The organism is Haloplanus salinarum (assembly GCF_009762275.1).
Classification (GTDB): domain Archaea; phylum Halobacteriota; class Halobacteria; order Halobacteriales; family Haloferacaceae; genus Haloplanus; species Haloplanus salinarum.
Map to the genome: position 1 here is coordinate 1,894,814 of NZ_CP034345.1, position 109,649 is coordinate 2,004,462.

The window sequence follows — 109,649 nt, forward strand, 5'->3', positions numbered from 1 at the left end:
ACCCGGATCGCCGCGGTGTTGCTCGCGAAGGCGGGGATGGCCTTCACGGTCAACCTCCTCTTCTTCGGCGCCTACGCCGCCGAGGGTGAGTACCACTTCATGTACTCGGGCGAGCCCCACGGCACCGTGATGTTCGAGGGGCTGATGAACATGGGGCCGGGGATGCTGGTCCTCGGCATCGTCGTCCTCGTGGTCGGGCACCTGCTCGTGCTCGCCCTCGGCGTCACGAGCGCCGGCCTGCAGGCCGTGCGTCTCGAGTACGTCGAGTTCTTCGGGAAGTTCTACGAGGGCGGCGGCCGCGAGTACGAGCCGTTCGGCTACGACCGGCAGTACACGACCGACGACTGATACGGTTTATTGTACTGTTTACCGGTGGTTCGGCGAACCACCGGTAGTGACTTACGATAAACAGTATGACGGCCGCGATCCGTCCGCCGTTTCCGTTCTCCGTGCACCCACGCCCCAGCGGCGGCCACGGCGCGCCGAGGGGACACCGAGAGCGCTGTGAACGAATCCCATGGAATCGGCCGAAATCAGCGGTTCCAACGGCCAGAGTGCCCGTCTCTTTTGGGAAGTTTTATGCCCAGTCTGAACGGACGTGTGCCTGTTCGGAAACCCGAAGTGAACCCAATGCTCGAAGCTACTTCACAACTCGCGACGGTCGTACTGCAGAACAACGCCACGTCGTTCCCGCTGATCCCCGCACAGGCTGCCGCCGCGCTGGCGGTCGGGCTGGCGGCGCTCGGCGCGGGCTACGCGGAGCGAGGTATCGGTGCGGCCGCCGTCGGCGCCGTCGCCGAGGACGACGACATGTTCGTCCGTGGGCTGATCCTCACGGTCCTGCCGGAGACACTCGTGATCCTGGCGCTGGTTACCCTGTTCCTCACGACGGGGATTCCGTGGGACACCGCCGAATTCTTCGAGGCGATGTTCAGCGCGGGTAGCTAACTCCACCCAGTTCTCTCCACTATGAGTTTGGACACAGTCGCCGAGGACATCCGGGACGAGGCCCGCGCGCGTGCGGAGGAAATCCGCGAGGAGGGCGAAACGCGGGCGAGCGAGATCGTCGAGGATGCCGAGGCCGACGCCGAAGAGATCCGCGAGGAACGCGAGGCGGCGGTCGAGCGGGAGATCGCCCAGAAGCGCGAACAGGCCGTCTCCAGCGCGAAGCTCGAGGCCAAGCAGGCCCGGCTGGAGGCCAGACGCGACGCGCTCGAAGAGGTGCGGTCGGCGGTCGAGGAGACCCTGGCCGGGATCGAGGGCGAGCGCCGTCGGTCGCTCACCGCGTCGCTGCTGGACGCGGCCGCCGAGGAGTTCGACGAGGGCGAGTCGGTGTCGGTGTACGGTCGCGCCGACGACGAGGCGCTGCTCGAAGACCTGCTCGAGGAGTACGACGGCTTCAGCGTCGCCGGGACCTACGACTGTCTCGGCGGCGTCGTCGTCGAGAGCGAGGAGTCGCGGGTCCGCGTGAACAACACCTTCGACTCGCTCCTCGAGACGGTCTGGGAGGACAACTTGAAGGAACTGAGCAACCGACTGTTCGAGCGATGAGCACGAGCCCCGGCAGTTCGAATCCGGAGTACGTCACCACCCGCGTCCGGTCGCGACGCTCGGTGCTGTTCAGCGACGAGGACTACCGGAAACTGATTCGGATGGGGCCGTCGGAGATCGCCCGCTTCATGGAGGAGTCGGAGTACGAGCGCGAGATCAACGCGCTCGGGGCGCGACACTCGGGGGTCGACCTCATCGAGTACGCACTCAACCGGAACCTCGCGAAGCACTTCAACGACCTGCTGGACTGGGCCGACGGTCGGCTGTACGACCTGATCGCCCGGTACCTGCGGAAGTTCGACGCGTGGAACGTCAAGACGGTGCTTCGCGGGATCTACTCCGACGCCGACCGCGAGGAGGTCGAGACGGACCTCATCCGGGCCGGCGAGATGGACGAGCGCCTGCTCGACCGCCTGCTGGACGCGGGGTCCATCGAGGAGGTCATCGACCTGCTCGACCGGACGATGTTCGCGGACCCGCTCCGCGGGGCGCTGGAGGAGTACGAGGAGTCGGGCGTCCTCGTCCCGCTGGAGAACGCGGTCGACCGCGTCTTCTACGAACAGCTCCTGTCGGACCTGCCCGGCGGCGAGGCCAATCAGACCTACCGGGAGTTCCTCGAAGCGGAGATCGACTTCCGCAACGCGCGGAACGCGCTTCGCTTGGCCCGAAGTGGGGCCGACGTCGACCCTTCGGAGTATTACATCGCGGGCGGACAGCTGTTCGGCGCGAGTCAGTTGAGCGCCATCGGCGGCAACGTCGAGGAGCTCGTCGCGACGATCCGTGACAGCACGTACGGCGACGACCTCGACAGCGCGCTCGACGAGTTCGAGGAGGCGGACAGCCTGATCTCCTTCGAGCGGGCGCTCGACGTCGCGTTGCTCGAATACTCGGATCGGCTCGGCTTCATCCACCCGCTGTCGGTGGCGCCGGTTATCTCCTACATCCTCGCCAAGGAGCGCGAGGTGGACAACATCCGCGCCATCGCCCGCGGCCGCGAGGCCGGACTGTCCGAAGAGGAGATCGAAGAGGAACTGGTGATCCTATGAGCCAGGAGATCGCCGTCATCGGGAGCCCCGATTTCACCACTGGCTTCCGACTCGCGGGCGTACGGAAGTTCGAGAACGTACCGGACGAGGAGAAAGACGACGCGCTCGACGAGGCCGTCATGCGGACGCTCGACGACGACGACGTCGGCATCGTCGTGATGCACGACGACGACATGGCGCATCTCTCCCGGGAGGCCCGGGAGGCAGTCGAGGGCAGTATCGAACCGGTGCTCGTCACCTTGGGTGGCGGCGCCGGCAGCGGCGGCCTGCGCGAGCAGATCAAGCGAGCCATCGGTATCGACCTGATGGAGGAAGACTAACATGAGTCAGGCAGACACGACCGTCCGAGAGGACGGGATCATCGACAGCGTGAGTGGCCCGGTCGTGACCGCGGTCGATCTCGACGCCCGAATGAACGACGTCGTCTACGTGGGCGACGAAGGGCTGATGGGCGAAGTCATCGAGATCGAAGGCGAGGTTACGACCATCCAGGTGTACGAAGAGACCTCCGGCGTCGCTCCGGGTGAACCCGTGGAGAACACGGGCGACCCGCTGACCGTCGACCTCGGACCGGGGGTACTGGACACCATCTACGACGGCGTCCAGCGCCCCCTCGACGTGCTCCAGGAGAAGATGAACAGCGCGTTCCTCGACCGCGGGGTCGACGCGCCCGGGATCGACCTCGAGAAGGAGTGGGAGTTCACCCCCGAGGTCGAGGAGGGCGACGAGGTCGAACCCGGCGACGTGATCGGCACGGTGCCGGAGACGGTGACCATCGAACACAAGGTGCTCGTCCCGCCGGACTCCGAGGGCGGCGAGGTCGTCGCCATCGAGGACGGCGAGTTCACCGTCGAGGAGACGGTCGCCGAACTCGACACCGGAGAGGAGATCCGGATGCGCCAGGAGTGGCCGGTCCGCGAGGCCCGGCCCGCCGGCGACAAGAAGACGCCGACCGAGCCGCTGCTGACCGGTCAGCGGGTGCAGGACGGCCTGTTCCCCATCGCCAAGGGCGGCACGGCGGCGATTCCGGGGCCTTTCGGCTCCGGCAAGACGGTTACCCAGCAGCAACTCGCCAAGTGGTCCGACGCGGACATCGTCGTCTACATCGGCTGTGGCGAGCGCGGCAACGAGATGACCGAGGTCATCGAGGACTTCCCGGAACTGCCCGACCCGCAGACCGGGAACCCGCTGATGGCCCGGACGACGCTCATCGCCAACACGTCGAACATGCCGGTCGCGGCCCGGGAGTCCTGTGTCTACACGGGTATCACCATCGCGGAGTACTACCGCGACATGGGCTACGACGTGGCGCTGATGGCCGACTCCACCTCGCGGTGGGCGGAGGCCATGCGCGAGATCAGTTCGCGGCTGGAGGAGATGCCCGGCGAGGAGGGCTACCCCGCCTACCTCGCCGCACGGCTCTCCCAGTTCTACGAACGCGCCGGCTACTTCGACAACATCAACGGCACCGAAGGGTCGATTTCGGTCGTCGGCGCGGTCAGTCCCCCGGGCGGGGACTTCTCCGAGCCGGTGACCCAGAACACCCTGCGGATCGTGAAGTGCTTCTGGGCGCTCGACGCCGACCTAGCCGAGCGCCGGCACTTCCCCTCGATCAACTGGAACGAGTCGTATTCCCTCTACCGGGAGCAGCTCGACCCGTGGTTCGAGGAGAACGTCGCCGACGACTGGGCAGAGGTCCGCCAGTGGGCGGTCGACACCCTCGACGAGGAGGGCGAACTCCAAGAAATCGTCCAGCTCGTCGGGAAGGACGCCCTGCCGGAGGACCAGCAGCTCACCCTCGAAGTGGCACGGTACCTCCGCGAGGCGTGGCTCCAGCAGAACGCGTTCCACGACGTGGACACGTACTGCGAGCCCGACAAGACCTACCTGATCCTCACGACGATCAAGACGTTCAACGACGAGGCGTTCGACGCCCTCGAAGCCGGCGTCCCCGTCGAGGAGATCACGGACATCGACGCCCTGCCGCGCATCAACCGCATCGGCGTCCAGGAGGAGTACGAGGCGTACATGGACGAACTGAAAGACGACATCGCGGCGCAGATCCGGGAGCTGTACTAATATGAAAGAGTACAAGACGATCACCGAGATCAGCGGCCCGCTGGTGTTCGCCGAGGTCGACAAGCCCATCGGCTACGACGAGATGGTCGAAATCGAGACCGCCGACGGCGAGATCCGGCGCGGCCAGGTGCTCGAATCGGAGGACGGACTCGTCGCCATCCAGGTGTTCGAGGGCACGTCCGGCATCGACAAGAACGCGTTCGTCCGGTTCCAGGGCGAGACGCTGAAGATGAAGCTGACCGAGAACCTCCTCGGTCGCGTGCTCTCCGGGTCGGGCGAACCGATCGACGGCGGGCCGCCGATCGAGCCCGACGAGCGCCGCGACATCGTCGGCGCGGCGATCAACCCCTACGCCCGCGAGTATCCCGAGGAGTTCATCCAGACCGGCGTCTCCGCCATCGACGGCATGAACACCCTCGTGCGCGGCCAGAAGCTCCCCATCTTCTCCGGATCGGGGCTGCCGCACAACGAACTCGCGCTCCAGATCGCGCGACAGGCGAGCGTCCCCGAGGAGGAGGAGGAGGGCGGCGACGGCTCCGAGTTCGCCGTCATCTTCGGCGCGATGGGGATCACCGCCGAGGAGGCAAACGAGTTCATGGACGACTTCGAGCGCACCGGCGCGCTCGAACGCTCCGTGGTCTTCATGAACCTCGCGGACGACCCCGCCGTCGAGCGGACGGTCACGCCGCGGATGGCCCTGACGACCGCCGAGTACCTCGCCTTCGACAAGGATTACCACGTGCTGGTGATCCTGACGGACATGACCAACTACTGCGAGGCGCTCCGCGAGATCGGTGCCGCCCGCGAGGAGGTCCCGGGACGCCGTGGCTACCCCGGGTATATGTACACCGACCTGGCCCAGCTCTACGAGCGGGCGGGCCGGATCCAGGGCCGTGACGGGTCGGTCACGCAGATCCCGATCCTCACGATGCCCGGCGACGACGACACCCACCCGATCCCCGACCTGACGGGCTACATCACCGAGGGGCAGATCTACGTCGACCGCGACCTCAACAGCCAGGGCGTTCAGCCCCCGGTCAACGTGCTCCCCTCGCTCTCGCGCCTGATGGACGACGGGATCGGCGAGGGCCTCACCCGCGAGGACCACGCCGACGTCTCCGACCAGATGTACGCCGCGTACGCGGAGGGTGAGGACCTGCGCGACCTGGTGAACATCGTCGGCCGCGAGGCGCTGTCGGACCGCGACAACAAGTACCTCGACTTCGCCGACGACTTCGAGAGCGACTTCGTCGACCAAGGGTTCGATACGAACCGCGACATCGACGAAACCCTCGACATCGGCTGGGACCTCCTCTCGACGTTCCCCAAGGAGGAGCTCAACCGGATCGACGAGGAACTCATCGAGAAGTACTACGACGACGCGGCCGTCGAGGAAGAGGCGACGGCGGACTAACTCCGCCACTCGCACGTTCTCCGACCGGCTCGGCGCAGCCCAGCGACGGCGACACGCACCGCCGGACCCGAACTGACTGTGTATCCCGCTTACGCCGATGGGTCACGACGGTGCCTCACGCCCGGAGACGGGCGGTCCCACGCCGGCGGACGGGGTGGCGTTTCCGCTCGTGATAGCGTGACCCCAGAAGCTATACGCGGGCCGAGCCAACCGCCACCGACCCGTTTCGCGCGACGGCGACGGGGATTGAACACCGATGACCGGACCGACCTACCTCCAGTTCCACCTCGCCTTTCTGCTCCCGGCCATGAGCCTGCTGGTCGCGACGGCGTTCGCGAGTCGGCCGCGGGCGGCCGCCGCCGTCCGGCCGCTCCGGGGACGCGGATACTGGTCGGGCGTCGCGGTCATCACCGTCGTCGCGCTCGTGTACACGACGCCGTGGGACAACTACCTCATCGCGAACGGGGTCTGGTCGTACGCGCCGGGGAGCACGCTCGCGACGCTCGGACACGCGCCGGTCGAGGAGTACCTGTTCATCCTCGTCCAGCCGTGGCTGACGGCGCTGTGGCTCTCGCACCTGTCGCTGCCGAGCGAGTGGCCGACGGTCGGGGCACCGATCCGCGGCCGGCTGGTCGGCCTCGCGCTCGCGGTCGCGGTCGGTGTCGGCGGCTGGGCGGCGCTCGGGACGCCGGCGACGTTCTACCTCGGGGCGATCCTCGCGTGGGCGGCGCCGGTGTTGGCGCTCCAGTGGGTCGTGGGCGCGCCACAGCTGTGGGCGCGGCGGCGACTCGTCGCGCTCGGCGTCCTCGTACCGACGACGTATCTCTGTGTCGCCGACCGGGTCGCCATCGAGTACGGGATCTGGGTCCTCTCGGAGCGGTACACGACCGGCGTCACACTCGCGGGCCTCCCCGTCGAGGAGGCCCTCTTCTTCCTCGTGACCAACTGCTTCGTCGTCCAGGGACTGGTGCTCTACCGGTGGGTGAGCGACCGGTACGCGAACGACACGGCGCCGGCGACCGGCGATTCGGGGTGACCGATGGGTGGATCGCACGCGGACGGGGCGTCGGATCCGGACCTGGCGGCGTTCATGCACGCCGTGGGCTGTCGGCCCGCGTGGGCCGTCGTCGCGGCGCTGACCCTCGGCGTCGGCGTCGCGGCGGCGGCGGGCGCCCGCCCGTCGCTCCCGCCGGTGGTGCGCTACCTCCCGCTAGCCGCGAGCCTCCTGCTGTTCGGGTTGCCACACGGGGCCGTAGACCACCTGGCGCCGGCCCGGGTCGCGGGGCGGGTGCCGACGGTCCGGTCGATGACGGCGGTCGGCCTCGGCTACCTCCTGCTCGGCGGGGTCTACGCCGCGCTGTGGGTGGTCGCGCCGGCCGCGTCGGCCGCGCTCTTCGTCGGCCTGACGTGGCTCCACTGGGGGCAGGGCGACCTCTACGCGCTCGACGTGCTGGGGGGCGATCATCTGGACGGCGCGGGCGTGCGCGCGGGAACGTTGCTCGTTCGCGGCGGCCTGCCGATGCTGGTGCCCGTACTCCGATTCCCCGAGCGCTACCGCGCGGTGATCGACGCGTGGGTGGCGCTGTTCGGCCGCGGACTCGACGCGGCGTGGCTGGTCGCCCCCGACGTGCGCCTCGGGCTCGGGGCCGGGTTCGCGGTCCTGACCGTCGGGACGCTCCTGGCGGGCTACCGGAACGGTGGCGGGCAGGAGTGGCGCCGCGACGCCGGCGAGACGCTGCTCCTGTGGGCGTACTTCCTCGTCGTCCCGCCGCTCGTGGCCATCGGGGTGTACTTCTGTGTGTGGCACTCGCTGCGACACGTCGTCCGGCTGGTCGGGGTGGACGAGGGGGCACGGGAGGCGCTCGCGACCCGGGGGCCGGTCTCGGCGCTCCGGCGGACGGGACGGGACGCCTTGCCGCTGACCGCCGTGTCGGTCGTCCTCCTCGTCGCGGTGGGCGTCGTCGCGGGGGTGGACACCGCCCCCGAGACGCTCGCGGCGCTGTATCTTGTCTTCATCGCCGTGTTGACGCTGCCACACGTCGTCGTGGTGGCGTGGATGGACCGCGTCGAGCGCAGGGGACTGGGGTGGCGAGCCGGCGGACAATAAAAGGATAAGAGGTTCGGACCACAACCCTTCACCAATGGCCGAGGACGTCAAACCCACTCGCAAGAACCTCATGGCGATCGAGGACCGGATCGAACTCTCCGAGCGGGGGCACGACACGCTCGAACAGAAACGGGACGGCCTCATCATGGAGTTCATGGACATCCTGGACCAGGCCCAGGACATCCGCGAGGACCTCGACGCGAACTACGAGACGGCACAGCGAAAGATCAACATGGCGCGGGCGATGGAGGGCGACGTCGCCGTTCGCGGCGCCGCCGCCGCGCTCAAGGAGCACCCGGAGATCACGACCCAGTCGAAGAACATCATGGGCGTGGTCGTGCCCCAGATCGAGTCCTCGCGCGTGCGAAAGAGCCTCGATCAACGTGGCTACGGCCTGCTCGGCTCCTCGGCCCGCATCGACGAGGCGGCCGACGCCTACGAGGAACTCCTCGAATCCATCATCCTCGCCGCCGAGGTGGAGACGGCGATGAAGAAGATGCTGACCGAGATCGAGACCACCAAGCGCCGCGTCAACGCCCTCGAGTTCAAACTCCTGCCCGACCTCCACGAGAACAAGGAGTACATCGAGCAGAAACTCGAAGAGCAGGAGCGCGAGGAGATCTTCCGCCTGAAGAAGATCAAGGCCAAGAAAGAGGAAGAGGAGAAAGACGACGCCGAGGAGGAAGCGGAGGCCGCCGACCCCGTCACCGCCGACGACTAGATGCCCTGTCCCGCCTGCGGCACCGCCACGCTCTCCTTTCGCGTGCCGCCGGCGCTCCGCGAGCACGCGCCCGAAGCCGGCGACGCCGCCGCCATCTGTCCGACCTGTCTCCGGACGCACGCGGTCGACGCCGACACCGAGTCACCCGATTTCTCGACGGTCCACCCCGCGTTCCCGAGCGGCGAGGCGGGCGCGGCACTGGCGCTCGCGCTCGGCCTCCTCGACTCGCTGGCCCTCCGTCGGGACGCGGTCGACGCCTGCTGTGCCCACGCCGAGCGGGCGGGGGCTGACGTCCTGTTGGCGCTCGACCGACTGGCGGGCGACGCGGCGGTCGACCCGCACGTCGACCTCGACCGTCGCCGCCGGCAGTTGGCCGAACTCCTCCGTTAATCCCCGCGCCGGCCGACCGCGGACGCGAGCGAGCGGGCCGCTCCGAGGTCGGTCCCGCCGGCGGCCGCGACGCGGGCGGCCGCGAGGCCGACCAGCAGGAGGTTCCCCCAGAGCCCCGGCTGGATGAGGAGTCCGGGCACCCACTCGGGGAGCAGCAGACCGGCCGTTCGGAGGCCGTAGGAGTGGACGTGGAGCAAGAGGAGGCCGACGACGGGGACGGTCGGGCGGCCGTCGGGGCGGTCCAGTTCGGCGGCCAAGAGCAGGACGACGGCGGGGAGGGCGGCCGCGAAGTAGTAGGTGTAAGTCAGCGGTGCGAGCAGGGGGACGGCGGCGAAGCCGAGGGCAGTCACCTCGCGGACGGCGTCGGTGGAGGCCCGGAGGACGCCGACGACGATGGCGAGGCTGGCGAGGACGCGGATCGCCAGGCCGTACGGTACGTCGTACAGCGGTCGGTAGTACGGCGGAAGCCAGATACGTGGAGACCGGGCGACGCTCCCCGTCTCGACCCCCCATGCGAGCACGTCGAGGAAGGTCCGGTGGGCCTCGACGCCGAAGAGGAGGACGGACAGCGCGAGGAGGGCGAGGCCGCCGACGACGGCGCCGGCGAAGCGGTCCCGGTCGCCGAGCAGGTGGGCGCCGGCGGGGGCGTACGGGAGTTTGACGACGCCACAGCAGGCGGTGAGTGCGCCGGCGAGATGCGAGTGGCCGCGGAGCGACGCCGACGCGGCGAGGGTGAGGAGGGCTGTCAGTCCGGCGGCGGTCTGTCCGAGTTTGACCGCGAGGAGCACCGGCTGGAAGCCGGCGACGAGCGGGAGGATCGCGACCCGCTCCCGGGGACGGAGGGGGACGCCGAGGGCGCCGACGAGTCGCTGGATCGCGATCCAGAGGAGGAGGACCGCACACGCGGTCCACAGGATCGCGGCGGGACGGAAGTCGAGGGCGAGACGGAAGGGGACGAACGCGAGGAGTGCGATCGGGGGGTAGAGGTAGCTGCCGTGGTAGCCGCCGTTGTCGTTGCGGGCGTAGAGCGACTCGCCGGCGACCCAGCGGTCGACGGCGTTGGCGTAGGCGCCGAAGTCCCAGAACCCAAAGCGGGGGGCGACCCCGATGGCGCGGAGATACCAGTCGACGGCGGGGTAAGTCGCCAGCGCGAGACCGGCGACGAGTGAGACGGCGACGAAGAGGGGGGCGTCGTCGCGCCGGGCGAGCAGTCGGCGGAGGAGGGACATGGGGTCGTGGCTGGAACGGCGACCGTCAAAAGCGACGCGGTCAGATGCCGGTGGAGTACCGCAGGATGCCGGCGACGCCGCCGAAGGCGTCGTAGAGCTGTTCGCCCTTCTCGAAGTCCGTACTGATGAACTTCGTCTCGGTACCGCGCTGTTCGGCGATGGACATCAGGTGTTCGATCACGTCCTCGCGTTCCTGCACCTCGGCCTCGCTCCCGTCCTCGCACTCGTGGTCGGGCGTCGAGTTGCGGCGGTCGATCACCTCGAACTCCTCGACGCCGTCGCAGTCGTAGACGACCACGTCCTTGCGGAGATCCTCGCTGATGAGCAGGCGGTCGACGGACCCCATGACGAGGTTCCGGCGGGTCTGCTCGAACCCGTAGGTGGCGAGGTCGCCGGAGTGGAGATTCTCGAAGAACTCCTCCATCTGGACCTTGTCCTTCATGATCTCCTGGTCGGCGAGGACGTCCTGTGCGGCGTCGACCAGGTCGTAGAGCCCCGATTCGTCGGTGTAGGACACGTCGAACTTGCCGACGACGTGGTCCTGGAGTTCGTGGTGGAGGTAGTCGCCGTCTAGAAATTCGTCTTTCGTCGGCGAGGGGCCGCCGACGAGGATGCCGTCCAGGTCGTGTCGCTCCGGGACGAACAGGTCGTTGGCCATCTCCGCGACCTCCTGGTAGAAGTTGTCGATGGCTTCGAGACGAAGGCGGGCGAACCGCTGGGCGGACTGGCCACCCTTCCGCTGCTTGCCGGGGACGAGCGAGGAGGCGCTCTTGACGGGTTCGACGCGCTTGCCCTTCAGCCAGCCCACGTTCGCCTCGCGGCGGTCGAGGACGATGAGGCCGAACAGCCCCTTGTCGGAGAGCATCCCTTCCAGGGGCTCCGTGAGGAAATCGGAGTCACAGTGGTAGCGAAAGGACTGGATGGGATCCGGGGGGCTCTCCAGCACTTTGGTCACCATGTCGGTCTGGCCGCCGCCGGCGTCGACGGCGCCGCTGAAGATGACGATGCCGTTCTCGGGGGGGTAGGTGTCGTAGTAGCGGAGGCGGTCCTTGATGCTCGTGAGGGCGTCCTGGACGTTCGTCCGGGTCTGTTTGGACTTGATGTTGCTGGCCTCGGAGTGTTCCTGGGTGACGTGGGCGACGACCGAAGAGATCTGCTTGTCCGGCGGGATGTAGATGGTGACGAGTTGGGTGCCGGAGCCCTCGTACTCCTTCAGGTCCTCGATGACCTTCCGGAACTCGTATTTCCGACGGTCGTCGTCGGCGTCCTGCGTGTCGGTACTCATTGGTGTTCCTAGCCCCGCCCGCGGCTAAGTAACCTTTGACTGGGGGCGTCGGCCGTGATCGGGGAGTAGAGTTATATGGCCGTCGGCGGAGGTTCACCACGAGATGACCCGGGTGTACGCGGTCGCCAGCGGGAAAGGCGGCGTCGGCAAGACGACCACGGTGGCCACCCTCGGGGCCGTCCTCGCCCGGGCGGGACACGAGACGGTCGTCGTGGACGTCGACCTCGGGATGGGGAATCTGGCGGGCGTTCTCGGCATCGACGTCGACACGGGGGCGACCCTCAACGACGTGCTCGCGGGGACGGCCGACGTCGCGACCGCCGTGCGCGAGGGGCCAGTCGGCCTGTCGGTCCTCCCCGCCTCGGACGACCTCGACGACTTCGGGAAGGCCGATCCGGAGGGGCTACCGGCGGTCCTCGAGGCCCTCGACGCGGACGTCGTCCTGCTCGACACCTCGGCGGGACTGAGCCACGACAGCGTCGAACCGCTCCGGGTCGCCGACGAGGTGGTGCTGGTGTCGACGGCCGAGCGGGGGGCGATCGGCGACACGGCGAAAACCCACGAGGTGGCGACTCGGTTCGGGACGCCCGTGACCGGCGTCGTCGTGACACGGACGGGCGCCGAGACGGACGCCGCGTCGGTGGGCGACCGCCTCGGCGTCGCGGTGCTGGGATCGATCCCCGACGACCCGGCCGTGGCGGCCGCGGCCGCGGACGGGGAACCGCTGGTCACCGCCGCACCGTCGTCACCGGCGACCGCCGCGTACCGCCGGCTCGCCGTCGCGCTAACCGGCGACGACTCGATCACCGTGACGACCGACGAACCGACGTCACCGACCGACCCCGAGGGCGTCGTCGTCGTCGACGCCGAGGCCGTCGCCGGCGACGACGAGGGATCGGCCGACTGGGAGGAGGTCACCGGCGAGACGGGGACGGTCACGCTCGACGAATCCGACGAATCGGACGAGGACGTTGCGACCGCTGGCGACGAATCCGACGAATCGGACGACAGTGACGACGCGGACGAGCGCACCGGCTTCCTCCGCTGGCTCCTCGGGTGAACGGGAAACCATTTGGGACGCCGGACCAACGGGCGGATATGGCAGAGTCGAACGCGGTTCCGTTCTGGTGGGTACTGTTGTTCCTGTTGCTCGCACTCGGCATCGGCGCGTTCGCGGTGTCGAGCATCGGCGGCTCGCTGATCGCCGGGGCCGTCCTCCCGGTGTGACGGCGGGCGCGCGAGCCGTGGATCGGAGCGGGACGGCCGCGAATCATCACGAATATGTTACGCATACCGTATTCGGTATGCTTATACGCGGCGAGCGACAATCCGGAGTATGGCAGAGAGCGCAGCGGCGTCGTCGGTGAGCCACGACGAACTCGCCGCCCTGAAGCGTATCGGCCTCGACGGTGGGCTCTCGGGGCGGACGAAGGTCTCGTGTTCCGGGCTGGCCGAGCGCCTCGACGCGTCGGCACAGACCGCCTCCCGCCGCCTCCAGCGGCTCGACGAGGCCGGACTCCTGAACCGGGAGCTGCTGGCCGACGGCCAGCTGGTGACACTCACCGACGCGGGGGTGTCGGCACTGCGGCGCGAGTACGCCGACTACCGGCGGCTGTTCGAGGACGACGCGACGCTGTCGCTCGACGGCACCGTCACGAGCGGCATGGGCGAGGGGCGCCACTACATCTCGCTGTCCGGCTACATGCGTCAGTTCCGCGAGCGACTCGGCTACGAGCCGTTCCCCGGGACGCTCAACGTCGAGTTGACGGCCGAGAGCGTCCGTAGCCGCGGGGAGATGGACGCACTGGAGACCGGAACGACCCGCATCGACGGCTGGGAGGACGGCGACCGAACGTTCGGGCCGGCGACGTGTTACGCGGCCCGGATCGACGCCGACGCGGGCTCGTACGACGGCGCACACGTCATCGTTCCGGACCGGACCCACCACGACGAGACGCAACTCGAACTGATCGCCCCGGTGAAGCTCCGCGACGAACTCGCCCTCGAGGACGGGGACGGCCTGACGGTCCACCTGGGGGGCGAAGGGACGTGACGGTTCAGGGCCGCGGGGAGTCGACGGATCCCGATGGGGACGCACTCGACCGCGCCGTCGCCGCCTTCCGCGCCGGCGAACCGGTGCTCGTCCACGACGCCGACGACCGCGAGGGCGAGACCGACCTGCTCTACCCCGCGAGCGCGGTGACGCCGGCCGCGGTCGCCCGGCTCCGCAACGACGGCGGCGGCCTCGTCTTCGTCGCGCTCCCCGACGCGGTCGCCGAGCGGTTCGACCTTCCGTTCCTCCACGAGGTGCTCGACCACCCGGCGAACGACCACACCGACCTCGGCTACGACGCCCACCCTTCGTTCTCGCTGACGGTCAACCATCGGGACGGGTTCACGGGCGTCACCGACGACGACCGAGCGCTGACCATCCGCCGGCTGGGCGAGGTGAGCGACGAGGCGGGCTACGGCGTCGAGGCCTTCGCCGAGGAGTTCCGCACGCCCGGGCACGTCCACCTCCTGCGGGCGGCCCCGGACCTCCTGACCGAGCGCCGCGGCCACACGGAACTCGGACTGGCGCTGGCCCGCGAGGCCGCCGTCTCCCCCGCCGTCGCCGGCTGTGAGATGCTCGACGACGGGACGGGCGGGGCGCTCTCGACGGCGGACGCGCGGGCCTACGCCCGGGAACACGACGTACCGTTCGTCGAGGGCGCGACGCTCGTGGACGCGCTCCGCTGAGCGGTCCGTCGCCCACGGCGATTCGCGCCGACGACCCGCACGGAAACTGTTAAGAGCGGATTGGGACAAATGACACCAACTCATGCTGCTCGATACGACGACTTCTCGCGACGGGACTCGGACGGGAAGCCCAGGCCGGCGCACGGAGGGTGCGTGAGATGGGCTTCGAAGAGATGCGCGAGGCCGGCGACGTCGACACCGTCTGGATGGACGGCGAGTTCGTCGACTGGGACGACGCGCAGATCCACGTGCTCACCCACGGCCTCCACTACGGCACGGGGGTCTTCGAGGGCGTCCGCTGCTACGATACGGAGGATGGCCCGGCCATCTTCCGGTGGGAGGAACACCTGGATCGCTTCTACCAGTCGGGGAAGCCGTACAACCTGGAGGTCCCCTTCGACCGCGAGGAACTGACCGAAGCGACGAAGGAACTCATCCGCCGGCAGGATCTCCCCTCCTGTTACATCCGACCGATCGCGTACTACGGCTACGACATGCTGGGGTTGAGCCCCGAGACCTGTCCGGAACAGGTGGCCATCGCCGTCTGGCCCTGGGGAGCCTACCTCGGCGAGGACGCGCTGGAGCAGGGCGTCGAGGTCACGGTGTCGTCGTGGCAGAAGTACTCCTCGGCACAGATCCCGACCAACGCCAAGACGACGGGCCCGTACGTCAACAGCGTGCTGGCGAGTCTGGAGGCAAAGCGGGAGGGGTACACCGAGGCGCTCCTCCTGAACGGCGAGGGCAACGTCGCCGAGGGTCCGGGCGAGAACCTGTTTCTCGTCCGCGACGACGAAATCTACACCCCCGGCCTCGCCGAGGGCATCCTCGACGGCATCACCCGGAACACCGTCATCACGCTCGCGCGCGAGCAGGGGTACACCGTCCACGACGACGCGACGATCAGCCGGGGCGAACTCAACACCGCGGACGAGTTGTTCTTCTCGGGCACCGCGGCGGAGGTCACGCCGATCCGCAAGGTGGACAACGTCGTCGTCGGCGAGGGGAGCCGCGGCCCGGTGACCGAGGACATCCAGAAGGCCTTCTTCGATCTGGTCGAGCGCCGCACCGACGCCCACGAGGACTGGTTCACGTACGTCGACGTGTAGTCACGGGTCGGCGGTCCCGTCGTCGGTCGCCGTCCCTGGCTCGGCCTCCGCGCCGGCCTCTTCGACGGCGGTGTCGATCCGCTGGGCGTGTTCGTCCTCCGCGAATCCGGCGCTGAGGATGCGCGTCAGCGCCTCCTCGACGCTCTCGCCGGTCTCCTCGATCCGGTCGGGGGCCACCTCGATGACGAACCCGGTGGTGATGTTCGGGGCGGTGGGCATGAACAGGACGACCTTGCCGTCGGCGGTGGTCTGCCCGGTCTTGAACGCGGTCATGTCGATCCCGGGCCAGGTCTCCAGTCGGACCGGCTTCTGGAGGTCCTCGGTGCCGGTGAGCGCCGTCTCGACGGCGAGTTTCGAGGCGTTGTAGAGGATCCGAATGAGGGGCACGTGGTTCATCGCGCTGTCGAGGACGCGCTCGAACAGGCGACCGGCGGTCGTCCGCATCAGGTAGCCGACCGACAACACCAGCATGACGAACACGACGAGCGCGACGGGGACGCCGTAGTAGGGTGGGAGCGTCCGGACGACGGGTAGTTCCGCGACCCTGGCGTACAGCCAGTTGAGGACGAACAGGGTGACCAGGATGGGGACGAGGACCACCAGTCCGCTGGCGACGTCGCGTCTCCACGAGGACATTACCGGGGGATGGAGTGCTGGGGTCTTCAGCGTGTCCACGTCCCGCCGCGAACCGCCGGGGCTTTTCACCCCCCGGTCATCTACGGGAGGTATGGTGGTTTCGCTCGTCGCCGGCGCGCTCTGGGCGATGCTGCCGGCGTACGTCCCGAACAACGTCGCGGTCCTGGCCGGCGGCGGGCGTCCCATCGACGGCGGGCGCACGGTCGACGGCCGTCGGCTCCTCGGCGACGGCAAGACCTGGCGCGGCACGGCCGCGGGCACCGTCGCGGGCGTCGCGCTGGCGATGGGGCTCGACGCCGTCCGACCGGGCGCCGCCGCGGCGCTCGGGGCCACCCTCCCCTCGTTCCCGCTCCGGGCGGCGGTCGGCCTGGCGCTCGGCGCGATGCTCGGCGACATCGGCGCCTCGTTCGTGAAGCGACGCCTGGACCGCGAACGCGGCGCCGCCGTCCCGGGCCTCGACCAACTCGACTTCGTGGTCGGGGCGCTCGCCCTGGCGGCCCTCCTCGCGCCGTCGTGGACGCTCTCGACGTTCTCGCCCGCGCGTCTGGCAGTGATCCTCGTCGCCACGCCCCTGCTCCACGTCACGACCAACGTCGGGGCGTACCTCCTCGGCCTGAAGTCCGAACCCTGGTGAGCGGGGACCGTCCCGTTTATATCCGTTCGCGGCCCCGGTCACGCCAATGGCGGATCAGGACCTCATCGCGGCGCTCCGGGACGCGGACGCCGTCGAGTTCGGCGAGTTCGAACTCTCCCACGGCGGGACGAGCGACTACTACGTCGACAAGTACCTCTTCGAGACCGACCCCGAGTGTCTGCGGCTGATCGCCGCGGCCTTCGCCGAGCGGATCGACGAGCCGAAACTCGCGGGCGTCGCCCTCGGTGCGGTGCCGCTGGTGGCGGTGACGAGCGCCGAGACCGGCCGCCCCTACGTCATCGCGCGCAAGCAGGCCAAGGAGTACGGGACGGGCAACCGCATCGAGGGGCGACTCGACGAGGGCGAGCGCGTGGTCGTCCTCGAGGACATCGCCACGACGGGGACGAGCGCGCTCGACGCCGTCGAGGCGCTCCGGGAGGCGGGCGCCGTCGTCGACCGCGTGCTGGTGGTCGTCGACCGCGGCGAGGGGGCGAGCGAACTGCTCGCGGATCACGGCATCGAACTCGACGCCCTGCTGACCGCCGAGGATCTGCTGGCCGGAGACTGAACCCTCATCGACGTTCGTCCGTATTTCGCGGGCGTCGCATGCCAACCGTTAAGTTCCACATCACGGATACGCTGGGGTATAGATGGCGCTGAGTGATTCGCTGGCGAACTACTTCGAGTTCGAGGAGCACGGGACGGATCTCCGCACGGAGGTGCTCGCGGGGCTCACCACGTTCCTGACGATGTCGTACATCGTCGTGGTGAACCCGAGCATCCTCGCCGGCATCCCCGGCGAGAAACCCGGGATCACCGTTCCGGGGTACAGCCTGCCGGAAGTACAGTCGATGCTCGCGGTCGTCACCATCATCGCGGCGGCGACGGCGACGCTGATCATGGCGTTCTACGCGAACCGCCCGTTCGGGCAGGCGCCGGGACTGGGGCTGAACGCCTTCTTCGCGTTCACCGTCGTCGGGGCGCTGGGTATCCCCTGGCAGACCGCGCTCGCGGCCGTCGTGGTCGAGGGGATCGTCTTCATCGTCCTCACGGCCGTCGGCGCCCGCGAGTACGTCATCCGGGCCTTCCCCGAACCGGTGAAGTTCGCGGTCGGTACCGGGATCGGCCTCTTTCTCGCCATCATCGGGTTGCAGGCGATGGGCATCGTCGTCGACGACCCCGCGACGCTCGTCCAACTGGGGGCGGTCGCCTCCGACCCCGTCGCCATCGTCTCCGTCGTCGGCCTGCTGTTCACGTTCGCGCTCTACGCCCGCGGGATCAGGGGCTCCATCGTCATCGGCATCGTCGCCACCGCCGTGCTCGGCTGGGTGGTCGCCAACGCGGGGGTCGTCGGGAGCGAGGCCGCCGGCCGACTCGTGGCGGGCGGTCCGAGCGCCACCTACGACATCACGCCGCTCGCGGGCGCCTTCCTCGACGGCCTCGCCGACATCGAGGCGTTCACCTTCGCGCTGGTCGTCTTCACCTTCTTTTTCGTCGACTTCTTCGACACCGCGGGGACGCTCACCGGCGTCTCACAGATCGCCGGCTTCCTCGACGAGGACGGCAACCTGCCGGACATCGACAGGCCGCTGATGGCCGACGCCGTCGGCACGACGGTCGGGGGAATGCTCGGCACGTCGACGGTGACGACGTATATCGAATCGGCCGCCGGCGTCGAGGAGGGCGGCCGGACGGGCATGACCGCCCTGGTGGTCGCCCTGCTCTTTCTCGCGTCGCTCGCGGTCGTGCCGCTGGCGGCGGCCATCCCCCTCTATGCCTCCCACATCGCCCTCGTCGTCATCGGCGTCGTCATGCTCGGCAACGTCGTCGACATCGCGTGGGACGACCTCTCCTATGCGATCCCCGCGGGCATGACCATCCTCGTCATGCCGCTGACCTACTCCATCGCGACCGGCATCGCGGCCGGCATCGTCACCTATCCGATCGTGAAGGCCGCCCGCGGCGAGTGGGGCGACGTCCGCCCCGGCCACTGGGCGCTGGCCGGCGCGTTCGTCCTGTACTACGTCGTACGGACGAACACCCTCGCGTAGCGGCGACGGCGGCACACACGCCCGCCGCCCTCAAGAGGACGGAGCCGCAAGTGCGGGTGATGTCGAACCTCGAACTCTACGAACTGCCCGGCTGCCCCTACTGTGCGAAGGTAATCGACAAACTCGACGAACTCGACCTGGAGTACGTCTCCCACGAGGTGCCCCGATCACACTCCGAGCGGACCGACGTCGAGGAAGTGAGCGGACAGACCGGCGTGCCGGTTCTCGTCGACCCGGACAACGACGTCGAGGGGATGCCCGAGAGCGACGATATCGTCGAGTATCTGGAGGGGACCTACGGCGCCCGCGCGGAGAACTGATCCGCGGCGGTCACTCGTCGGCGACGACGTAGGCCCCGAACCCCTCGACGCTCCCGACCGGCGGTGCGCCGAAGGCGAGCCAGACGTGTCGCTCGTCGGTGTGGTTACACAGGTTCCGGACCGTCTCCGGCGCGACGCGGACGACCCCGCCGGCCGGCACCTCGTGGACCTCGCCGTCGATGGCGATCTGACCGCCGGTCGTCGCCACGAACACCTCCTCCTGTCCCTCGTGGGTGTGTGGCGTCGTCACCTCGCCGGGGTCGACGAGCACCTGATTCACCCGGAGTTCGGTACAGCCCAGCGGTTCGGTCAGCTTCCGGACGACCGTCTCACAGGTCCGGAACGGCTCGGTCGACACTTCCTCGGGGTCGACGACGCTGAATCCGTCGGTCACGGTCGACCGACCGGCCGCGAGGGTCTTAACTCTCGGCTGGCGCCCGGGCGCGTTCGAGGATGAGGTCGCGGAGGTCGTCGGCGTCCCTGAGCGCGGCGAGTTCGTCCTCGCTCACCAGCGCCGTCCCCTCGACGGCGTCCCGTTTCTCGCGTTCCTCGGTGACGTAGACGGCCCGGGTCCGGGTCACCTCGCCGAGCGAGGACATGATCCGGGCGCGCTTCTCGGCGCTGCGGGTGAACGCGGAGTGGCCGGTAAGCAGGTTCTCGATCTCGCGGTCGCCGTCCTCGCTGACGGCCGAGAAGGGGGCCCGGTCCGTCGGGTGGACGGTGAAGCCGACGCGGGCGAGGACGGCGAGCACGTGATCCCCGTCGGGGTCGAGGGCCGGGTCCTCGGGGGTCGGGTCGGCCTCCCGCACCGCCTCGGCGCCGTCCATCACGTCCACGGGGTCGCTGAACGGCTGGTCGAAGAGCTCCTCGAGCTGGATGGCCACGTCGATGCTGGCGTTCATGCCGTCCTCGTACTTCGAGACGGTGCGCCGCGAGACGCCGAGTTCGGTCGCCAGCCGGCCGAGGCTCCACCCGCGCTCCTCGCGTTCGTCGGCCAGCAGGTCGCCGTCGATGTTGACATAGAGGCCGCCCGGCGCGGCGTAGATGAGCGGCGAGACGTTCTCGACGAACAGGTCGAAGGCCGTATCCGGGTTGATCGCCGGAATGCCGTGTCGGAAGTACACCACCTCCGGTTTCAGCTCCTCGTCGCGGGTGCGCAGGCCGATGACCAGCGGCGTCGCGGAGAGATACGACCCGAGTCGACGCATCTCGACGCCCGTCTCGGCATCGAGGCCGTCGACGTTGGCGAGGATCTTGACCAGAAGCAGGTCGTCGCCGCGGCGGGCCGCCAGGTCGAAGCTCTTGGGACGAATCGAACACCGGTCGCTCACCGCGAATCCCGCGTCTTGGAGCATCGCAGTGATGTTTCCGACCAGTGCTGACCGTGACATACCGAAAGGTAAGCGCCCCGCGACATATATAAGTTGTGTCGAAGACCTGCCCGTTGTCTGGCGATTGGCGCGTTGACGGGGGTGTGAGGGCTCGCTCGTCGACGCGAAACGTCTTTCAACGGCGCCCGGCGTAGCGCCCCCGTGACGCTCGTCGGCATCGACGACACCGATTCCCGGGAACGGGGGATGTGTACGACGTACGTGGCGACCCGCCTCGCCGAGGCCATCGCCGAGGCGGGTGGACGGATCGTCGAGCGCCGGCTGATCCGCCTGAACCCCGCCGTGGAGTGGAAGACCCGGGGCAACGCCGCGCTCTGTGTCGAGACGGACCTCGATCCGGGCCGGGCCGGTCGCCTCGCCGAGCGGCTTGTGGATCGGTTCGCCGCGGTCGACGACCCGCGGACGAGTCCGGGAGTGGTCGTCGCGGCGGGCGAGGGCGTCCCCGATCCGGTCGCCGCGTTCGCGCGCCGGGCGGTGCGCGAGCGGATCGACCTCGCGGACGCGCTGGCGCTGATCGAGGATGCGGACTACCGCCACCGTGGGTGGGGGGACGGTCGGGGGCGGATCGGCGCCCTCGCGGCCGTCGGCGCCGCCCGCGCCTTCGACGACTGGACCCACGAACACATCGCGTACCGCGCGCTGGATCGCTGCGGGACGCCGCGGACGGTCGACCGCGACTCGGCGTTCGCGGCGGCGCAGGCGGCCTACCCCGACGCCTGGGACACCGTCGACCGCGTCGAGGACGAACTCGTCTGTGTGCCCGCGGCGCCCGGCCCGATCCTCTACGGGATCCGCGGCGACGACCCCGGGGCGGTGCGGGGCGTCGCCGCCGCCATCGAGAGCGAACCGGTCGACCGCGAGGCCACCTTCGTGACCAATCAGGGGACCGACGCCCACCTGCGGCCGGGACGGGTCGGGACGGTGCGGGACGGCCGCGCCTACCGAGTCGACGGCGTCGTCGACGAGGCGCCCGAGACGCGGGCGGGCGGCCACGTTCACCTGACGCTCCGCGACGGCGACGACCGGCTCCCCTGCGTGGCCTTCGAGCCGACCAAACGCTTCCGGGACCGGGTGCGCGGGCTCCGTCCCGGCGACCGCGTGACAGTCTGTGGCGAGGTGGGCGAGGGGACGCTCAAACTCGAGAAGTTCGCGCTCCGGGAGGCGGTGACGACCGAACGGGTCGTGCCGGCGTGTCCGGACTGCGAGCGGTCGATGGAGAGCGCCGGCCGGGAGCAGGGCTACCGGTGTCGGGACTGCGGGACGACGGCCCCCGGACGGGTCGGGCGCGACGTCGACCGGCGGCTCGATCCCGGCTGGTACGAGGTGCCGCCCTGCGCGCGCCGACACGTCGCCAAACCGCTGGTCCGGGGCGGGTTCGACGCGCCGACCCACCCCGAGCGCTGACGGTATACGACGGATATCCGCGGTTCAACGACTCGTTAACCCGTGGTAAGGAGTCAATAGGCAAGGGGGAAGCGGCCGAGGGAGCGAGTGATGTGTGAACGATTCACGCTTCGTCGGGTGATCGGCCCGTGAGTTCGGTCGACGAGGACGACCGGCCGGCGACGGTCGACAGCCCCGCGCTCGACCGCTGGCCGACGTACACCCTGGACCACACCATCGAGGCCGTCGGGAGCGACGGCAGTCAGTGCACGGTGTACCCCTCGAACGCCCCCGAGGATCGCAGGCTCACGGCCTGGATCACGGCGACCGACGACGCCTTCGTCGCGATCGACGAGATCAGGTGAGTGCGTCGCCCCGCTCACCGGCCGCGACGGCGGCGACCGACGGGACCCTCACTTCGCGCGGCCGGTGAGCGGCACGACGACATCGGCGTCGGCGTCGACGACCCCGCGGCCGCGGTACACACGAAGCCCCGCCGGGGCCACGGCTGCGGTCGGTTCGACGCCGAACCCCGCATCCCGGAGGTCGGAGAGCGCCGTCTCGACGGCCGACGTCGACACTGCGATGGCGTCCCCGCCGGTCGCGTCGAGGGCGGCGTCGACGGCCGCGCGTCGGACCGGTTCGCGCACCTGGATGCCGTCGGCGAGGTCGTTCGTCCCGGCGGACCCGCCGTTCCGGTCGTCGGCCACGGGCGCGTACCCGCTGGCCTGAACCGCGAGGAGGCGGGGGAGGTCGTCGGCCCACCCCGCCTCGACGAGCGTGCGGAAGCCGCGGTAGGCGCCGAGGAGGAGCGTCCCGTGGCCGAGGGGGACGACGACCGCGTCGGGGGGCGACCAGTCCCGCTGGGCGGCGAGTTCGATCCCGAAGGTGGCGGTGCCGGCGAAGAAGGCGGGGTTCCAGGCGTGGCTGGCGTACCAGCCGTCGCCATCCGTGACCGCCTCCCGACAGGCGTCGGCGACCGCCTCGCGATCCCCCGTGATCTCCCGCACCCGCGCCCCCGTCGCCGCGATGGCCCGCCGTTTGGCGTCCGTGACCGAGGCGGGGACGTAGACGTCGGCGTCGAGGCCGGCGCGGGCGGCGTAGGTCGCGATGGCCGTGCCGGCGTTGCCAGAGGAGTCCTCGATCACCCGGTCGACGCCGAGTTCGAGCGCCCGCGAGACGGTCGTCGCGGCGCCGCGGTCCTTGAAACTCCCCGTCGGCGAGACGTACTCCAGTTTGAACGTCGCGTCCCAGGCCGGGGCGTCGACGAGGGGCGTGAACCCCTCGCCGAGGGAGACGCGTGGCTCGACCGGGAGGAAGGCATCGAACGCCCACAGGCCGCGGCGGGTGTCGAACGACGCGAACGGGGGTGCCGGGCCGTCGGGCCGGGGCGCCGACGCGAACTCCAGGGGCGTGCCACAGACACAGCGCCAGCGATCGGCGTACGTCTCGCCGCAGGCCGGGCAGGCGAGGCGGGCGGCCATCAGTACGTGTCGACGTTCTTGCCGACCGAGCAGACGTACTCGCCGGTGGCGACCTGCGGAAGGCGGCGACTCCGCCAGAAGATGCCGTCGTTGTCGGCGGTGATCCGCGCTTTCAATCCGCCGAAGGGATCGGTCACCTCGAACAGCGTCTCGTCGGCGGTCACGCGGTCGCCGAGGTCGTGCTGATAGCGGACGAGGCCGCCAACCGGCGAGCCGTACTGGTCGAAGGCCTTGGCCCGCGTCTGGGGTTCGATACCGGCGTCACCGTCGAGAAAGTCGTAGCCGCGGAGCACGTTGAACACGCCCTCGACGCCCTTCGCGATGCTCCCCTCGTCCCAGCCGACGGCGCCGCCGAGTTCGGGGTCGACCGCGGGCACGCCGTCGGAGGGGGCGACACGGGCCAACTGCCCGTCCGGTCCTTTCTGGTCGAGGACGTAGCCACAGCCGAAGGTCTTCGCGAGTTCGAGACACTGCGAGTGGAGGCGGTGACGGCGGCCACACCGGACCCGCACCTCGTCGATCATCCGGCTGGTCGACCCCTGGTGGAGGTCGAGGACGAGGTCGGCCTCGCGGGCGACATCGTAGGTGGCGGCGGCGATACGCTCGCTCGACGTGCCGTTCCCGTCGCCGGGGTAGGCCCGGTTCATCTTCGTGTCGTCGATGGGGTTGCGGTGTTCGGCCACCTGGAAGGCGTGGTAGTTGACGATGCCGACGACGATCACCGTCCCCGAGAGTTCGTCGGGGTCGAGTTGTGGAACGACGCGCTGGACCACGCCGACACCGTTGAGTTCGTCGCCGTCGCTGGCCGCCTGCACGTAGAGGGTCGGGCCGTCGCGGGCTCCCTCGACGACGGCGACGGGGAGACCGAACGTACTGCCGTCGCGGGTCTCGCCGACCTCCAGACGGCCGGTGTCGACCGTTCCGGGCGAGGCGTCCGCGCTTCCCACCGAAGTCATTGTTCGACTCACGGACTCGGTCCCTTTGAGCGATTCGGTCCCGGACCGAGCGGCCGCGGCCCCGCCGCACAACGATGGGGCTTTGATCGTGGAGTCCGGACTCCGACCGTGAGCGACGACCGACCGGAGCGACCGCCCGTGTCCGGGCTGCTCGACGCACTGCGGGTGCGACGCAACGCGACCGCCGGCGCCGCCGCTGGCCTCGCCCTCGCGGCGCTGGTCTATCTCGTCCGTGTCTTCGAGTTGCTCGGGCCAGTCACCGCCACGCAGCGGTACCCGCTTCTCGGCCCCGAGGGCTGGTTTCTCGGCCTCGCGTTCGTCCTCGCGTCGGCGACGGCGCTGTTCGTGACGGCGGCGCTGACGGCGGTGACCGCCGTTCGCCTGGCGCGCCGCCTCTAGGCGTCGCCGGCCAGGTCGGCCAGCCGGTCGGCCCCGGCACGGGTCCCCTTCGCGATCAGCACGTCGCCGGGGTGGACGACCGTCTCCGGGCCGGGCGAGACGACCCAGTCGCCGCCGCCGCGGCGGACGGCGATGACGCGCATCCCCGTCGCCGTCTTCACCTCCAAGTCACCCAGCGAGGCGTCGGCCAGTCGTCCGTCCGCACCGACGCCCACGCGGACGATCACCTCGTCGGACTCCTCGACGGCGGCGGCGACGACCGGGTGGGTGTCGAGGCCGCGGAGCACCCCCTCGCTGATCTCCAGGGCGGCGTCGCTGATCACCTCCGTCGCGCTCGCCAGGTGGACCAGCCCCCGGAGCGAGATGGGGTCCTCGACGCGGCCGGCGGCGCGCAACACCCACGCCTCGAACCGGGATTTCAGCGCGTCGACCTCGGCCTCGAGTTCGACCACCTCCGCGGCGACGCCCTGGCTGTCGAAGAGGACGGAGCCGTAGGCCAGGTCGACCGCCAACTCGCTCATGTTTTTCATCAACACGATTGAGTCGACGGCGCGGTCGAGGTCGTCGATGGTGGAGTCGACGGGAGCCGGGGGATCGTAGGCGTCGCCGGTGACCGTCTCGTACACCGGGCCGATGGCCCGCTCGGTGCCCCGGAGGAGAACCACGTCGTCGGCCGAAAGCGCCGTGTCCCGGTCGGGGTTGACGATCCAGTCGCCGGCACGGCGGATGGCGATCACCCGGACGCCGGTGTCCGTTTCGAGGTTGCAGCCGCCGAGCGAGGTGCCGGCGTAGTCGGAGTCGGGGGCGACCCGTCCGCGGACGACCGTCTCGACCGCTTCCGGGATGGCCGCCCGCATCGCCTCGGGGACGCCGATGTCCTCGAGCACCACCTTGGCGATGTCGCCCGCGGCGTCGCTGATCTTCTCGGCGGCGCCGACGACGCCGAGGACGGGCGCCAGCCGCTCTGCGTCCTCCGTGCTCCGGGCGGCCATCAGCAGGCTCATCCGCGCCTGGAGCTGTAAGACGTCCATTCGCTCTTCGAGTTCCAGCACCTCCGCGGCCACCTCGTCGCTCCCGTGGAGGACCGCCGAGTACGCGAGGTCGATGAGGAGTTCGGCCGTATCCTTCATCTCGACGAGGACGACCTTCACGCTGACCGGCTCGTACTCGACGTCCCCGGGATCCATACCCGAACCCATGTCGCCGGGGCGATAAAACCCTCCCGACGAACGCAAGAACGAAGCGGATCGGGGATGACCGCCCGACGATGACCCGATCCGGCGGCTGGGATCTCCTCGGCGTGACGACGGCTGCCTTCTTCGTGACGATGGTGGCTCGACTGGCGCCGAGCCCGCTCGTCCCCGACGTCATCGACGCCTTCGGCGTCACGACGGGGACCGTCGGCCTCGCGCTCTCGGGGATGTGGGCGGCCTACGCGCTCTTCCAGTTCCCCGGCGGGATCGTCGCCGACCGGATCGGGGAGCGGCGCGTGATCCTCGCCGCCATGGCCGGTATCACGGTGGCGAGCCTCGCGCTCGCGAGCGCGCCCACGTTCGGCGTCTTCGCCGTCGCGGCCGTCGCCCTCGGCGCCGCCGCGGGGCTGTACTTCACCGCCGGCACCTCGTTTCTCACCGCTCGCTTCGAGAACACCGGGCGCGCGCTCGGGGTCCACGAGATCGGGGCGTCGGCCGCGGGGCTGATCGCCCCCGTCGCGAGCGCGGCGGCGGCGACCCGGTTCGACTGGCGGGCGGGCGTGCTCGTGCCGGCCGCCGTGGCGCCGGTCGTCCTCGCGCTGTTCGCGTGGCGGGTCCCGGCGACCGCGGCGGGCGACGGTCGAGGAGAGGCCGTCGTCGACGTCGGCCAACTGTTCGCCCTGCTCACCCGTCCGAGCATCGCCTTCACGACCCTGCTTGCCATGGTCGGCTTTTTCACCTGGCAGTCCTTCGCCTCCTTCTTCCCGACCTTCCTCGTCGATTACGTGGGGCTCACGACCGGACGCGCCAGCCTCGTCTTCGGCGCGGTGTTCGCGCTCACGCTGGTCACCGCCCCGGGATTGGGGTGGGTGTCGGACGCGACCGGGCGCGATCCGGCGCTCGCGGCGTCGTTTCTCGCCGGAGTCGCCGGCTACGCCTGCTTCCTGTTCGGTGCCGGCGGGCCCGTCGCGGTGGTCGCGGGAACGGGGCTCGTCGGTCTCGGCCTCTCGTGGCCGGGCGCACTCAACTCGCGGTTCATGGACCACCTCGCGGCCGACGAGCGCGGGACGGGCTTCGGCCTCGTTCGGACGGTCGTGTTGCTCGTCAGTTCGCTCGGCAGCGGCGTGACGGGGACGGTCGCGGAGGCCGTCGGCTGGTTCGCGGCCTACGCCCTCGTGGGCGCCCTCCTCACCGCGCTCGTGGCGCTGCTCGTCGCCAACCGCGCCCTGGGGACCGACGCCCGAGACGGATCGTCGTGACCGTCTACCGGAGGTTCGCCGGACTGTCCTGGCGGACCACCGGTGACGATGACGAGGCGGGTGCGAGACCGTCGGACGGGCGTCACACGGTTGGGAAGCCTTTAATTCGCGAGCGCCCCTACTCATCGGCGTTCGATGGCCATCGACCCGCGGAACTACGACCTGGACGAACTCCGGGCGGCCAGCGACGCGTCGATGCTGGACCGAGTGGAGGAGACGGACGCGGGAGCCGAATGGCCGGACGAGACCGACGACGAGGAGAGCGAGGGCGACCGCTCGGCGGCCGACACGGCGTTCGAGGCGTCGCTGACCCGCGACTTGGCCACGATGGATCGCCGGATCGAAGCGCTGGAGCGGCCGTACCTCCCCGCGCTCCCGGCGTCGCTGGTCGCCGAGGCGCTGATCTTCGAGTGGCTGGAGTTCCTCGTGTTGCAGGCGGGACGCGACTCGGTGGACGACGCCGTCGACTTCTACGAAGCGGTCGGATGGCTGGGTAGCGACGCCGCCGAGGCACTCGACGCCTACCTCTCGGGCATCGACGACTCGCGGGCGAACGCCGACAACGACTTGAACGCCGACGACCATCGCGTCAGCCTCCACTACGTCGCTCGGTTGACCTCGCTGACTGGTCGGTGACCGAGACGGGGAGTGCTTATTTATCACGTCCGCGTGTAGCGCCGGCCGCATGAGCGACTCCGAGAGCGAGGACGACGAGGACGGGACGACGGCCGGGGACGACGGGCCCGCGCCCATCGGCGTGAAACTCGGAAGCACTCGAACGGTCATCGCCATCCCCGACGGCGACGGACTGCGGACGATCAAGACGCTCACCTGTCTCGCGACGTACGAGGACGCCATCACGGGCGAGGAGCGCGTCCTCTACGGGGATCAGGCGGCGACGGAGTACCCCGACCGCGTGCAGTACACCCTCCGCTCGGGACTCCCGGAGGACGACTCCCGGGCGGAGTTGACGGCGACGTTCTTCGAGGAGGTCATCGAGGCGAACGACGTCCCCACCGACAGCGCGGTGGTGTACGCCATCCCGACCATCGACAACGAGGCGGGACTGGCGAACCTGCAGTCGGTCATCGAGGGGAGCACCATCGGCGAGGCGCTGATCCGGAGCTATCCCGAGTCGCTCTGCGGGTCGGTACCCGCTCTCGGCGACGACTTGGAGGCCGTCGAGGACATCTTCGTCACCGTGAACCTGGGGTCGACGAACCTCGAAGCCTCGGCGTACCGCCGCGGCGAGCAACTCGTCCCCTTCACCACGGGTGCGGTCACCGGCAACGAGGTGGACCGACGGATCGCCAACTACGTCGAGGAGGAGACCCAGGGCCGGGTCAACATCGACACCACCACCGCCCGGGAGTACAAGGAGGAGCACGCCGACTTCGTCGACTTCGAGCCGTTCACGGACGTGATCCAGCAGCCCGGCGGCGGCTCCCACGAGTTCACCATCGAGCGCAGCGTCATGGACGCCGTCGACGAGTACGTCGACGAGGCCGTCGAGGAGGTGGCCAACGCCTTCCTGCCCGAACTCGCCAACGACAACATCAAGGTCTACCAGTTGGCGCTCGATCGTCCCGTCGTGTTGACGGGCGGAATGGCCTGCATCCCGGGCATCGTCGAGGAGTTCGAGGAGCGCCTGAGCGAGGAACTCCAGCGGGAGGTCGAGGCGGTGGCGCCGGACAGCCCCGCCGAGTCCGCGGCGGTCGGCGCCCAGCGCATCGCACAGCGGCTGGTCGACGCCGACGCCTACTGAAACCGACGGCGCCGCGGTCGTCGCCGTCGCGTCTCTTTGCGGACCGCAATCCCCCGAGACCGGTCCTCGGGGCCCCGGAGTCGGTCGCCCGGGAGCGCGGGGACCGACGACGCTTTGGTCCGGCCGGCCGGACGACGGGGCATGAAACAGGCCATCGTCGCGCGGACCGACCTCGGGATGGGACAGGGAAAACTCGCCGCACAGGTCGCCCACGCCGCGCTGTCGGCGTACGAGGACGCCGACGAGCGCACCCGCCGGGCGTGGAAGGGCGAGGGGCAGAAGAAAGTCGTCTTGAAAGGGAGCGGCGAGTCCGAACTGTTCGAGTTGGCCGACGCCGCCGAGCGGGCGGGGTTGCCGAACGCCGTCGTCCGGGACGCCGGTCACACCCAGCTGGAGCCCGGGACCGTGACGGCGCTGGCGGTGGGGCCGGGCGAAGACGACGACGTGGACCGGGTGACCGGCGACCTCTCGCTGTACTGACTCATACGGATTATTGTAACTGTTCATCGGTGGTTCGCCAGGACAGTCCGGCGAACCACCGGTACTGACGTACAATAAACGGTATCAGCCGACCGGATCGCGGTTCTCGATGCGCCGGCTCCGTCGCGTCCCCGCTCACCGGATGGTCGACCGCGTGCGGGCGATCCGGCCGGAGTCGACCGAGCACGCAACGGCTAAGTGTGCCGTGGGCGAGTGGCCGGTATGTCACTCGTCGCTGCGGCCGTGGCGGGCGGGGCGATGGGCGCCCGTCACGCCCTCGAGACGGACCACCTCGCCGCCGTCGCGACGCTGGTCGATGGCGGGGAGGGAGACGCCGTGGGAGACGGCGAGGAGCCACGCTCCTCGGAAAACGGCGAGGAGCCACGCTCCTCGGAAAACGGCGAGGAGCCACGCTCCTCGGAAAACGGCGAGGAGCCACGCTCCTCGGAAAACGGCGAGGAGCCACGCTCCTCGGAAAACGGCGAGGAGCCACGCTCCTCGGAAAACGGCGAGGAGCCACGCTCCTCGGAAAACGGCGAGGAGCCACGCTCCTCGGAAAACGGCGAGGAGCCACGCTCCTCGGAAAACGGCGAGGAGCCACGCTCCTCGGAAAACGGCGAGGAGCCACGCTCCTCGGAAAACGGCGAGGAGCCACGCTCCTCGGAAAACGGCGAGGAGCCACGCTCCTCGGAAAACGGACTGGGCGCGCCCGCGTCGTCCCCCGCCCTGGTCGGTGCGTCGTGGGGGATCGGTCACACCGTCCCCATCGCCGCGCTCGGGGCCACGCTGCTCACGTTCGGCGTCCGCCTCCCGGCGTCGGTGACGGGCCTCTTCGAGGCGGTCGTCGGCGTCGTCCTGTGCTACCTCGGTGGGCGGATGCTCGCGGGCGTGATCGGCCGCCGCGAGCACGCCCACGGGACGCATCCGCTCCACGGCCATTTCGACGTCGGCACCCTGTCGCTGGGCGGGGGGCACGTCCACGTCCACGGCGACTCCGCGCTCGTGGGCGCGCTCCACGGCGTCGCGGGGAGCGGCGCCCTCGTGATCGCGCTCGTCTCGACGACGCCGGACCTCCCGACGGCCGCGTCCTTCCTCGGCGCGTTCGGCCTCGCGTCGGTGCTGACGATGGCCGCCGTCGCGGCGGTGTGGGGCCGGACGCTCGACACCGGGATGGAGCGGGCGCTCCGGGCGTTCGCGGGCGCCCTCGGCGTCGTCGTCGGCCTCCTGCTGGTGGTCGAGTGGGCCGGTCTCGTCGGCTGATACTGTCGGCCGACCGTTTCGAGACGGTCGGCAGTCCGACCGAACCGATACGCTGACCCGTCGGCGCCGCGAACGCCAGCCGACCCGATGCGCGAGGCACACCCGCTCGAACGGCAGGTCGGCATCGACTACTACGTGAGCGACGGCCCCGGGGTCGGCGGCCGACTCCGGGCCGACCCCGCCGACTTCCGGGTCCGGGAGCTCGAAGCCGTCGACCCCGAGCCGCCCGACGCCGACGCCGGAGCCTACCCCCACCTGTTGGTGCGGGCGACGCTCGTCGACTGGGACACCAACGACTTCGCGGGCGCGCTCTCGGATGCGTTGGGCGTGAGCCGCGAGCGGGTGTCGTGGGCCGGCACCAAGGACAAGCGCGCGGTCACCACGCAGCTGTTCTCCGTCCAAGGGATCGACGCCGCGGATCTGCCGACCCTCGACGGCGTCGACCTGGAGCCGCTGGGGCGGGTGGGGCGAAACCTAGAGTTCGGCGACCTCGCCGGCAACGCCTTCGAGATCCGGGTGAGCGAACCGGAGCGCCCGGAGGCGGTCGACGACGTGGGCGACGCGCTGACGGCCTTCGGCGGCGGGCGGCCCGCGGTGCCGAACGTCTTCGGCCACCAGCGGTTCGGGAGCCGGCGCCCCGTCACCCACGAGGTCGGACTGCACGTCGTCCGGGAGGAGTGGCGGGCGGCGGTCCTGGCCTACGTCGGCAACCCGGCCGAGACGGAGCCGGAGCGGACGCGGACGGCACGGGCGACGGTCGAGGAAGTCGCCGCCGGCGACGACCCCGACTGGGCGGCGGCGCTCGACGCGATGCCCGGCCACTTGGGGTACGAGCGGTCGATGCTCCACCGGCTGGTCGAGAACGGCGGCCGCGAGCCGGCGGACTTCCGGAACGCGCTGGAGGCCGTCCCCTGGAACCTCCAGCGCCTGTTCGTCAACGCCGCCCAGTCGTTCGCTTTCAACCGGATCGTCTCCGAGCGCCTGCGTCGCGGCCTGCCCTTCGACCGCCCGGTCGCCGGGGACGTGGTGGCGTTCGCGGACGCGGACGCGCCGGCGGACCTCGCCGTCCCCGACACCGACCGCCTCCAGCGGGTGACCGAGGAGCGCGTCGACGTCGTGACCCGGCACTGCGAGCGGGGACGGGCCTTCGTCACCGCGCCGCTGGTCGGCACCGAAACGGAGCTGGGCGACGGCGAACCCGGCGACGTCGAACGCGAGGTGCTCGACGGCCTCGACCTGTCGCCGTCCGACTTCGACCTGCCCGGCAACTTCGACTCCTCGGGCACCCGGCGGGCGGTCCTCGTCGGCACCGACCTCTCGGTCGAGCGCGACCCGCTCACCCTCTCGTTCTCGCTGCCACGAGGGTCGTACGCCACCGCCGTCCTCCGGGAGTTCCTGAAGGTCGATCCGCGGGACCTCTAGCCGTCGGCGGCCCCTCGCGGCCCGCGACCGCTCGGATCGACCAAGCCGTACCCGAGCAGGAAGAAGGGAACGCCGACGACGACGGCGGCGACGGCGCCGAGGACGGCGAGGACGACACTCAAGAAGTAGAGCGTCCCGCCCCGCGACGCGATGGGGAACGTCGCGCCGAGGACGAGCGCGAGGGCGCCGACGGCGGCCGCGAGGCCGTGCCGGTGCCGGAGGCGGTCCGCCGCGGCGGCGTAGCCGACGAGCGTGACCGCGTAGACGGGGAGCGCCGGGAGGACGATCCCGACGACGTCCGCACCCTCGTGGATCGAGAGGTCGCCAGAGGCGAGCGTTCGGAGGAGGAACCCGGCGGCGAGGGCGGCGGCGAACGCGAAGGCGATCAGGGCGGCGAGCCGCCGGGTCGAGAGGCCGTCGCGGACGGCAGGGATCGACAGCGACCCGCCGAGGACGATCGTACCGACGCCGGCGGCGAACAGCGGCGGCGACGCGCCGGCGAGGACGACCCCGGCGTAGAGCGGGTGTGCGAGCGCGAGGACGCCGAGCGCGGCGACGACGAGGGCGCGGCGGTCGGGGGTGGCGGTGGTTCCGAGGTCGGCGCGGTCCGTGACCCAGGCGAGGGCCGCGAGGCCGCCCGCGAACACGGCCGCCGGGACCGCGACCAACAGGAAGAGGTTGCGGCCGACGACGGGCAGCATCGGGAGGGAAACGGCGACGAGGCTCCACAGCGGGGCGAGCGGGTCGTCGGCAGGCGCGAGCATCACGAACGGCCCGTCGCCCGACCCCTCGAAAGCCGTGACCGTCATCCGACGGCCGGACACGTCGGCCCCTGGGAGGCCGCGCTCGACGACCATCCCCTCGGGCGCGACGAGGGTGAGGCGGTCGGCGCCGAGGCCGTTCCGGACCATCGCGCCGGGGTCGTCACGGAAGTAGTCGACCCGGAGGGTACCGCCCGCGGCCTCGGTCGCGGCGTCGGGGGTACGATAGCGCATCCGTAGCGTATCGCCCGAGACGCTCGTCGAGAGCAGGCGGGCGTCGTGGATCAGGATGGCCTCTTCGGCGACGGACCGCCGGAGCGACGTGTTCTCGAAGGCGGCAGTGTCGTTCAGGCGGTTCTCGACGGTCCACGTCGCGGAGCCGTTCCGGTGGACGCGCATCGTGGCCGTGCTCCGTTCGATCCGGACGTCCACGTCGTTGGTCTGGGCGGCGGACTCGAACCCGCGTTCGCAGGGTTCACAGACGGCCACGGGCCGGGGACTCGCGGTCGCCGCACCCGCGGGGACGACGAGGAGTCCTACGAGGAGGGCGGCGAGGAGGGTTCGACGGGGGGAGGGATGGGGGACCATATCCGGCCGTGTGAGGGCGAGACGCATGGATCTTGTGTCGACCGCGGGGCGCGAGGGACGGACTTATCCGGTGGCGCCGCCTGCCTCCGACATGGAGTGTCGGCGGTGTGGGTCCCCGCTGGATCGCCCCGGCGACTACTGTCTGGTCTGTCATACGGGCAACTGCGACGCGGTCGTCCTCGAGGTGGAGGCGGACCGTGCCACCCTGACCATGCTCGACGACGAGTCGGTACTGGGGGAGACGGCGATCACCACCCGTCCGGAGGAGGAGGGGCGGAGCCGGGTGATCGAGCGGCGCAACTTCGCCGGGCTGATCGCCGACGAGATCCGGCGCAAACGCCCGGAGACGGTGTTCGCGGCGGGCGACCGGGAGATCATCCGCGCGGTGCGGGGCGAGACCCACTACGAGTTCTACCGCGTCGCCGGCGAGGATCCAGTGGAGACGGTGCGTGAGCGACGGGGCGAGCGGGCGCTGGAGGTGGTGGAGACGGCGCCGAAGGAGAAACTCGGCGGGCGACACACGACGCTGATCGGCGGGCGGACCGGGCGACGGGCCATCTCGACGGTGGCCGAACACCCGCACGTCAAGAAGATCGTTCCGGGGCCCATCGACGCCGGCGGGACGGGATCGCAGTCCGGCCTGCGGGCGAAGGTGACGCGGGCGGACGGCAACGGCAACGTCCGCCTCCTCCTTCGCGACGGATCGAGCGTCCAGGAAAACCGGATCGTGACGACGGCGATGGACCGCGAGACGGGCGAGCGCGTGCGCGACGACCTGAACGATGAGTTGGCGGCCACCGGATTACAGGACTAGCGCCCCGAGCCGAACGGCCGGTTTAATCAGGATCCGGCCACGAAGATCGGCCGAATGGCCGGAACACTCGTTCAGGCGCTGTCGTATACGATGTTGGCCGTCGTGGCCGCACTGCTCGGTGGTGTGATCGCCGTCTACCGACCGCCGGGAGCGAAGATGGAGAGCAACGTACAACACTTCGCGGCCGGAGTGGTTATCGCCGCGGTCGCCGCCGAACTGCTGCCGGATATCCACGATCGAGCCCCGACGGTGGTGGTCGTCGGGTTCGCCATCGGCGTCGTGACGATGCTCGGCATCCACCGACTGAGCAAGATCATCGAGAAACGGGAGGTCGGCGGCGGGTTCGCGGGCGCAGCCGGCTTGCTCATCACCGTCGGCATCGACATGGTCATCGACGGGGTGCTCATCGGGGTGACGTTCCTCACGGAGGCCGCGACCGGGGTCCTCATCGCCGTCGCGCTGGCCATCGAGGTCCTCTTCCTGGGTGTCGCCGGCGTCGTCGCGTTGCCGTCCGGCGTCTCGACCCCCCGCAAACTCGCCGTTCCGGCGGCGTTCGGCGCGTTGCTGATGGTGGGGGTGACCGTCGGCGTCCTCGCCCTCGACGGGGTGACCGGAGCGCCGATCGCGATCGTCCTCGCGTTCGGCTCCGCGGCGCTGCTGTATCTCGTCACCGAGGAGTTGCTGGTGAAAGCACAGAAGGTCCCCGAGACGCCGGTGTCGACGACGCTGTTTTTCGTCGGGTTCCTCTCGATCTTCCTGCTGGATATGGTTCATTGATCGGCTCCGGACGCCGTCGCCGACTCGCAGGGTTTATCCCTTCCGTGCCGGTATTGGGCGGTACTATGGCCGAAAACAAGGCACGCAGTACCGGGAGCGCGGGCCGGTTCGGCGCGCGCTACGGGCGCGTCGCCCGCCGCCGGGTCAAGGAGATCGAAGGCGAGATGCAGAACGCGACCCTCGACGGCGACAGCGTCACCCGGATCGGGACGGGCGTCTGGAAGAACGAGGAGACGGGCGAGACGTTCACCGGCGGCGCGTACCGGCCGGAGACGCCCGGCGGACGCACGGTGAAGCGATCGATCCGCGCCGCGCTCGCGACCGACGACGAGGAGTAATGAGCTACAAGTGTTCCCGGTGTAAGCGCGACGTCGAACTCGACGAGTACGGCGGGGTCCGGTGTCCGTACTGCGGACACCGCGTGCTCCTGAAGGAGCGCGCCCCGACGATCAAGGAAGTCGACGTCGAGTAACCCCGTGGCGGCCGAGTCCACGGACGACGCGCCACACCGTCTCTCCCTGCAGTTCGACTACGATACGGAGCGGCGCGCGCGGGTCGTCGAGCGGGCGGTTCGCGTCGAGGTGGGCGAGATCGACGACGCCCGCTCGACGGCCCGGGTCGGGCGGACGGGACGGACCGTCGAGGTGCGGATCGGCGCCGCGGACCTCGTCGCCCTCCGGGCGGGGGCGAACACCTGGCGGCGACTGCTGTCGGTGGCGGAGCAGGTGGCCGAGACCGCCCCACGTCGGTAGGTTGGGGGGCCGACGTCGCCGCGGCCGGGAATACGGGGCTTTTTCACTCCGGATCCCGACGATTCGCCCATGCAAGGAAATCTGCCGCCGGAAGCCCAGGAGAAACTCGAGGAACTGCAGGATCTCCAGGAGACGGCCCAGCAGGTCGCAGCTCAGAAACAGCAGGCCGAGACCCAGCTCAACGAGTCCGAGACGGCGCTCGACGCCCTCGACGACATCGAGGAGGACACCGTCATGTACCGAGAGGTCGGCGAACTGCTCGTCGAGACGGAGTACGGCTCGGCCCGCGACGACCTGGAGGAGAAAGTCGAGAACCTCGAGGTCCGCGTCGAGCAGCTGAGCAAGCAGGAGGAGCGCGTCCGCGATCAGTTCGAGTCGCTCCAGCAGGAGCTCCAGCAGATGCTGCAGGGTGGCGCGGGCGGCGGTCCGATGGGTCCGGGCGGCGCCGGCGGCGCCTGAGGACGCCGTGGTCGACACCGATTCGAACGGGTCGTCGTCCGAGCCGGACGACGAGACGGTCGTGCGGACGGCCGCCGAGGCCGCCGAGGGGGTCGTGTTCGCCAACTACCGACAGTCCGCGGTCCGCGATCTGGACGTGACGGTGACCTTCGAGGAGGGCGTCCTCGAGGTCGACGTGTATCTGAACGCGCCGGACGCCGAGGCGGACCCCGACGCGGTCGCGGACGAGGCCGCGCGCGCGGCCCGGGCCGCCGTCGACGACCTGTTCGGCGTCGACGACGAACCGACCGACGACGCGGCGTAAATCCGATTGGATTCCCGTTAATCGTCGGTAAAGTGGCGTTAACGTCCGCGCCCCATTAACATCCGAGCGTCCACAGCGCCGGGTGGAGTGTTCGACATGCACGAGACGACCCGACGGACGTTCCTCCGGAGTAGCGCAGCGGCCGCTGCGCCGGCGGTCGTGCCGACTATGGGCGCCGCGGACGGGGCGTGGACCGACGAGAAGACGGCGGTCGACGTCGCGCTGTACGACGTAGAGACGACCGTCGAGGGTGCGTACGCCGTCGGCGGGAGCGGGTACGTCCTCGAACGGTAAGCCCGTTCCGCGCGGAGGCGGCGCGCTCGGGCGGGTGGCACCTCTCGACCGGCGGGCAAGGTACTTCCGTACCGCTTCCTAACGGGGGGTATGCGAAAGCGGGTATCCGTCGGTCTCGCGGTACTGATCGTGCTGGCGTCGGTCGTTCCGGCAGTCGGGGCGGCCGGGCCGCCGGCCGCCGTCGACGCCGGGACCGACGGTGACGAGATGGTCCCCCAGCGTGCGGACCCCGACGAGGACGTCGTCGGCTGGGAGGGCGGGTACTGGCACAACGAATCCATCGACGTCGACCAGTCCGACGGGCTCTCGGACGAGGAGATAGACGCGTACGTGAACCGGGCGATGGCCCGCGTCGAGTACATCCGCGAGCGGGAGTTCGAGTCCGACGTCCCCGTCGAAGTCATCTCGCGTGAGGAGTTCCAGCAACGCTCCTCGGAGAACCGGACGAGCAACGCCTCGTTCGACGCCTGGAACGATCAGGTGTGGGAGGCGCTGTTCATCATCGGCGAGGACCAGGGGGCGAACGACGCCCTCCAGACGGCATCGGGGCAGTCGACCGCGGGCTTCTACGCGCCGGGCGACGACCGCATCCGGATCATCACCGACTCGCCGGGGAGCCCGACCATCGACAACGCGACGCTGGTTCACGAACTCGTCCACGCGCTCCAGGACCAGAGCGGCGACCTGGGCGAGCGGATCGGTAGCACCGAGACCCAGGACGGCGACCTGGCGGTCGACGGCGTCGTCGAGGGCGAGGCCAACTACGTCGAGAAGCGATACACCGAGCGGTGCGGGGTCGAGTGGGAGTGTGTCGACACGCCGAGCGACGACTCGGAGCCGGGAGAGCCGCCGAACCTCGGCATCCTCCTGACCCTGCTCCAACCCTACTCCGACGGTCCGGTGTACATCGACTGGCTCCGCGAGCAGGGCGGGTGGGACGCCGTCGACGCCGCCTTCGAGGACCCGCCGGAGTCCAGCGAGCAGATCATCCACCTGACCGACGAGGAGCCGACGCCCATCGAGTACGAGGACCGCGCCCGGAACGGCTGGGAGACGTTCCCCAACCAGGGTGAGAACGGCTCCGATACCGTCGGCGAGGCGTCGATGTACGTGATGTTCTGGTACCAGGCGCGGACGGCCCGCGCCGACACGGTGCCGGTCCGGTCGGTCTCACGGACCACCGACCCCCTCGATATGTACAACTACGACGCGGCGCCGTCGGCGGGGTGGGGGAACGACCGGGTGTTCCCGTACCACCGGGGGAGCGGTGACGACGCCCGGCACGGGTACGTCTGGGTGACGGAGTGGGACACCCCCGAGGACGCCTCGCAGTTCGCCCGGGCCTACCGCGCCATCCTCGCCGCCCACGACGTGGAGCGGCGCGACGACGGGACGCTGGTGATCCCTGACGGCGAGTTCGAGGACGCCTTCCGGATCGACCGGTCGGGCACGCGCGTCACCATCGTCAACGGGCCGACGCCCGAGGCGGTCGAGAACATCCGCCCGAGCGCCGACGACGGCGGGAGCGACGGCGGCGCGTCGAGCGGAACGACGGCGAGCGCCGGCGGCGACGGAGGCGCGGACGGCAGCGACGCCGAACCGACCGACGAGGGCGGCACGACCGGGCTCGAAGCGGCCGGCTTCGGGGCGCTCTCGGCCCTGATCGCAGTGCTCGCCGCCGCGCTGGTGGCCCTCCGGCGACGGGACTGATACCCCGATTATGTGAGTCCGTACCGGTGATTCGCCGGACTGTCCTGGCGAACCACCGGGAAACAGTTACAATACTCCGTCCGAGACCGACGGCACCCTTTTCACGCGGCGACGCCGAGGGCCGACGAGATGCGCTCCGCCGCCCTCGTGGCCGCGTTCCTGCTCGTCCTCGCCGGCTGTGGCGGAGCGGCGAACGGGCCGGCGACGCCGACGGCCGAGCCGACCGTCGAACCGACGGCGACAGCGGTGCCGACGGCGACCACCGCGTCGACACCCCACGACGGGTACGCCGACCCCGAGACGGACCGTCTGGGGTGGGAGGCGGGCCGCTGGTACGACGAGCCCCTGTCGGTGAACGCCTCGAACGGCCTGAACCGGAGCGAGCGGCGGGCCGTCGTCGCGCGGACGATGGCCCGGGTCGAACGCCTCCGGGGACTGGAGTTCGAGTCGTCCGTGCCGGTAACGGTGGTCGACCGGGAGACCTACCGCGGGCGGGAGGACGTGAACGCGACGGCGTTCGACGAGGTGACCTGGGAGGCGCTCCTCCTCGTCGGGGAGGACCGGTCGGTCGAGACGGTTTTCGAGTCGTTCTACGGGGCGTCGGTCCAGGGGTCGTACCGCCCGTCCGAGGACCGCATCGTGGTCGTGAGCGACGCGGCGCGGCCGACGATCGATCGCCGGACGCTGGCGCACGAACTCGTCCACGCGCTCCAGGACCAACACTTCGGCCTCGACGGGTGGGCGGAGGGCACCACGCGCGACGCGCGGCTGGCACGTCAGGGGCTGATCGAGGGCGACGCGGGTTACGTCGCGGACCTGTACGAGCGGCGGTGTGCGTCGAACTGGACCTGCGTGCCGCGGCCGTCGAGCGGGCCGGGGGCGAGCCTCGACGGCGACGCCGGCGTCTACGTCGCTTCCTACCAGCCGTACAGCGACGGGCCGGCGTTGGTCCACCGGCTCCGGGAGCGCGGCGGGTGGGCGGCGGTAGACGCCGCCTACGCGGCCCCGCCGACGAGCACGACGGCGGTGATCCACCCCGATCGGTATCCGGACTGGTCGCCGCGAGCGGTGCGGGTTCCGGAGCGGTCGGCCGGGAACTGGTCGCGCTTCGACCGCTCGCCGCCGGGGACGACGGTCGGCGAGGCGTCGCTCTTCGCGACGGTGTGGGCGAACGGGGGCGTCGAGACGTTCCACCTGCAGCGACCGAGCCGACCCCACCGGACGTACAACTACACCCATCCCACGACCGCGGGGTGGGTCGGCGACCGACTCGTCCCCTACCGGAGCGCGGACGGGCGGACGGGCTACGTCCTCCGGACGGAGTGGGAGACGGCGGGCGACGCCGCCGCGTTCGCCACCGCGTACCGCTCCCTCCTGCGGGAGCGCCGGGGCGCCGAGCGTCGCGGCGAGGACGTCCTGGTGGTGCCGGCGGGACCCTACGCCGACGCGTTCCGCGTAACCCGCGACGGGCGGACGGTCACGGTGGTGAACGCGCCGACGGCCGGGACGCTCGATGCCGTCCACGCCCGCGCAGACTGAAGAGGAATCCTCTTCGATACGGTCGACCGAACGAACGGGTTTTTCACCGGGGGGACCGAAGCCGACGGGTATGGAACCGTTCGACATCGTCGGCCCCGAGGCGATCAGCGACGGGACGGCGACCGACGCCTACTTCCTGCGGACGGAGACGACGCTGCGACACGCCGACCGGAACCCGACGGTCGTCGCGGAGGTGACGGCCGATCAGTTCCCCGACGGCGAGTTCGAACTGCTCGCGGGCGTGAAGGACGCGGCGGCGTTGCTGGAGGGACTGAGCGTCGACGTCGACGCGATGCGCGAGGGGCGCCTGTTCGACGGCGGTCCGGTCCTCCGGATCGAGGGGCCATACCTGTCGTTCGCGCGGTTCGAGACGTCGCTGCTCGGCCTGCTCTCGCACGCGAGCGGCATCGCGACGGCGGCCCTGGAGGCCCGGCGGGCGGCGCCGGCGTCGACGGTTCTCTCGTTCGGCGCGCGACACGTCCATCCCTCGATCGCGGCGGTCGTCGAGCGGAGCGCGTTGCTCGGCGGCCTCGACGGCATCTCCCACGTCGCCGCCGGCGAGGTGGTGGGTCGGGAGGCCGGGGGGACGATGCCCCACGCCCTGCTGATCTGTTTCGGCCGAGGGAACCAGGAATCCGGGTGGCGGACGTTCGACGAGGCGGTCGGCCCCGAGGTGCCGCGCGTGGCGCTGTGTGACACCTACAGCGACGAAGTGGACGAGGTGTTGCGTGCCGTCGAGGCGCTGGGCGAGGACCTCGACAGCGTCCGACTCGACACGACGGGGTCGCGCCGGGGCGACTTCCGGCACATCCTCCGGGAGGTGCGCTGGGAACTCGACGCGCGGGGTCACGCGGACGTGGACCTGTTCGTGAGCGGCGGGCTGGGGCCCGCGGCGCTCCGCGAGCTCCGCGACGTCGCCGACGGGTTCGGCGTCGGCGGCCACGTCTCCAACGCCGACCCGGTGGACTTCGCGCTCGACATCGTCGAGGTCGACGGGGAACCGGCGGCGAAGCGGGGGAAGCTCTCGGGGACGAAACAGGTGTACCGAACGCCCGAGGGCGGCCACCACGTCGCCCTCGCGGAGCGGGCGGGGCCGTCGGAGGGGGAGCCGTTGCTCGAACCGCTACTTCGGGACGGGGAGGTCGTCCGGGAGTTCGACCTCGACGCCGCGGCGGAGCGGGCGCTGGCGGACGCGGAGCGTGTCGGGTTCCGGACGGCCTAGAGCTGTTCGACGCTGCCGCCCTCGGGGCGCTCGCGGAAGACCTGGCCCTCGAAGAGCGTGATCATGGCGTCGTCGTCCTGCCAGGCGAGCGGCGAGAGGCCGGCTTTCCGGCAGGCGTGGGTGAGGAACTGTTCTTCGTTCCAGTCGTTCTCGACCGGAAGGGTGGGGTACATCCAGGCGTGTTGGCCGTCGATGTCGATGGCGATGCCGTGTGTCCCGAGTTCGAGGTCGGCGATCGGATCGTTCGTGAGGACGTGGTTACAGACGACACAGATGGAGATGTTGAGGGTCTGGAGTTCGGGGGGTTCGATCTCGGAGCCACAGGAGTCGTCCGAGGCGGCCGTGATGGCCGCATCGACGATGGCGTGACCGAGTTGGTCGTTGCCGCGATAGGCGCCGGCACACCCTCGGAGCCGTCCCCGGCCGCGAGTCGAGGTGATCCGGACGAACGCCCCGGTGCGCGCGTAGAACGCGTCGCGCATGCTCCCGGGCTGCTCTCGCTGGCCCTGGAGTACGTACGCTTCGACGGCCTCGCGAGCCAGTTCCACCGCTCGGGCGCCATCCTCGTAAGAAAGGCGGACCATCTGCGCCTCTGACATACCCTACACCTCGCTCCGAACCGACTTGAACCCTTCCTTTCCACCGGGGACGACCGTGATGAATTTTGACCGACGGGTCGATGGCGGCGTCCGGAGTAGGCGGACGTTACCGAGACTGGCGCGAGAGCCCCGGACGCCGTCACGGTCCGACCGAACGGCTTATTCGAGCGGCGGGAGTAGGTGAACGTGGCAGAGAGAGCCCGGCCCCCGTGTGCGAACACGAGGAAAGTCCCCCCACCGTCCGGACGGGTGACCGGGCGCAAGCCCGGAGTCGGAGACGGCTGGCTCTGGAACAGAAACGAGACCACTCGGCCCGACCGATGAGGTGTGCGAACCCGAGCGCGAGCGAGGGGAGTTGACCCACCGAGGGTAGCGTGATCGCGAAGGGACCACGGAGCTGCGAGCGGCGTCCGCCGCGCGCCTTCGAGGCGCTTCGCGTCTCGCCGACGGCGTGCGGTTCCACCGGACGCCCTACGGGACCCGTCGGGTCCCGCGACGGCCGAGAACGGATGGAACGGCGAATCCCCACCGGTGCAAGTCCGCCTCGTCAAGGTAGTCCGGACGCGGAGGTGGACGCTCAGCCGAATGCCGGGACGAACAGAAGGGGGCTTACTCCTCTCAGCCGCTCGATTCCTCCAGCCACCGCTCCAGCCCCGGATAGTCGGCGACCAGCCCGTCGGCGCCGGCCCGCACTGCGTCCCGCGCCTCGACCCACGTCCGCACCGTCCAGGCGTTGATCGTCCGGCCGGCGTCGCGGGTGGCCGCGACGGCGTCGGGGTCGGCCGCCCGGAGCGCCGCGAGCGAGGGGTGGATCGCGTCGGCGTCGTGGCGCGCCGCGAGTTCGCGACCGGTCCCGAACTCCCGACAGATCGGCGCCAGTTCGACGTCCGCCGTCCGCTCGCGGACGGCCGCGAGCGCTCCCTCGGAGAACGAGGAGAGGAGGACGTGCCGGTCGTCGAGCGCCGAAAGCACCCGATCGACGAACGGCTGCCAGCGCTCGCGGGCGGCCGCGCGCTTGGCGAACGGGAGCGCCCCCCGACGGACCGTCGCCGCCCGCGGCCGCTTGAGTTCGACGTTGAGCGGTGCGTCCGTCTCGGCGAGCAGGCGGTCGAGGGACGGGACCGTCTCGCCGCTCGCCAGCACCCCCGCGGCCGTCACCGTCGACGGGTGGAGGTTCCGGACCGCGCCCGCGCCGTCGGTGATTCCGCGACTCCCGTCGCCGTCGTCGAGTCGGTCGTCGTGGAAGACGACCGGCGTGCCGTCGGCGCAGGCGACGACGTCGACCTCGACGAGGGCGGCCCGGTCGGCGGCCGCCCGGACGGCGCCGACGGTGTTCTCCGGGTTGACGCCGGCGAACCCGCGGTGGGCGACGACGGTCGGCGTCACGTGCGCTCAGTGCCCTCCTCCCACACGAAGCGGCCGTCGCGCTGGATCGGCTCGCCGTCGACCAGGAGCCGCGACCCCTCGCCCATCCGGGTGATGAGGTCGACGTGGATCGCACTCTCCGTCCCCGCCTCCCCGTCGGGCAGGCAGGCGTCGTAGGCGCGGCCGAGGGCGAGGTGGACGGTGCCCGCCATCTTCTCGTCGAAGAGGACGTTGTCCGTGGGGCGCGTGATGCCGCGGTTCATGCCGATCCCGAGCTCTCCCAGTCGCTTCGCGCCGGCGTCGGTGGCGAGGCAGTCGGCGAGCGCGGCCTCGCCGGTCGCCGCCGAGAACTCGACCACCTCGCCGTCGGCGAAGACGAGGTGGGCGTCGCGGACGCGGGCCCCCTCGACGGTGACGGGCACGTCGAAGGTCACCTCCCCCTCGGCGGACGCGGGCGCGGTGAACACCTCCCCGCTGGGGAGGTTGTGGGAGTCGTAGGCGACGCTCGCGGCGCTGTTGACGGCGGTGCGGCCGGCGACGGGGAGCGTGACGTCCGTGCCGTCCGCGACGATGCGGACCTCGTCGGCGTCGTCGAGACGTGCTTTCACCCGTCCCATCTCGTCGGCGAGAGCCGCCCAGTCGCGGAGGACGGCGTCGTAGACGAACTCGCGGTAGGCCTCGTAGGACATCCCGGCGGCCTGGGCGAGCGAACGGGTGGGGTGGACCGTCGACACCCAGTCGGTCGCCAGACGCGCCTCGCGGACGTCACTCCGGGCGCGGGCGTGGGCGTTCCGCACGTCGCCGGGGACGTCGGCGGTCGCCGCGGTGTTCCGGCCGCCGCGAAGCGAGAGGGTGACGTCGGCGCGCTCGTAGAGGGCGCGCTCGGCGTCGGCGGGGGCGAAGTCGCCGTCGTGGGCGCGGAGGTAGGCGCGAGTTACCTCGTCGGAGCCGTAGGTGGCGAGCAGGTTCGCGCCCCGGTCGCCGAGGGCGGCGGCGACGGCGACGGCGAGGTCGTGGGCTCCCTCCTCGACGCGCACGACCACGTCGTCGCCGGGGTCGACTCGGGCGCTCCAGTCGACGAGCGTCTCGGCGTGAGCGCGGATGCGGTCGTCCATGGGAAGGGATGGCCGCGGGGGAGCAAAAGGGCGGCGAGGGCGGAGACCGCAACCACTACCTCCCGGCGTCCGGGAAGGAGGGATATGCAACTGGGCGTCATCGGGCTGGGACGGATGGGACGGATCGTCGTCGATCGAGTGCTCGCGGCCGGCCACGAGGTCGTCGCGTTCGACATCGACGAGGAAGCGGTGGCGTCGGCCGCCGAGGCCGGTGCGGAGCCGGCCGACTCGATCGTCGACCTCGCGGACCGCCTCGGCGACGGGAAGCGGATCTGGCTGATGGTACCCGCGGGCGATCCGGTGGACGCCGCCCTCGACGAACTCGAACCGCGGCTGTCGGACGCGGACGTGGTCGTCGACGGTGGCAACTCCCACTTCGAGGATTCGGTCCGGCGAGCGGAGACGACCGACGCCGCCTACCTCGACTGCGGGACGAGCGGCGGGCCCGCCGGCGCCGAGTTGGGGTTCTCGCTCATGATCGGCGGCCCCGAGTGGGCCTACGACGAACTGGTTCCGGTCTTCGACGCCGTCGCCACCGGCCCGGACGGCCACGACCGGATGGGGCCGGCCGGCTCGGGTCACTACGTGAAGATGGTCCACAACGGCGTCGAGTACGCGCTGATGCAGGCCTACGGCGAGGGGTTCGAACTGCTCCACGAGGGCCGGTACGACCTGGACCTGGAGGCGGTCGCGCGGACCTGGAACAACGGCGCGGTGATCCGCTCGTGGCTGCTGGAACTCTGCGAGGAGGCGTTCCGCGAGGAGGGCACCGACTTGGACGATGTGGCCGACCACGTCGCCGGGGGGTCGACGGGGACGTGGACGGTCCGGGAGGCACTGGAGCGGGAGGTGCCGGTCCCGCTGATCCACGGGGCGCTCGCCGAGCGGTTCGGCTCGCGCCGGGACCGGTTCTCGCGGCGCCTGGCCAACCGCCTGCGCTACGGGTTCGGCCGCCACGAGGTCGCGCGACGCGAGGAGTGACTCCCGGGTGGCGACGGGGATCACAATTCCCTTAACCCCCGCATCCATACCGCCAGCCATGGTCGAGGTAAATCTGGTGGGGCTGGGTATCGGCGCAGCCCTCACGCTCACGGCCGTTGCCCTCCATCTCTCGAAGGGGACGGGGTGGACCTCCACGACGGACATCAGTCAGGAGGTACTCGAACGGCGGGCCGAGTCGGTGCCCGAGACCGACTTCCCCGAGCCCATGAACCGGGCCATCGGCGCCGGCGGCGGCGGGGCCGTCGCGGCGGGCGCGGTCGCGGGCGAAGAGGAAGGGGCCGAACTCGAAGGCGGCGAGGCGGCCGAGGAGTCCGGGCCGTGGGACGTGCCCGACGACGAGGCCGAGACCTTCGAGATCGAGTTCACCAAGGAGGGCGACACCATCGAGGTGGCCGAAAACGAGACCGTCCTCGAGGCCGGCGAGGACGCGGGCTGGGACATGCCCTACGCCTGTCGACAGGGACAGTGTGTCTCGTGTGCCGGACAGATCACCTCCGGCGGCAACGCCGAGGACTACGTCGTTCACGACGACCAGCAGATGCTCGACGACAACGAACTCGGCGACGGCTACACGCTGACCTGCGTGGCCTACCCGAAGGACGACTTCACCATCGAGACCGGCGAGGCGCCCTAGGCCGACACGACGTCGACGCCCTCGATCTCGAACCGAGCGCCGTCCGCCTCGCCGAGGCCGACGGTCCACCCGTGTTCCTGTGCGATCCGTTCGACGATGGCCAGCCCCAGGCCCGTCCCCCCGTCGTCGGTGGTGAACCCCACCTCGAAGACGTCATCGCCGACGTCGTCGTCGATTCCCGGCCCGTCGTCGGCGACGTAGAGCCCCCGGTCGTCCGCGAGGAGGCCGACGGTGACGGTCACGCCGGCGTCGGTCGCGCCGTGTGCCACGCAGTTGCCGAGGAGGTTCTCCAGCAGGCGGCGGAACGCGGCCTCGTCGGCGCGGATCGTCGCGTCGTCGGCGACGAGCGTTTCGTCGTCGTCGGTCGCGAGGGACTCCCAGCACGCCGCGACCGCCGACCGCAGGGAGAGGGGTTCGGGGGAGAGCGTGTCGGCGCCGCGGGCGAGCGTCAGCAGTTCCTCGATGAGGTCGAACCCGCGGTCGAGCGACCGGGCGGCGCGGGCGAGGTCCGCGTCGTCGCCGTACCGCTCGCGGGCGAGTTCGAGCGAGCCGTCGACGACCGAGAGTGGCGTCCGGAGGTCGTGTGAGACGACGCTGGCGAAGTCGGTCAGCCGCTCGTTCTGCCGTTCGAGCTCACGGGTGCGGTCGAGGAGCGTCAGCGCCGTGCCGGCGTTGGCGGCGAACACCTCCGCGAGGTGGACGTCGGCGGCGTCGAAGGCGCCGGCCTCCGTGCTCCCGACGCTCAACACGCCGTGGTCGCCGATGGGGACGAACATCGCCGCGCGGACGCCGGACCGGTCGTAGCCGTCGTCGACGGTCCGCACGTCGTCGTAGACGAGCGTCTCGTCGTCGGCGAAGGCGCGCCCGGCGGTCCCCTCGCCGACCGCGTAATGTGGCCGCTCGCCGAGCGTCGCCGCGGCCTCGTCGGTGATCGCGACCGGCGGGAGTTCGGCCCCGTCGTCGTCGACGAGACGGACCAGGTTCCGCGGGTAGCCGAGGACGTCGCGCACCGCGTCGACGACGGTCTCCGCCACCTCGGTCCGGTCCGCGGCGCGGACGAGCGACCGCGTCACGTCGTGGAGACGCTCCAGCGTCCGTTCCCGCCGTTTGTTCTCCGTGATGTCGACGTAGAGGCCGAGCGTCCCGATCACCTCGCCGTCGGCGTTCACCCGCGGGCTGGCGCGAAACAGCGTCTCGACGTGATTGCCGTCCGCGGCGATCAGCGTCCGCTCCTGGTGACCGAAGGTGCCCTCGCGCCCGCGGTCGAACCCCTCGACGGCGTCGGGCATCGACGACTGGGCGTAGAGATCCCAGATCGATCGACCGAACACCGCGTCGGGGTCGTAGCCGAGTCGGTCGAGAAAGCGGTCGTTGCAGTCCGCGACGACGGGTTCGCCGTTCACGTCCCGGAAGACCACGTACATCACCGGCGCGTCCTCGAAGAGTCGGCGGTACTGGGCGTCCCGGTCGGGTGCGGCTCGATCGGGCCCCGCGCCCTCGACCGCGTCGCGGAGGCGGTCCGCGAGTCGGTCGGGGCCGCGTCGCTTCGGGACGTAGTCGGTGACGCCGGCGGCGATGGCGTCGCTGGCGATCCCCTCGTCGCCCGCGTCGGTGTAGAGCACCACCGGAAGGTCGGGACGGCGCTCCCGGACGGCGTCGAGCAGTCCGAGCCCGTCCGTCCCGGGGAGGTCGTACTCGCTCACCAGGCAGTCGACCGGCGGGGAGGGCGCGTCGTCGAGGGTGGCGAGCGCGTCGGCGGCGGCGGTGGCCGTCCGGACCGACAACCGGGGATCGGCCCGATCCAGGCGGTCGGCGACCGTCGCCGGCGCGTCGTCGACGTAGAGGATCGAAATCGGGGACTCGGTCGTCATGTTGGTGGGAGGGTGTGTGGGCGGGGTAACCCTGCCGGTTGCGGGCCGATCAGTCGGTGGTTTCGGCGTCGGACGCGTCGCCGCCGTCGGTCGCGACGGGGTCGGCGCCGGTCGCCCCGCGGGCGGCGTCGGCGAGGGCGTCCATGCCGTCGACCGCCAGCACGACGAACGCCGCCTTGCTGATCAGATCGAGGTAGGCGATCACCAGCATCGTCATGTCGCGGGTGAGCAGCCCGACGCCGGAGGGTGCGAGCACCCAGACGAGCGGGTAGAGCGTCCAGAGCGCGATGGTCAGGTTCCGGAGGGTGACGAAGAGGGTGCGCGCCCGCTCGTTCGTGAACGACGCCAGGCGCGGGATGCGCACGTAGAGTTCGTACACCAGCACGCCGAAGGCGGCGAGGCCGCCGGCGAAGGCCAGCCAGCGGATCCGGCCGGGGATGGCGACGGCCACCGCGCCGAGGACGAGCAGGGTGATGTCGGCGACGAGCAGGCGACCGAGCGACCCGCGCCCCGTGTTCCCGAGCATCGCGAGGAAGAGGAGGATGAGGGGGGTCGTGATCAGCCAGTCGACGTAGCGGGGCAGGGAGACGATCCGTCCGGAGACGGCGACGTCGCCGATCCCGAGCGACATCAGGGTGTACGCGACGGCCGCGACGCCGGTGACGCCGGCGAGCACGAGGTAATGGTCGCGGCGTTCGGGGTCGTTGGTGAGACCCCACAACGGCGCCAGGGTGCCGAGGATCATGCCGATGGCGCCGAGGGTCGCCCAGGTCGAGACGGAGGAGATCATCGGCGACCCCCCTCCTCGTAGCCGCCGTCACCGAGCGCGTTCGACCGCCCGCCGGCGGCCGACGGCTCGGGGTCCGCGCCCGCGTCGTCGACCTCGAAGTCGGCGAGCTGTTCGCGCAGGCGCGCGGCCCGGCGGGTCAGCTCGTCGGCCGCGTCGTCGACCTCGGTGAGGGTCCGCTCCTGCCGGCTGGCGGTGTCGGTCACGCCGGTGGCCTCCTCGGCGGTCTGCTTGCTGATCGCCGCCACCTCGTCGAGGCTCTCGACGACCCGCTCGGTGGAGTCGGCCTGGCCGTCGGTGGCGTCGGCGATGCCCTGGATGCTGGTGTCGATCTCCTCGACGTAGTCGGCGATCTGTTCGAGCGCGTCGATGGCGCCCTCGACGGTCTCGACGCCCTCGGCGACGCGCTGTCCGGTCTCCTGGGTGCCGGAGACGACGTCCTCGGTCCGCTCGCGGACCGACTCGATCCGGGCTTCGATCTCGCTTGCGGACTCCTTGGTCTCCTCGGCGAGGTTCTTCACCTCGTCGGCGACGACGGCGAAGCCGTCGGCGTCGCCCGCCTCGCCGTTGGCGTGGGCGGCCTCGATGGAGGCGTTGAGGGCGAGCAGGTTCGTCTGCTCGGCGATGTCGGAGATGACGTCGACGATCTCGCCGATCTCGGCCATCTCCTCGTTGAGCGCCTCGACCTCCGTCTGGGTCGCCTCGGTCGTCTCCTCGATCCCGTCGAGTTCTTCGACGGCGGCCTCGGCGGCGGCGCGGCCGTCCGCGCCCGCCTCGGCCGCGTGCTCGGAGGTATCCGCGACCGTGTCGACGGTGGCGGCGATCTCCTCGGCGCTGGCCGACAGGTCGTTCACCTCGCCGGTCATGTCCTGGAGGCTCTCGGTCTGGGTGCGCGCCCCGTCGGCGATCTCCGCGACCGACTCGTTGACCTCCTCGCTCGCGGCCTTGACCTCGGCGGCGTTGCTGTCGACCGCCTCGGCGGCGTTGGCGACCTCCGTGCCGAAGGTCTTGACCTCGTGGATCGTCGACTCGATCGAGGAGACCATATCGTTGAACGCGACGCCGATGGTGGCCATCGCCTCGTTGGAGTCGTTCACGTCGATCCGGCGGGTGAGGTCGCCGTCGGCCACGTCCTGCATCACCTCACCGTAGGTCTCGGCGGTGCGTTCGAGGCGCTCGCTGGTGCGAGTCGCCTCGGCGCGGGCCGCTTCGGCCTCGGCGCGGGCCGCCTCCGCCTCGTCGAGGGCCTCCTCGACCTCGGCGATGCGCTCCCGGAGGGAGTCACGCATCTGGTCGAACGACCAGTAGAGCTGCCCGATCTCGTCGGTCCGGCCGGTCGTCAGGTCGACGTCGAGGTCGCCGGTCGCCATCGCCTCGGCCTTGTCCGCCAGTCGCCGCAGGGACAGCGAGGTCCGGCTCCCGACGGTGACACCGATCAGGGACAGGGAGATGACGGCCACGAGGATGAGGCCGAGGATCCCCGAGACGACGCCCCGCTGGACGGCGAAGGCCGCGTCGGCGGGCTGGGAGACGACGACCGACCAGTCGGTGGTCTCCATCGGCGCGGCGGCGACGGCCTGCCCGTCGGTCTCCGCGAAGGTCGCGCCCGCGAAGGCCCCGTCGGGGACGAACGTCGACGTCTCGCCGACGTCCGAACCGATCAGCGCCGTGTCCGGGTGGGCGATGATCGTGCCGTCCTCGCCGACGACGACCGTCTCGGTTCCGTCGTCAGCGGTGGCGAACCCCCCCACCTGCCGTTCGAAGTTGACCATGTAGACCAGCAGTCGGTCCGACCGTCCGTCGACGGGCGTCGCGACGGCGACGGTCGTGAAGTCGACGACATCGGGGCGGAAGGGGTCAGTGACCAGCACGTCGTCGGCGCCCTCGAAGGCGACGCCCTCCTGCGCGAAGGGCGCGCCCTGGGCGCGGGCGTCGACGCCGACGAGGTCGTCGTCGGAACTCGTCACGATGGTGCCGGAGGTGGCGTCGACGTAGTGGACCGCCACGACCCCCGGCGGCGCCCGATCCTCGCTGGCCAGTTCGTCGAGCCGCGACTCGACGGCCGCCCGGTCGTCGCTCCGGAGCGCCGGGTGGTCCGAGGCCACCCGCGCCTGTGTCGTCAGCCCGGTGAGCCACGTGTCGAGCTGTGCCGACCGCTGTTCCGTCCGCTCCGTCATGTGTTGCTGGACGTCGTCGCGTAACTGTGCCGACGCATCGGCGCTCACCACACCGCCGACCGCGACCGTCAACAGCAGCGCCGCGACGAGGGCGGCTACCAGCTTGAGCCCGTACCGCTCTCGTATGCGATTCAGAAGGGGAATGCCCATGCCTGCTACGTCGTTGAGAATAGATTATAATAACCGCACCCCTCCAAGTACAACATCTGATAATCGGTGGACGTATCGGGCCACCGCGGCGGCGGAGGGCGTCCCCGGTCAGTCGGCCGGCGTCGTCACTTCGGGGTCGTCCGGGGGGGAACGGCCGAACCGCGTCCGGAGCACGGGGATCACCGAGCGGTCGAGTGCGACGGGCCCGCTCCCGGTGATCAGGAGCGCCGAGGTGAGGCCGAAGAGGGTGACGTGGGCGAGCACCGGGTCGTCCGGGAGGCCGAAGAGCGTGGTCGTGAGGATGAGGAAGCCGGCGCCGGCGGCGCTCCGGGTGAAGGTGCCGGTGAGGATACAGAGGCCGACGACGAGTTCGCCGAGGCCGGCGCCGAACACCCACATCTCGGGAGCGACCGGGAGGACCGCCGTGAGGTCGTACTTCTCGACGACCTGGAGCGCCCGGCCCGGGTCGAGCCACTTCTCGGTCACGCCGAGGTACGCGAAGTTGAACCCGAGGAAGATCCGGATGAACAGGGGCGCGGCGGACTTCTCGACACCGGCCCTGGAGAGGAGGTCCGGAACGGTCGGTGTGTCGCGAAACCGGCTCATTATCGTGCCGTCGGTGAGAACCAGCCGGCGCAGGAGGAGGTCCGCGCTCGGCTGGCCGGGACCGACGACGAGGATGCCGAGGAAGCCGGCGACGTACTCGGAGGCGAGCAGGAGCGTGGGGAAATGCGTCGCTAGGCCGACGAGGTAGGTGACGAGGCCGGCGGCGGCCGCCAGCCGCGTCGCGAACCCGAACAGGAGGAGGAACGCGAGGGTGATCTGGACGAGTCGCACCTCGACGGTGACGACGGGCGAGAAGAAATAGCCGCCGAAGCCGGCGCCCATGAGCGGGAGGCCGGTGGCGAGACGCAACAGCCAGCCGAGGTACGGCTGGTACGAGCGGAGCGTACGCCGGATCACCGTCACGTCCCGCAGGTGGTCGCCGTACCGGAGCCACCCCGCCGTCGCGACGACGACGCCGACGCCGCCGCCGCCGAGGAGCGCGAGGTGAAGCGGATCCGAGAGGACGGTAGTGAGGAACTCGACGACCGTGGGCCCGTCGTCGCCCCCCTCCGTGACGTAGTCGACGTGTGCCCTGACGGGACGCGTGGCGACGAGCAGTGCCACGAGTAGTCCCGGCACGACGCGGCGGTTCCAGTCGCTGTTCATGCGCCAACCGAGGCTACCGTCGCTGATAAACACTCGGCTCGGTGCAGTACCCGCGCTATCGTCGCGTTCGAAACGGGTCGTGCACCCGATGGCCCGACGGAGCGCGGCCGTGGGACGACGTTCGGACGCGACTCAGATGCCGACGTTGGCCGCGAGCGGCCACGTCTCGCTGGCGAACACGAGGAAGGCGAGCGCGCCACCGAGGAGGGCGACGTTCTTCAGGAAGTTGTTGAACTCGTTCTGGTACTCCTCCTCGGGGGCGTTCCAGAAGTCGTGCATCGTCGGCGTCGCGGCGGCGAGGAAGACGGCGATGGCGCCGGCCGCGAGCGTCGGGTAGACGCCGAGGACGATGCCCAGACCGCCGGCGATCAGCAGGCCACCGGAGACGGGGACGCCGAGGGACGCCGCGGGGATGCCCTTGGCCTGCGCGTAGCCGATCATCCCCTCGGCGTTCAGGAAGTGGTTCAACCCGGTGAACGCCAGGACGACGCCGAAGAGGACGCGGGCGAGCAGGAAGGCCACGCCCGCACCGGCGGTGTCGAAGGCCATCAGGCGACCACCCCGGCGGGAGTGGTCGTGCGAAACGGTGCGTCGGCGGTGGATGAGTGAATCATCGTACTCGTACCCACGCCCCCCACGGACATATACGTTATCTGACATTGGTGTCACCGGGTGGCGCGGATGTCACCGGGGGTGGCGCTATCACGGTAACATTTCAACACCTGATTCGTTCCGGAACTGCTAACCGGCGGGAGCGCGTGTCCCCGGTATGGCTATCGGAACGGGCAGCGACACGGAGACGTGTTACGTCATCGACTCGCTCGAACAGATCGGCTCGCAGTGGCGACTGGCGGTCCTACACGACCTGCAGGAGGGCGAGAAGCGGTTCAACGAACTCAAACGCTCCACCGGTGCGAGTTCGCGAACGCTCTCCCGGGTCGTCGACGACCTACAGGAGATGGGCTTCGTCGACCGGCGACTGGAGGAGGACGCCCCGGTGGCGACGTACTACTCGCTGACCGAGAAGGGGGAGTCGCTCTGTCCGGTGTTCGACGCCATCGGGGACTGGGCGCGGGAGTGGGTCGCCGAGGAGGAACTGGAGGCCTGAACGCCCGACCGTCTCATACGGATTATTGTAACTGTGTACCGGTGGTTCGCCAGAGCGGTCCGGCGAACCACCGGTAACGATTTACAATAAACAGTATCAATCGTCCCCGCGGTTCAGCCACACGATGGCCGGCCCTGCGAACAGGAGGAGCAACCCGAGGAAGGCCACGAGCGTCCAGACGCCGTGGAGCGATCCGCCCGCGTCGGCGGCCTGCCGGGTGGCCTCGCCCGTCGCCGGGTCGTTCAGGAGGAGCAACGCCTTGTCCTGGGGCATCACCGCCGGATAGGTCCGATCCGGGGACACCGAGAAAAACCGGATGAGGTTGGGAGCAGTGTCGGCCGGCACGGAGATGGATCGACCGTACCCGCCGACGATGGTGGCGATGAGGCCGAGCAGGGAGACGTCCAGCGCGGAGGGTCGATCACGATTAATTATTCCCGAGTGCATACGCGCGTTAGGGGACCGCGATACAAATACTCCCGGTCGAGGACGAGGCGACATACTTAGCCGCCCTCGGCTCGACCACCCGCCATGACGCACCTCCTCGTCCGCGCGGCACGGGGCGAACGGACCGAACGGCCGCCCGTCTGGTTGATGCGACAGGCCGGCCGGCACATCCCCGAGTACCGCGAAATCCGCGCCGACTACGAGTTCCGCGAGGCCATCGAGACGCCGGAGGTGGCCACGCGGATCACCCTCCTGCCGTGGGAACTGTACGAACCCGATGGGGTGGTGATGTTCTCCGACATCCTGACCGTACTGGAGCCGCTGGGCTTCGACTACCACCTCGAGAGCGGCGTCGGCCCCGTCGTCGAGAACCCCGTCGAGGGGCCCGCGGACGCCGAGCGCCCCCGCGGATCGGTGGCCGAGGACCTCGACTTCGTCGGGTCGCTGCTCGACAACCTCGTCGAGCGGGTAGGCTCGGAGACGGCCATCATCGGCTTCGCCGGCGGCCCGTTCACCCTCGCCTCCTACGCCGTCGCCGGCGGCGCTTCACGGAACCACGGCCCGGTTCGGCGCTTCCGGGCGCGTCACCCCGAGGCGTTCCGCTCCCTCCTCTCGGCGTTCGCGGACGTGGTCCGGGAGTATCTGGAGTATCAGGCCGACCACGGCGCCGACGTGGTACAGCTGTTCGACACCTACGCGGGCGTGCTCTCGCCCGCTGACTACCGCGAGTTCGTCCTGCCGCTCCACCGCGAGATCCTGTCGGACCTCTCGGTGCCCTCCATCGTCTTCGTACGCAACATGGCCGGCCGCCTCGACAGCCTCGATGCGACCGGCGCCGACGTGGTCGGTCTCGACTGGACCGTCGACATGGCCGAGGCCCGGGAGACGCTCGGCGACCGGCCGGTCCAGGGCAACCTCGACCCCCAGCATCTCTTCGGCCCGACCGACTTCGTCCGCGAGCGGACGCGGGCGGTGATCGACGCCGCGGGGCCGCGCGGGCACATCCTCAACCTCGGCCACGGCGTCGACCGCGACACGCCCGTCGAGTCCGTGCGGGCGTTCGTCGAGACGGCGAAGTCGATCAGCCGGTAGGCGCTACGCCCCGGCGACGGCGGCCGTCGCCGTCTCCGACTCCGCGAACCGGCCGGCGAGCCGTTCGGCCTCCCGGACCCGCGCCGGGACGCCCATCCGTCCGGTGTAGTTGGTGGCCAGCGTGATGCCCTCCGGCGGGTCGACCGACTCCATGGCCGTCCACGAGCCGTCGTAGGCGGGCATCCCGCGGGGATGGCGGGTGACGTTCAGTACCTCGGCGGACGCCCCCATCACCGTCTCGAACTCCTCGCGGGCGACCCGCCCGAGCTCGTCGTCCGGGCGGTCGACCAGCCCCGGCCGTTTCATCCCCCCGAGGAAGCAAGTGTAGACGCCGTCGCGGTCGAACAGGCTGGCGTTCCAGGTCACGCCGAGGGTCCGGAGCGACTCGTCGTGGCGGACCTGGTAGCCGAACCCCGCGGGGTCGGCCTCCGAGGCGAGGTGGACGTACGCGAGCGGGTTGTAGTAGAGCTGGCGGAGCGCGCGGGCGCTCTCCGGATCGACGGTATCGAGGAGGCCGGCGGTCACGTCCGCGCGCGCGGTAACGACCACCTCGTCGACGACGCGGTCCCCGGCAGCGGTGTCGAGGCGGTAGCCCGCCCCCTGGGTCGCGATACCCTCCACCGGCGTCTCCAGGTGCACCCGGTCGGCGTTGCGCTCGTAGAGCGCTCGGGGAAGCTGTGCCATGCCGTCGGCGAAGGAGATGGGCGCCTCCCGCTCTTTCCCCTGGAGTCGCCGGCGGAGCGCGGCGCGGACGAGGCTGCCGGAGCGTTCCATCCGGCGTACCGTCCGCAGGGCGTACTCGCCGGGCATCTCCGCGGGGTCGGAGCCGTAGATGCCGCCGAACAGCGGCGCGATCATGTTGTGGTAGGCCTCGTCGCCGAACTTCCGGGTGAAGTAGTCGGCCGCCGTCTCGTCGTCGCGGGCACCCTCGGTCAACGGCTCGGCGAGCATCCGGAGTTTCCCCGTCGCCGAGAGCAGGTCGGTCCGCATGAACGCCCCCATCGAGAGTGGAACCTGCCGGAGTCGACCGTCGGCATAGACGTAGAGGGGGAGGTCGGCGTCGGCGACCCGCAGGTCGGAGCGGAGGCCACAGGCGTCGATCAGTGTCTCCAGCCCGTCGGTCAACCGGGTGCGCTGGGGGCCGTGTTCGAGGACACGTCCGTCGACGCGGGTCGATCGGATCACCCCGCCGGGCTCCGACGACGCCTCGAAGGCGACGGTGTCGACGCCGCGCTCGCGGCAGAACTCCGAGAGCGCGAGCCCCGTGATGCCGGCGCCGACGATACCGACCGTCATGCCTCGTGGGGCGCGTTCAGGCACATCGTTCCCGGTTCGTCCCGGCACTCGCACTGTCGGAGGCCGGCGTACTCCGGATCGTACCCCGCGACGAACGGCTCGACGAGGTCGGCGAGCGCACCGACGAACCGGTCGTCGTCGTAGGGAATGGGGATCCGGTGGAAGTCGAGGCCCCGCTCCTCGGCCTCTTCACGGAGTTCGATGTCGAGTTCCGAGAGCGTCTCGCTCTGTTCGTGCATGAAGCTCACCGGCTCGACGACGACGCGGTCTGCGTCGACCGTCTCGACGACCGCCTCGACGTCGGGTTCGGTCCAGTCGACGTCGCGGTTCTCGTGGTTCTGGTAGCCGAGTTCGTAGTCCGGTGCGTCGAGCGCCGTCGCCACCACCGAACAGAACTCCTCGGTGTACTCCTCGTACCGGCTCCCCTCGTCGAGGTAGTACTGGGGGGTGCCGTGGGCCGAGAACACGAGACGGGTGCCGTCCCCGAGCGAGAGGTCGTGGTCGTCCAGATAGCGCCGGATGTTGTCGATACGGGCCCGGGTGTACGCCGGATGTTTGTGCCAGCCCGTGAGGGCGTCGACGGGGACGTCCCACCCCACCTCGTCGAGCGCCTCGTCGAGTTCGTCGAGGGATTGGACTGTCGTCGAGGGACCACAGAGCGGGTAGATCGGGAGCCCGATCAGATGGTCGACCCCGTCCTCGCGGGCCGCCTCCACCGCGTCGGTGATAAAGGGTGCCGTGTACTGCATCCCGTGATAGGTCTCGACGTCGTACCCCCGCCGCGAGAGCTCCTCGTCGAGCATCTCCGCCTGTGTGGTGGCGTGGTCGATCAGTGGGGAGCCGCCGATCTCGTCGTACTCCTCCATGAGGCCGGGTGCCCGGCGCTTGGCCAGCTCCGCCGCCCGCTCCCGGGCCGCCGCCTCGGTCGTCTCCCCTTCGATCGACATGTTCGCCAGGAAGATCCGTTCCAGGTAGTCGAGTACGTCCTCTCTGTGCCCCTCCGATGGCTCACCGAAGTTGAGCAACACGATCCCGGTAGTCATACACCCCGCCTAGGGACAGGTCGATACAAAACCTGTCGGTCGTTGCACGACGCTGACTGCCGACCCGAGCGTTTAAATCGTGACGTCGAACCGGTCCGGCCGACCCGGTCGGCGCCACCGAAGACAGGATTCCCCGGTTTGAACCGGTTGAAACCCCGATTCGATCGGGTTTTTCGCTGATCGAAGCCGGGCTTCATCAGGCATTAGAACCCCGGTAAGGTCCGGATACCTAAACCGGATCGGGACGAAGGGACGCGTATGAACTCCCGATCCACGGCCGAAAGCGGGGGAATGGGCGCGGCCGAAGCCACGACGGGAACGACCGTCGAGCGACAGCTACGGGCGGCACTCGAAGCCGCCGACTGCCACGAGACGCGGTTCCACCTCCGGCAGGCGCTACAGCTGGTCGAGGCCGACGAGACACCCACTCGGTGACCGTCGTCGTCAGTTATAGTAGCGTTTGGAACTGGTTGTACACCTGATCGCCCGCTGTCCTGCGATCAGGTGTGCAATGACTTACAAAGGCTACTATAGTAATCGTTATACGCGGGGTGGACTAGGCCCCACGTATGCAACGACGCGCTGCGGCCATCTACGTCGCGTTCTTTATCATCCTCGGCGCGGCGTCGTACTCGGTGATCGCCACGGCCACCGCGCCGACGGTCGAGTTCGACAATCCCGATCACAGACTCTCCCAGGGTGACGAGTTCTCGGTCGACGACCGAACGTACACCGTCACGACGATTTCGGCCGAGATGTCGGGCGGTGGCGGCGGCCACGGTGGCGGCGCCGAAGTCACGCGGTCCGGACAGGTCTCCTGGACCAACGATTCGGCACGCCACACCCAGACGTGGGAACACGAAGCCAACGTCACATACGACGGCGAGGAGTACCAGGTCCTCGTCGAGGACGCCGACGACCCGGCCGCGTTCAGACTGCAGGAGCGGATCAACCGGAGCGCGATCCTTCAGGACGATCCGACCGTGCGGAACGAACTCGTCACGGTCAACGGCACCGAACACGTCGTCCGCGAGAGCGGCGACAACCGGTCGCTGACGCCGGCGAACGAGTACTTCCCGGAACCCGCCTCGACCCAGTACGGCGAGGGTGACACCCTCCAGTTCCAAGGGAACACGACGACGGTCGCCAGCGTATCCAGCGACGGCGCGACGCTCGCCTGGACGGCTCCCCGGACCAACAGGGTCGACGTCGGCAACGAGGCCAACGTCACGCTGAACGGCCAGCAGTACTTCGCGTACTTCCCGGACAACAGTACGCTCGTCCTGGAGAGTGACTACGGCGTGTACCAACGGCAGACCACCGAAATCGACACGTATCACGACCACGTCAACGGCCTCTGGGGCGTCTCCATCGTGAGTTTCGCGACGGCCATCCTGCTGCTCGGCATGGCGTACATGCCGTCGCGGTACTGAACGCCGCTCGGCCGTCGCCGGAACCGTTTTTTGCCGGAGTATCGTATGATCGATCATGAAGGTCTGGGTCGATCCGAAGGAGACGGCCACCGGAGCGTGGGGTGACGCGGCCGCGGACGCTCCCGAACCGTCGGCGTCGCCGGCCGCGCCCGTCGTCGAGCGGGCACACGCGACCCGGTATCCGATCCAGTACGCCGACGGCGCCTTCCTGACGCCGTCGACGATGCCGGGGGTGGAGTCGTCGGGATACGCCCGACTCCAGTTCAACTGCGCCGTCGACGGGGCAGGGACGATCAAGCTGACCGCCAGGGGCTACCGATGGGGCGGCGACGGGCCGGACGTTCGATTCAAGTCCCTGCTCTCGCGGGAGCCCGAGCCGACCGAGACGCTGCCCATCGGGACCTACGAACGGTGGCATCGCTCCCAGGACGGCATCGTCTCGGGGTTCGAGGCGGGCGACGAGTATATCGACTTCGAGCCGGAAGACGGAACGACCGAGGAGGGTCGCGAACGGCGCGAGTGGGGACGACTCCGGTGGGCGGTACGGCTCCGGCTGGCCGAACTCGAACTGATCAGGAACGCCGCGTTCGCCCGGTATCGGCTCCGGGAGTGCGACGAGTGGGAGGCGGTTCGTGGGACGCTGCGTTGGAAGCCGACGGCCTTCGGGGACGCGGAACGCGGAGCGTGATCAGCCGCCGCGGACGGGAATCTTCGCCAGATCGACGCGTCGTTCGACCGTCTCGACCGCCTCCTCGCGGTAGATCAGCGCGACGACGGACACCGCGGCGGGCGTCGACCCCGCGGGGATCGATCGCTCGGCCGTGACGGTCCGGTTCTCCTCGGGCGCCAGGCGGTCGGTGCTCGTCCGCCCGTCGACGCTCCGTCCGTCCTCGAGGTGGACGTCGAGCAACTGGAACTCGTAGTCGGTCGATCCGGAGTTCGTCACGTCGACGGTCAGCGAGAGCGGCCAGCGGTCCTCCCCGGACTCCCGGAGGACGGCGCCGACGAGCGTCTCGGAGCGGTCGGTCTCCGGGAGCATGTCGTCGCCGACACCGACGGCGTCGCCGTCGTCGGCGGCGGTCGGGGTCGACCCGCTCCCGTCCGCGTCGTCACCGCCGCTTCCACCGAACTGATCGCGGAGGAGGCCCAGGAACGTGAGCCCCTCGACGAGCAGCGGGATGCCGATGCCGAAGCCGACGAGCAGGCGGATCAGGGTCCGCTTCGAGAGACCACCGGGCGTCCCGTCCGGCGGGTCGGCGGGGCCGCTTCCCGTTCCGTCGGTCCCGTCGTCCGGCGTGGTGGAATCGTCGCTCACGAGTGGGTGATTACACCGGGATCGGCGGGCTTCCCGGGGCGAACAGGCCGTCGGCGACCAGTGCCGACAGCGGGAGGCCGTAGGCGAGCACGATCAGGACGATGGCGACTGCCGTCCAGAGCTTCAGGTTGTCGAGGATCTTCGGGCTGTGTTCCGGGCCGGAGAGCGGCGCCGGGATCGAGCCGTTGACCCGGATGGTGTCGGTGCCGTCGCCGCCCAGCCAGGTGCCGAAGACGACGATCAGGAAGAGGAGAAGGGCGACGAACAGCAGGGTTCCGCCGATGGCGATCTGGATGCGCATCTCGCTCACGCCGCCGACGACGCCCTCGAACGTGACGCTCCCGTACTGGGGTTCGGCGGTGCGGCGAGGGATGCCCGCGAGCCCCGCCCGATGCATCGCGTTCGACATGAGCGTCATGCCCACGAACCAGAGGTACGGCTGGACCGTCGCGAGCGACCGGAATCGCAGTCGGTTGCCGGTGATCTGTGGGAACAGCCAGTAGCCCGCGGCCATGAACGTGAGCGCGGAGGCCGTCCCGACGGTGAGGTGGAAGTGGCCGGGCACCCACAGGGTGTTGTGGACGAGGTAGTTGATGTTCATCCCGGCGTTGATTATGCCGGAGAAGCCGCCGGCGGCGAACATCAGGCCGGCGAGGGCACAGCCGGCGAAGGCGGGTTCGTCCCACGGGAGTTTCCGCAGCCAGGAGAGACGACCCTCACCGCCACGCTGTCGGGCGCCGTGTTCCATGCTGGCGACGACGGTGAACGCGGTGAGCAGGCTGGGCAGGAGGAGGAACATGGTGTTGGTCATCGCGATGAACTTGAACCCCTCGGGGATGCCGGGATCGACGTACTGGTGGTGGAACCCGACCGGCGTCGAGAGCAGGAGGAAGAGGACGAACACCACGCGGGCGAGCGGGTCGCTGAACAGGCGCCCGCCGGACAGCTTCGGCAACACGGTGTACCAGATGAAGTAGGCAGGCATGAGCCAGAAGTAGACGACCGGGTGGCCGAAGTACCAGAAGAGCGTCCGGGTGAGCAGCGGGTCGACCTCGGCGATCAGCCCGAGGGACCACGGGAGGAGGAAGAAGAGCACCTCCACCGCGACGCCGGCCGAGGAGATGTACCACATCAGCATGGTCGTCAACACCATGAACGTCTGCAGTGGGATGCGCTGGTCCGGGTTGTCACCGCGCCAGTGCCAGTAGGTGCGGAACCAGTCGAAACCGGCGAGCCACGTCCCGACGATGAAGAGCGCGAGACCTGCGTAGAAGGCTGGATGCGCCTTCATCGGTGCGTAGAACGTGTAGAGTACGTCCGCGTTGAACGGGATGGAGGGAACCAGCCCACCGAGAATCGTGATGGCGGCCACGGCGGCACCCACGAACATCATGCCGAACCAGGTGTACGTCAACTTCGGGCTCGGTAACGAACGGTCGAGACTTCGCGTGACGCCCCAAGTGAAGAGCCCACACAGCGCGAAGATGGTGAACACGAGTGCGAGTAGGACGCCGTGGCCCGTGAGCACCGTGTAGTAGTCCGCGGAACTCACGAACCCACGGAAGACACCCGTGCGGTGGAGCGCCTGAACCATGCCGAACAGGCCGCCGACGCCGAGCGCCAGGAAGGCGACGGCCATGTTCCAGCGGACGATGCGTGCGTCGGTCGGAAAGTCGTCGACGTATGCCATTTAGCTACCCTCCGTGTCGTACTCGTCTTCGGGCACGACGACGAGTTGCCCCGCCATCGTATGGTGGCCGGAGCCACAGTACTCGTGACAGACGATCCCGTACTCCGCGGGGTCGTCGAACCGGACGGTCACCTCGGCGACCTGCCCCGGAATCGCCATGACGTTGACGTTGGTGCCCGCGACTTCGAAGCCGTGGACCACGTCGGCGGCGGTGATGTAGAACGTCACCTCCGAGTTGGCCGGCACCCGGATCGGCTCGGCGGTTCCGGGCTGGAAGAGGAACTGTCGGGCCACGACGTGAACCTCGTACTCGTTCTCGCCGATCTGCGTCACGCCGGGGTCGCCGAACTCGGTGTCGCCGAGCGAGTCGGCGTCGACCGTTCCACCGGAGTCGCTGACCATCGTTACACCAGGGCCGACCGCTCCGTAGGTCACCGTCGCGATGAGCCCGACGATCAACAGGAGCGCGGCCACGGTCCAGAGTTTCTCGTATCGATGAATTTCCATGTGTGAATCCTCCAGTTAGCCGATCACCGTCGGTCCGCCGCCGAGGAACTCGACGAAGTACATGAACACCCACAGCAGGCTGATGATCCCGAGGTAGACGACGATCAGTGTCGCCGTCCCGTAGGGGTCGTACTCGTCGTGGTCGAGTTCGCGGACGACCCCCGCCTCGAAGGTCGACTCCGTGGACGTCCGCTCGGCCTGCGAGGGTTCCGTCCCCGTATCGGCGGTCGTCGTGAACTCGTCGTAGTTGAGGAACACCCAGCCGGTGATGCCGAGGACGACGGCGAGCGCCGCCGCCACACCGGCACCGACGAGGCGGAAGGCCAGGGAGAGCGTGGGCGAGGTGCCGCCACCGCCACCGCCGCCACCGCCGCCGCCGGTACCCGACTCGCCACCGCCACCGCCGCCACCGCCGCCACCGCCGCCGTCACCGCCACCGCCGCCACCGCCGCCGTCACCGCCACCGCCGCCACTACCGCCGACGACGACGGCACCTTTCATCCCGAGCGCGAGGTGTGGCTGACAGTAGTACTTGTAGACGCCCTCGGTCTCGAAGGTGTGTTCGTGGGTGTAGCCGCTGTTCTCGATGGCTTCGACGCCGCCCCAGTCGGCATCGGACGGCTGTTCCTCGATCAGGATGTTGTGGGTGTCGGACACCCACTCGAAGGTCACCGCAGTCCCGGGATCGATCCGGACGGCGGCGGGGCCGAAGGCGTAGGGCCCGCCGTTGCCCTCGGAGCCGACCTCGATCGTCACCGAATCCTGCCCGGTGCGGTCGACGGTGCCATCGAAGTTCCCCGTCTCGCCGCCGGTCCCGGAGCCGAACCAGCCGCCGTAGTCGACGCCGTCCTGTGCGGTGACGGTACGGGCGCCGAGGCCGGCCGCCACCGCCCCGGCGGCGGTCCGAAGCGCCGTCCGTCGCGTCAGCACGGAGCGATCCGTCGAGTCGGTCATATGCCGTTCCTCCCGTGGTCGTCGAGCGCCATGTCCGTCGAACGCGGCCGGCCGGACGACGGTCGCCGATGTCCGCATCGCCCCCGCCGGGCGCGTCCACCCCCGCGGCCGACGAACCGCTCGCTGCCGTCGAATGCGACCATAGAGACCACACGGACCTTCTATTACATAAATCGGGAGCCCGTTTTCGACTCGCGGGAATAGCGGCGGCAATTATTAGTTCGAAAGACCGAGAGTAGGAGTATGGTTTCCATCCGTACCGTTCCGTTGGTCGGGCTGCTTGCGTTGCTCCCGGTCGCAGTGTACACGCTGTCGATCGAGTCCATCGCGGCGGTGTCGCTCGTCAACGTCGTCCTCATCGCCGCGAGCGTGTACGTGATGTTCTTCCCGAGCGAATCGGCATCCAAGGCCGCTATATCGGCGTCTAGGTAGACGATGCTCCCCTTGGCCCACCTCGCCAGCGTCGGCATCGCCGCCAGCGGAACGAGTGCCGGCACTGAGGTCTCCGCCGTGGCGAGCGACCCGGGACTCCTCGTCTTCCTCGCCATCGGAGTCCTCGGCGGCGCCCACTGCCTCGGGATGTGTGGGCCGCTGGTGACGCTGTACGCCAACCGTATGGGCGCCGAGGCCGACCGCGTGCGACCCATCGACGTCCGCCAGCATCTCCTCTTCAACGCCGGTCGAACGGCTAGCTACACCCTGATCGGGGCCCTGATGGGCGCCCTCGGCGCCGTCTTCTTCGACGCCGCCGCCATCGCCACCATCGCGACGGACGTGCGTGCCGCCACCGGGATTCTGGTCGGTGGGTTCATCATCTTCACCGGGGCTGGCTACGTCGTCCGTGGATCGGTCGGCCACGGTGGCTCGCTGCCCGTCGTCGGTGACGCCTTCACGCGGATTTACGGCGCCGTCACGGCCCGCGTCGACCAGTGGGTCGGCGGCCCGCGGATCGCCGCCCTCGGTGCGCTCCACGGCTTCCTTCCCTGTCCGCTGCTCTATCCCGCCTTCCTCTACGCCTTCGCCGTCGGGTCACCGACTCGCGGGGCGCTGTCGCTCGCCGTCCTCGGTCTCGGCACCGTGCCGACGCTGCTCGCGTACGGTACCGTCTTCCAGTCGCTCGATACGAGAACGCGAGTGGGACTCCATCGGGTCCTCGGCGTCGCCTTCGTCGCCCTCGGCTACCTGCCGCTGGCCCACGGCCTGATGCTCGTCGGTATCCACATCCCCCACCCGATGATTCCCGTCTACCAACCGCTCGGATGAGCTCCTGTACGCTCTGTGATCTGCCGACGCCCGATCCGCCGGTACGCGACGAGGACGTGGACGGCACCTTCTGCTGCCGGGGCTGTCTGGAGGTGTCGCGGACGCTGTCGGGAATGGAGGATACGTCGGCCGCCGACGTGGACGGCGCCGAGGGCGTGCGAGCGGCGCTCGGGGATGACGACGCCGACGCGGATGTCGACCCCGACAACACCGACTCCGCCTTCGTCGCCGTCGACGGGATGCACTGTGCGACCTGCGAAGCGTTTCTGGAGACGCGGGCGACGGACACCGCCGGAGTCGTCGACGCCGAGGCGTCGTATCCGTCCAATCTGGTCCGCCTCGTCTACGACCCGGACCACCTCGGCGAGGACGATCTGCCCGCGATTCTGGACGGCGCCGGCTACCGCGCCCGCCCGGTCGACGCCGAGGGCGAGGACGACACCACCGAGACGATCGGGCGCCTCATCATCGGCGGCTTCTTCGCCATGATGACGATGGCGTGGTACGTCCTCTTTCTCTACCCCACCTATCTCGGCCTCGACGTGAGCCTGCTCGACGTGGAGGGGCTCGCGGGCCAGTATCTCCTCTGGAACGTCTGGTTGATGACGAGCGTCGTCCTCGGCTACACCGGCTACCCCATCCTCCGCGGGGCATACGTCAGCCTGCGGGCCGGCCGGCCGAACATGGACCTGTTGGTCGCGCTCGCGGCCGGCACCGCCTACGTCTACTCGACGACGACGCTCCTCCTCGGTGGCACCGAGGTGTACTTCGACATCACGACCGTGGTCGTCGTCGTCGTGACCCTCGGTGGGTACTACGAGACGCGCCTGAAGGAGCGCGCGGCGGGACGGCTGACCGAACTCACCGAGAGCCGGGTGTCCGAGGCTCGCCGGCGGACGAGCGGGGGCGAGGAGACGGTCGCCGTCGAGGACGTGACGGCGGGGGACGAACTCGTCGTCGGCACGGGGGAGCGCATCCCCGTCGACGGCACCGTGGTGGAGGGTACTGCCGCCGTCGACGAGTCGCTCGTCACCGGTGAGTCCGTGCCCGTCCGTCGGGCGGTCGACGACGAGGTGATCGGCGGGGGCCTCGTCACCGAGGGCGGCGTCGTGATCGAGGCCGACGAGGCGGCGACGAGCACGCTCGACCGCCTCGTCTCTCATCTCTGGCGCGTCCGGAGTTCGCGCTCGGGCGTCCAGCGCCTCGCCGACCGCATCGCGGCGGTGTTCGTCCCTGTCGTCGTCCTGCTGGCGCTCGCGGCGTTCGTCGTCCACCTCGCCCTCGGCGCGGGGCCGACCGCCGCCTTCCTGACCGGGCTGACCGTCCTCGTCGTCTCCTGTCCCTGTGCGCTGGGACTGGCGACGCCGCTCGCCGTCGCCGCGGGCGTCCGAGAGGCGCTCGATTCGGGGGTCGTCGTCACCGACGGCGACGTGTTCGAGCGCGCGACCGAAGCGGACATCGTCGCCTTCGACAAGACGGGGACGCTGACGACGGGCGAGATGCGACTGTACGATGCGGTCGGTGACGACGACGCCATCGTCCGCGCCGCCGCCGTCGAGACGTTCGCCGACCACCCGATGGGGCGGGCGGTGACCGACGCAGTCGACGTTCCCGACCTCGCCGTCGACGACTTCGAGCGTCATCCGGGACGGGGGGTCAGTGGCGTCGTGCAGGGCGACCGCGTGACCGTCGGCCGCGCCGACCTGTTCGAGGGCTGTACGATCCCGGACCGCTACCGCGAGCGCTACGACCGCGCCGTCGACGGCGGGCGCGTCGCCGCCTACGTCGGGGGGGACGACCGCGTCCGGGGCGTCCTCGTCGCCGGCGACGAACCCCGACCCGAGTGGGAGTCGGTCGTCTCGGCCGTCGCGGAGGACGTGGCGCGCGTGGTCGTCATTACCGGCGACGGCGAGTCGGCGGCCGCCCGCTTCCGCGAGCATCCCGACGTAGACGACGTGTTCGCGGGCGTGCCCCCCGAAGCGAAGGCCGAGGTGATCGAGCGCCTCCGGACGGAGGGGACGACGGTGATGGTCGGCGACGGGAGCAACGACGCGCCGGCGCTCGCGGCCGCGGACTTGGGTATCTCGCTCGAGAGCGGCACCCGTCTCGCCGCGGACGCCGCCGACGCCGTCGTCACGACGGACGATCTGACGACCGTGCCACGGGTGTTCGCCCTGACCGCAGCGACGAAGCGCCGCCTCCGGGGGAACCTCGCGTGGGCGTTCCTCTACAACGCCCTCGCCGTTCCGGCGGCCGCGTTGGGCGTCCTCAACCCCCTGGTCGCCGCCGTCGCGATGGCGGTGAGTAGCCTGTTGGTGGTGGGGAACTCGGCGCGAGGACTGGGAGTGGACGGGGAGGGAAACGACGGTGAGGGGATGGCGAATCCCGACTCGGATCCCGACCTCGTGCCGTCGCCGGCAGACTGAGGTCGACGGCGGCCGTGACTCAAACACGCGTTTGCGCGATCGAACCACCTTTTGACGTGGGGATCGATAACCTGGATATGGTCCCCTCCATCGTCACCAGCCACGCTCGGTCCGCCGCCGCGCGCACCGGGTCGGCCGTCCGCGCCGCGGCCTTCTGGAGCGCCGTCGTCCTTCCGTTCGTCGCCGTCGTCCTCCTCGCCCTCGGTGCGCCCCTCTCCTGGATCGGCCTCCTGATCCTCGGCAACGCCGCGGCGTTCGTCGTCAGCCACGACTACCGGACGCACCCGAACCGTGAGCGGTGACGACTGTCTCGAACCCACAGCCGACAGTATAAGGCACCCGGCCGGCAACCTCTCGCCGAATGCGGGTGACGCTACTCGGAACCGGCGACACGACGGGGACCCCGACGGTCGGCTGTGACTGTGCCACCTGCGAGCGGGCGCGGGAGCGCGGCGTCGAGCGCTCGCGGTTCTCGGTCCACGTCGAGAACGACCGGACCGGCGAGGCGCTGTTGATCGATTTCAGCCCCGACTTCCGCCACCAGTTTCTCACGCAGGACGTCCCGCTCCCGGACGCCGCCCTCGTGACGCACATCCACTTCGATCACCTCGACGGCCTCGGCAACGCCTACCGCCTGTTCGACGACCTGCCCGTCCACGCGACGGACGTCGTCGACCCGGTCACCGAGGAGAGCGTCGCCGACACCATCCGCCGGAAGTACGACTACCTCGACCGGGTGCACGTCCACGGCCACGACCCCCACGAGCGCATCCGTGTCTGTGGCCTCGACGTGCGTTTCGTCCCCGTCGACCACCCGCCGCTCCTGTGTTACGGCGTCGTGGTCGAGGACCCCGAGACGGGCGCGAAATGCTCGCTCACCGGCGACACGAGCTTCGGGATGCCCGCGGAGACCCGGTCGGCGCTCGCCGACCCCGACCTCCTCCTCGCCGACGCCATCGTCCCCGCGTCGTCGTGCGAACACCACCCGCTGGGCGGGAAACACCACGACGAGTCGGGCGTCCCCCGAACCTTCGGGTCGAAACACATGACCCGCGAGGGGGCGCTCGACCTGGCGGCCGAACTCGACGCCGACCGGACGCGACTCGTCCACCTCGCGCACTTCTACCCCGCCGACGAGGCGTTCGCGGAGCCGCTGGCCGTCGACGGGGAGACCTACGACCTGTGAACTTAACCGGCGGCGGGACGCAGTCCCCGGTATGACCGTCGTCTCGACGCTCGGCCGCGGTGCCGCGAGCGGGCTGGCCGGCGCGCTCGTCTGGGTCGCCGTCTCGCTCCTCTTTCTCGGGACGCCCGATCCACGGGCTGCGGCCGGGTCGGGGGCCGCCGTCGGCGTCGGCCTCGCGCTCGCCGTCGCCCTCGTCACCGCCCTCGCGCGGCTCCGCTGACGGCGGGGGTCAGGAGAACCGGTCGAGCCCCGTCTGTCGCCGGGCGACGCCCTCCGGGTCGGCGACCCACGGCGTCCGCCCGTCCCGCAGCGCCGCGCGGTCCACCGCGGGCGGATCCGCGGCCTCGAAGGCCGAACACGACTCGCCGCAGTCGCGTCCGGGGTGGACGACCCGGTCGAACGCCGCGCAGTATGGCAGTCCCTCGTCGGTGGGACACATCGACGCACAGCCGGGGTAGGCGTCCGGCCGCCAGCCCTTGCCGTAGGCGCGCTCGGCGACGGCGCGTCGCTTCCGCGCTTTCGCCGCCGCCGACACGACGGCCACGTCCGTCCGGAGCGGCCGGTCGGCGAGCGGTTCGATCCCCGGTGCGCCGGGGGCGAGCGGCGTCGGCTCCCGGATCACCGTCAGTTCGTCCCCCGAAAAGCGCCAGACGCCGACCGAGTCGGGGATGCGGTTCAGGTGTGCGCCGGTGACGTAGCTCTCGGTGGCGAGGACGACGACGTCGAAGAGACCGAGGGCGACGTCGCGGCGCAGTTGTCGCTCCAGGTCGCCGGGGCGTCCGAGGTCGGGTTTGTTCTCGACCCCGATCAGACGGCCGATCCAGTCCGGGTACCGGGTCGTCGCCCGGACGTGTCGTCGGCTCCCGCGGCGCTCGGACTCGAAAAATCCCACCTCGGCGGCACGGTCGGCGGCGCGGCGGGCGACGTCGGGCGAGCAGTCGAAGGCGTCGACCGGATCGACCGCGCGGCCGGGCCCCACGTCGCTCTCGACGGCTCGGGGTGGGATCGTCTCGCTCGTGATCGCGGCGCGTCGGTCGAACTCGGGGCCGGGCTCCACCGCACAGACGTCGACGACGCGGGCGCCGGGGTCGGCGACCGAGGCGCCGAGTTGGCGGCCGAGCACCCAGTCGCGCCGCTCTTCGAGGTGTGAACACAACGCCAGTTCGAAGGCGTACTCCGAGTCCACGCTGACGGTCGTCAGTCGTCGACGACGACTTCGACGGGGTCGTCCCCGTCCTCGTCGGCGGCGTCGGCGTCGGAGCGCAGGCCGCCGTCGTTCTCCTGCCAGAGCAGGACGCCGGCGACGAGGACGACCAGCCAGGACCGCCAGTTCGCCAGGTTCAGCGTGTAGCCGATGCCGAAGGGCTTCTCGACGATCATCCCCTCGCCGGGCTTCCAGTGGGCGGAGAGCAGGCGCCCGAGGCTCGGGCGTTCGAAGTTGTACGGGATGCCGAGGATCGAACCGGACTGCGGTTTGTCGGCCATGGGGAGCGGTACGGCTCCCCGGGATAAATCGTTTCGGCTCGGGAACAGGGTTTTGCTCGTCGCCGCCGACGGTTCGGACGAATCGAGCATGAGCGGCCCCGGGCGCGACGAGGCGGACGACCCACCGTCGAGCGGTCACGGCGGGATCGAGTACGGGGAGCTCGCGGTCACGCTGGCGGCCGTGCTGGCGCTCGTCGTCGCCGCCGCCCTCCTCCCCGCGGCCGGGTTGGGCGGGGCGGGCGGCGACGGCGACGCCGGTCCGGGCACGGGAACGCCGGGCGACGGGTCGCGGACCGCAACGACGACCGGTACGGGGACCGCCGACGCGAAGCGAACGCCGGGGAGCGAACCGGGCGGCGACTCGCCGGGACCGTCGCCGGGCGCGTTCGCCGGCGGATCGCCGAGCGGCGTCGACCTCTCGACCCCACCCGAACGGGCGCGGATCGGCTCGACGCGGCCGTCGGGCGGGCCGCTGGCGCGGACCCCGCAGTTCGTCGTCGAGGCGCCGCGGAACGCCTACTGGCGGCAGGCGGCGTACGGCCGGTATACGGGGTCGGCGTGGGAGCGCTCGCCGGAGTGGCGGGCCACCGAGGGGGACGTGCCCACCGCGGGAGCGGTCGCGGACGGCTCGGAGCTGACCGCCCGCGTCACCCTGCTCCGGCGCTCGTCGTCGCTGCCGACCGCGTGGCGCCCGGAGCGGGTCACGGTGCCGAACCGGAGCGTCGGCGTCGAGGCGTCGACGCTCGGGGGCGTCCGCACGACCGAGGCGCTGGCCGCGGGGACGACCTACCGGGTGCGGAGTTCGGCGCCGCCCCGGTCGCCCGAGCGGTTGCGCGCCGCGGGCACCGACTACCCGCCCGCGCTCGAGCGGCGCTACACGCAGGTGCCCGCGGCGACGCCCGAACGGGTCGGTGCCCTCACCGACGACCTGACCGCCGACGCCGAGACGCCGTACGACACCGCGGTTCGGGTGCGCGACTGGCTCCGGCGAAAGCCCTACTCGCTGAACGCGAGCCACGAGGCTGGCGAGCCCATCGCCGACCAGTTCATCTTCGAGATGGAGTCGGGCTACTGCCAGTACTACGCCACGTCGATGGTCGTCATGCTGCGGACACAGGGGATTCCGGCGCGGTACGTCGTCGGCTACGCCCCCGGCGAGGCGGTCGGCGAGGACCGCTATCTCGTCACCGCCGACCGGGGGCACGCCTGGGTGGAGGCCTACTTCCCCGAGGTGGGGTGGGTCCGCTTCGACCCGACCGGTTCGGGGCGACTCCCGGTCCGGACCCCACAGCCACCGTACGACGTCTCGCTGAACCGTTCGGCGGTCGCCGGCGCGCACGTCGCGGTCGGCGTCGAGAAGAACGACACGCCGGTGGTCGGTGCGCCGGTGTTCGTCGACGGGGACCGCGTCGGCTGGACTGACGCGAACGGGCGGGTGGAGACGACCCTCCCTTACGCCGCGGAGTTCACGGTGACGGCACGGGCGCCCGGGTCGGCGACGAAGTACGACGAGCGCGAGGCGGGGAGCGACGCGGCACGACGGACGGCGGGGAGCGTCCCCCCCGCCGGCACCGCCGAGGCGCGGCGACGCCTCGCCGCCGCCAGCCCGCCGGACCCGCTCTTCCAGCGGACGGCCGGGAACGGCACCTCGCGACGCTACCGGAGCGACACGAACGTCACGCTGTCGGTGCGGGGGCGGGCCGTCGCCGGCGGCGGCGTCACCGTCGCCGCGTCGATCAGGGACGTCCCGCTCCGAGATGCGGCGGTGACCGTCGACGGGGAGCGCGTCGGGCGGACCGACGCGAACGGGACCGCCGGGGTCTCGCTGTCCGGCGTGGCCCCCGGGAACCACACCCTCGGGGTTCGACGTGGCGACGCGAACGCGACGGCCACGCTCCGCGTCCGGGCGCCGGGAGCGAACGGGACGCCGTCGGTGACCGACTCCGACCCGGAACCGCTCGCCGTCGCCGTCGACTCGCCCCTCGGACTGCCGCTCCCGGGCGGGCCGGCGACGGCGACGACGACACGGAACGGGACGCCCGTGGCGAACGCGACGGTGACCGTCGGCGGGGAGCGCGCCGGCCGGACCGACGCGAACGGGACGCTCGGCGCGACGCTGCCGGTCGCCGGGTCGGCCGTCGTCCGCGCCCGGGGACCGGCGGGCGGGACGGCACGGACGACCGTGAGCGGGCTGTACCACAACGCCGCGGTCGTCGGCGCGCTCGGCCTCGTCGTCCTCGGCGCCCTCGGGTGGTGGCTCCGGCGGCGCGGCGTCACGGTCCGCGGGGGCGCGGGGCGGATCCGGACGGCGCTGTCGACGCTCGCGGCGTGGGCGGTGGCGGCGTGTCTCCGCGCCGCCGAACTGCTCGTCGCCGCCGAGCGCGCGCTGGCCCGGGGCCTGCGGTGGCTCGCGGGCGTCCCCACACGCGTGGCGGCCGAGGGGCTGGCCGCGCTCGCGGCCCTCGATCCGCGCCGGCTCCGCGGCCCCGCCCGGCGACTGTGGCGGTGGCTCACGGGCCTGCTCGCGCGCGGGCGGTCGGCGGCGACCGGGGACGACGAGCGCCGGACGACCGCCGGGGCGGGCGGGGGGACGGCGCCGGCGGACGGGGACGGAACGCGGCCGACGCTCCGGGAGTGCTGGCGGTCGTTCGTCGCGCTCGTCGCGCCGCCGCGGGCGACCACCCGAACGCCCGGCGAAATCGCGCGCTACGCCGTCGACCGGGGGCTACCCGCCGAGCCGGTCCGGACGCTGACCGAGGCGTACCGGGACGCCGAGTACGGCCGCGACCCGCCGGACGAGCGGCGACTGGCGCGGGTCCGAGAGGCAGTCCGACGGCTCCGCGAGGCGGCCGGATCGGGGGGCGAGCGGTGACGTCGCGCCGCCGACGGATCGCGGTCGGGACGGGCCTCGTCGCCGTCGGCTTCGCGGCGAGCTACGGCTACGCGCCCGGGGTCGTGCCCGCGACGCTCCGACGGACGGTGGCGGCGCTCGCCGCCCGACTCGACCCCGGCCTGACCCTCCTCGTCGTCGGCGCGGCCACGGGGGTGCTCGGCCTGCTCTACGCGTGGGTCGCCGCCGGTGACCGCGACGACACGTCCCCGGTGCCGGACCGGACGAGGGAAGCGGCCGACCGGCGGGCGTCGGTGACCGGCTCGGACCTGACGACCCACCACGACCGACGGGTGGCGGGCGACGGGCGGGCGGGCGGCGACCCGCTTCGCGACCGCCTCCGACGCGTCGTCGTCGCGGCCCACCACGACGAGCGGGGGGGTGAGGGGACGACGACCGTCGTCGACGAGGGGACGTGGACCGACGACCGGTACGCGGCCGCCTTCCTCACGACGACCGCCGCGGTCGACTACCCGTGGCACCACCGGCTCTACGCCTGGCTCTACCCCGAACGGGCCTACGAGCGGCGGGTGCGGCGAACGCTCCGTGCCGTGGAGCGGTCGTGTGGCGAGCGGGTGGCCGGCTACGAGCCGCCGGCGCGGGACTCCGAGGGGCCGTGGCGGCGGCTCCGGGCGGCGCTGGAGGGGTCGTCGTGACCCGTCGCGTCCGCCGATACCGGGGGCTCGTGGCGGCGGCGGTCGGGCTGGTGGCCGCGGGCGTCGCCACGGGGACGCGGACGCTGATGCTCGCGGGGGTCGTCCCCCTCGCGTTCGTGGTGCAGGGAGCGCTGTCGTCGCTCGACCCCCTCGACGGACGGGTGCGGGCGGAACGCGAGGTGCGGCCGGAGGGACCGCTCCCGGGACAGCCGGTCGCGGTGCGACTGCGGGTCGAAAACGTCGGCGAGTCGGCGATCCCCGACCTCCGGGTGGTCGACGGGGTGCCGGAGGAACTCGCGGTGCGCGACGGCGACGCCCGGGGCGGGGCGGCGCTGCGGCGGGGCGAGACGCTGACCGTCGAGTACACGCTGACCGCGGACCGCGGGAGCTACGCGTTCGGGCCGGTCGACCTCCGAGCGGAGTCGGTCGGCGGGACCGTCGTGGCCGAGGGGTCGGTCGAGGCCGAGGGCGCCGAGGGGTTCGACTGCCGGGTCGAGGTCGACGACGTCCCGCTCCGGCGACGGGCCACGGCGTTCGCGGGGTCGCGGGCGACCGACACCGGGGGCGCCGGCGTCGAGTTCCACGCGACCCGCGACTACCGGCCGGGCGACCCGGCGGGCCGCATCGACTGGCGTCGCTACGCGAAGACGGGGGCGCTCTCGACGGTCGAGTACCGCGAGCAGCGGGCCGCGCGGGTGGCGGTAGTGATCGACGCGCGCGACCCGGCACACGTCGCCGCGGGGGAGGCGCTCCCCACGGGGGCGACACTGTCGGCCTACGCGGCCACGCTCGCGGTCGGGGTCCTGCGCGACGACGGGCACCACGTCGGCGTCGGCGCACTGGGGACGCGGGACCCGATCACCGGACGCCGCCCCGCCTGGGTACCCTCCGACGCCGATGGGTTCCCGGCCCACGCCGCGGCCGTCTGCAACGCGGCCGCCACCGGCCCGGACGACGCGGTGCCGGCGACGGAAGCCCTCGCCGACGGCCGGGGGGGTGGCGACGTCGACCGACTCCTCGGCGGCCTCGAACCGTCGGCGCAGGTGATCCTCTGTACCCCGGCCGTCGACGACGCGGTGCCCGACGTCGTCGAGTCGGCCCGGACCGGCGGCCACGAGGTGACCGTCCTCGCCCCGGACGTGACGGGGACGTCGGTCGGCGGGCGGGTCGTCGCGCTCGAACGCAGCCTGCGTCTCGACCGGCTGCGACGCCTCGGGGCGGCCGTCGTCGACTGGGACCGCGAGGAGGAGTTGCCGGCCGCCCTGGCCCGGACGCTGCGGGCGGGAACGGGGGGCCGGCGATGAGCGCCGCGGAGTCGTCGGGCGCCGGCACCGCCCGCCCCGCGAGCGCCGTCGTCGCCGCGGCCGTCGTCGGGGGACTGGCGCTGACGGCGGGGACGGGGGACGCCACCGCGGTCGGCGTCGGCCTGGCGGCGGTCGCCGGCGGCTCGCTGGGCGGCGCCGTCCTGTGTCGGGCCCGCGAGCGGCCGGTGTGGACCGCCGTGGCGTCGCTGTCGGCGCCGCTCGTCGGGGTGACCGGTCTCGCGGGGGTCGCCCACCTCGCCGCAGCCCGGGGGGCGCTCGCGCCGCCCGATCCGCTCGCGCTCCTCCCGGCGGTCGGCCTCGCGCTCGGGGCGGTCCTCGCGGCCCTCGGCGCCGTCGGAACGCTGGGCGACGGAATCGGGGAGGGCGCCGTCTCGGGCGTCTGGCGCGCCGCGACGGCGTCGTCGACCGTGGTGACGCTCGCGTTCGGGGCGACCCTCGCCGACCGGCGCGGCGTCCTCGACTCGCTCCCGGCGCCGGGCGTCGGCGTCGGCGGGATCGACCCCGTGCTGGCGCCGGCCGATCCGACGGTCGGTCTAGTGTCGTTCGCGGCGCTCGTCGCCGCCGCGGCGTTCACCGGGCGGGCGGCGCTGTCGACGCTCCCGGTCGTGGAACTGGCACACCGCCGGCGCCGGGAGGCGGTGCGGGCGGCGGTCGAGCGGGCCGACGCCGCCCTGCTCGAAGCGGCCACGTACGGCGCGCTGGCGGCGGCCGGGAGCGTGGCGACGGTCCTGCCCCCGGTCCGCGAGACGCTCCCGGTCGCCGCCCTCGCGGGGCTCGTCGCGTCGCCCGCGCTCCGGGGCGCGCTCCTCTGGGCCGCCGTCGTCGCCGGCGGGGTCGCCCTCGGCGGCGCCCTCCTTCGAGCGGCCGCGGGCGAGACGGCGGCGGCGCTCGGGCGCCTCCTGCCGGCGGTCGCGGGCGGGGTCGGCGCCGTCCTCGCGGCGACCGTGGTGGACGGCGGGACCGTCCGCTCGCTGATCGCCGCCCTCCCCACGGGCGGCCGGGCGCCGGCGTCGGCCCTGGCGACGGCGCTGTCGCCGACGGGACTCGTCCTCGGGGTCGCACTGGTCGCGCTGGTCGCGGTGACGGGGCTGTCGACCGCCCTCGTCGTCGCCGGCGGGGTCGGCCTCCTGCCGGCACGGGGAAGCGGGGGCGTGCTCGCGGGGGTGGGGCTCGGGAGCGTCGCCGTGTTGCTCGGCGCCGGGGGCGCGTCGGCGCCCGTCGTCTTCGCGCTCGTCGGCCTCGCGGCCGTCGCGTGGGACGTGAGCGACCGCGGCGTGGGGGCGCGGGCGGCGCTCGGCCCCCGGTCGGACGCGGGGGTCGAGGCCGTCCACACCGTCGGGAGCGTCGGCGTCGCCGCCGTCGGCGTCGGGGCCGCGTGGGGGGTATCGAGGGTGGTCGACGCCGTCGCGCTCCCCGAGGGCGCCCTGCTCGGCGCGGTGACCGCCGTCGCGGCAGCGGTCGTCCTGCTCGGCGTCCTCCGCGGTTAGTCGGGCGTCGCCGCCGGCACCTCGACGGCATCGAGGACGTCGGCGGCGACCGTCCGCGGGTCGACGTCGCGGATGGCCGCCTCGGAGGTCAACACCAGTCGGTGAGCCAGCACGGCCGGGGCGACGGCCTTCACGTCGTCCGGGGCGACGTACGTACGGCCGGCGATCACGGCCCGGGCGCGCGCGGCTTCGAAGAACCGCTGGACGCCGCGGGGCGAGACGCCGACGGCCACCCGGTCGTCCTCCCGGGTCGCCCGGGCCAGGTCAACGAGATACCCCCGGAGTTCGTCGTCGACGCGGACGGTCTCGGGCACCTGTCGTAGCGTGGGCACCCGGTCGGCGTCGACGGCGGCGCCGACGCTCGGTTTCGTCGTCCGCCGGTTGCTCCGGCGGTCGAGGAGTTCGAGTTCGCCCGCGCGGTCGGGGTAACCCATCGACGCCTTGACGAGGAAGCGGTCGCGCTGTGCCTCGGGCAGCGAGAAGGTGCCCTCCTGTTCGACGGGGTTCTGGGTAGCGACGACGAAGAAGGGCGACGGGAGGGCGTACGTGTCGCCGTCGACCGACACCTGCCCCTCGTCCATCGCCTCCAGCAGCGCGGACTGGGTCTTGGGCGGCGCGCGGTTGATCTCGTCCGCGAGGACGACGTTCGCGAACACGGGGCCACGCTGGAACCGAAACGTGCCCTCGTGTTCGTCGTAGACGTTCGTCCCCGTGATGTCGCCCGGGAGGAGGTCGGGCGTGAACTGGATGCGCGTGAACTCGAGGCCGAGGGCGTCCGCGAACGCGATGGCCGTGAGCGTCTTCCCGGTCCCCGGAACGTCCTCGACGAGGACGTGGCCGCGGGCGAGCAGGCCGGTCAGCACCGTCTCGAGGAACCGCCGGTCGGCGACGACGGCCTCGCCGACCCGGTCGACGATGTCGCTACAGACCGCGGCCGCCTGACCGATGTCCATCTCCGTCACAGGTACCGGCGACGGGAGCGGCCGACAAAGGTCTGACGCCGATCAGACACGCCCGAATCGTTCATTATCGTCCGTATCAGACGCTGAGCCGCCAGGATTATCCGGCTCGGGCACCAAGAATGACTCGATGGAACACACCCCCGCCTTCACGCCCTCGCGGCCGTCCACCGACGAGGGCGACGACCGCAAGGCGACGCTTTTCTGCCCCGACTGTGGACACACGAGTCCGATCGACGGCGACTGGGTCGTTCGAACCGTCGCCGGCCACCGACGCGTTCGCTGCCCGGAGTGTCGGTCGATCGTCGACGAGCGACGCGTCACGGGTCACCAGCCGATCCACGCCGACTAGCGATACCGCCCGCGTCCCTCCACGTCCCGGAGCCGCGAGAGCACAGCGTCGGCACCGCGTCCCGCGTACCCCTCCTCGAAGGCCGCGAGCGCCGCGTCGGCGGCGGACTCGGTGGCCGTCCCCCGGACGCTCCCCTCGAAGACGTGACAGTCCATGGCGTGATCCTCGACGTGGCCGCTGTGGTAGCCGAGGCCGAAGTCGATGAGAAAGACCCGGTCGCCGTCGAGGCGGACGTTCCGTACCGTCGGATCGCCGTGGACGATGCCGGCATCGTGGAGCGTCGCGAGGTGGTCGCCGACCACCCGGGCTCGCGCGGGCGTGAGGGCGGCGGCCAGGTCCCGGTCGCCCACCCGGTCGAACGTGAGCGTCGCCGCGGGCACGTCCACGTCGCGGACGACGGGCGTCGGGACGCCCCGGCGTCGCGCCTCGCTCGTCAGGCGGGCCTCCGCGACCGTCCGCTCCCGGCGGAGTCGTTCGTCGAGGGCCGGATGGCGATAGGCCTTCGGCAGGCGGCGCTTGGTCACGCGTTCGTCGCCGACCGTGACGACGGCCTCGGCGCCCTGCCGTTCCGGCCGCTCCACGGGGTCGATGGCGACCGACTCGCCGTCCCGCCAGGTCACCGCCACCTCGTCGGGGCGGAAGTTGGGGTCGACCGCCGAGTCCTCGATGTCGACCGTCGCGCCGGCCGCGTACATCTTCGCGCCGAGGACCGCGATCATGCCGGCGTTGTCCCGGAGGAAGCGGGGCTCGGGCGCGTAGAACTCGGCGTCGCGGTCCGCGCACATCGTCGACAGCATCTCCCGTAGGCGCGCGTTCTGCCCGACGCCGCCGCCGAGGACGAGCTCGTCCGCCCCGGTCAGCGACAGGGCGCGCTCGGCCACCTCGGTCAGCATGGCGAATATCGTCTCCTGCAGGGAGAAACAGACGTCCTCGACGGGCGTACCCTCGTCGTAGGCGTCCTTCGCGGCGCTCATGAGCCCCGAGAAGGAGAAGTCCATCCCCTTGACGACGTAGGGGAGGTCGACGTACTCGCCGTCCGCGGCGGCGGCCTCGACCTTGGGACCGCCGGGGTGTGACCAGCCGACGTGCCGAGTGAACTTATCCAGGGCGTTGCCCACGCCGGTGTCCATCGTCTCCCCGAGGACGCGATACCGGCCGTCGTGGTAGCCCAGCAGGTGGGCGTTGGCGCCGCTGGCGTTCAGACAGACCGGCGAGTCGAATCCCGACCCGTGCCGACCGATTTCGAGATGGGCGACCATGTGGTTGACGCCGATCAACGGCACGTCGAGGGTCCCGGCGAGCGCGCGGGCGGCGGTGCCGACGATCCGCAGGCAGGGGCCGAGCCCCGGGCCCCGCGAGAAGGCGACGGCGTCGATCGGACCGTCGGCGGCGTCCAGTGCCGCCTCGATCACGGCGGGGATGGCCTCGCCCATGTGTTCGGCGGCCTCGCGCGGGTGAATGCCGCCGCTCTCGGGCTGGTAGGCGTCGGTCTCGATGAAAGGGTCCGCGTCGGCATCGGGGGCGGCCGGATCGAACCGGTAGACCGCCGCGCTGGCGGCCCACGCCGTCCCCTCGATGCCGAGAATCCGCATCGGTTCGGGGCGTTACGCCTCTTCGGCTTCGGCGTCTCCGTCCTCGGCGTCCTCGGCGTCGGCGCTGATCTTGTTCCGGTCGAGCATGTGCTCTTGCTCCACGTCGCGGGCGTGGTCCGGACTCTCGTACACCTTGGCGTAGCCGATGGTCTTGCGCATCCCGAACTTCGTGTCGAGTTCGTGGACGACGACTTCGGCGGAGTCCTTGTTGAGTTTGGCCGCGAGACTGTCTCGAACGGAGAGTCGGGAGGGGGTGGCGTCCTCGTGGGTGATCCGGAAACGCACGTCCGTGCGGTGCAACATGGGGTTCTCGTCTTCCTCGATGATATCGATATCCATCGTTCAGTTACCCATACGTGGTCTCGAACCGGACAAAAGGATTACGAAGCGGCCGAAGCGCGTCGAGCGACGCTACTCGACGACGTCGAGCGCGGCGTCGACGTCGCCGGTCATCCGCGAGAGGAGGTCGCGGGCGGTCGCCCGCGACGCGTCGGTGACGGGTACGAGCACCATCCCCTCGCCGGGTTGGCCGTAGACGACGGCGCCGCCGAGTGGGGTCGCGAGGACGGCCGGTAACGTCGCCAGATCCTCCTCGCCGTCGACGCCGACGACGGCCGGGGCGTCCGCCAGCGCGGTCACGAGCGCGTCCAGTAGCTCCCGGGAGAGCGTCGCCGGCGGGTTCGCCACCGTCACGTCCGGCTCGGGGAGGGTCGCGGCAACGTCGGCGGCGACGGGTTCGCGCTCGGTGTGGCCGTCGATCACCGCCACGTCCGGCCGGCGGCCGGCGTCGAGGAGGTGCGCGGTGACGACGTCGCCGACGGCGACGAGGGGGCGGCCGGCGCCGTCGGCGGCGAGCAGGGTCGCGGGGTCGGTGAACACCGGGCCCAGCGGCTCCTTGAACGCTCCCCGGAGGTCGTCGGGGAGTTCGAGCACGGTCAGCGGACCTTCAGCGCGTAGCCGCCGGGTTCGGAGACGTTCATCTCCTCGGCGACCTCGGAGCGCTCGGGGTGGGTGATGATGACGTAGCCCGCCCAGTCCTCCGTGAGGCTCGACGACCCACAGCTCGCGCAGGTCTGCGTGTCGGGGTCGTTGATGAAATGACACTCACGGCAGGCGAGGCGGTCCTCGGCCATCAGTTACCCTCCATCTGTGCCTCGCGTTGCTGTCGTTCCTCTTCGAGCCAGCCGTGCTTGCCAAGTCCCGGCTGTTTGGCCGTCAACCCGATCTTGCTGTCCCGCGGGTTGCGCTCGTCGACGCTCTTGGTGACGATCCGGACCCGGACCTCGTCGCCGACGCCGAGGGTGCGGTTCGTCTCCGTCGAGGCGAGCTGCTGGTTCTCGCCGTCGTAGGCGAGATATTCGTCGGAGATCTGTGAGACGTGGAGCAGGCCGTCGACGGGACCGATCCCGACGAAGGCGCCGAACTCCACGACTTCGACGACGGTGCCGTCGACGACCTCCTGCATCTGTGGATCGAAGGTGATGGCGTCGAAGTCGGCTTCGTAGTAGACGCCGGGGCGATTGGGCAGCACCGCGCCGTCGCCGATATCGTGGACCTCGACGACGCTCACGACGCTTCCCACCTCCTCGTCCATCCGGCCTTCGAGTTTGTCTTGGAGCAGGCGCTTGACCCGCTCGGGCGTCACGTCGGCGAGGTGCCGCGGGGGCACCTCGACCGTGTCCTTGAGTCGTACCCGTTTGTACATGCTAAGGTTGTGTTATGTTCAGTGTGTTCCGACCCCTTAAACCGATTACCCGAACCGCGCGTTCGAGCAGGCGGTCCTGCAGGGGGCCGTCGTTCGTCACGACGTACTCGCACTCGCCACGGGCGGCGAGTTCGACGAGGGCGTCGTCTGCGTGCGATTCGTCCGTCTCCACCACGCGACAGCGGTCCGCCAGGTCCCGGCCGACGCTCGCGGCAGTGGCCTCCTCGCCGGCGCCCGACGACAGCCGGTCCAGTTCCGCGATCACCGCGGCCGGCGTCACGAACTCGACGTCGCCGAGGAGGCGGTCGAGCTCGTCGAACACCCGCACGTCGCATTCGACCGGCATCATGAGCGCGCTGGTGTCCATGGCGACGCGGGACCCTGTCACTTGAGCGTGCCGATACCGATGAGCCGCCAGCGCGCGCCGACGCGACGGTTGATGGCGATCTTCGACCCCGGCTCCGCACAGACGGGGCGTTTCAGCGATACCTCGCACTCGCCGGAGCGCGCGCTCGTCACCGCACCGACGGTCGTCGCGGTGCCGACGGTGAGCATCAGCGGTTCGCCCGTCGAGATCTCCTCGATCTCGTCGCCGTCCTCGCCGACGACCCGATCGAGCAACTCCACGTCCATCTCGAAGGCCTCGTGGGTCGGCGGAAGCGTCCCGGGTTCGCCCGCGACCTGCCCGGCCAGCGCGTCACCCTTCGTCAGCGACGGGTCGAGTCCCGTGCCGACCCCGAGGAGGCCGCCGGGCGTGGCGACGTCGACCGACTGGCTCCCCGCCTGCAGCGAGCGAACCTCGGTCGTGATGGGTCGCCACTCGGTCTGGCCGCCCTCCTCGACCTCGCGACCGGGGCGGAGTTCGATCTCCTCGTCCGCTTCCAGGGTGCCGTCGACCAGGCTGCCGCCGACGACGCCGCCCTTGAGGTCTTCCCAGGTCGTTCCCGGGCGGTTGATGTCGAAGCTCCGGGCGACGAACATCCGCGCGGCGTCGCTCGCCTCGCGGTCGGGGGTGGGGACCTCCCGCTCGATGGCGTCGATGAGGAGGTCCATGTTGACCTCCTGCTGGGCGCTGACGGGAACGATGGGGGCGTCCTCGGCGACGGTGCCCGCGACGAACTCCTGGATCTGTTCGTGGTTCCGGACCGCCTGCTCCCGGTCGACGAGATCGATCTTGTTCTGTGCGATGACGATGTTCTCGACGCCGATGATGTCGAGTGCCATCAGGTGCTCCTCAGTCTGGGCCTGGGGCACCTCCTCGGTCGCGCTCACGACCAGCACCGCGCCGTCCATGAGTGCGGCCCCCGAGAGCATCGTCGCCATGAGCGTCTCGTGACCGGGCGCGTCGACGAAGGAGACCGTCCGCAACACGTCGCTCTCCGAGCCGTCGGGACAGGTCTCCTCGACGGTGAACGCCTCCGGTTCGTCGACCCCGGGACACTTGCGGAACGTCGCGTCCGCGTACCCGAGTCTGATGGAGATGCCGCGTTTCATCTCCTCGGAGTGTTGGTCCGTCCAGGACCCGCTGAGGGCCTGAACCAACGTCGTCTTCCCGTGATCGACGTGGCCTACGAGACCGATGTTCACCTCCGGTTGCTGGTGTGTTTCCGTCGCCATTGAGAGTAATCTTGGAGGAATTTCGCTCCCTGGCGGTGATAAAGTTGCTGTTCTCCGGGCGAGAGCGGTCGCGTGCCGCTCCCGCCGTCACGACGGCGTGCGTCGGGACACGATCCGGGGGCTGCAGGGGCTGAACCGCGCGCCCGGGACGCGGCCGAAACCGGGACCGACGCCTCTTTGCCCCGACCGCTCCCAGGGTCGCCGTGCTCAACTACGTCACGACCAACGCGGGCAAGGTCCGCGAGGTCCGCGAATATCTCGACGACGGTGCGGTCACGCAGCTCGATTTCGACTACGCCGAGATTCAGGCGCCGACCCTCGAACCCATCGCCGTTCGCGGCGCCCGCGAGGCGTACCGCCACGCCGGCGAACCGATCCTCGTCGACGACGCCGGCCTGTTCGTCGACGCCCTCGACGGCTTCCCCGGCCCCTACACCGCGTACGCCGAGGAGAAACTCGGCATCGAGCGGGTGAGCCGCCTCGCCCGCGAGGCCGCGGAGGGGCCGGCACGCGCCGCCTTCCGCTGTGTCCTCGCCTACTGCGACGGCGACGACTTCGAGGCCAGCCCCGACCCAGTCGACCGTGGGGACCGGGCCGCTGCCGCGGCCGCGGGGGAGGACGCGGACGCCGGCGCCGAGGACGACCTTCCCGTCAAACTCTTCGAGGGCGTCGTGCGCGGCCGCCTCGTCGACCCCCGCGGCGACGAGGGGTTCGGCTACGACCCCGTGTTCGAACACGAGGGGACCACCTTCGCGGAGATGGGCCCCGCGAAAAAAAACGCCGTCTCCCACCGCGGACGGGCCCTGGAGAAGTTCGCCGAGTGGTATCCGAGCCGCTAGGCCCGCGGATCACGATCCGGCCCCGGATAGTCGCCGCCGACGGCCTCGCGATAGAGGCTCTCGGCGTCGAACAGCGTCGCGAAGGCCCGCGGGTGCCTGACGCTCGTCTCGACTCGGCCGCGGACGGCCGCCCCGGCGGCGGCCGACAGGAGCGACTCGTCGAGGGTCAGCAGGTGCATCGCACCCCCCCGGTAGGCCGACGCGAGCGCCGGGTTGTCCTCCGCGGGGTGGTCGACGCGTTCGCAGGCCCGCTCGGCGCGGGCGCGCCAGTCGCTGGCAAGCGAGTCGTTCCCGAGGGCCGCGACGACGGCCGCGGCGTCGTCGAGGAGCGGGTCGCTGGCGACGAGGGTCATCCACGAGTGCTCACGGACACGGTCCAGCGCCGCCCGCGCGGGGTCGCCGACGAACAGGTCGGCCGCGAGGACGCCCGCGTCGGCGACGACCCGCGTCGGTTCGGGGTCAATCGTCGGCATCGTCCCGCGTCCGGCGGAGCGCGTCGAGTACGTCCGCCTCGGTCCGGTCGTACCGTTCGGCACGGGCGAAGAGGTCGTCCCAGGTCACGCCGAACCCTCCGTCGCGGCGAGCAAAAGCCTTCCTCCCGTTCATCGCACGACGACGCCATCAACGTCTGACGTATATTTAAGTCGGGGGATGGCAACTGTTGGACCGGGCGCGCACTACCGGCTTCAGTTCCCATCCTCCCCACCCGCGCGCCCGGCACACCCCACTGGCACCTCGGTGCTCGGCGCCGTTCCCCCACGGCGCCGTCTTCGGCCGCGCCCGGAGCGGAGTCCGTAACACGCTCACGGGGCCGGGCATCGGGTTCCGTGGATCCGGTCGGTGTTCGGTCGGACTGTTCGTACTGGATGTCGAACGCGGGACGTAGCGGAACGGCTGACGACTGGCTCGATGGATGGCGAGAACACCGAGGGTACTACGCGCCGGTCGAGATGAAAACGTCACTCGACGACGAGCGGGGCCAAATCCACCGAATTCTTCACCCGTATCTCGCCGCATCGAGGGCCTTTCGTCACTTAGTCGTCGTCAGCAGTGTACGCGCCGCCTCGACGCTTGATACGTGCGACGACGAGCTGCCCGTCGTCCTGCCGGAAGCTCACGGAGAGCCGGAACTCCCCGATGCGTACCTTCTTGTACGGACTGTTCTGGAGCGGTTCACCGTAGTCGGGTGGGTCGCGCCACGGCGAGGAGACGATTTCATCGAGCTTGTCGAGTATCCGGTCTTGGGCGGCAGGGGGACAGTCCGTCGAGGTCGTCTTCAGCCGTCGAGGAGAGTTCCCACGTCCACCCGTCGTCACTCATCGCTCGTGCCGAACCGCTCGCGGGCTTCCTCGGCACTCGTCGTTCGTCCCTCGCGGATGTCCTCCTCGGCTTCGAGCAGGGCGACGAGTTCGTCGCGGTCGAACGTCGGGAACTCGACGGCGTCCCGAAGCGTGTACCGGATGAACTCGCTCCGACTGTTGAACCCGCGCCCCTGCCACGTGTCATCTATCTGTTCGAGGAACGACTCGGTGAGTTTGAAGTTGACCGTGGCGATGTCGTCTTCGTCGTCGTTTGTAGTTGCTTCAGACATATAGACGTAATACGCTGGTCTTACCAACAGCCGTTTCGCCGGAACCCCACTCGCCGCGTACTCGTCGCGGATAACCGCATCAAGGGTATCCTATCACGATCCTGGTCGAGTTTCCGTCACCCCTCTGTGAGCGTTGATTGGCGATATCTGTGGAGTCCTTTGAGGGACGCGTCCCCGGTCGATTTCGGGGCTCTCCCGCCGCCGTCTGTGAATCGATCCGTGTGTCCTGATACATCACCGAATCGCATTACGGCGAGGGATGGCCTGTTTGGCGAGAGACACGACTCCCGAACGGGTTTTATTCAGATGAGTGTAGCCATAAAAGTGTGCGCACAAGGAGTGTACGGCAGAAAGAGCCTAGGCCGGAATTTGAATCCGGGGTCTCGTCCTTACCAAGGACGCGCTTTACCGCTAAGCTACCCAGGCACGCGTACATCGCTTATCCGGAGTCGTTTTTAGGCGTTTCGATTTATGGGTCCGCAGGCGGGGCGGCGTCGCCGTCTGCGAGTGCGAGAACCCGGTCGGCGACAGCGTCGGGGAGCGCCGTATCGGGCGGGGGGAGGTCGCCGTCGAGTTCGCTGGCGAGCCCCGCGGCGTACTCGAGGAGTTCGGCGCCGGGAGTGACGCCGGCGGCGGTGGTTCCCGCGGCGACGGCGAGGGCGAAGACGTCGGCTTCGAGGTTCCGGTCCAGCGCCCGGGCGTCGGCCTCGGGGTCGCGCCGGCGGGTCTGATCCCGGCCGAACGCCCGGACCACCTCGACGGCGCGTTCGGCGGTTTCGGTCCGTGCGAGCAGGTAGAACCCCCGGGAGACGAGTACGTCGGCGGCGAGAATGTCGAGGTCGGCCCGGCGGGCGGCCTCGTCGTCGCCGAGCCAGGGTTCGGTGTGAGTGAGGGTCCGGGTGAGGCGAAGCCCCTCGTAGATGAGTTGGACGCCGGCGGCACGCTCCGCGACGGTGTCGGGGTCGACGGCGGCGTCGAGAGCACGAGCGCTCACCAGCGTCAGGACGCTAGGAGCCATCGAGGCGTCCGAGAGGCGGTCGCGGATCGCCTCGCCGAGCCGTTCGGGCTCGATGTCGGCGAGCGCGTCGCGGGCGGCACGCCGGGCCCGTACGGCGTCGTCCATTGCTATGCGGTTGCGGGGCGAAAGTCAAAGACCTTTGGAAACGCCCGGCCACGGGCGGGCGGGGACGGTGTGGACCCCTCGTCCGGAGGGGCTGGTGACGGGCACTACAGGTGGAGCGGGTCGGGAGAGGGTGGCATCGCACGCTTGTGTGCGCTGGTCTCGTAGAGGTCGACCACGTGGTCGACCTGCTCGGCGGTCACGTCGAGGGCACGGACCGTCGCGTCCCGCGAGAGGGGGCCGTCGACGTGGAGGGCGAGGATGGCGTCGAGGGTGTCGTACCCCAGTCCCATCTCCTCCTCGTCGGTCTGTCCCAGCCACATCTCCGCGGAGGGCGTCTTGGTCACGAGGTCGTCGTCGACGCCGACGTGGGTGGCGAGTTGGCGCACCTGCTGTTTGTAGAGGTTGCCGATCGGGTGACAGTCGACGGCGCCGTCGCCGTACTTCGTGAAGTAGCCGGTGAGCGCCTCGCTCCGGTTGCCGGTGCCGAGGACGATCCGGTTCTCCGCGTTGGCGACGAAGTAATCGAGAACGGCGCGGATGCGGACCCGGACGTTGCCGGCGGCGGTCCGGAGCGGGTCGGTTTCGAGTCGGTCGTCGCTCGTGTCGCCGGGGAACGCCGCCACGAAGGCGTCGAAGATGGGCCCGATGTCGATCACGTCGTACTCGATGTCGAGGTCACGGGCGACGCGTTCGGCGTCGCTCATGTTGTCCGCGGTGTTCACCTCGCTCGGCATCACGAGCCCGTGGACGGCGTCGGGACCCAGCGCCTCGACCGCCAGATGGGCGGTGAGCGTGCTGTCGATCCCGCCGGAGAGGCCGAGCACCGCGCCGTCCGCGCCGGCGCGGTCGACCGTCCGCTGGACGAACGACACGACGTGTTCCCGGGTCGCCGCCAGTTCCGACTCGGAGAGGCGGAGGTCGAGCGGCGCCGACGGTTCCAGAATGACGGATTCCTCGCTCATCACGTCTCCGTACGGCTTCCGGTTTGAAATACTCTCCCATGCCGTGGAGGTGGTGGACGTTCGTCCGCATCAGCGCGGTCGAATCGACTGGATCGGCAGTTCGACTCACTCCACGTCGAGTTCGGTGTCGTCGACGGCGCCGGCGGATCCGCCCGCGGCGTCCCGGCGCTCGCCCGTCGTGGACGCGTCCCGCTCGCTGACCCGGAGGACCCGGCGGTACGGGAAGAAATCCCGGCCGCCGGCGTGGTCGACCCAGACGCCCGAGTCGTAGAACTGGACCGACTCCGCCCGGACCGACGCGTCGCCGAAGTCCTCGCTCGCCGCCGCTGTCAGGAACACCTCGTAGGACTGTGACCCCGTCATGGCGACCCTAACCTACGGCACGCGGTGGCAAAAGGGTTCGTTCGGCGAAACCCGACGCGGCGGCGGCCCCATATCAAACGTGTGTGACGTTGTCAAAATGTAGCGCGTTCGAAAACCCAGTGGTTGTGCGTCCGAACCGGTCCGAGAGTCAGCATTGATAGCGGCCACACAACAGTTATGTGGCGAACATATCCAAATCGAGATATGATTCGTCGGGGGGCTCGTTGCTACTGGTTCTCGTGAGCGGTGGCTACGTCGTCGCTCGACGGTTCGGTCTGGTCGGTCCAGTCCCGGAGCTACGGAACGGGGTCGTCACGGCGTTCGAAGGCCTCCCACGGGGGAGCCGACCCGTCTTCGTCGTCCTGTTCGTCGTCCTGGGGCTCCTCGGCGGTCTGTGGCTCGTTGCGAAACTCGGCTATCGATCACTCAAATGGGGGAGCCGACTGAACTCGAAAAGCGGGTCGTCGTCACTGCTGATCGTGGGCGTCGTCGCGGGCGTGTGCATGCTGGCGGTCGCGTTCGGGATGTCGTTGGCCGTTCTCGGGGGGACCACGTCGATGTGGGAGAGCGATTCGGGGGCTGCGGGGACCGCAAGCGACTTACAGGAAGCCGGGATGTCCTCGTCGCTCGACGCCGCCGTGGAAGGAGATACGCTCGGGCCGGTGAGCATGCGGAGCGTGGACGGACAGTGTTCGCGGCCGTCCGGCACCGACAACGACGGCGACCGCCTCCCGAATGCCTGGGAACGGCGGGGGTCGACACCGGATGGGACACCGCTCCCCGATGCCGATCCCGACCGCAAGGATCTCTATATCCAACCGATCTACGAACCGGGCGCCGAACGGTTCACCGGCGAGGAGAAGGCGCAACTACGGCGCGTGTGGGACGAGATGCCCGTCACGAACCCCAGCGGCGAGACGGGGATCGAACTGCACTTCGTCGACCGATGGCCGAACCAAGGACGCGTCGAGAACCCGATCACGGCCGACCGAAACATCCGGTCCGTGAGAGAGGAATACTACACCCACGAGGGGATGGGAGGAGGCCACTGCCGATATCACCTCGTTGCGGTCGGAACGGTCACCAGCGAGTCGGTCGCGGGGTACGGAGACACGCCGGGGTTCGTTTCCGTCGTCGATTCGACGCGGAACCCGTCGTACAACGGTTCCGTGACCTTCCGTGTCGCGGTGACGACCCACGAGTTGTTGCACAACACCGCGGGGCGGGTGAACGGGAACGCACATCCCGGCACGGGCTGGCTCGGCACGGGTGGGGAATATCTCGGAAGCGGGACGAAGCAGGACCTCGATGACGGATTTGCGCCGCCGAAATCGTACTGGGGAACGGGACGGGAGAACGGCGAGCAACGATCACGCTCGGCCTCCGCTCACCCCGTCGGGGAGGCCCCCGACATCGCGGCACGGAGTGAGACGTGCGGAGCCGTGACTTCCGCCTCACCGTAGCGACGGGCACGGCCGCCGATCAGCCGGCAATCCGAGCGGTCCCCGACCGCGAGGGTGACGGTTGCGTGGGGTTTAAGTCAGCGTCAGGTCTTAGGACAACCCGCGAGGCGCGGCGTGATAGCGCGCCGAGAGTTGTCGAAGGCAAGCGCCGTTGGTCCAGTGGTAGGACAGTGGCTTCCCAAGCCACTAGCCCGGGTTCAATTCCCGGACGGCGCACTCCCTCGCGGTCGCTTGCCGTCCGACGTGCCGTTCGCTCCGCTCACGGCACTCCCGGACGGCGCACTACGACCCTGTACTGGCTCGCTTCGCTCGCTTCTAAAAGTTCGACCACCGCCAGAGATCGGGGGTTTCTGCCGTCCAGCCAGAATCCGGTGGATTCTGGCGACGAAAGCCGTCGAGCCTTCCCCCGGTCGGCTCTCGGCCCTCGTGCCACCGCTTGTCGAATCATCACCAAGATCATCGCTCCGGTTTGACGCATACCCGAAAGCCCGCAAGCCTCGTTCCGGACACTTTTCCGCTCGAACGGTACCCACGAACGACGCCGACCCGTCGCGGCCCCGGAACCCCGGCGCCACGATTTTTGTGTCGTCATTACCCACCACCGTCCGTGTTCGCCGTCGCCCTCCAGTCCACGCCCTCGCTCGCGCCGCCACTGGCTATCCTCGCCGTCCTGATCGTCCTCGGAATCGTCGTCGGCGCCGTCGGTAGCGCCGTCGCCCGGCGCCTCTCGAACCCGGTCGGCAAGTACCGACTCCTCTACGTCGGCGTCCTGCTCCCGTTCGCGCTGCTCGCGTACGGCCTCCTGTCGCTGCTGAGTCTGGGGGACGCCGTGGCGACGACGGTCCTCGGCGACACCGGGGGCGTCGCGGCGGCCGTTCTCGCCGACCTCGCGGGACTCCTCGGGGCCGGCGTCGTCGGCCTGGCGGCGTACGCGCCGACGATCCGGGGTGTCCGGGCGGTCCGGGACATCGACCTGTCGACCGGGCGGGCGCTCGTCCGGATGGCCCGCTACGTCGGCGGCGTGAGCGTCGTCGTCGCCATCGCTCTCGCGCCGCTTCACCTCACGGGCACCGCGTCGCCGCTCGGACTGGCGGGCGTGCTCGCCCTCCTCGTCGCGGGGCTGTTCGGCGGGGCACCCTGGATCGTCGCCGCGGTCCGTTCGACCACGCCGCCGACGGGGGCGACCCGCGACCGTCTCGAAACCCTCCGCGAGCGGGCGGCCCTCGACGTCCGGGACACGCTGGTGCTCGACACCGACGACGAGGAGACGGCGACGGTTCACGTCCGGGGGCCGCCGGGCTACCGGCGGCTGTTCGTCACGAGCACGTTCCTGGATCGGTTCGACGACGGGACGGCCGCGGCGCTGCTGGCGGTGCAGGCGGGGCAGATAGGGACCCGGGTCCAGCCCCTCCGGGTGGCGAGCGTCGTCGCCGCCGGGGCTCCCCTCGTGGCGTCGGTGGCCGGGTGGGGGCCGCGGTGGGCCCTCCTCGGCGTCGCGGTCCTCGCCCTCGTCGCCGGGTTCTGGGCCTGCCGCCGGGCCGTGCGGGCGGCCGACGACCACGCCGCGGCGCGGGTCGGGGCCGACGCCGTCGCCGACGCGCTCGACTGTTACGCCGCGGTCCACGGGATGGAGCCGACGCGGCGTCGCGTCCCCAACCCGCTGTCGGCCACCGTCGCCCTCGGCGACCGGATCGACCGCCTGCGCGGGCGGTAGCTATAGTTTGAAAATCATCGCACACCCGATCGTACGCAGTCCGGCGATCGGATATGCAAACAGTTTCAAACGCTACGATACGGCTGCGCGTCGTCGACGGCGGCCCGCAGGCGCTCGGTCGCGTCGGCGTCGTACCGGAGGACGCGCCGCCACCACGGACCCTTCCCCGAATCCGCCGAGAGGTCGGTGACGAGGGGGCCGGCCGTCGCGCCGCCCTCGGACGCGCTCAGCGGCACCGCGCGGTCGAACAGGCGGGAGCCCTCGCCGCCGGCGACGAGCACCTTCGCGTCGAAGTCGGCGCGCTTGCAGTGGGCGTTGCTGGCGAACCGCTCGCGCTCGGCGGGATCGAGGGTCCGATACGTCTCGCCGGTCACCGCGCGGGCGACGCGAAACTCGCCGATCAGGTAGGCGCCCCACTCCGGGGGCAGGTCCGGCGCCGCGTCCGGGTCGCCGCGCAGGGAGAGCGTCGCGTAGAACAGCAGCGAATCGCCGGGTTCGAGCGCGGAGAGCGGGCCGGCCTTCACGCCGTGTTCGTCGCCGTAGGTGTACGCGGTCGACCCGTACAGGCCCGCGAACTCCGGATCGAGGTGGACCCGGCGATCGGCGACGGCCGAGACGTCCACGTCGAGGGGGAACGCGAGGTCGCCGTACGTCGGCACGGGGTCGGCCGTCGGCTCCCGCTCCGGGATGGGGACGTACGCGAACCGGCGGTCGGGGCGGATCGGCCCCCGGAACCCCGGGAGCGTGGTGTTGGCGCCGACGTTGATGGCGACGGCCCGGGGCATTCAGGCGGGGACGAAACGGAGGACCCGGTCGTCGGTCGCGGCGGGCGACCCCCGTCCGTCGCGGTTGCTCGTCACGGCGTGGAGGTGGCCCTCGGGGCCGGTGAACACCGTCCGGATACGCCCGAACTCGCCCTCGAAGAGGCGCTCCTCGGCGGCGACGCCGGGGTCGGTGCCGCCCCCGTCGAACCGGACGCGGTGGAGGTGTTCGGCCACGAGCGTCCCGAAGAAGAAATCGCCCCGCCAGGCCTCGATGGGGCCGTCGTAGACCGCCGCGCTGGCCGGCGCGATGGTCGGCGTGTAACTCGTGACCGGATCGGTAAAGCGGTCGTCGTCGCTCGGCCCCGTCACCTCGGGCCAGCCGTAGTTCTCGCCCGCAGTCAGGACGTTGATCTCGTCGCCGACCTGCGGGCCGTGTTCGGTGCTGTACACCGCGCCGTCGCGGACGACGAGCCCCTGGGGGTTACGGTGGCCGTAACTGAACACCGGGGAGCCGGAGGGGTTGTCGGGGTGGGGGTCGCCGTCGAGCGTGACCCGGAGGACCGAGCCCGCGAGGACGTCGGGGTCCTGGCCCCGATCCTCGCTCGCGGCGTCGCCACAGGTCACGTACAGCGCGTCGTCGTGGACGAGGAGCCGGCCGCCGTCGTGGATGTGCGCGCCGGGGATCCCCGTGAGCAGTGGCTCGGACGCCCAGCCGTCGGTCAGGTCGTGTCGCACCAGTCGGTTGGCCGTCCCGCCCCCCGTGGGTTCGTAGGTCTGGTGGGTGTAGGCGTACGGCTCGTCGGGGTGGAAGGCGAGGCCGAGTAGGCCGCCCTCGCCGACGGCCTTCACCGGGACGTCCGCGACGACCGGCTCCACGCCGTCGGCGAGGCGGACGATCCGACCGGGGCGCTCGGTGAGATAGAGGTCGCCGTCGCGGTAGGCGGCGCCCCACGGGACTTCGAGGTCCGTCGCGAGCGTCTCGACGGCGACGTCGGGGTCGTCACCGCCGTCGACGGTCCCGCCGCCGTCGGGGTCGGGGTCGGGGGACGCGGTGTCCGCGGCCGTCCCGTCCGACCGCGGGCGGCCGGCACACCCGCCGACCGCTGCCGCGGCCCCGAGGGCCGCCAGGTAGCGTCGTCGGTGCATACCGGCTCTGAGGGCTCGATCCGTAAAAGCCTACGTCGAGGGGTCGAGGTTCCGCTGGAACTCGTCGAAGACGTCGAGGTCGTCGGGGAGGTCGTACTCGATGCGACGGGACTCCTGTCGGTTCTCGCCGCCGGCTTCGAGCGGGTCCGCACTGTCCTCCCAGCCGGGCTTGATGCGGACGCTCTTTGCCGGCATACCGACCGCGATGTGGTGGTCGGGCACGTCGCCCTGGACCACCGCGCGGGCGCCGACGACGGCGTTCTCGCCGACGCGGGAGCCGGCGCTGACCATGGCGTCGTAGGTGACGCGGGCGTCGTCCTCGATGATCGTGTGGTAGTTCCGGACCTCGGTCTGGTCGACGATATCGTGGTCGTGGCTGTAGACGTGGACGCCGTCCGAGATGGAGACGCGGTCGCTGACCGTCAACTGCCCCCGGTCGTCGAGGTGGACGTCGTCGTGGACGACCACGTTGTCGCCGACGGAGATGTTGTGCCCGTAGGTGAAGGAGATACCCTTGAAAAAGCGGCAGTCGTCGCCACACTCCTCGAAGAGGTGATCGGCCAGCATCGCCCGAAAGCGGAGGGCGAACTCCACGTTGTCGGCCATCGGCGTGGCGTCGAACTGCCGCCAGAGCCACTGGAGGTACTTCGACTCCTGGAACCGATCCTCGTCTTTCTCGGCGTAGTACTCGCTTTCGAGCGTGGCGTTACAGGGATCGTACCCCTGCAGGCGGACGCGCTCGGCGGGCGAGACGTCGCCGCCATCGTTCCACCGCTCGTACGCCTCGCGGTCCCCGAAGAGGTCGATCAACACGTCCTGTACGACGTTGCACGTGTCCTCGTCGGAGGCGAGTCGCTCGTCCACGTGGTCGATGAACTCCGCGACCCCGGCGTCGGCCTCCACGGGCAGCGAGACGTGTCGCTTCGTCATTGCAGGCCCGATAAGTCGGGGGTACCCAAAGGGGTTCGGGTGTGCACGCCGGGCGGGAACCGGCGGGCGACGGGCGGACGACAGCCGACGGGATCAGGCCAGGAAGACGTGTCGCGGCCGGTCGGCGAGCACGTCACGCCCCCAGGAGACGGTGTCGGCGAACTCGTCGGAGCGGAAGAAGTCCATGGCGTCGTCCTTCGAGCGCCACTGGCTGGCGATGAACATGTCGTTCTCGTCCTCGCGGTTGATCATCAGATCCGTCTCGCCGTGTCCCGCCATCTCGTTCAGCAGGTCGCCGACCGTCTCGAACTTCTCGACGAAGTCCGTCCGGTGTTCCGGCTTGACCGTGTAGAACATGCCCATGGTGCCGAAGCCGGACTCCTCGCCGGCGCGGCTGACGACGTCCGGCAGTTCCGACAGGAAGCCAGCGGCCGTGTCGGCCGCGCTCGCGGTGTCCCAGATGCTCACGACCGCCCGCCGGTCGCGTTCGAGGGCGTCGTACACCGCCGTCTTGACGTGCGTGTCGTAGTGGTCGAAGTTCGACCGGAGGCCGTCGACCTCCTCGAACAGCTCGTCGGCGTCGGCCTCGGAGTAGAGCACCGTCGCGTACACGTCCTCGCCGTGGGGCTTGCCGGCGTAGATGTCCAGATCGGCGAGTTCGCCGCGGATGTCGTCCTCGTCCGCGTCGCCGTCGTGGGCGTGTTCGTCGTCGCCGTGAGCGTGGCCGTCGTGGGCGTGTTCGTCGTCGCCGTGAGCGTGGCCGTCGTGGGCGTGTTCGTCGTCGCCGTGAGCGTGCCCATCGGCGTCGCCGTGAGCGTGTTCGTCGTGACCCTCCCCGGCGTCGTCGGTGGGTACCGCCTCGCCCGCGAGGAACGCGGGCAGGTCCTCGGGTGGGAACCGACGGCCGACGTAGAACGGGCCGAACTCGCTGTAGCGGGCGCTGGCCTCGTCGTAGCGCATCTCGTAGACGATATCCTTCAGGTCGGTCGGATCGTCGGCGAAGAGAGTGACCCCCCACTCCCAGTCGTCGAGGCCGACCGACGAGGCGACGATCTGTTTCACCCGACCGCCGAACTCACGGCCGTGTTCGCCGTGTTCCTCCATCATCTCGCGGCGGCGCTCGAAGGGCAGGTCGTACCAGTTGTCCTGCTCGCCGCGCTTGCGGCTCATGGGATAGAAACTCGCGTACGTGTCGTCCGGCACGTCGGGTTCGAGTTTCCCTTCGATGTACCGACGGAGGCCGGCGTCGACCTCCTCCTCGTCCTCGGCGAAGTAGTCGTCGGAGACGTAGCCGCTTACCTCGGTGACTGAGACGTAGGAGGTTGACTGCTCGGTGAAGGCGCCGAGGGCCGTCCGATCGAACCGCCGTTCGGCCGTCGAGAGGGCATCGAGCGTCGGCCGCAGGTGGACGATCATCAGATCGGCCTTGTGGCCGAGGGTGGAGAAGACGGCCGAGACGCCGTCGTCGGCGTCGGCAACCGCCTCGTGGCGCTCGAAGTAGTCGATTCCCTCCTCGATGGCCCGGTCCTGTTCTCGCTGCGGGGCGTCGCGCCACGCCGCCCAGTCGATCCGACGGAAGTCGTGGAGTGCGTACCAGCCTTCGTCAGTCTGGGGTGGTTCGCGCATGGGCGTCCGTTGGGACCGGGGAGGTATGGGAGTTGCGTGTCCGCGCCGCGCGGTGCGGTTGCGGAGTGATGTGGTGGCGGAGGCGGGGCGCTGCGGTGACGGGACGGTTGCTGAGGCTGAGGGACTCACCCACCGCGAGCGGCGCTCGCTCACGGGCCGAGAGCTGACCGAAGGGAGGCCCGAGGTTTTTGATCGAGCTTTTGTGAGCGAGGAGCCGCAGGCTCCGAGCGCAGTGAAAGGTCGAAGTGTCGGGGGCTAGGACAGCAACTGCGGCCCGAAGATCATCAGGAGGAGCGACGCGAGCATCGTCAACCCGATGCCGGTGGTGACGGTGCGGACGAGGCGTTCGGGGTCGCCGACGGGGAGCCGCGACACCACCGCTTCGGTGCCCATCCGCAGGATGCGGCCGCCGTCGAGCGGGTAGCCGGGAATGCAGTTGAACAGGCCGAGCTGGAGGTTGACCCACGCGGCCCAGAAGAGGACGTTCGCGAGGATGAACACCCCGTCACCGAGCGGGGCGAGCGGCCCCTCGACGACGTAGAAGTTCGTCACGGCGGGGGTAAAGCCCGGGAAGTTCGGAATCCCGAGGACGAAGGAGGCGAGGGGAAGGATCAGGGCGACGTAGACGAGGCTCAGGGGCGAGTCGGTCAGCCCGGGGAAGGGTGTGGCCGAGCCCGAGCCGCCGTCGCCCCCGAGGAGTTCGAGGTAGGTGCCGGCGGGGTAGTCCCGGACGCCGAAGTCGGTGACGAGCAGCCCGCTCGTCCCGGGGAAGATGTCGACGCCGAGGAAGCCCCGCCCGTCGCGCGGGTTCTCGCCGAGGCGCACGTCGTAGGTCTCGAACTCGCCGTCGACGTGGGCGCGGACGGGCACCCGGTCGCCCGCCTCGTACTCGTCGAGGACGCGTGCCAGGTCGCCGGAGGAGGTGACCCGCTTTCCGTCGATTTCGGTGACGATCATGCTGGCGTTGGTGGGGGCGCTGGCGTTCGCCAGCGGCCCGTCCGGCGCGGCGCGGGTGACGTAGGCGCCGACGGGGACGACGGCGTCGCCGGCGGTCGTCTCGATGCGGGCGACCTCCCGGTCGGCCGTCGCATCGCGGAACTCGCCGCGGGTGTCGACGGGCGTGCCGTTGACGGCCGTCACCCGGATGGGGTCCTCGCCGCTCTCGACGGAGAGGTTCGCGGGGTTGCCCGCGACGCTCCCGACGATCACGAGCGAGCGTTCGACGCGGACGGTGCGGTCGCCGTCGACCTCGACCTCGACAGTGCGGTTCTCGGCCGCGAGGAGGGCGGCGTCGAGGTCGCTCTCGCTCCCGACGGCGGTGTCGCCGACGGCGGTGATGCGGTCGCCGTTCGCGACGCCCGCCGTCGCGGCGGGCGAGCCCTCGTAGGCGCCGTCGACGGCGACGCCCGGGGCGACGCCGACGGCGCCGATGACGGGTCCGAAGAGGAGGGCGAACGCGACGGCCGTCAGCACGAAGTTGTTGGTCACGCCGGCCGCGAACATCCGGGTGCGGCCGCCGCGGTCGGCCGTCCGCTGGCTCTCCTCGTCGGGTTCGACGAACGCCCCGAGCGGGATGATCGCCAGGAGGACGAGCCCCATCGAGTCGATGTCGATATCCTCGACCCGACAGAGGAGGCCGTGCCCCCCCTCGTGGACGACGAGGCCGACCAGGAGGCCGAAGACGATTTCGGGCGCCACCGCGAGCGGGAGGAAGTCGTTGACGCCGGGGACGACCAGGAAGTTCTGTGGCTGGTTGACCGCCGACGGCGCCGGCGGGTTCCGGAGGATGGTCACCGCCTGGAAGAGCAGGAGGACGAACATCCCGGCCATGATCACGAGGGCGACGCCGACGCCGACGTTGCTGTAGGCCCGCCAGAAGCGTTTGGGTCGGGCGAGGCGGGTGAGGAGGGCACGACCGCGGCGGGTGTGGATCGTCGCGATGGGGCCCTGCAGCCGGACCGAATCGGGGAGATACCCCCGGATCTGGAGCGCCTTCGCGACGAGGGAGTAGACGAGAACGCCGACGAGCACCCACAGCAGCGTGTTCATCGATCCGAGGGAGGGCCGCGACGGCAAAAGGCGTTCGGATACGGGGGCGGGAACGCCCCGCTTTTTGTCGGGGAGAGCCAAGGGGGACGCATGACACGGTTCGACGCCGCCGACGCCGCCGACCGACGAAAGCTGTTCGCGGAGGCGGTCCTCGCCCACCGGAACCGCGGCAGTCCGTTCCTCACCGTCGAGGTCGACCCGGCCGACGTGCCGGGGGTGGACCCCGGCGGCGAGGACGACGACGGCGAAGGGACGCCGGTCCCCTGGATCCAGTTCGCCGAGAAGACGTTCAACCTCGACTGCACTGACGCGGAGCTCGACCGCCTGAAGGGCCTGCTCGACGAGTTCCCCGAGTTCCGCATCGAGCGGATCGACCGCCCCGAGGAGGCCGAGGGGGCGAACGTCCGGGTCACCGCCCGCTCGGACGCCAGCCGCCTCGGGCAGTTCCTCGACCGCGCCCTCCAGGTCACCTACGACCTCGACGACGACTACCGGGCGTGGGTGACGGAGCTGTGAGACCGTTTATCCGAAGTCAGTACCGGTAGGTCGCCGGGCTGTCCTGACGACCCACCGGTACACGGTTACGATACTCCGTCCGAGCCGCCGGCGACCCTGACGGTTTTTATCCCTCGACCGCCGGACTGGGGATATGGACGCGGACGCCGTGACCGGTCCCCCCGACGGCATGGTCGACGCCGAGGCGGACCTGACGCCGATGTTGGGGCAGTACTTCGAGTGCTGTGCCGACTACGAGGACGCCCTCCTGCTCTTCCAGAACGGCGACTTCTATCAGACCTACTGCGAGGCCGCCGAGGAGACGGCGCGGATCTGCGAGCTCACGCTCACGCAACGCGAGGACAGCACGGGCACCTACCCGATGGCGGGCATCCCCGTCGACGACGCCGCGGCGTACGTCGAGCGACTGCTCGACGCGGGGTATCGGGTCGCCATCGCGGAGCAGGTGGAGTCGCCCGCGGAGGCGACGGGGCTCGTCGACCGCGCGGTGACGCAGGTGGTGACCCCGGGGACGGTCCTCGACGACGAACTCCTGGGGACTGGCACGACCAACTACGTCGCCGCGGTGACCCGGGAGGGGGCGACACGGGCCGTCGCCGCCGTCGACGCCTCGACCGGCGAGTGTCGGGTCACCAGCCCCCCGGACGATCCCGGACTGATCGCGGAACTCGACCGCCTCGCCCCCGCCGAGTTGCTCGTCGGGCCGGACGCGACGGTCGACCGCGAGGCGCTGTCGGTCGACCCCATGGTGACCGACCACGAGGCGGCCCGACTCGACGACGACGCGGCGACCGAGCGCCTCGAAGCCTACGTCGCGTCGCCGACCGCGGTGGTCGAGTCCGCCGCCGAGCGCCGGGCCTGCGGCGCGGCCCTCGCCTACGCGGAGTGGACGCAGGGCGACGACGGGCCTTTGGAGTACGTCACCCGCATTCGGCGGTACGATCCACGGGACGCCCTCGCGCTCGACGCGACGGCCATCCGGAGCCTCGAACTGTTCGAGAACCGCGGCGCCGGCGCCGGCGCCGGCGCGACGCTGTTTTCGGTCCTCGACGAGACGACCTGTGCGCTCGGCCGGCGGAAACTCGACGGCTGGCTCCGGCGGCCGCTGATCGACCGCGACCGGATCGAGGCGCGCCACGACGCGGTCGGCGAACTCGCCGCCGACGCGCTGACCCGGGAGACGGTCCGCGAGGCGCTCCGCGAGGTGTACGACCTCGAACGCCTGGCCGGCCGGATCTCCCGGGAGCGGGCGGACGCCCGCGACCTCCGGTCGCTCGCGACGACGCTCGGCGCCGTGCCGACCGTCGTCGACGCGCTCGACGGGTGCGAGGCGTCACGCCTGCGAACCCTCGGGGAGCGGATCGACCCGCTGCCCGACGTCCGGGACCTGATCGAGCGATCGATCCGCTCCGACCCGCCCGTCGAGGTGACCGAGGGCGGCGTCGTTCGCGAGGGATTCGACGACGAACTCGACGCGTTGCGGGCGACCGAGCGCGAGGGCCGGGAGTGGGTGGCCGACCTCGAAGCCCGGGAGCGAGAGCGGACGGGCATCGACTCCCTGTCGGTCGGGCACAACCAGGTCCACGGGTACTACATCGAGGTGACCAACCCCAACCTGGACCGGGTGCCGGACGACTACCGGCGCCGGCAGACGCTGAAGAACGCCGAGCGGTTCTACACGCCGGAGCTGAAAGAGCGGGAGGAGGAGATCATCGGCGCCGCCGAGCGCGCCGACGCACTGGAGTACGAGCGCTTCCGCGAGGTGCGGTCGTCGGTCGCCGCGGAGACCGACCGGATCCAGGCGCTCGCGGAAGCGCTCGCGGAACTGGACGCGCTCGTGGCGCTGGCGACGGTCGCCGTCGACCGGGACTACGTCCGTCCGAGCGTCCGCGAGGCGGGGGGCGAAATCGAGATTCAGGCCGGTCGCCACCCGGTCGTCGAGGCGGCACAGGAGCGCTTCGTCCCGAACGACGCAGCCCTGCCGCCGGGGAGCGTGACGCTCGTCACCGGCCCCAACATGAGCGGCAAGTCGACGTACATGCGCCAGGTGGCGCTGATCGTCGTGCTGGCACAGGCGGGGAGTTTCGTCCCGGCCGACGACGCCCGCCTCCCGACCGTCGACCGCGTGTTCACCCGCGTCGGCGCGAGCGACGACATCGCGGGCGGGCAGTCGACGTTCATGCGCGAGATGACCGAACTCACCGAGATCCTCCACGAGGCGACGGGCGAGTCCCTGATCCTGCTCGACGAGGTGGGTCGCGGCACGAGCACCGCCGACGGCCGCGCCATCGCCCGGGCCACCGTCGAGTTCGTCCACGACGAGGTGGGGGCGACGACGCTCTTTGCCACTCACTACCACGACTTGACGGGGCTGGCCGACGAGCGCGAACGCGTCCGGAACCTCCACTTCGCCGCGGAGCGCGAGGACGCGCCGGACGACCCCCGATCCGGCGGCGACGTGACCTTCCTCCACCGTGTCGCCGAGGGGCCGGCCTCGTCGTCGTACGGCGTCGAGGTGGCGCGGATGGCGGGCGTTCCCGATCCGGTGGTCGAGCGGGCGCGGACGCTCGTCGACGACGAGGGGACGGGGACCCAGATGACGCTGACCGGAGCGGTCGGGGCGGGGGACACCACGAACGGAACGGCGGCCCGCGAGGCCGAGGGCGCCGCCGGCGGCACGGACGGTGACGGGAGTGAACCGGGGACGGGGACGGGGACGGCGACGGTCGACCCCGACGTCGTCACCGCCCTCCGCGAGGCCGACCTCGCGACGACGACGCCCATCGAGGCGCTGAACCTGCTGGCGGACCTGAAAGACCGGGTCGAGGAGCCATGAGGCGACTGGATCGGGAGACGGTCGACCGCATCGCCGCCGGCGAGGTGGTGACGCGGCCGGCACGCGTCGTCGTCGAACTCGTGGAGAACGCCCTCGACGCCGGCGCCGAGCGGATCGAAGTCGAGGTGACGGCGGGCGGCACCGAGCGGATCCGCGTCGTCGACGACGGCCGGGGGATGCGCCGGGCGGACGCCGAACGCGCCGTGGAGCGTCACACGACGACCAAACTCCCGGACGGCGACCTACGGGCGGTCGAGACGCTCGGGTTCCGCGGCGAGGCGCTCGCCAGCATCGCCGACGTGGCGACGCTGACGCTGACGACGAACGACGGCGGGCCGCGAGCGACGCGGGTCCGCGCCGCCGACGGCGACGTGACCGTCGAGGCCACGGGACGGGGGCAGGGGACGACCGTCGAGGTGACCGACCTGTTCCACAACCGGCCGGCGCGACGGGAATCGATGGCCGCGCCGGCGACGGAGTTCGAGCGGATCAGCGACCGCGTCGCCGCGTACGCGCTCCTCCGCCCCGAGGTAGCCGTCACCCTCACGCACGACGGCAGGCGGACCTTCGCCACCCCGGGGTCGGGGTCGTTCGCGGACGCCGCGCTGGCGGTCTACGACCGGGAGGTGGCCCGCGAGAGTACGACCCTCGACGCCGGGGCGAGCGTTCCGATGGGCGACGGGGAGGCGTCGGTCGGGATCCGGGGCCTGCTCGCCTACCCGTCGATCACCCGCGCGTCGGCCGATCACGTCCGCGTCGCGGTCAACGGGCGGCCGGTCGCGATGCCGGGGCTCCGCCGAGCGATAGCACGGGGCTACGGCTCGCTCCTGCCGGGCGACCGCCACCCGGTCGCCGCGCTGTCGGTGTCGCTACCGGCGCGGGCAGTGGATCCGAACGTCCACCCGACGAAAGAGCGGGTGGCGATCAGGGCGGCCGACGCCGTCGAGGGCGCCGTCGAGGACGCCGTCGCCGACGCGCTCTCGACGGCCGACCTGCGGCGGTCGGCGGACGTGGCGATGGACCTGGAGGCGGCGCTCGATCCAGTCGAGTCGGCGCCATCGGCGCTCGGCGAGGCCGACGTGATCGGTCAGTTCAGCGGCTGTTACGTGCTCTGTGCGGCCGGCGACGACCTGCTCGTGATCGACCAGCACGCCGCCCACGAGCGGATCAACTACGAGCGGTTGCGCGAGGCGGTGGCGTCGGCGGACGTCCCCTCGGCGTCCCTCGACCCGCCGGCGACGCTGTCGCTCGCGCCCGAGGCGGCGGCGGCCGTCGAGCGGTACGCCGACGAACTCGCCACGCTCGGCTTCGACGCCGACCCCTTCGGCGGGGGGACCGTCAGAGTGCGGGCCGTGCCGGCGCCGGTGGGGCGGGTCGCCGACCCCGAATCGCTCCGGGACGCCCTCGCGGCGCTGCGGGCGGGCGAGGATCCGGACGGCCGGGACGCCCTCCTCGCGGACCTGGCCTGTCACCCGTCGCTGAAGGCTGGGGACGACCTCACCGACGCGGAGGCGGCGGGGCTGGTCGACCGCCTCGGCGCCTGCGAGCAGCCCTTCGCCTGCCCACACGGGCGGCCGACCGTCCTCGCCGTCGACGAGGCCCACCTCGCCCGCGGGTTCGAGCGACACCCGCGACGGGGATGACGGATCGGCTACCACTCCTTGCAGTCGGCACAGACGAAGACATCGTCGTCGCCCGCGTGCCACAGGCGCGGAGCGGTCGCGCCGCAGTCGGCGCAGGCGTCGCCCTCGGGCGACCACCGCATCGTCGGCACGGCTGGATCGCTCTCGGCGGTGGCGGCGTCGCCGTCCCCGTCGTTTCCGGCGCGCGCGAACTCGTCGAGCGAGCGGTCGGACACGCGAGCGAAGTCGGCCGCCACGGGTTTAGCCATTACGTCGCGCGGTCGTGGGCCGTCGCCGCGAGGTCGATGGCGGTGTCCAGGTCCGGGCCGAGCGGCGATCCGACGACGAGGCTGTCGGCGTGGTCCAGCACGGCGGCCATCCGGTCGGCGACGGTGTCGACCGTGCCCGCGATGCAGAAGGCGTCGATCATGGCGGGGGAGACGCGGTCGAAGGCGGCCTCGAAGTCGCCGGCGCTCAGCGCGGCCCCGATGTCGTCGGCGCGGCCGTGGTCGAGGCCGTGGCGGTCGAGGACGGGCGGGGCGGCGCCGGCGGCGATGAAGGCGACGGGGGGACGGGCGGCTTCCCGGGCGGCCGCGGCGTCGTCGGCGACGCTGACGCTGGCGTAGGCCGCGAGGTCGAACGCGCCGAGGCCGTCGAGGCGGTCGTCGAGGCCGTCGTCGACCTGTTCGCGCGCCCAGCGCAGGTCCGCGGGATGGGAGCCGTTGAAGAGGAGACCGTCGGCGTGTTTGGCGGCCATCTTGCACATGTGGGGTCCCTCGCCGCCGACGTAGGTGGGGATGGGGGTCGGCACGTCGAAATTGAGCCCCGCGTCCTCGGCCTCGAAGGTACCGTCGTGGGTGACGCGCTCGCCGTCCCAGAGGCGTTGGGCGACTTTGAACGCCTCCAGGACTGGGCGGAGGCCGCGGTCGTCGGCGAGGCCGAGGTTGGCGAGCGTCGAGGGATCTCCGGGGCCGACCCCGAAGACGGCGCGGCCGTCGCTCGCCTCCGCGACGGTCGCCACCTCGCCCGCGAGGGTGACCGGGTGGCGTTCGAGCGGGTTGACGACGCCGGGGCCGATTCGGACCTCGTCGGTCGCGGCCGCGAGCCGCGAGAGGGCGGCGAAGGGCGACCGGTTGTTGTAGTGACTGGAGACGAAGACGGTGTCGTAGCCGGCGCGTTCGGCCGCGGTGCCGAGTTCGACCAGTCGGTCGATCGGGTGTTCGGGGGTGAGTTCGATCCCCAGCATCAGCGATATCGGCACCTCGCAGTCGTCGGTGGCGAACGCGTCGAGAGCATCCGTCCGCCGATTGGTGCGGAGGCGGAAAAACCGTTCGTCGGTCGCGGGACCTGCCGGTGTCGAAGACGCGCTACTCGGCCTCGAAGGACCACTCGTGGAGCGCCTGGCGGACGAAGTCGCCCTCGACGTCGCGAAAGAGCGCGTCGCTGCCGGCGTGGTCGCCGAACTCGAACCCTCGGACGACGACGGCCGGCGTTCCGCCCGCGCCCTCGCCGGCGACGAGGTTGGCGGCGGCGGCGAGTTCGTCGACGACCGCCTGGACGGTCACGCCGAGTTCGCGTCCCTCCCGGTCGCGCTCGCCGCGCCAGTCGCGGGCGGCCGGGATCCCCGCCCAGCCGATGGCGACGCCCCGCTGGCCGTGCCGGAAGGGGCGACCGCAGGTGTCGGTGACGACCACCCGATCGGCATCGAGCCCCGTTTCGATCCGGGCGGCGCTCTCCGTCGGCGCCTCGGGCAGGAGCAGGAGATCCCCGCCGCGCACGTTCGAGCGGTCGATGCCCGCGTTGACGGTCACGTGGCCGAAGTTCGTCTCGGTCAGGAGGAAGGGTGCCTCCATCAGGAGGTCGGCGCTCTCCGCCAACACCGCCTGCGCGAACCGGGGGTCCTTCTCCTCGCCGGTGGCGCGTTCGAGGCCCGCGGCGAGGTCGTGCGCCCGCGGACCGGCGGGGAAGGCATCGAGGTCGGCGATCCGGTCCTCGGCCTTCGAGACGACGGTGCTGGCGACACAGACCACGTCGTCGGGGCGGAGGTCGACCCGCTCGTCGATCAGCGCCGCGAGCGAGTCGCCCGGACGGATCTCCGGGAGGTCGGGGACGGGAAAGACGTCCATGGGGGGTCTGGGCCGGGCGCCGTAAAAAGCGCCGCGCCAGTGGCGAGGGCGGCCGGTACCGGCGGGGGTGTTCCCGCGGTCCCCGCGCGCCCGCCTCACTCGCCGCCGCGGTGCAGGGTCACGTCCAGGTCGCCGCCGGCGACGGTCGCCGAGAGCATCGTCGTCTCGGTGGCCGGATCGGCCCCGGTCGCCGACCCGGGGTTCAGGAGGCGGACGCCGTCGTGTTCGGTGTCGAGGTGCTGGTGAGTGTGACCGGCGACGCCCACGTCGCCCCCGTGGTCCCGGACCGCCGCGGCGACGCGGTCCTCGTAGCCGATCCGGTTACCCGTCCCGTGGGTGACGACGAACGCGACGCCGCCGAGTTCGACGGTCGCCACCGAAGGGAGTTCGACGCTCGGCGGGTCGACGTTCCCCCGGACCGCGGTGAGGTTCCCGTCGGCGAGCGAGCGGACTCCCTCGACGACCGCCGGACCCTCGAAGTCGCCGACGTGGACGACGTGATCCGCGGCCTCGACGCGTTCGCGGACCCAGTCGGGGATCCCCGTCGCGCGGTCGGGGATGTGCGTGTCGCCGATGATCGCGAGTCGCATGGGTACGGGTTGACGGCGGAACGTCAAATCGTTGTCCCACCGACGCCGCAAGATCCGTATCGCGGGCGGCCCAAGGCCGTCCATGACCCACGTCGTCACCTGCTTCCTGCGCCACGGGACCGACGTCCTGCTCGGCCGTCGCAGCGACGCCGTCGGCACCTACATCGGCCGGTGGGCCGGCGTCTCGGGCTACGTCGAGGGCGATCCCGGCGACGCCGAACGCGACGCCCGACGCGAGGTCCGCGAGGAGACGGGATGGGGGGACGCGACGCTCGTCCGCGCCGGCGACCCCGTCGACGTCGAGGACGGGGATCGGACCTGGACCGTCCACCCCTTCCTGTTCGAAGTGGACTCGCGGACGGTGACGCCCAACGAGGAGATAGCGACCTACGAGTGGGTGTCGCCGCCGGCGATCCGCGAGCGCGAGACGGTGCCGGGACTGTGGGCGGCCTACGAGGCCGTGGCGCCGACGGTGACGACGGTGGCCACCGACACCGTCCACGGGTCCGCGTGGCTCTCGCTCCGCGCACTCGAGGTCCTCCGGGACCGGGCGGCCGTCGCCGATGACCACGCCGCCGTCGCGAGCGTGGCCCGCGACCTCCGGGACGCCAGGCCGAGCATGGCCGCCGTCGCGAACCGCGTGAACCGGGCGATGAGCGCGGCCGACCGGACGCCGGCGGCGGTCCGGACACGGGCCGAACGGGTCGCCGACGCGGCGCTCGACGCCGGCCGCGAGGCCGCCACGCGCGCCGCCGAGCGGTGTGGCGCGTCGGTGGCAACCCTCTCGCGGTCCGGGACGGTCCGGGCGGCGCTGGAACGGGCGCGGCCCGCGGTCCTGATCGGCGAGTCACGACCCGCCCGGGAGGGGGCCGACGTGGCTGCGGCGCTGGCCGACGCCGGACTGGACGTGACGCTCACGACCGACGCCGCGCTCCCGGCCGAACTCGGGGCCCGGGACCCCGACGCCGTCCTCGTCGGCGCGGACGCGGTGCTGGCGGACGGAAGCGTCGTCAACAAGGTCGGCACCCGGGGACTGGCGCTCGCGGCGGCCCGCGAGAACGTGCCGGTGTACGTCGTCGCCGCCGCGGCCAAGGTGCGCCCGGACGAACGCGTCCACGCCGAGGCGGGCGAGGCCGTCGACCTCTACGACGGGCCGGCGCCGGTGTCGGTCGCGAACCCCGTCTTCGATCGGACGCCCGCGGACCTGGTGACCGGCGTGGTCACGGAGCGGGGCGTCCTCGACGGCGACGACGTCCGGGCGGTCGCGGCCGAACACCGGGCGAACGCCGCGTGGGACGAAGGGTGAGGGCCGAAGCGAGGAGCGGTCAGGCGCCGGGGACGCCGAGCGCCGACACGGCACCGACGCCGAGCAGGTCGAGGGCCGCGAGGACGACGACGGCGGCCGCCCACGCGGCGACGCCGATGCCGGCCGCGCGGAGCCAGCCGCCCGGATACCGCCACCGGACGACGCCGACCCACGCGAGCAGAGCCAGCAGGCCGCCGAGCACCGGCACCGGTTCGAGCAGCGCCCAGACGACCGCCCCGAGCAGCGCCGTCAGGACGGCGTGGGCGTACCCCCGGCCCTCGGAGACGATCCGGGCGCCGGCGTGGATGGCCACGCCGCCGATCAGCGCGCTCACGAGGAACGTGAGCAGGCGATCCTCGATCACGGGGGCGGTGAGCGGGGGCATCCGTCAGGCCGAGTCGTCGGCGGCCGAGTCGTTCGCCGAGTCGTCGGAAGTCGAGTCGTCGGGCGTCGCGTCGCTCACGGCGTCGCCGAGCGACCCGTCGAAGTCACCGCCCAGGAACGACCCGATCAGGTCGTGGATCTCCGAGACGTGATCGGGCACCTGTGCGGGCAGGTCCGCGGGCGGGCCGCGGTCGGCCGACTCGGTGTCCTCGGCGTCGCTCGGCGGCACGTCGGCGGGCGGGCCGCCGTCCGCGGATTCGTTGTCCGCATCGGCGTCCTCGCCGGCCGCAGCCTGGTCACCGTGCTGGTCGTCCGCGCCGACGTCGACGGGCGCGTTCCCGGGCGCCGCGGCGACCGTACCGACGGTCACCACGAGCGCCGCGAACGCGACGGCGACGAGTTTCGTTCGGGTCATCGTTGCGCTCGGACACTGTGTCCAGGGGGTATTGAACCCCCGACGCACTGAACCCGGATTTTCGGCGTTTTGAACCCACATTAAGCCGGATTTAATCCCGATAAAGTGTAGTGAACGCGGGTCGCGTGGGCGGTAGCCGGAGGCCGGGGGTGTCGGTCGGCGCACGCGCGGCACGGTCCACACCGGCCATCGGCCCGAGGCCGTGGGTTCTTTACGCCGCCGACCCAACGGTCGGCCGGTGGCGATGATGACGGTTACCCCCACTCAGCCCCGTGTGATGATACCCATCCCCTGAGCCACCGTCGGTTCGCAGTCAGGCTTTTGCTCCCGGCCTCGGTAGCGGCCCGCATGTCCGTCTCGACGCTCGGCGTACACGGGTCGGTCGGCGAAGTGTTTCCCACGGCGGTGTTCCGCGACGCCCTCGCTGACGCCGGTCCGTCGGTCCGGGTCGTGAGCGACGGGGACGACCTGACCCCGTGTGACGCCCTCGTGACCTTCGCCTACGAGGAGCGGTTCCTCGATGCCGGTCTCGACTGGATCCACTCGATTCAGGCGGGCGTGGACCGCTTCCCGTTCGACGAACTGTCCGATCGGGAAATCGCGCTTACCAACAGTACCGGCATCCACGGCGACGTGGTCGGCGAGACGGCGGTGGGGATGATGCTCGCGTTCGCCCGCCGCCTGCACGTCCACCGGTCGAACCAGGAGCGCGGCGAGTGGCGCAAGCCCGCGTGGGACGACGCCTTCCCCCTGCGCCGGGAGTCCGCCTGCGTGGTCGGCCTCGGCACGCTCGGCCGGGGGATCGCCACCCGCGCGTCGGCGCTCGGCATGGACGTGACCGGCGTCAAGCGGACGCCGACGCCCGTCGACGGCGTCGACCGGGTCCACCCGCCTGCCGACCTGCACGAGGCCGTCGCCGACGCCGGGTTCGTCGCACTCGCGGTCCCCCTGAACGACGACACCGAGGGCATGATCTCGGCGGCGGAGCTGGCGGCCATGCGCGAGGACGCGTACCTGATCAACGTCGCCCGCGGCCCGGTCGTCGACCAGGCCGCCCTCGTCGACGCCCTCGAATCGGGAGCCATCGCCGGCGCCGGCCTCGACGTCTTCGAGGCCGAACCCCTCCCGGCGGACTCGCCGCTCTGGGACCGCGAGGAGGTGATCGTCACGCCCCACGCCGCGGGGATCAACGACGAGTACTACGAGCGGGTGGCGACCATCGTCCGCGAGAACCTACGCCGGCTCTCGGCGGGCGAGTCGCTCACCAACCGGGTCGTGTAGCCCCGCGGCGCGGCCGGGGTTCCGGAGGCGACGCCCTTTCGGTCCGCGGGCACCGAGTCAAAGGCGTGTCCCCCGACGATACGACTCGGTCGACGGACGACCTCACGGTCACGGTGTCGGGCGGGTCGATGGGCGGGCTGTTCACCGGTATCGCGCTCGACCGGGCGGGCCACGACGTGGTCGTCTTCGAGCAGTCGACCGGCGAACTCCGGAGCCGCGGCGGCGGCATCGTCGCCCAGCGATCCGTCCGCCGCTTTCTCGCCGACCACGACGTCGCCGACCCGTCCGGGCTGACGACGACGACGAGCGAGCGTCGCTTTCTGACCGCCGACGGCGACGTGCGGACGGCGACGCCCGATTCGATGGCGTTCACCTCGTGGGACGCCGTCTACCGCCGACTGCGCGACGCCTTCCCCGACGGCCGTTACCACACCGGGAGGCGTGTCGACGACGTGGCGCCGGCGACGGGAACCGTGACCTTCGCCGACGGAATCGAGCGAGCGGCCGACCTGGTCGTCGCCGCCGAGGGCGGCCGGTCGTCGACCCGTGCGGGGTTGTATCCCGACGTCTCCCCCGCGTTCGCCGACTACGTCGCCTGGCGGGGCGTCGTCCCCGAGAGCGACCTCCCCGCGGCCGTCGTCGACACCGCCGCCGACCGGTTCACCTTCTATCAGGGTGACGGACTGCTCTTCCTGTCGTATTTCATCCCCGGCGCCGACGGCGGGGTCGAGCCCGGCGACCGCCGCCTCAACTGGGTCTGGTACGACACGCTCGGAGAGCGGGACCGCGGGCGGATCTTCACGGACGCGAGCGGGGCCGAACGACGGTTCGGCGTCCCACCGGGCGGACTGCGCGACCCGGTCGAGCGCCGGCGGCGCGACCGGGCGTCGACGACCCTCCCGCCGACGTTCGCGGCGACGGTGGCGGCGACCGACGAGCCGTTCGTGCAGGCCATCTACGATCTGGCGGTCCCCTCGATGGTCGTCGACCGGGCGTGTCTGCTCGGGGACGCGGCGTTCGTCGCCCGCCCGCACACCGCCGCCGGCACCGCGAAGGCGGCCGACGACGCGGTCGAACTGGCGGCGGCGCTCGACGACCACGACGCGCTCGACGCCGCGCTCGCGGCGTGGGACCGGGAGCGGACCGACGCGGGGAGCCGCCTCGTCGAACGCGGCAAGCGGATGGGCGACGACCGTCTCGGCCTCGGCGGGTGAGGGCTACAGGAACTTCAGCAGGTCGTCGCGTTTCGCCTCGTGGAAGTGGGTTTCGAGGGCGTCGGTCAGGGCGTCGATGTCGCCGCGTTTCGCACAGATGGGGGCGACCGTGTCGCGCCACTGTTGCCACGGCGGGAGGATGCCGAGGCGGTCACAGAGGTCGTCGAGTCGCTCGTCCCGGTCGTCGACCTTGTCCATCTTGTTGACGGCGACGACGGTCGGCACCTCCACGTCCCGGAGGAAGTGGAACAGTTCCACGTCGTGGGGCACCTCGCCCTCGCCGCTGTGGCGGTCGATGATGTCGACGACGCTCTTGCCGTCGACGACGAGGACGCCGGCCAGGATGTCGTCGGCGTTGTCCTCGACGTACCGCACGACGTCGGTCTTGATCTGCTCGCGTTGCTCCTCCGGGACGCCGGACATGAAGCCGAAGCCCGGGAGGTCGGTGAACATGAACCCCTCGGACGCCCAGTCGAAGTGGTTGGGCTGGCGTGTCACCCCCGGCTTGCGCCCCGTGGGGACGTCGTGC

Annotated in this window: 118 protein-coding genes, 2 tRNA genes, 1 other RNA gene and 1 pseudogene (2 of these 122 running past the window's edge); 69 read left to right on the plus strand and 53 right to left on the minus strand. The window is 70.8% G+C overall.

What is annotated here, in order from left to right; translation table 11 throughout:
• The 11 genes from EI982_RS11100 to EI982_RS11150 form a co-directional block, all read left to right on the plus strand.
• Positions 1-348, plus strand: partial view of a V-type ATP synthase subunit I gene (locus EI982_RS11100; RefSeq protein WP_157689767.1) — the end only. It extends 1,794 nt beyond the left edge of the window; 348 of the gene's 2,142 nt are visible here — the last part of the coding sequence; its start codon lies off the left edge, out of view; its stop codon occupies positions 346-348.
• A 282-nt stretch (positions 349-630) separates the two neighbouring features.
• Positions 631-948, plus strand: a complete 318-nt coding sequence (locus EI982_RS11105; protein ID WP_157689768.1) for an ATP synthase subunit C-like protein — start codon at positions 631-633, stop codon at positions 946-948.
• Between the two features lie 21 nt (positions 949-969).
• The gene (locus EI982_RS11110; protein ID WP_157689769.1) at positions 970-1,551 is read left to right on the plus strand and encodes a V-type ATP synthase subunit E; all 582 of its coding nucleotides are present in this window, start codon (positions 970-972) and stop codon (positions 1,549-1,551) included.
• Positions 1,548-2,597, plus strand: a complete 1,050-nt coding sequence (locus EI982_RS11115; RefSeq protein ID WP_157689770.1) for a V-type ATP synthase subunit C — start codon at positions 1,548-1,550, stop codon at positions 2,595-2,597. Before EI982_RS11110 ends, EI982_RS11115 begins: the two co-directional genes overlap by 4 nt.
• Complete coding sequence (locus tag EI982_RS11120) at positions 2,594-2,917, plus strand: V-type ATP synthase subunit F (protein WP_157689771.1); 324 nt, start codon at positions 2,594-2,596, stop codon at positions 2,915-2,917. The genes EI982_RS11115 and EI982_RS11120 overlap by 4 nt, the downstream gene beginning before the upstream one ends.
• A gap of 1 nt (position 2,918) precedes the next feature.
• Complete coding sequence (locus EI982_RS11125; RefSeq protein WP_157689772.1) at positions 2,919-4,676, plus strand: ATP synthase subunit A; 1,758 nt, start codon at positions 2,919-2,921, stop codon at positions 4,674-4,676.
• A 1-nt stretch (position 4,677) separates the two neighbouring features.
• Positions 4,678-6,090, plus strand: coding sequence for an ATP synthase subunit B (locus EI982_RS11130; protein WP_157689773.1), 1,413 nt, complete (start codon positions 4,678-4,680; stop codon positions 6,088-6,090).
• Between the two features lie 256 nt (positions 6,091-6,346).
• Entirely contained in the window at positions 6,347-7,126 is a 780-nt protein-coding gene (locus EI982_RS11135; RefSeq protein ID WP_157689774.1) for a lycopene cyclase domain-containing protein, read from the plus strand.
• Between the two features lie 3 nt (positions 7,127-7,129).
• Positions 7,130-8,197 (plus strand): Brp/Blh family beta-carotene 15,15'-dioxygenase, encoded by a 1,068-nt coding sequence (locus EI982_RS11140; protein ID WP_157689775.1) that lies wholly within the window; start codon positions 7,130-7,132, stop codon positions 8,195-8,197.
• A 34-nt stretch (positions 8,198-8,231) separates the two neighbouring features.
• A complete protein-coding gene (locus tag EI982_RS11145; protein ID WP_157689776.1) occupies positions 8,232-8,918 on the plus strand; it encodes a V-type ATP synthase subunit D in 687 nt (228 codons plus the stop codon).
• The gene (locus EI982_RS11150; protein WP_157689777.1) at positions 8,919-9,308 is read left to right on the plus strand and encodes a DUF6276 family protein; all 390 of its coding nucleotides are present in this window, start codon (positions 8,919-8,921) and stop codon (positions 9,306-9,308) included.
• Here the strand turns inward: EI982_RS11150 and EI982_RS11155 are convergent.
• Positions 9,305-10,537, minus strand: coding sequence for a glycosyltransferase family 87 protein (locus EI982_RS11155; RefSeq protein ID WP_157689778.1), 1,233 nt, complete (start codon positions 10,535-10,537; stop codon positions 9,305-9,307). The two genes, EI982_RS11150 and EI982_RS11155, sit on opposite strands and share 4 nt — an antisense overlap.
• A 40-nt stretch (positions 10,538-10,577) precedes the next feature.
• Complete coding sequence (prf1, locus tag EI982_RS11160; RefSeq protein WP_157689779.1) at positions 10,578-11,822, minus strand: peptide chain release factor aRF-1; 1,245 nt, start codon at positions 11,820-11,822, stop codon at positions 10,578-10,580.
• A 103-nt stretch (positions 11,823-11,925) separates the two neighbouring features.
• On the opposite strand from prf1, the gene EI982_RS11165 reads away from it, so the two are divergent.
• The 5 genes from EI982_RS11165 to EI982_RS11180 all read left to right on the plus strand — a co-directional run bounded on the left by EI982_RS11165 (position 11,926) and on the right by EI982_RS11180 (position 15,667).
• Positions 11,926-12,882 carry a nucleotide-binding protein gene (locus EI982_RS11165; RefSeq protein WP_157689780.1) on the plus strand — a complete coding sequence of 319 codons (957 nt, stop codon included), beginning with the start codon at positions 11,926-11,928 and terminating at the stop codon, positions 12,880-12,882.
• 38 nt (positions 12,883-12,920) lie between these two features.
• Positions 12,921-13,049 (plus strand): hypothetical protein, encoded by a 129-nt coding sequence (locus tag EI982_RS18925; RefSeq protein WP_257628097.1) that lies wholly within the window; start codon positions 12,921-12,923, stop codon positions 13,047-13,049.
• Between the two features lie 109 nt (positions 13,050-13,158).
• Positions 13,159-13,875 (plus strand): DUF120 domain-containing protein, encoded by a 717-nt coding sequence (locus EI982_RS11170; protein ID WP_157689781.1) that lies wholly within the window; start codon positions 13,159-13,161, stop codon positions 13,873-13,875.
• A complete protein-coding gene (ribB, locus tag EI982_RS11175) occupies positions 13,872-14,561 on the plus strand; it encodes a 3,4-dihydroxy-2-butanone-4-phosphate synthase (RefSeq protein ID WP_157689782.1) in 690 nt (229 codons plus the stop codon). Before EI982_RS11170 ends, ribB begins: the two co-directional genes overlap by 4 nt.
• Before the next feature lie 158 nt (positions 14,562-14,719).
• Complete coding sequence (locus tag EI982_RS11180; protein ID WP_157689783.1) at positions 14,720-15,667, plus strand: branched-chain amino acid transaminase; 948 nt, start codon at positions 14,720-14,722, stop codon at positions 15,665-15,667.
• On the opposite strand, the gene EI982_RS11185 is transcribed toward EI982_RS11180, so the two are convergent.
• Positions 15,668-16,303 (minus strand): DUF502 domain-containing protein, encoded by a 636-nt coding sequence (locus EI982_RS11185; protein WP_157689784.1) that lies wholly within the window; start codon positions 16,301-16,303, stop codon positions 15,668-15,670.
• Positions 16,304-16,394: 91 nt separating this feature from the next.
• On the opposite strand from EI982_RS11185, the gene EI982_RS11190 reads away from it, so the two are divergent.
• The 4 genes from EI982_RS11190 (at position 16,395) to EI982_RS11205 (ending at position 19,308) form a co-directional block, all read left to right on the plus strand.
• Positions 16,395-16,937, plus strand: coding sequence for a CDP-2,3-bis-(O-geranylgeranyl)-sn-glycerol synthase (locus EI982_RS11190; protein ID WP_157689785.1), 543 nt, complete (start codon positions 16,395-16,397; stop codon positions 16,935-16,937).
• A gap of 46 nt (positions 16,938-16,983) precedes the next feature.
• Positions 16,984-17,505 (plus strand): orotate phosphoribosyltransferase, encoded by a 522-nt coding sequence (pyrE, locus tag EI982_RS11195; RefSeq protein WP_157689786.1) that lies wholly within the window; start codon positions 16,984-16,986, stop codon positions 17,503-17,505.
• 82 nt (positions 17,506-17,587) lie between these two features.
• The gene (locus tag EI982_RS11200; RefSeq protein WP_157689787.1) at positions 17,588-18,988 is read left to right on the plus strand and encodes an NCS2 family permease; all 1,401 of its coding nucleotides are present in this window, start codon (positions 17,588-17,590) and stop codon (positions 18,986-18,988) included.
• Between the two features lie 59 nt (positions 18,989-19,047).
• Positions 19,048-19,308: a glutathione S-transferase N-terminal domain-containing protein gene (locus EI982_RS11205; protein WP_157689788.1), complete on the plus strand. Its 261-nt coding sequence runs from the start codon at positions 19,048-19,050 to the stop codon at positions 19,306-19,308.
• A gap of 10 nt (positions 19,309-19,318) precedes the next feature.
• On the opposite strand, the gene EI982_RS11210 is transcribed toward EI982_RS11205, so the two are convergent.
• Both EI982_RS11210 and EI982_RS11215 read right to left on the minus strand, forming a co-directional pair.
• The gene (locus EI982_RS11210) at positions 19,319-19,702 is read right to left on the minus strand and encodes a cupin domain-containing protein (protein ID WP_157689789.1); all 384 of its coding nucleotides are present in this window, start codon (positions 19,700-19,702) and stop codon (positions 19,319-19,321) included.
• A 25-nt stretch (positions 19,703-19,727) separates the two neighbouring features.
• Positions 19,728-20,699 carry a transcriptional regulator gene (locus tag EI982_RS11215; protein WP_157689790.1) on the minus strand — a complete coding sequence of 324 codons (972 nt, stop codon included), beginning with the start codon at positions 20,697-20,699 and terminating at the stop codon, positions 19,728-19,730.
• 141 nt (positions 20,700-20,840) lie between these two features.
• Here EI982_RS11215 and EI982_RS11220 point away from each other — a divergent pair, with 141 nt between their 5' ends.
• Positions 20,841-22,103 (plus strand): tRNA(Ile)(2)-agmatinylcytidine synthase, encoded by a 1,263-nt coding sequence (locus EI982_RS11220; protein ID WP_157689791.1) that lies wholly within the window; start codon positions 20,841-20,843, stop codon positions 22,101-22,103.
• A 128-nt stretch (positions 22,104-22,231) separates the two neighbouring features.
• Positions 22,232-22,447, plus strand: a complete 216-nt coding sequence (locus tag EI982_RS11225) for a DUF7511 domain-containing protein (RefSeq protein ID WP_157689792.1) — start codon at positions 22,232-22,234, stop codon at positions 22,445-22,447.
• Positions 22,448-22,495: 48 nt separating this feature from the next.
• On the opposite strand, the gene EI982_RS11230 is transcribed toward EI982_RS11225, so the two are convergent.
• On the minus strand, positions 22,496-23,566 hold the full coding sequence (locus EI982_RS11230; protein ID WP_157689793.1) for a pyridoxal-phosphate dependent enzyme: 1,071 nt from the start codon (positions 23,564-23,566) through the stop codon (positions 22,496-22,498).
• Complete coding sequence (locus EI982_RS11235) at positions 23,566-24,522, minus strand: succinylglutamate desuccinylase/aspartoacylase family protein (RefSeq protein WP_157689794.1); 957 nt, start codon at positions 24,520-24,522, stop codon at positions 23,566-23,568. Before EI982_RS11235 ends, EI982_RS11230 begins: the two co-directional genes overlap by 1 nt.
• Positions 24,523-24,630: 108 nt before the next feature.
• On the opposite strand from EI982_RS11235, the gene EI982_RS11240 reads away from it, so the two are divergent.
• A complete protein-coding gene (locus EI982_RS11240; protein ID WP_157689795.1) occupies positions 24,631-24,921 on the plus strand; it encodes a DUF7536 family protein in 291 nt (96 codons plus the stop codon).
• Here EI982_RS11240 and EI982_RS11245 read toward each other — a convergent pair.
• Complete coding sequence (locus tag EI982_RS11245) at positions 24,918-26,108, minus strand: potassium channel family protein (RefSeq protein ID WP_157689796.1); 1,191 nt, start codon at positions 26,106-26,108, stop codon at positions 24,918-24,920. The genes EI982_RS11240 and EI982_RS11245 overlap by 4 nt on opposite strands.
• Before the next feature lie 80 nt (positions 26,109-26,188).
• Between EI982_RS11245 and EI982_RS11250 the strand changes: the two genes are divergently transcribed.
• The 6 genes from EI982_RS11250 (at position 26,189) to truD (ending at position 32,300) form a co-directional block, all read left to right on the plus strand.
• Positions 26,189-27,373, plus strand: a complete 1,185-nt coding sequence (locus EI982_RS11250) for an MFS transporter (protein ID WP_157689797.1) — start codon at positions 26,189-26,191, stop codon at positions 27,371-27,373.
• 135 nt (positions 27,374-27,508) lie between these two features.
• The gene (locus EI982_RS11255; RefSeq protein ID WP_157689798.1) at positions 27,509-28,009 is read left to right on the plus strand and encodes a FlaD/FlaE family flagellar protein; all 501 of its coding nucleotides are present in this window, start codon (positions 27,509-27,511) and stop codon (positions 28,007-28,009) included.
• 49 nt (positions 28,010-28,058) lie between these two features.
• On the plus strand, positions 28,059-29,138 hold the full coding sequence (locus EI982_RS11260) for an actin-like salactin (protein WP_157689799.1): 1,080 nt from the start codon (positions 28,059-28,061) through the stop codon (positions 29,136-29,138).
• A 141-nt stretch (positions 29,139-29,279) separates the two neighbouring features.
• A complete protein-coding gene (pth2, locus tag EI982_RS11265; RefSeq protein ID WP_157689800.1) occupies positions 29,280-29,618 on the plus strand; it encodes a peptidyl-tRNA hydrolase Pth2 in 339 nt (112 codons plus the stop codon).
• A gap of 222 nt (positions 29,619-29,840) precedes the next feature.
• Positions 29,841-30,878, plus strand: a complete 1,038-nt coding sequence (locus EI982_RS11270) for a sulfite exporter TauE/SafE family protein (RefSeq protein WP_157689801.1) — start codon at positions 29,841-29,843, stop codon at positions 30,876-30,878.
• 87 nt (positions 30,879-30,965) lie between these two features.
• Positions 30,966-32,300, plus strand: coding sequence for a tRNA pseudouridine(13) synthase TruD (truD, locus tag EI982_RS11275; protein WP_157689802.1), 1,335 nt, complete (start codon positions 30,966-30,968; stop codon positions 32,298-32,300).
• Here the strand turns inward: truD and EI982_RS11280 are convergent.
• The gene (locus EI982_RS11280) at positions 32,297-33,649 is read right to left on the minus strand and encodes a hypothetical protein (protein WP_157689803.1); all 1,353 of its coding nucleotides are present in this window, start codon (positions 33,647-33,649) and stop codon (positions 32,297-32,299) included. The two genes, truD and EI982_RS11280, sit on opposite strands and share 4 nt — an antisense overlap.
• A gap of 91 nt (positions 33,650-33,740) precedes the next feature.
• On the opposite strand from EI982_RS11280, the gene EI982_RS11285 reads away from it, so the two are divergent.
• The 11 genes from EI982_RS11285 (at position 33,741) to EI982_RS11335 (ending at position 41,520) form a co-directional block, all read left to right on the plus strand.
• Positions 33,741-34,463: a DUF2103 domain-containing protein gene (locus EI982_RS11285; RefSeq protein WP_157691157.1), complete on the plus strand. Its 723-nt coding sequence runs from the start codon at positions 33,741-33,743 to the stop codon at positions 34,461-34,463.
• A gap of 54 nt (positions 34,464-34,517) precedes the next feature.
• Positions 34,518-35,240, plus strand: a complete 723-nt coding sequence (locus tag EI982_RS11290) for a ZIP family metal transporter (RefSeq protein ID WP_199243600.1) — start codon at positions 34,518-34,520, stop codon at positions 35,238-35,240.
• A gap of 65 nt (positions 35,241-35,305) precedes the next feature.
• On the plus strand, positions 35,306-35,578 hold the full coding sequence (locus EI982_RS11295; RefSeq protein WP_157689804.1) for an eL43 family ribosomal protein: 273 nt from the start codon (positions 35,306-35,308) through the stop codon (positions 35,576-35,578).
• On the plus strand, positions 35,578-35,712 hold the full coding sequence (locus EI982_RS11300) for a DNA-directed RNA polymerase subunit P (protein ID WP_114448489.1): 135 nt from the start codon (positions 35,578-35,580) through the stop codon (positions 35,710-35,712). The genes EI982_RS11295 and EI982_RS11300 overlap by 1 nt, the downstream gene beginning before the upstream one ends.
• Positions 35,713-35,716: 4 nt before the next feature.
• A complete protein-coding gene (locus EI982_RS11305) occupies positions 35,717-35,992 on the plus strand; it encodes a KEOPS complex subunit Pcc1 (RefSeq protein WP_157689805.1) in 276 nt (91 codons plus the stop codon).
• Between the two features lie 69 nt (positions 35,993-36,061).
• Positions 36,062-36,451, plus strand: a complete 390-nt coding sequence (locus EI982_RS11310; RefSeq protein ID WP_157689806.1) for a prefoldin subunit beta — start codon at positions 36,062-36,064, stop codon at positions 36,449-36,451.
• Between the two features lie 7 nt (positions 36,452-36,458).
• Positions 36,459-36,755, plus strand: coding sequence for a DUF3194 domain-containing protein (locus tag EI982_RS11315; protein WP_157689807.1), 297 nt, complete (start codon positions 36,459-36,461; stop codon positions 36,753-36,755).
• Positions 36,756-36,851: 96 nt separating this feature from the next.
• A complete protein-coding gene (locus tag EI982_RS11320) occupies positions 36,852-37,049 on the plus strand; it encodes a twin-arginine translocation signal domain-containing protein (protein ID WP_157689808.1) in 198 nt (65 codons plus the stop codon).
• Between the two features lie 90 nt (positions 37,050-37,139).
• On the plus strand, positions 37,140-38,759 hold the full coding sequence (locus EI982_RS11325) for an Hvo_1808 family surface protein (protein WP_157689809.1): 1,620 nt from the start codon (positions 37,140-37,142) through the stop codon (positions 38,757-38,759).
• Between the two features lie 129 nt (positions 38,760-38,888).
• Positions 38,889-40,298, plus strand: coding sequence for an Hvo_1808 family surface protein (locus tag EI982_RS11330; protein ID WP_157689810.1), 1,410 nt, complete (start codon positions 38,889-38,891; stop codon positions 40,296-40,298).
• A 70-nt stretch (positions 40,299-40,368) separates the two neighbouring features.
• Positions 40,369-41,520 carry a nicotinate phosphoribosyltransferase gene (locus EI982_RS11335; RefSeq protein ID WP_157689811.1) on the plus strand — a complete coding sequence of 384 codons (1,152 nt, stop codon included), beginning with the start codon at positions 40,369-40,371 and terminating at the stop codon, positions 41,518-41,520.
• Here the strand turns inward: EI982_RS11335 and EI982_RS11340 are convergent.
• On the minus strand, positions 41,517-42,119 hold the full coding sequence (locus EI982_RS11340) for a TIGR00296 family protein (RefSeq protein ID WP_157689812.1): 603 nt from the start codon (positions 42,117-42,119) through the stop codon (positions 41,517-41,519). The genes EI982_RS11335 and EI982_RS11340 overlap by 4 nt on opposite strands.
• 188 nt (positions 42,120-42,307) lie before the next feature.
• Between EI982_RS11340 and rnpB the strand changes: the two genes are divergently transcribed.
• An RNA gene (gene rnpB, locus EI982_RS11345) (RNase P RNA component) lies at positions 42,308-42,743 on the plus strand.
• Here rnpB and EI982_RS11350 read toward each other — a convergent pair.
• Positions 42,738-43,505 carry a glycerophosphodiester phosphodiesterase gene (locus tag EI982_RS11350; protein ID WP_157689813.1) on the minus strand — a complete coding sequence of 256 codons (768 nt, stop codon included), beginning with the start codon at positions 43,503-43,505 and terminating at the stop codon, positions 42,738-42,740. The two genes, rnpB and EI982_RS11350, sit on opposite strands and share 6 nt — an antisense overlap.
• Positions 43,502-44,599 carry an aminopeptidase gene (locus tag EI982_RS11355; RefSeq protein WP_157689814.1) on the minus strand — a complete coding sequence of 366 codons (1,098 nt, stop codon included), beginning with the start codon at positions 44,597-44,599 and terminating at the stop codon, positions 43,502-43,504. The genes EI982_RS11350 and EI982_RS11355 overlap by 4 nt, the downstream gene beginning before the upstream one ends.
• An 84-nt stretch (positions 44,600-44,683) precedes the next feature.
• Here EI982_RS11355 and gnd point away from each other — a divergent pair, with 84 nt between their 5' ends.
• Together gnd and EI982_RS18930 are read left to right on the plus strand one after the other, a co-directional pair.
• Positions 44,684-45,580, plus strand: coding sequence for a phosphogluconate dehydrogenase (NAD(+)-dependent, decarboxylating) (gene gnd / locus EI982_RS11360; protein ID WP_157689815.1), 897 nt, complete (start codon positions 44,684-44,686; stop codon positions 45,578-45,580).
• A 58-nt stretch (positions 45,581-45,638) separates the two neighbouring features.
• Positions 45,639-46,235: a 2Fe-2S iron-sulfur cluster-binding protein gene (locus tag EI982_RS18930; protein ID WP_157689816.1), complete on the plus strand. Its 597-nt coding sequence runs from the start codon at positions 45,639-45,641 to the stop codon at positions 46,233-46,235.
• Here EI982_RS18930 and EI982_RS11370 read toward each other — a convergent pair.
• The 5 genes from EI982_RS11370 to EI982_RS11390 all read right to left on the minus strand — a co-directional run bounded on the left by EI982_RS11370 (position 46,232) and on the right by EI982_RS11390 (position 52,981).
• Positions 46,232-48,106: a receiver/sensor box histidine kinase gene (locus EI982_RS11370; protein WP_157689817.1), complete on the minus strand. Its 1,875-nt coding sequence runs from the start codon at positions 48,104-48,106 to the stop codon at positions 46,232-46,234. The genes EI982_RS18930 and EI982_RS11370 overlap by 4 nt on opposite strands.
• Before the next feature lie 49 nt (positions 48,107-48,155).
• A complete protein-coding gene (locus tag EI982_RS11375; protein ID WP_157689818.1) occupies positions 48,156-48,896 on the minus strand; it encodes a bacteriorhodopsin in 741 nt (246 codons plus the stop codon).
• Positions 48,893-51,220, minus strand: a complete 2,328-nt coding sequence (locus EI982_RS11380) for a methyl-accepting chemotaxis protein (RefSeq protein WP_157689819.1) — start codon at positions 51,218-51,220, stop codon at positions 48,893-48,895. Before EI982_RS11380 ends, EI982_RS11375 begins: the two co-directional genes overlap by 4 nt.
• A 108-nt stretch (positions 51,221-51,328) precedes the next feature.
• Complete coding sequence (locus EI982_RS11385) at positions 51,329-52,432, minus strand: DoxX family protein (RefSeq protein ID WP_157689820.1); 1,104 nt, start codon at positions 52,430-52,432, stop codon at positions 51,329-51,331.
• A 132-nt stretch (positions 52,433-52,564) separates the two neighbouring features.
• Positions 52,565-52,981, minus strand: a complete 417-nt coding sequence (locus EI982_RS11390) for a DoxX family protein (protein ID WP_157689821.1) — start codon at positions 52,979-52,981, stop codon at positions 52,565-52,567.
• Positions 52,982-53,201: 220 nt separating this feature from the next.
• Between EI982_RS11390 and EI982_RS11395 the strand changes: the two genes are divergently transcribed.
• Positions 53,202-53,540 (plus strand): winged helix-turn-helix transcriptional regulator, encoded by a 339-nt coding sequence (locus EI982_RS11395; RefSeq protein WP_157689822.1) that lies wholly within the window; start codon positions 53,202-53,204, stop codon positions 53,538-53,540.
• 96 nt (positions 53,541-53,636) lie between these two features.
• Here the strand turns inward: EI982_RS11395 and EI982_RS11400 are convergent, their stop codons facing one another.
• Entirely contained in the window at positions 53,637-53,987 is a 351-nt protein-coding gene (locus tag EI982_RS11400) for a hypothetical protein (protein WP_157689823.1), read from the minus strand.
• An 84-nt stretch (positions 53,988-54,071) separates the two neighbouring features.
• On the opposite strand from EI982_RS11400, the gene hemE reads away from it, so the two are divergent.
• A complete protein-coding gene (gene hemE / locus EI982_RS11405; RefSeq protein ID WP_157689824.1) occupies positions 54,072-55,079 on the plus strand; it encodes a uroporphyrinogen decarboxylase in 1,008 nt (335 codons plus the stop codon).
• A 3-nt stretch (positions 55,080-55,082) separates the two neighbouring features.
• Here the strand turns inward: hemE and hemG are convergent, their stop codons facing one another.
• On the minus strand, positions 55,083-56,375 hold the full coding sequence (gene hemG / locus EI982_RS11410; protein WP_157689825.1) for a protoporphyrinogen oxidase: 1,293 nt from the start codon (positions 56,373-56,375) through the stop codon (positions 55,083-55,085).
• A complete protein-coding gene (hemH, locus tag EI982_RS11415; protein ID WP_157689826.1) occupies positions 56,372-57,418 on the minus strand; it encodes a ferrochelatase in 1,047 nt (348 codons plus the stop codon). The genes hemG and hemH overlap by 4 nt, the downstream gene beginning before the upstream one ends.
• Positions 57,419-57,676: 258 nt before the next feature.
• On the opposite strand from hemH, the gene EI982_RS11420 reads away from it, so the two are divergent.
• The 3 genes from EI982_RS11420 to EI982_RS11430 all read left to right on the plus strand — a co-directional run bounded on the left by EI982_RS11420 (position 57,677) and on the right by EI982_RS11430 (position 59,539).
• Positions 57,677-57,853, plus strand: coding sequence for a hypothetical protein (locus tag EI982_RS11420; RefSeq protein ID WP_157689827.1), 177 nt, complete (start codon positions 57,677-57,679; stop codon positions 57,851-57,853).
• A gap of 134 nt (positions 57,854-57,987) precedes the next feature.
• Positions 57,988-58,851, plus strand: coding sequence for a DUF8231 family protein (locus tag EI982_RS11425; protein WP_157689828.1), 864 nt, complete (start codon positions 57,988-57,990; stop codon positions 58,849-58,851).
• Between the two features lie 55 nt (positions 58,852-58,906).
• Positions 58,907-59,539, plus strand: coding sequence for a hypothetical protein (locus tag EI982_RS11430; RefSeq protein ID WP_157689829.1), 633 nt, complete (start codon positions 58,907-58,909; stop codon positions 59,537-59,539).
• Here EI982_RS11430 and EI982_RS11435 read toward each other — a convergent pair whose 3' ends face one another.
• Genes EI982_RS11435 through EI982_RS11445 form a run of 4 tightly spaced genes read right to left on the minus strand, consistent with a single transcriptional unit; the run spans position 59,540 to position 63,317 of the window.
• Positions 59,540-60,166 (minus strand): hypothetical protein, encoded by a 627-nt coding sequence (locus EI982_RS11435; RefSeq protein WP_157689830.1) that lies wholly within the window; start codon positions 60,164-60,166, stop codon positions 59,540-59,542.
• Positions 60,167-60,176: 10 nt separating this feature from the next.
• Positions 60,177-61,856: a b(o/a)3-type cytochrome-c oxidase subunit 1 gene (locus EI982_RS11440; protein ID WP_199243601.1), complete on the minus strand. Its 1,680-nt coding sequence runs from the start codon at positions 61,854-61,856 to the stop codon at positions 60,177-60,179.
• Complete coding sequence (locus EI982_RS18420; RefSeq protein WP_199243602.1) at positions 61,857-62,363, minus strand: cytochrome c oxidase subunit II; 507 nt, start codon at positions 62,361-62,363, stop codon at positions 61,857-61,859.
• Positions 62,364-62,378: 15 nt separating this feature from the next.
• A complete protein-coding gene (locus tag EI982_RS11445) occupies positions 62,379-63,317 on the minus strand; it encodes a halocyanin domain-containing protein (protein ID WP_157689831.1) in 939 nt (312 codons plus the stop codon).
• 243 nt (positions 63,318-63,560) lie between these two features.
• On the opposite strand from EI982_RS11445, the gene EI982_RS11450 reads away from it, so the two are divergent.
• From EI982_RS11450 to EI982_RS11475, 6 genes are all read left to right on the plus strand, one after another.
• Entirely contained in the window at positions 63,561-63,749 is a 189-nt protein-coding gene (locus tag EI982_RS11450; RefSeq protein WP_157689832.1) for a DUF8131 family protein, read from the plus strand.
• Between the two features lie 3 nt (positions 63,750-63,752).
• The gene (locus EI982_RS11455; RefSeq protein WP_157689833.1) at positions 63,753-64,580 is read left to right on the plus strand and encodes a sulfite exporter TauE/SafE family protein; all 828 of its coding nucleotides are present in this window, start codon (positions 63,753-63,755) and stop codon (positions 64,578-64,580) included.
• A complete protein-coding gene (locus EI982_RS11460) occupies positions 64,577-67,006 on the plus strand; it encodes a heavy metal translocating P-type ATPase (RefSeq protein WP_157689834.1) in 2,430 nt (809 codons plus the stop codon). Before EI982_RS11455 ends, EI982_RS11460 begins: the two co-directional genes overlap by 4 nt.
• 77 nt (positions 67,007-67,083) lie before the next feature.
• A complete protein-coding gene (locus tag EI982_RS11465) occupies positions 67,084-67,308 on the plus strand; it encodes a DUF8028 family protein (RefSeq protein WP_157689835.1) in 225 nt (74 codons plus the stop codon).
• Between the two features lie 59 nt (positions 67,309-67,367).
• Positions 67,368-68,192 carry an MBL fold metallo-hydrolase gene (locus EI982_RS11470; RefSeq protein ID WP_157689836.1) on the plus strand — a complete coding sequence of 275 codons (825 nt, stop codon included), beginning with the start codon at positions 67,368-67,370 and terminating at the stop codon, positions 68,190-68,192.
• A gap of 31 nt (positions 68,193-68,223) precedes the next feature.
• Positions 68,224-68,412, plus strand: coding sequence for a hypothetical protein (locus EI982_RS11475; protein ID WP_157689837.1), 189 nt, complete (start codon positions 68,224-68,226; stop codon positions 68,410-68,412).
• Positions 68,413-68,421: 9 nt separating this feature from the next.
• Here EI982_RS11475 and EI982_RS11480 read toward each other — a convergent pair whose 3' ends face one another.
• Together EI982_RS11480 and EI982_RS11485 are read right to left on the minus strand one after the other, a co-directional pair.
• Positions 68,422-69,393: a DUF5787 family protein gene (locus tag EI982_RS11480; protein ID WP_157691161.1), complete on the minus strand. Its 972-nt coding sequence runs from the start codon at positions 69,391-69,393 to the stop codon at positions 68,422-68,424.
• Positions 69,390-69,677 carry a DUF5808 domain-containing protein gene (locus tag EI982_RS11485; protein ID WP_157689838.1) on the minus strand — a complete coding sequence of 96 codons (288 nt, stop codon included), beginning with the start codon at positions 69,675-69,677 and terminating at the stop codon, positions 69,390-69,392. Before EI982_RS11485 ends, EI982_RS11480 begins: the two co-directional genes overlap by 4 nt.
• A gap of 88 nt (positions 69,678-69,765) precedes the next feature.
• Here EI982_RS11485 and EI982_RS11490 point away from each other — a divergent pair, with 88 nt between their 5' ends.
• The 4 genes from EI982_RS11490 to EI982_RS11505 are packed head-to-tail and all read left to right on the plus strand — an operon-like array spanning position 69,766 to position 76,035.
• Positions 69,766-72,549: a transglutaminase TgpA family protein gene (locus EI982_RS11490; protein WP_157689839.1), complete on the plus strand. Its 2,784-nt coding sequence runs from the start codon at positions 69,766-69,768 to the stop codon at positions 72,547-72,549.
• On the plus strand, positions 72,546-73,223 hold the full coding sequence (locus tag EI982_RS11495; protein ID WP_157689840.1) for a phage holin family protein: 678 nt from the start codon (positions 72,546-72,548) through the stop codon (positions 73,221-73,223). Before EI982_RS11490 ends, EI982_RS11495 begins: the two co-directional genes overlap by 4 nt.
• On the plus strand, positions 73,220-74,527 hold the full coding sequence (locus EI982_RS11500) for a DUF58 domain-containing protein (protein WP_157689841.1): 1,308 nt from the start codon (positions 73,220-73,222) through the stop codon (positions 74,525-74,527). Before EI982_RS11495 ends, EI982_RS11500 begins: the two co-directional genes overlap by 4 nt.
• Positions 74,524-76,035, plus strand: a complete 1,512-nt coding sequence (locus EI982_RS11505) for a hypothetical protein (protein ID WP_157689842.1) — start codon at positions 74,524-74,526, stop codon at positions 76,033-76,035. The genes EI982_RS11500 and EI982_RS11505 overlap by 4 nt, the downstream gene beginning before the upstream one ends.
• Here the strand turns inward: EI982_RS11505 and EI982_RS11510 are convergent.
• Positions 76,032-76,988 (minus strand): AAA family ATPase, encoded by a 957-nt coding sequence (locus tag EI982_RS11510; protein ID WP_157691163.1) that lies wholly within the window; start codon positions 76,986-76,988, stop codon positions 76,032-76,034. The two genes, EI982_RS11505 and EI982_RS11510, sit on opposite strands and share 4 nt — an antisense overlap.
• A gap of 136 nt (positions 76,989-77,124) precedes the next feature.
• On the opposite strand from EI982_RS11510, the gene EI982_RS11515 reads away from it, so the two are divergent.
• Positions 77,125-77,346, plus strand: coding sequence for a DUF8106 domain-containing protein (locus EI982_RS11515; RefSeq protein ID WP_157689843.1), 222 nt, complete (start codon positions 77,125-77,127; stop codon positions 77,344-77,346).
• On the opposite strand, the gene EI982_RS11520 is transcribed toward EI982_RS11515, so the two are convergent.
• The 7 genes from EI982_RS11520 to EI982_RS11550 all read right to left on the minus strand — a co-directional run bounded on the left by EI982_RS11520 (position 77,343) and on the right by EI982_RS11550 (position 82,260).
• The gene (locus tag EI982_RS11520; protein WP_157689844.1) at positions 77,343-78,938 is read right to left on the minus strand and encodes a bifunctional N(6)-L-threonylcarbamoyladenine synthase/serine/threonine protein kinase; all 1,596 of its coding nucleotides are present in this window, start codon (positions 78,936-78,938) and stop codon (positions 77,343-77,345) included. The genes EI982_RS11515 and EI982_RS11520 overlap by 4 nt on opposite strands.
• A gap of 12 nt (positions 78,939-78,950) precedes the next feature.
• Positions 78,951-79,277, minus strand: a complete 327-nt coding sequence (locus tag EI982_RS11525; protein ID WP_157689845.1) for a 30S ribosomal protein S24e — start codon at positions 79,275-79,277, stop codon at positions 78,951-78,953.
• A 72-nt stretch (positions 79,278-79,349) separates the two neighbouring features.
• Positions 79,350-79,871, minus strand: coding sequence for a GTP-dependent dephospho-CoA kinase family protein (locus EI982_RS11530; protein WP_157689846.1), 522 nt, complete (start codon positions 79,869-79,871; stop codon positions 79,350-79,352).
• Positions 79,872-79,873: 2 nt separating this feature from the next.
• The gene (gene spt4 / locus EI982_RS11535) at positions 79,874-80,071 is read right to left on the minus strand and encodes a transcription elongation factor subunit Spt4 (RefSeq protein WP_157689847.1); all 198 of its coding nucleotides are present in this window, start codon (positions 80,069-80,071) and stop codon (positions 79,874-79,876) included.
• Complete coding sequence (locus tag EI982_RS11540) at positions 80,071-80,643, minus strand: DNA-directed RNA polymerase (protein ID WP_157689848.1); 573 nt, start codon at positions 80,641-80,643, stop codon at positions 80,071-80,073. The genes spt4 and EI982_RS11540 overlap by 1 nt, the downstream gene beginning before the upstream one ends.
• Before the next feature lies 1 nt (position 80,644).
• Positions 80,645-81,010, minus strand: a complete 366-nt coding sequence (locus tag EI982_RS11545) for a PIN domain-containing protein (protein ID WP_157689849.1) — start codon at positions 81,008-81,010, stop codon at positions 80,645-80,647.
• A 17-nt stretch (positions 81,011-81,027) separates the two neighbouring features.
• A complete protein-coding gene (locus EI982_RS11550; protein WP_157689850.1) occupies positions 81,028-82,260 on the minus strand; it encodes a translation initiation factor IF-2 subunit gamma in 1,233 nt (410 codons plus the stop codon).
• 203 nt (positions 82,261-82,463) lie between these two features.
• Here EI982_RS11550 and EI982_RS11555 point away from each other — a divergent pair, with 203 nt between their 5' ends.
• Positions 82,464-83,099 carry a non-canonical purine NTP pyrophosphatase gene (locus EI982_RS11555; protein ID WP_157689851.1) on the plus strand — a complete coding sequence of 212 codons (636 nt, stop codon included), beginning with the start codon at positions 82,464-82,466 and terminating at the stop codon, positions 83,097-83,099.
• Here EI982_RS11555 and EI982_RS11560 read toward each other — a convergent pair.
• From EI982_RS11560 to EI982_RS11590, 7 genes and pseudogenes are all read right to left on the minus strand, one after another.
• On the minus strand, positions 83,096-83,572 hold the full coding sequence (locus EI982_RS11560) for a DUF7384 family protein (RefSeq protein ID WP_157689852.1): 477 nt from the start codon (positions 83,570-83,572) through the stop codon (positions 83,096-83,098). The two genes, EI982_RS11555 and EI982_RS11560, sit on opposite strands and share 4 nt — an antisense overlap.
• 561 nt (positions 83,573-84,133) lie before the next feature.
• Positions 84,134-84,419 (minus strand): annotated as a pseudogene (locus tag EI982_RS11565) (type II toxin-antitoxin system RelE family toxin).
• On the minus strand, positions 84,412-84,690 hold the full coding sequence (locus EI982_RS11570; RefSeq protein WP_157689853.1) for a ribbon-helix-helix domain-containing protein: 279 nt from the start codon (positions 84,688-84,690) through the stop codon (positions 84,412-84,414). Before EI982_RS11570 ends, EI982_RS11565 begins: the two are co-directional and overlap by 8 nt.
• A gap of 354 nt (positions 84,691-85,044) precedes the next feature.
• A tRNA-Thr gene (locus EI982_RS11575) sits at positions 85,045-85,116 on the minus strand.
• Positions 85,117-85,159: 43 nt separating this feature from the next.
• Complete coding sequence (locus EI982_RS11580; protein ID WP_157689854.1) at positions 85,160-85,813, minus strand: DUF7114 family protein; 654 nt, start codon at positions 85,811-85,813, stop codon at positions 85,160-85,162.
• 104 nt (positions 85,814-85,917) lie between these two features.
• Positions 85,918-86,775 (minus strand): NAD+ synthase, encoded by an 858-nt coding sequence (locus EI982_RS11585; protein ID WP_157689855.1) that lies wholly within the window; start codon positions 86,773-86,775, stop codon positions 85,918-85,920.
• A 105-nt stretch (positions 86,776-86,880) separates the two neighbouring features.
• Positions 86,881-87,138 (minus strand): hypothetical protein, encoded by a 258-nt coding sequence (locus EI982_RS11590; protein WP_157689856.1) that lies wholly within the window; start codon positions 87,136-87,138, stop codon positions 86,881-86,883.
• A gap of 224 nt (positions 87,139-87,362) precedes the next feature.
• Between EI982_RS11590 and EI982_RS11595 the strand changes: the two genes are divergently transcribed.
• The 3 genes from EI982_RS11595 to EI982_RS11605 all read left to right on the plus strand — a co-directional run bounded on the left by EI982_RS11595 (position 87,363) and on the right by EI982_RS11605 (position 90,315).
• Positions 87,363-88,601, plus strand: coding sequence for a hypothetical protein (locus EI982_RS11595; RefSeq protein ID WP_157689857.1), 1,239 nt, complete (start codon positions 87,363-87,365; stop codon positions 88,599-88,601).
• A 145-nt stretch (positions 88,602-88,746) separates the two neighbouring features.
• A tRNA-Gly gene (locus tag EI982_RS11600) sits at positions 88,747-88,817 on the plus strand.
• Between the two features lie 391 nt (positions 88,818-89,208).
• Entirely contained in the window at positions 89,209-90,315 is a 1,107-nt protein-coding gene (locus EI982_RS11605; protein ID WP_199243603.1) for a peptidase, read from the plus strand.
• A 65-nt stretch (positions 90,316-90,380) separates the two neighbouring features.
• Here EI982_RS11605 and EI982_RS11610 read toward each other — a convergent pair whose 3' ends face one another.
• The 5 genes from EI982_RS11610 to EI982_RS11630 all read right to left on the minus strand — a co-directional run bounded on the left by EI982_RS11610 (position 90,381) and on the right by EI982_RS11630 (position 96,830).
• On the minus strand, positions 90,381-91,100 hold the full coding sequence (locus EI982_RS11610; RefSeq protein ID WP_157689858.1) for an Nmad3 family putative nucleotide modification protein: 720 nt from the start codon (positions 91,098-91,100) through the stop codon (positions 90,381-90,383).
• Complete coding sequence (locus tag EI982_RS11615) at positions 91,101-92,225, minus strand: PQQ-dependent sugar dehydrogenase (RefSeq protein ID WP_157689859.1); 1,125 nt, start codon at positions 92,223-92,225, stop codon at positions 91,101-91,103. It abuts the gene before it with no gap.
• A gap of 30 nt (positions 92,226-92,255) precedes the next feature.
• Entirely contained in the window at positions 92,256-93,155 is a 900-nt protein-coding gene (locus EI982_RS11620) for an acyltransferase (RefSeq protein WP_157689860.1), read from the minus strand.
• Between the two features lie 93 nt (positions 93,156-93,248).
• Positions 93,249-94,781, minus strand: coding sequence for a heme-binding protein (locus EI982_RS11625; RefSeq protein ID WP_157689861.1), 1,533 nt, complete (start codon positions 94,779-94,781; stop codon positions 93,249-93,251).
• A 255-nt stretch (positions 94,782-95,036) separates the two neighbouring features.
• Positions 95,037-96,830 carry a site-2 protease family protein gene (locus EI982_RS11630; RefSeq protein WP_157689862.1) on the minus strand — a complete coding sequence of 598 codons (1,794 nt, stop codon included), beginning with the start codon at positions 96,828-96,830 and terminating at the stop codon, positions 95,037-95,039.
• A gap of 90 nt (positions 96,831-96,920) precedes the next feature.
• On the opposite strand from EI982_RS11630, the gene EI982_RS11635 reads away from it, so the two are divergent.
• The 3 genes from EI982_RS11635 (at position 96,921) to mutL (ending at position 101,825) form a co-directional block, all read left to right on the plus strand.
• Positions 96,921-97,346: a DUF7975 family protein gene (locus EI982_RS11635; protein ID WP_157689863.1), complete on the plus strand. Its 426-nt coding sequence runs from the start codon at positions 96,921-96,923 to the stop codon at positions 97,344-97,346.
• A gap of 133 nt (positions 97,347-97,479) precedes the next feature.
• Positions 97,480-100,182 carry a DNA mismatch repair protein MutS gene (gene mutS / locus EI982_RS11640; RefSeq protein ID WP_157689864.1) on the plus strand — a complete coding sequence of 901 codons (2,703 nt, stop codon included), beginning with the start codon at positions 97,480-97,482 and terminating at the stop codon, positions 100,180-100,182.
• Positions 100,179-101,825: a DNA mismatch repair endonuclease MutL gene (mutL, locus tag EI982_RS11645; RefSeq protein WP_157689865.1), complete on the plus strand. Its 1,647-nt coding sequence runs from the start codon at positions 100,179-100,181 to the stop codon at positions 101,823-101,825. Before mutS ends, mutL begins: the two co-directional genes overlap by 4 nt.
• A gap of 8 nt (positions 101,826-101,833) precedes the next feature.
• Here mutL and EI982_RS11650 read toward each other — a convergent pair whose 3' ends face one another.
• The 4 genes from EI982_RS11650 to EI982_RS11665 form a co-directional block, all read right to left on the minus strand.
• On the minus strand, positions 101,834-102,073 hold the full coding sequence (locus EI982_RS11650; RefSeq protein WP_157689866.1) for a DUF7573 domain-containing protein: 240 nt from the start codon (positions 102,071-102,073) through the stop codon (positions 101,834-101,836).
• On the minus strand, positions 102,073-103,050 hold the full coding sequence (locus EI982_RS11655) for a 5,10-methylenetetrahydromethanopterin reductase (protein ID WP_157691167.1): 978 nt from the start codon (positions 103,048-103,050) through the stop codon (positions 102,073-102,075). Before EI982_RS11655 ends, EI982_RS11650 begins: the two co-directional genes overlap by 1 nt.
• Positions 103,051-103,171: 121 nt before the next feature.
• Positions 103,172-103,930, minus strand: coding sequence for a coenzyme F420-0:L-glutamate ligase (locus EI982_RS11660; protein ID WP_157689867.1), 759 nt, complete (start codon positions 103,928-103,930; stop codon positions 103,172-103,174).
• Positions 103,931-104,025: 95 nt separating this feature from the next.
• The gene (locus tag EI982_RS11665; RefSeq protein WP_157689868.1) at positions 104,026-104,520 is read right to left on the minus strand and encodes a metallophosphoesterase family protein; all 495 of its coding nucleotides are present in this window, start codon (positions 104,518-104,520) and stop codon (positions 104,026-104,028) included.
• A gap of 82 nt (positions 104,521-104,602) precedes the next feature.
• Between EI982_RS11665 and EI982_RS11670 the strand changes: the two genes are divergently transcribed.
• Positions 104,603-105,826, plus strand: coding sequence for an eIF2B alpha/beta/delta subunit family protein (locus tag EI982_RS11670; RefSeq protein WP_157689869.1), 1,224 nt, complete (start codon positions 104,603-104,605; stop codon positions 105,824-105,826).
• 19 nt (positions 105,827-105,845) lie between these two features.
• Here EI982_RS11670 and EI982_RS11675 read toward each other — a convergent pair whose 3' ends face one another.
• Both EI982_RS11675 and EI982_RS11680 read right to left on the minus strand, forming a co-directional pair.
• Complete coding sequence (locus EI982_RS11675) at positions 105,846-106,211, minus strand: hypothetical protein (protein WP_157689870.1); 366 nt, start codon at positions 106,209-106,211, stop codon at positions 105,846-105,848.
• Between the two features lie 3 nt (positions 106,212-106,214).
• Positions 106,215-106,625, minus strand: a complete 411-nt coding sequence (locus EI982_RS11680) for a hypothetical protein (protein ID WP_157689871.1) — start codon at positions 106,623-106,625, stop codon at positions 106,215-106,217.
• Positions 106,626-106,973: 348 nt separating this feature from the next.
• On the opposite strand from EI982_RS11680, the gene ddh reads away from it, so the two are divergent.
• Both ddh and EI982_RS11690 read left to right on the plus strand, forming a co-directional pair.
• Positions 106,974-107,906 carry a D-2-hydroxyacid dehydrogenase gene (gene ddh / locus EI982_RS11685; protein ID WP_157689872.1) on the plus strand — a complete coding sequence of 311 codons (933 nt, stop codon included), beginning with the start codon at positions 106,974-106,976 and terminating at the stop codon, positions 107,904-107,906.
• Between the two features lie 65 nt (positions 107,907-107,971).
• The gene (locus EI982_RS11690) at positions 107,972-109,120 is read left to right on the plus strand and encodes an FAD binding domain-containing protein (protein ID WP_157689873.1); all 1,149 of its coding nucleotides are present in this window, start codon (positions 107,972-107,974) and stop codon (positions 109,118-109,120) included.
• Positions 109,121-109,123: 3 nt separating this feature from the next.
• Here the strand turns inward: EI982_RS11690 and engB are convergent, their stop codons facing one another.
• Positions 109,124-109,649 carry the 3' portion of a GTP-binding protein EngB gene (gene engB, locus EI982_RS11695; protein WP_157689874.1) on the minus strand. Its footprint extends 89 nt past the window's final position, so 526 of the gene's 615 nt are visible here — the last part of the coding sequence; the start codon falls outside the window, past its right edge; its stop codon occupies positions 109,124-109,126.

Bases quoted from the DNA above. Each gene is read 5' to 3' on its own strand.
- EI982_RS11165 (WP_157689780.1), top strand. From the start codon at position 11,926: ATGACCCGGGTGTACGCGGTCGCCAGCGGGAAAGGCGGCGTCGGCAAG.
- EI982_RS11385 (WP_157689820.1), bottom strand. From the start codon at position 52,432: ATGAACAGCGACTGGAACCGCCGCGTCGTGCCGGGACTACTCGTGGCA.
- EI982_RS11525 (WP_157689845.1), bottom strand. From the start codon at position 79,277: ATGGATATCGATATCATCGAGGAAGACGAGAACCCCATGTTGCACCGC.
- EI982_RS11390 (WP_157689821.1), bottom strand. From the start codon at position 52,981: ATGGCCTTCGACACCGCCGGTGCGGGCGTGGCCTTCCTGCTCGCCCGC.
- EI982_RS11430 (WP_157689829.1), top strand. From the start codon at position 58,907: ATGAAGGTCTGGGTCGATCCGAAGGAGACGGCCACCGGAGCGTGGGGT.
- EI982_RS11620 (WP_157689860.1), bottom strand. From the start codon at position 93,155: ATGACGAAGCGACACGTCTCGCTGCCCGTGGAGGCCGACGCCGGGGTC.
- EI982_RS11420 (WP_157689827.1), top strand. From the start codon at position 57,677: ATGAACTCCCGATCCACGGCCGAAAGCGGGGGAATGGGCGCGGCCGAA.
- EI982_RS11465 (WP_157689835.1), top strand. From the start codon at position 67,084: ATGGTCCCCTCCATCGTCACCAGCCACGCTCGGTCCGCCGCCGCGCGC.
- spt4 (WP_157689847.1), bottom strand. From the start codon at position 80,071: ATGGCCGAGGACCGCCTCGCCTGCCGTGAGTGTCATTTCATCAACGAC.
- EI982_RS11450 (WP_157689832.1), top strand. From the start codon at position 63,561: ATGGTTTCCATCCGTACCGTTCCGTTGGTCGGGCTGCTTGCGTTGCTC.
- EI982_RS11120 (WP_157689771.1), top strand. From the start codon at position 2,594: ATGAGCCAGGAGATCGCCGTCATCGGGAGCCCCGATTTCACCACTGGC.
- EI982_RS11340 (WP_157689812.1), bottom strand. From the start codon at position 42,119: ATGTCAGAGGCGCAGATGGTCCGCCTTTCTTACGAGGATGGCGCCCGA.
- EI982_RS11155 (WP_157689778.1), bottom strand. From the start codon at position 10,537: ATGTCCCTCCTCCGCCGACTGCTCGCCCGGCGCGACGACGCCCCCCTC.
- EI982_RS11475 (WP_157689837.1), top strand. From the start codon at position 68,224: ATGACCGTCGTCTCGACGCTCGGCCGCGGTGCCGCGAGCGGGCTGGCC.
- EI982_RS11560 (WP_157689852.1), bottom strand. From the start codon at position 83,572: ATGCCGACGATTGACCCCGAACCGACGCGGGTCGTCGCCGACGCGGGC.
- EI982_RS11270 (WP_157689801.1), top strand. From the start codon at position 29,841: ATGTCACTCGTCGCTGCGGCCGTGGCGGGCGGGGCGATGGGCGCCCGT.
- EI982_RS11485 (WP_157689838.1), bottom strand. From the start codon at position 69,677: ATGGCCGACAAACCGCAGTCCGGTTCGATCCTCGGCATCCCGTACAAC.
- EI982_RS11335 (WP_157689811.1), top strand. From the start codon at position 40,369: ATGGAACCGTTCGACATCGTCGGCCCCGAGGCGATCAGCGACGGGACG.
- mutS (WP_157689864.1), top strand. From the start codon at position 97,480: ATGGACGCGGACGCCGTGACCGGTCCCCCCGACGGCATGGTCGACGCC.
- EI982_RS11470 (WP_157689836.1), top strand. From the start codon at position 67,368: ATGCGGGTGACGCTACTCGGAACCGGCGACACGACGGGGACCCCGACG.
- EI982_RS11290 (WP_199243600.1), top strand. From the start codon at position 34,518: ATGGCCGGAACACTCGTTCAGGCGCTGTCGTATACGATGTTGGCCGTC.
- EI982_RS11245 (WP_157689796.1), bottom strand. From the start codon at position 26,108: ATGGATCCCGGGGACGTCGAGTACGAGCCGGTCAGCGTGAAGGTCGTC.
- EI982_RS11675 (WP_157689870.1), bottom strand. From the start codon at position 106,211: ATGCCCCCGCTCACCGCCCCCGTGATCGAGGATCGCCTGCTCACGTTC.
- EI982_RS18420 (WP_199243602.1), bottom strand. From the start codon at position 62,363: ATGGAAATTCATCGATACGAGAAACTCTGGACCGTGGCCGCGCTCCTG.
- EI982_RS11125 (WP_157689772.1), top strand. From the start codon at position 2,919: ATGAGTCAGGCAGACACGACCGTCCGAGAGGACGGGATCATCGACAGC.
- EI982_RS11140 (WP_157689775.1), top strand. From the start codon at position 7,130: ATGGGTGGATCGCACGCGGACGGGGCGTCGGATCCGGACCTGGCGGCG.
- EI982_RS11280 (WP_157689803.1), bottom strand. From the start codon at position 33,649: ATGGTCCCCCATCCCTCCCCCCGTCGAACCCTCCTCGCCGCCCTCCTC.
- pth2 (WP_157689800.1), top strand. From the start codon at position 29,280: ATGAAACAGGCCATCGTCGCGCGGACCGACCTCGGGATGGGACAGGGA.
- truD (WP_157689802.1), top strand. From the start codon at position 30,966: ATGCGCGAGGCACACCCGCTCGAACGGCAGGTCGGCATCGACTACTAC.
- EI982_RS11460 (WP_157689834.1), top strand. From the start codon at position 64,577: ATGAGCTCCTGTACGCTCTGTGATCTGCCGACGCCCGATCCGCCGGTA.
- EI982_RS11615 (WP_157689859.1), bottom strand. From the start codon at position 92,225: ATGCACCGACGACGCTACCTGGCGGCCCTCGGGGCCGCGGCAGCGGTC.
- EI982_RS11395 (WP_157689822.1), top strand. From the start codon at position 53,202: ATGGCTATCGGAACGGGCAGCGACACGGAGACGTGTTACGTCATCGAC.
- EI982_RS11505 (WP_157689842.1), top strand. From the start codon at position 74,524: ATGAGCGCCGCGGAGTCGTCGGGCGCCGGCACCGCCCGCCCCGCGAGC.
- EI982_RS11110 (WP_157689769.1), top strand. From the start codon at position 970: ATGAGTTTGGACACAGTCGCCGAGGACATCCGGGACGAGGCCCGCGCG.
- EI982_RS11215 (WP_157689790.1), bottom strand. From the start codon at position 20,699: ATGTCACGGTCAGCACTGGTCGGAAACATCACTGCGATGCTCCAAGAC.
- EI982_RS11150 (WP_157689777.1), top strand. From the start codon at position 8,919: ATGCCCTGTCCCGCCTGCGGCACCGCCACGCTCTCCTTTCGCGTGCCG.
- EI982_RS11455 (WP_157689833.1), top strand. From the start codon at position 63,753: ATGCTCCCCTTGGCCCACCTCGCCAGCGTCGGCATCGCCGCCAGCGGA.
- EI982_RS11650 (WP_157689866.1), bottom strand. From the start codon at position 102,073: ATGGCTAAACCCGTGGCGGCCGACTTCGCTCGCGTGTCCGACCGCTCG.
- EI982_RS11425 (WP_157689828.1), top strand. From the start codon at position 57,988: ATGCAACGACGCGCTGCGGCCATCTACGTCGCGTTCTTTATCATCCTC.
- EI982_RS11185 (WP_157689784.1), bottom strand. From the start codon at position 16,303: ATGTCCTCGTGGAGACGCGACGTCGCCAGCGGACTGGTGGTCCTCGTC.
- EI982_RS11665 (WP_157689868.1), bottom strand. From the start codon at position 104,520: ATGCGACTCGCGATCATCGGCGACACGCACATCCCCGACCGCGCGACG.
- hemE (WP_157689824.1), top strand. From the start codon at position 54,072: ATGACGCACCTCCTCGTCCGCGCGGCACGGGGCGAACGGACCGAACGG.
- hemG (WP_157689825.1), bottom strand. From the start codon at position 56,375: ATGACGGTCGGTATCGTCGGCGCCGGCATCACGGGGCTCGCGCTCTCG.
- EI982_RS11680 (WP_157689871.1), bottom strand. From the start codon at position 106,625: ATGACCCGAACGAAACTCGTCGCCGTCGCGTTCGCGGCGCTCGTGGTG.
- EI982_RS11380 (WP_157689819.1), bottom strand. From the start codon at position 51,220: ATGGGCATTCCCCTTCTGAATCGCATACGAGAGCGGTACGGGCTCAAG.
- EI982_RS11330 (WP_157689810.1), top strand. From the start codon at position 38,889: ATGCGCTCCGCCGCCCTCGTGGCCGCGTTCCTGCTCGTCCTCGCCGGC.
- mutL (WP_157689865.1), top strand. From the start codon at position 100,179: ATGAGGCGACTGGATCGGGAGACGGTCGACCGCATCGCCGCCGGCGAG.
- EI982_RS11355 (WP_157689814.1), bottom strand. From the start codon at position 44,599: ATGGACGACCGCATCCGCGCTCACGCCGAGACGCTCGTCGACTGGAGC.
- prf1 (WP_157689779.1), bottom strand. From the start codon at position 11,822: ATGAGTACCGACACGCAGGACGCCGACGACGACCGTCGGAAATACGAG.
- gnd (WP_157689815.1), top strand. From the start codon at position 44,684: ATGCAACTGGGCGTCATCGGGCTGGGACGGATGGGACGGATCGTCGTC.
- EI982_RS11255 (WP_157689798.1), top strand. From the start codon at position 27,509: ATGGCCATCGACCCGCGGAACTACGACCTGGACGAACTCCGGGCGGCC.
- EI982_RS11670 (WP_157689869.1), top strand. From the start codon at position 104,603: ATGACCCACGTCGTCACCTGCTTCCTGCGCCACGGGACCGACGTCCTG.
- EI982_RS11515 (WP_157689843.1), top strand. From the start codon at position 77,125: ATGGAACACACCCCCGCCTTCACGCCCTCGCGGCCGTCCACCGACGAG.
- EI982_RS11610 (WP_157689858.1), bottom strand. From the start codon at position 91,100: ATGCCCCGGGCCGTCGCCATCAACGTCGGCGCCAACACCACGCTCCCG.
- EI982_RS18930 (WP_157689816.1), top strand. From the start codon at position 45,639: ATGGTCGAGGTAAATCTGGTGGGGCTGGGTATCGGCGCAGCCCTCACG.
- EI982_RS11490 (WP_157689839.1), top strand. From the start codon at position 69,766: ATGAGCGGCCCCGGGCGCGACGAGGCGGACGACCCACCGTCGAGCGGT.
- EI982_RS11310 (WP_157689806.1), top strand. From the start codon at position 36,062: ATGCAAGGAAATCTGCCGCCGGAAGCCCAGGAGAAACTCGAGGAACTG.
- EI982_RS11205 (WP_157689788.1), top strand. From the start codon at position 19,048: ATGTCGAACCTCGAACTCTACGAACTGCCCGGCTGCCCCTACTGTGCG.
- EI982_RS11440 (WP_199243601.1), bottom strand. From the start codon at position 61,856: ATGGCATACGTCGACGACTTTCCGACCGACGCACGCATCGTCCGCTGG.
- EI982_RS11655 (WP_157691167.1), bottom strand. From the start codon at position 103,050: ATGCTGGGGATCGAACTCACCCCCGAACACCCGATCGACCGACTGGTC.
- EI982_RS11635 (WP_157689863.1), top strand. From the start codon at position 96,921: ATGACACGGTTCGACGCCGCCGACGCCGCCGACCGACGAAAGCTGTTC.
- EI982_RS11145 (WP_157689776.1), top strand. From the start codon at position 8,232: ATGGCCGAGGACGTCAAACCCACTCGCAAGAACCTCATGGCGATCGAG.
- EI982_RS11250 (WP_157689797.1), top strand. From the start codon at position 26,189: ATGACCCGATCCGGCGGCTGGGATCTCCTCGGCGTGACGACGGCTGCC.
- EI982_RS11570 (WP_157689853.1), bottom strand. From the start codon at position 84,690: ATGTCTGAAGCAACTACAAACGACGACGAAGACGACATCGCCACGGTC.
- EI982_RS11590 (WP_157689856.1), bottom strand. From the start codon at position 87,138: ATGACGGGGTCACAGTCCTACGAGGTGTTCCTGACAGCGGCGGCGAGC.
- EI982_RS11585 (WP_157689855.1), bottom strand. From the start codon at position 86,775: ATGAGCGAGGAATCCGTCATTCTGGAACCGTCGGCGCCGCTCGACCTC.
- EI982_RS11520 (WP_157689844.1), bottom strand. From the start codon at position 78,938: ATGCGGATTCTCGGCATCGAGGGGACGGCGTGGGCCGCCAGCGCGGCG.
- EI982_RS11230 (WP_157689793.1), bottom strand. From the start codon at position 23,566: ATGGCCGCCCGCCTCGCCTGCCCGGCCTGCGGCGAGACGTACGCCGAT.
- EI982_RS11170 (WP_157689781.1), top strand. From the start codon at position 13,159: ATGGCAGAGAGCGCAGCGGCGTCGTCGGTGAGCCACGACGAACTCGCC.
- EI982_RS11235 (WP_157689794.1), bottom strand. From the start codon at position 24,522: ATGACTTCGGTGGGAAGCGCGGACGCCTCGCCCGGAACGGTCGACACC.
- EI982_RS11285 (WP_157691157.1), top strand. From the start codon at position 33,741: ATGGAGTGTCGGCGGTGTGGGTCCCCGCTGGATCGCCCCGGCGACTAC.
- EI982_RS11580 (WP_157689854.1), bottom strand. From the start codon at position 85,813: ATGGACGACGCCGTACGGGCCCGGCGTGCCGCCCGCGACGCGCTCGCC.
- ddh (WP_157689872.1), top strand. From the start codon at position 106,974: ATGTCCGTCTCGACGCTCGGCGTACACGGGTCGGTCGGCGAAGTGTTT.
- EI982_RS11510 (WP_157691163.1), bottom strand. From the start codon at position 76,988: ATGGACATCGGTCAGGCGGCCGCGGTCTGTAGCGACATCGTCGACCGG.
- EI982_RS11550 (WP_157689850.1), bottom strand. From the start codon at position 82,260: ATGGCGACGGAAACACACCAGCAACCGGAGGTGAACATCGGTCTCGTA.
- EI982_RS11320 (WP_157689808.1), top strand. From the start codon at position 36,852: ATGCACGAGACGACCCGACGGACGTTCCTCCGGAGTAGCGCAGCGGCC.
- hemH (WP_157689826.1), bottom strand. From the start codon at position 57,418: ATGACTACCGGGATCGTGTTGCTCAACTTCGGTGAGCCATCGGAGGGG.
- EI982_RS11370 (WP_157689817.1), bottom strand. From the start codon at position 48,106: ATGACGACCGAGTCCCCGATTTCGATCCTCTACGTCGACGACGCGCCG.
- EI982_RS11630 (WP_157689862.1), bottom strand. From the start codon at position 96,830: ATGAACACGCTGCTGTGGGTGCTCGTCGGCGTTCTCGTCTACTCCCTC.
- EI982_RS11325 (WP_157689809.1), top strand. From the start codon at position 37,140: ATGCGAAAGCGGGTATCCGTCGGTCTCGCGGTACTGATCGTGCTGGCG.
- EI982_RS11295 (WP_157689804.1), top strand. From the start codon at position 35,306: ATGGCCGAAAACAAGGCACGCAGTACCGGGAGCGCGGGCCGGTTCGGC.
- EI982_RS18925 (WP_257628097.1), top strand. From the start codon at position 12,921: ATGGCAGAGTCGAACGCGGTTCCGTTCTGGTGGGTACTGTTGTTCCTG.
- EI982_RS11545 (WP_157689849.1), bottom strand. From the start codon at position 81,010: ATGGACACCAGCGCGCTCATGATGCCGGTCGAATGCGACGTGCGGGTG.
- EI982_RS11260 (WP_157689799.1), top strand. From the start codon at position 28,059: ATGAGCGACTCCGAGAGCGAGGACGACGAGGACGGGACGACGGCCGGG.
- EI982_RS11200 (WP_157689787.1), top strand. From the start codon at position 17,588: ATGGCGCTGAGTGATTCGCTGGCGAACTACTTCGAGTTCGAGGAGCAC.
- EI982_RS11130 (WP_157689773.1), top strand. From the start codon at position 4,678: ATGAAAGAGTACAAGACGATCACCGAGATCAGCGGCCCGCTGGTGTTC.
- pyrE (WP_157689786.1), top strand. From the start codon at position 16,984: ATGGCGGATCAGGACCTCATCGCGGCGCTCCGGGACGCGGACGCCGTC.
- EI982_RS11115 (WP_157689770.1), top strand. From the start codon at position 1,548: ATGAGCACGAGCCCCGGCAGTTCGAATCCGGAGTACGTCACCACCCGC.
- EI982_RS11180 (WP_157689783.1), top strand. From the start codon at position 14,720: ATGGGCTTCGAAGAGATGCGCGAGGCCGGCGACGTCGACACCGTCTGG.
- EI982_RS11375 (WP_157689818.1), bottom strand. From the start codon at position 48,896: ATGATCTCCTCCGTCTCGACCTGGGCGACCCTCGGCGCCATCGGCATG.
- EI982_RS11660 (WP_157689867.1), bottom strand. From the start codon at position 103,930: ATGGACGTCTTTCCCGTCCCCGACCTCCCGGAGATCCGTCCGGGCGAC.
- EI982_RS11105 (WP_157689768.1), top strand. From the start codon at position 631: ATGCTCGAAGCTACTTCACAACTCGCGACGGTCGTACTGCAGAACAAC.
- EI982_RS11400 (WP_157689823.1), bottom strand. From the start codon at position 53,987: ATGCACTCGGGAATAATTAATCGTGATCGACCCTCCGCGCTGGACGTC.
- EI982_RS11445 (WP_157689831.1), bottom strand. From the start codon at position 63,317: ATGACCGACTCGACGGATCGCTCCGTGCTGACGCGACGGACGGCGCTT.
- EI982_RS11625 (WP_157689861.1), bottom strand. From the start codon at position 94,781: ATGCGCGAACCACCCCAGACTGACGAAGGCTGGTACGCACTCCACGAC.
- EI982_RS11300 (WP_114448489.1), top strand. From the start codon at position 35,578: ATGAGCTACAAGTGTTCCCGGTGTAAGCGCGACGTCGAACTCGACGAG.
- EI982_RS11135 (WP_157689774.1), top strand. From the start codon at position 6,347: ATGACCGGACCGACCTACCTCCAGTTCCACCTCGCCTTTCTGCTCCCG.
- EI982_RS11540 (WP_157689848.1), bottom strand. From the start codon at position 80,643: ATGTACAAACGGGTACGACTCAAGGACACGGTCGAGGTGCCCCCGCGG.
- EI982_RS11190 (WP_157689785.1), top strand. From the start codon at position 16,395: ATGGTGGTTTCGCTCGTCGCCGGCGCGCTCTGGGCGATGCTGCCGGCG.